Raw genomic sequence first — 112,070 nt, forward strand, 5'->3', positions numbered from 1 at the left:
TTGCGCCCGAACGCAAGACTCCCCTGCCTTACCTGCCCCAGATCATCGGCGTTGTGACCTCTCCTTCCGGCGCGGTGATCCGCGACATCCTGCACCGGCTGCGCGACCGGTTCCCGCGAAAGGTGCTGATCTGGCCGGTTGCAGTTCAGGGCGCCAACTGCGCGCCCGAGGTTGCCCGGGCAATCGAAGGGTTCAACCGGCTGACGCCCGGCGGTGCTTTACCCCGCCCCGATCTGATCATCGTTGCGCGCGGTGGCGGCTCGATCGAAGACCTTTGGGGGTTTAACGAAGAAATCGTCGCGCGGGCTGCCGCCGCATCCGCGATTCCATTGATTTCCGCCGTGGGGCATGAAACGGACACGACCCTGATCGACTTCGTCTCGGATCGTCGGGCCCCTACGCCTACCGCTGCCGCCGAACTGGCGGTACCCGTGCGACTGGAATTGCTTGCCTGGACCGGCGAACAAGGCGCACGTCTGTCGCGGGCGGCAACGGATGCCGTGCAGCGCCGTTCGCAGCGCTTAAGGGATTTGTCACGCGCGCTGCCAAGGGCTGACAGCCTACTCGACACACCAAGGCAACGCCTGGATCAGGTCTCGGACCGCCTGCCCAACGCCCTGATCCGCGGTGTTCAGAACCGGCGCGTCAAATTGCTGGACACATCCGCACATTTGCGCCCGTCAACCCTGCGCGGGATTGTCGAAACCCGCCGCGACCGATGGCGCAACCTGACGTCACGCCTGTCTCTGCGCCCGATCAGACAGGAACTGAAAAACCGCACCGAGAACCTGAACCGACTGTCAGAGCGTCTGAATACAGCGCACAAATCCCGGCTGGACAGGCTGCGTCAACAATTGGACGCGACCGACCGGCTGCGCGAAACGCTCAGTTACAAAGCGACGCTGGAACGAGGGTACGCTGTGGTTCGCGCAGAAGGTGCGGTCGTCACCACCAAGTCGCAGGCAGCCGGGCATCCTGTTCTTGAGATCGAATTTTCTGATGGTCGTCTGACAACCGGCGGATCGGCCAAACCAGCGGCCAAAAAAACCAAACCCGACGCCCCGGATCAGGGATCGCTTTTCTGACTCATGCTGACAATCTGGGGTCGCAAAACATCATCCAACGTTCAGGCGCTGATGTGGTGTGTCGGCGAACTGGGCCTGCCGTTTCGCCGCCATGACGTCGGACATGAATTTGGCGGGCTGGACAGCGATGCCTTCGCGGCCCTCAACCCAAACCGGACAATTCCGGTGGTACAGGACAACGACGACACAACAATTTGGGAAACGGGCGCGATCCTTCGATACCTCGCTGCACGCTATGCTGATGACCATTTCTGGCCTGACGACCCGGTCCGACGTGCAACCGTCGACAAATGGGCGGAATGGGCAAAGCTGAACGTCGCCATGAATTTTACCGTGCCGGTTTTCTGGCGAGTCGTTAGAACGGCGCCCTCCGACCGGGATGAAACAGCGATCACCGCTGCCCTGCATGTGCTGGAAGACAAGCTGGCCATTGCAAACCAAGAATTGTCGCATAGCGCTTATATCGCAGGGACCAGTTTCACGCTGGCCGACATCCAGTTGGGCCACATTTTGTACAGGTATTTTGACATCGACATCCCGCGCGCACCATTCAGGCACCTACGGCGATACTATGAAACCCTGTCGGCCAGACCGGCCTATCGCGATCACGTCATGATAAACTACGAAAGCCTGCGTGCGCGTTAATCAAAGGCTCAAACTCCGATTTCCGGGCCATAGCACACCATTTCTTCGCCACGGTCATCAGCCTCGTACAATTCAGTCTCCAGCGGGTCACCTTCGAACCGCGCAATCAGCCTTCCACCCGATCTGGTGAACAACCAGCATTGAGGATCCGGTCGGTCTTCATAGACGAAACATATCTGTTGATTTTGCTCGTACCAGACACCTTCCTTGCAATCGCCATCCAGAAACGACCAGATGACCCTGCGCCCGGGCAGATAGCGTTCTACCCCATATACCTGCCCCTGGAACCCATAAAATAGGGTCTTGCCGCGTGTGTATTCATCGAACTCTGCAGCCGATAGCGCAGTCTGCGCGGTTGCGGCCTGCGCGGACGCAATCAGAAGAATCACCAAATGCCTCATCATGGTTTCATATTGTCAGATGCCGCAATCCGACGCCAACCAGCATTCTGCGACCGGTTTCCTTGACGTCACCGGTTGAGTTGCCCGGCACATCAGGCTGACACTGCATCAGAACCAACAGCCGACACTGGCAGGAGAGTAAGGGATGACAACAACGCTGTTCTGGATCGCCGCATTGTTTGCAATCGCCTACCTTCCGATGGCGCCGAAACCGGCCAGCCTAACGCGAACGGCATTCAAGACCGGATCGGTTGCCATCCTGGCGCTGATCGCAGCGGTTGCCGGCGCCCCTTCCCTCCTGATACTGGCCCTGGCGTTGTGCGCCGTCGGGGATGCTTTGCTGTCGCAAGAGACCGAGGCGACGTTCATGGCCGGGATCGGTGCTTTTGCAGCCGGGCATCTGGCTTATATTGCCCTGTTTCTGACCCACGCCAGCAGCGATCCGGCGCTGATCCTGGACCGGCCAGGATATGTCTGGTCGCTGGTTCTACTGGGCATTGTCGCGGCGACACTTCTGGCACCACGAGCTGGTGATCTGAAAGTCCCGGTGCTTTGCTATATCCCGATCATTCTGGGGATGGGGATCACGGTTCTGAGCCTGCCCGAGACCGGAGCATTACGCTGGGCCCTTCCCGGAGCGCTGGCCTTCATCGCATCCGACCTGATCCTGGCCACCGAAAAGTTCCTGCTTCCGCCCCGGCATCCCGCAACGGCCCTGACCCCATATCTGGTCTGGCCGCTTTACTGGGGCGCACAAGCTGCATTGCTGCTTGCGTTTCTCTGACCCTTTGCAACTGCCGCAAATCCGCATTAGGTGAAGGGAACACCTGCGGAGACCAAAGATGGCGTTTTTCTCAAAGCTCAAGGATCGGCTGTTCAAATCCTCGTCCCGGCTGGAACGGGGGCTCGATGCGATTGTCGAAGATGGCGGCGAAGAAACGACCGCCCCCGATCCGGTCATCCCCGAGCCAGAACCGGAGCCTCAGCCCGTCCCCGAGGTTCCCGAACCGGCCCCAACCCCCGAACCAGTCCCCGCCCCTGAACCGGCCCCCGCCCCGCAACCGGTCGAAACGCCTTCTCCCGCGGACCCTGCGCCGGCTCCGCCGCCGCCCGAAGCAACCCCGGCGCAGCGCAAGGGCGTTCTGGGACGGCTGTTCAATCGGGGCGACACTCAGGTCGTGGTACGGCGCACGCTTGACGATGACATGCTCGAACAGCTTGAAGAGTTGCTGATCGCCTCGGACATGGGGGTGGATACCGCACTGCGTGTCACCGCCAACATGGCCGAAGGTCGTTTTGGCCGCAAATTGTCGACCCAGGAGATCAAGCAACTTCTGGCGCAGGAAGTCACCCGTGTGATGGAACCTGTTGCAAAGCCGTTGCCCATCTACCCCAAACGCCCACAGGTGGTTCTGGTTGTTGGCGTCAACGGATCCGGCAAAACCACAACCATCGGCAAGCTGGCAAGCCAGTTCAAATCCGCAGGTAAGAAAGTGGTCATCGCGGCGGGCGACACCTTCCGCGCCGCCGCGGTCGAACAGCTTCAGGTCTGGGGCGACCGCGCTGGCGTCCCCGTCCTGACCGCGCCCGAAGGCTCGGACCCGGCTTCGTTGGCTTTCGACGCCCTGACCCGTGCGCAGAATGAAGGGGCGGACCTTCTGATGATCGACACAGCAGGCCGTCTGCAAAACCGCGCCGACCTGATGGAGGAACTGGCCAAGATCGTCCGCGTCATCCGCAAGGTCGATGACACCGCCCCGCACAACACCCTTCTGGTCCTCGACGCCACCACCGGACAGAACGCGCTGAGCCAGGTTGAAACCTTCCGCAAACTGGCCGATGTCTCCGGCCTTGTGATGACCAAGCTGGACGGCACGGCCAAGGGTGGTGTTCTTGTGGCGCTCGCTGACAAGTTCGGTCTGCCCATCCACGCCATTGGTGTCGGCGAACAGATCGACGACCTGGCCCCATTCGACCCGGAAGAATTCGCCGCCGCCCTCACTGGCCTCGACAAGGGCTGATCCGCCCCTTCATCTGGCTGAAAATATCCTCGGGGGGTGTGGGGGGCAGACAGCCCCCCACCCTTTCCACCCAGCAAAAGGCCGATAGTTGAGCGACTGGCTGATTTCCCTCGAAGGCACCGAAGCGGGCCACCAACTTGCGCTGGGACTGGCGCTTATGGCGGCATTCCTGCACGCGGTCTTCGGAGCGTTGCAGAAAGGGCGTCACGACCCCTGGCTGTCACGCGGCGCGATCGACATCTGCTACTGCCTGATGGCCGCGCCCTTTGCCTTTTTCGTCGTGCCCTGGCCTGAACCTTATATGTGGCCCATCTTCGCAATCGTCTGGCTGATCCACATCGCCTACAAGACCTTGCAGGCCCTGGCCTACACCAAAGGCTCCTACACCGTGGTCTACCCGGTGGTGCGCGGCACCGGCCCCCTGTTCACCGTTATTGGCGCCTACCTGCTGTTCGGCGAGACATTTTCGGCCACGCAGTGGTTCGGCGTCGCGGTGTTGCTGGCCGGTATCTTCGGATTGGCCGGATACAACCTGCGCTATCTCGAGACGAACCGCGAAACGCTGGGTATCGCCTTGTTTCTGGCCGTCGTAACCGGGCTGTTCGTAGCGCTTTACACAACCTATGACGCCTATGGCATTCGTGCGACCGCCGATCCGTTCACATTTCTGGCCTGGTTTTTCATGATCGACGGGGCGGCAATGCCGATCTATGCCTTCCTCAGATGGCGGGCCATGATCCATCGCCCTGCGATTGGCCCACTGATGCTGCGCGGGCTCGCAGGCGGTATCATCGCCCCATTGTCCTTCGGGGCCATCATGCTCGCCACACGGCTGGACAAAGTGGGCGAGGCCGCGGTGCTTCGCGAAACCTCGACCGTGTTCGCGGCCCTGATCGGATGGCTGGTGCTGAAAGAGACCGTCGGCCCTCGGCGTATTGCCCTGATGGCCTTGATTGCATTGGGTGCAGTAATAGTTGAAATGGGCGGGTAAGCAGCAGGACAGAATCATGACAGGTAACAAAGAAATCAACCCGTTTCTGAAACAGGTGCTGGAACTGGGCCCGCCTCTGGCCTTCTTCTTCATCTATCTGCGCCTGCGTGATGACAGTTTCCTGATCGGCGGCATCGAATATTCCGGCTTCATCATAGCGACGATCATCTTTGTTCCGCTGATGCTGGGTGCCATGGGCATATTGTGGTTTCTGACCGGAAAACTCAGCCGGATGCAGATCTTCACGGCCTTCATGGTGATCTTTTTCGGCGGTCTGACGGCCTGGTTCAATGATGAGCGGTTTTTCAAGATGAAAACCACACTTGTCTACGGCTTCTTCTCGGTCATCCTGGGCATCGGTCTTTTGCAGGGGAAATCCTATCTCGCCTATGTGCTGGACGAGATGTTGCCCATGCGCCATCAGGGCTGGATGATTTTGACACGTCGCCTCTGTGGCTGCTTCGCCGTTTTGGCGGTTGCCAACGAAGTTGTCTGGCGAACATTGTCGACCGATCTCTGGGTCAAAATCGAAACCTTCGGGTTTCCGATTGCCCTGATGGTCTTTCTGATGCTGCAATTCAACCTGCTGCAAAGCTATATGGACGACCCGGATCATCAATAGGTTCCGACAGCGGACATCACAAAACCGTGAACATGCCCGCATTGGCGCCAAGTATTCTGTCTGAAATCCGGCAATTACCCACAAACAGCTTGGCTAAGCGCCAAAGCTGTGAAGAATGGGGTAACCACTCACCACCCCCATCCGGAGCCCCGTACACTCATGACGGCCTTCCCAAACAGCGGCTTTCTTGCCGAAGCATCTGACCGCCTGAAAGCCATGCTTACCGCGCAGGCTACCGAAATTTCACTGAACGACGGACAAACCCTTTTCGAACAGGGTGACGAGGGCAACGCGCTCTACGCCATTCTGGAAGGAACGCTCGAAGTGTCCTTTCTGGCGATGAGCGGCCGAAAGCTTACACTGACGCTGATGCGTCCGGGTGAGATCTTCGGCGAAATCGCCCTGTTTGATAACGGCCCGCGTACCGCCACCATTTCCGCTGCCGAACCCTCGCGTGTCCTGCGCGTGCTGCGCAACGATGTGCTGCGTCAAATACGACAGCACCCCGATCTGGCCGAGGACATGATCCGTCTGGCAGGTCTGCGCATGCGCTGGATGGGCTCGCAGCTGAACGAGCAGGTCTTTCTGCCGATGCCGATCCGGCTGGCCCGCAAACTGCTTCACCTTTCGGAGCTTCAGGACAATCCGGCAGACAGGATAACCCTGTCGCAAAGCGAACTTGCCGAATTCGTGGGCGCCACGCGCGAGGCGGTGTCCAAGACCATATCCACCTGGAAACGTGACAATATCGTTCAGGCGTCGCGGGGTGGGTTGCTGATTCAGGACTTCGATGCATTGCGGGAACTGGCGGAATCCGACCTGATCTGACGCCTGTGACCTGCTTCACATACATGCGGCGACGTTAACACTAAATTAATAACTGTTACCGTAGGAGGTCAGAGAATCATCCCCGATATCTGTCCACTGACCTCTCCCTGTACCAGAGCCATACGTCCTTCCCAGGCGTATGGCTCACCTTTTCCATCAGCAATTTCAGATAAAAAAGGGCCGGAGTTTACACTCCGGACCGATTACCTTTTTGCGCCCTGGGTCACTCACCAAGGCTGAGTGCGACGAACCGGGGTTCACCTCCGCGGCGCACCAACAGCAGCAGGGACTTGCGCCCGGCCTCTCGTGCTTCTTCCATCCGTGTTTCTAGGTCACTGACGGATGTCACTTTTTGCTGACCGGCCTCGGTAATCAGATCACCGGCCCGCAATCCCTTGGCATAGGCTTCAGACGCCTCATCAACTTCGCTGACGACCAGCCCGTCGGCTTCGGCGTCCAGACCAAGGTCTTCCCGCAGCTTGTCGGTCAGCGGGGAAATGGTCAGCCCTAGGATCTCGGAGTTTTCGTCCTCATCGTCCGTTTGCGCGGGCTCATCTCCGTTTTCCACCCGTTCAGCATCCTCGCGACGACCCAGAGTGACCAGTACGGTCTGTGTACCGCCGTCGCGATGGACAACGACGCGAACGGACTTGCCGACCGTTGTTTCCCCCACCTGACGCACCAACCCGCGCGTGTCTTCCACTTCGACGCCATCAAAACTCAGGATCACGTCACCCGCCTTCAGCCCGGCTTCTTTTGCCGGCCCCTCGGGCACGTCGCTGATCAAGGCGCCACCGGGCTTCTCCAGCCCCATGGCTTCGGCCATGTCTTCGGTCACGTCCTGAATGCGCACACCCAGCCAACCGCGACGCGTTTCGCCGAATTCGCGCAGTTGATCGACAACCTTGACCACCACATTCGAGGCCATGGAAAAGCCAATACCAATGGACCCGCCATTGGGTGACAGGATCGCGGTGTTCACACCGATGACCTGACCATCCATGTTGAACAGCGGCCCACCCGAGTTGCCCCGGTTAATCGCAGCATCCGTCTGAATGTAGTCGTCGTAAGAGCCGCTGAGCGCGCGGTTGCGCGCCGATACGATACCGGCCGAGACCGAGAACCCCTGCCCCAGCGGATTGCCCATGGCAATCACCCAGTCACCAACGCGCGCCGTGTCGCTGTCACCAAACTTTACATATTTGAGCGGACCGGTCGCTTCGACCTTAAGCAGTGCGATGTCGGTCTTTTCGTCCGTGCCGATCACCTTGGCCGGCAACTCCTTTACGGGTTGCCCGTCACCGGGAAAGAATTCGACAAGGATTTCGTCCGCTTCGGCGATGACGTGGTTGTTGGTTACAATGAACCCGTCTTCGGAAATCACAAACCCGGAACCCAGCGCATTGCTGCGGCGTGGGAGGTTCTCATCGCGGTCGCCGTTACGGTCCTGAAACTCGCGAAAGAAGTCTTCGAATGGGGACCCTTCGGGCACGATCCCGCGCGGACCGGTCTGTCCCTCGATCAGCGTGCTGGTCGTGATGTTGACAACCGCGGGGCTGATCTTTTCTGCCAGCGGCGCAAGGCTTTCGCCCCGGGCCTGAACGGCGACGGTCTGGGCCAGAACCAACACCATTGCGGCAAAGGCCAACCACATCCACCGCACCATAAAAACCGCGTCTTCACGCCCGAGGGAAATACTGCGTGCTTTTGCCTGCACCTGGGGTCTCCTTGTCGAATTATTCAGGTGGCCACTCTCGCGCGGCCCTTCTTACGGACTAATGTAGTCAGTTTGACCTGTCCCGCAACTCAGGATCGCGTGGAAATCACCGGCAAGTGAGATGTCCTGCTCAAAAGCCCAGCTGATAGGCACCCCACAGAAGGATCAGCCCGCTGATCACGCACAAAAGACCCGTAATTCGCCGTGCCTGCTCGGGCAGGGTCCGCAGGGTTTCCAGCATCCGTTCGATAAGCGAAGGGGCCAGCGCATAGGCCAGCCCCTCGACAATCAGTACCAGCCCGAAGGCCAGAAGGATCATACCCATTACCGGCCGCCCTGACCTGTAGGCGATTTCAGGTAATTAAAGAAATCCGAGTCCGGGCTCAGCACCATTGAGCTGTTGCCGCCGCGCAGTGCACGCTCATATGCGGAAAGCGAGCGATAGAACTCGAAGAACTCCGGATCCTTGCCAAAGGCTTCGGCGAAGATCGCGTTCCGCTCAGCGTCGGCTTCACCACGAATGATCTCGGCTTCACGGTTTGCGTCCGAGACCAGTTCCACCACGGTCCTGTCAGCCTGCGCGCGTACACGCTGGGCCGCTTCGTTACCACGGGCGCGTTCGTCAGTGGCTTCACGCTCCCGCTCGGCTTTCATCCGGTCGAACGTAGCCTCAAGGTTCGCCTGCGGCAGATCGGTGGCCTTCAGGCGCACGTCGATCACATTCACGCCAAGCGCCTGCGCTTCGGCAATCGCGCTGTTGCGGATGCGTAGCATCAGGGCAGCACGGTCCGAGCTGAGGATGTCGCGGGACGAGACCGAACCCAGAACTTCGCGTGTTTCAGCGCGCAGGATACGGTCCAGACGATCCTCGGCTACCGGAACGCCACCGACACCAACGGCCTGACGGAACTGGTTCAGATCGGCAATCCGATAACGGGCGAAGGCATCAACCACAAGGCGGCGATCGTCCAGTGGTGTCACCTCAAGCGGCTGCACGTCGATCGAAAGGATGCGGTCGTCATAACGCACCACTTCGTCGAAAACCGGCAGCTTGAACGCAAGGCCTGGCTCTTCCTTGACGTTTACGACCCGTCCAAAACGTAGAACAAGGGCGCGTTCACGTTCGTCAACGATAAAGATCGACGACAGTCCGGCAACGACCAGGATGACGAGAACGATCAGAATAATGGGTGACTTACGCATCAGTTGCTCCCCTCGGCCTGATTACGGCGCAGCTCGTTCAGCGGTAGATAAGGCACCACGCCTTGCCCCTGCCCGGTCGAGTTCTCGTCCAGAATGATCTTGTCCACGTCACCCAGAACCTGTTCCATCCGTTCAAGGTACAGACGTTTGCGGGTTACATCCGGGGCTTTGGAATACTCTTCCAGAACCGCGCTGAAGCGGCTGGCTTCACCCATCGCACTGTTGATCTGTTGGGCTCGGTAGGCTTCGGCTTCTTCCAGAACCTGTGCGGCTTCACCGCGCGCCTCGGCGAGTACGCGGTTCGCATAGGCGTCGGCGACGTTCTGAAGGCGGTCACGCTCTTGCGCGGCGGCCTGAACGTCGCGGAACGAAGCAATCACGTCCTGCGGCGGGTCGGCCTTGTCGAAGTTCACACGAATGATGTTCACGCCCGAGTCGTAGCTGTCCATCGTCGCCTGGATCAATTCTTGCAATCGATCAGCGATGATACCGCGATCCCGGTTCAGGATCGGGGCCAGTTCGCTTTGCGCGATGATTTCCCGCATCGCCGATTCCGACACCGCGCGAATTGTCTGGCGTGGATCGCGCAGGTTGAACAGGAATTTGGCGGGATCGTTGATGTTCCAAACGACCTGATAGTCGATATCCACTACGTTTTCGTCACCGGTCAGCATCAGACCATCATCACTGCCGCGCGTACCGCCCATATCCTCGGTCTGTTCGCGGGTAACCGGAATAACCTCGGCGGTCACAACCGGCCAGGGCGCAAAGTTCAGACCCGGATTCCCAACGGCCGAAAACTCACCCAGGAACAACTCAACCGACTGTTCTTCCGGTTTTACGGTATAGAAGCTGGCAGCTGCCCAAAGGCCCACTGCGACCAGAGCGCCAATAACCACTGTGCCTTTGGTGAAGACCGGGCCACCGCCACCTGCGCCCTGACCGTTGCCGCCACGGCCACCGCCGCCACGACCACCCATCAGCACGCGCAGCTGCTCCTGGCCTTTCTTCATCAACTCGTCGATCTCGGGGATCTGCGGGCCATCGCCTTCGGGGGGCTTGCGCCCATCACCGTTGTTACCCCGATTTCCTCCGCCGCCCGAGGAGCCTCCGCCCCCCCAGGGGCCGCCGCTGTTGCCCGCCATATGTGTCTATTCCTTCGTTTTGGCCCGTGTGATCACGGGGTCCCTTGTAACTTGTGTGCGCGCGGTTGCAAATCAAGCAGTGCGCACAGGTTGCCGCATTGTAACAAGTTCTTCCGCCATTACCGGATGAACCGCAACCGTGCGGTCGAAATCTTCTTTGGTCGCGCCCATTTTGACGGCGATCCCGGCCAGTTGAATCATCTCGCCCGCGCCCGGCGCGACGATGTGACAGCCCAACACCTTGCGGGTCGCGTGGCTGACGATCAGTTTCATCAGTACCCGCTGCGTGCCGCCGGCGAAGGCTTTCTGCATCGGCTTGAAGGATGTCGCGTAAACTTCGACCGGCTCCTGTGCCGCAGCCTCTTCCTCGCTTAGTCCGACGGTTCCGAATTCCGGTTGCGTGAAGATCGCCGACGGGATCAGTTCATGATCAACCGGGGTCGGGTTGCCCTTGAACACGGTTTCCACAAAGGCCATGCCCTCGCGAATGGCGACCGGCGTAAGGTTCACGCGATCAGTCACATCACCGATAGCATAGACCGAGGGCACGCCAGTCTGGCTGTACTCATCCACCACAATCTCGCCCTTGCGACCTCTTTCGACGCCCAGCGCCTCAAGCCCAAGATTATCCGCATTCGGAGCCCGGCCAGTTGCGTACATGACAACATCGAACCGATCTTCAGTGCCGTCAGTGGCCTTTACCCGGATCTTGTCACCTTCCTTGGTCATCTCCAGCACGTTGGTGCCAAGGCGCACATCGATGCCGTTCTGGCGCATCTCTTCGCAGATCAGGCCACGCGCTTCTTCGTCAAAGCCACGCAGGATTTGCGCACCGCGATAGAACTGGGTGGTCTTGACCCCCATCCCGTTCATGATCCCGGCAAACTCGCTGGCGATATAGCCGCCGCCAACGATCAGGATAGATTCGGGTAGCTTCTCAAGGTGGAAGATTTCGTTCGAAGTGATCGCAAGGTCAGAGCCCGGAAATTCGGGCACCACAGGGCGTCCGCCGGTGGCGATCAGGATGTGTTTGGCCGTCTTGCGTGTCCCATCCGCCAGCTCAACCGTGTGGGAATCGACCACAGTGGCGCGCTGGTCAAAGCTTTCAACACCGTTGTTTTTCAGAATGTTGCGATAGATACCTTCCAGCCGGTCCAGTTCCGCCACTAGTTTGCCATGGAATGTATTCCAGTCCAGCGCACCCGGCTGAACATCCCATCCATAGGCCTGCGCATCGTCAACCAAGCCGGAAAACTCACTGGCGAAAACCATCAGCTTTTTTGGAACACAGCCCCGGATCACACAGGTTCCGCCATACCGATCCTCTTCCGCCAGCGCCACCTTGGCGCCGGTCTCACCAGCGGCCACGCGTGCTGCACGGACCCCGCCCGAGCCGCCACCGATAACGAAAAGATCATAGTCAAAGCTCATACCGGGTTCCTTTGTTCAGTTTGCCTGAAGGGTTCTGGATATCTGGGCGCGGAAAATCGTCTGCCAACCCCTAAGGATCAGGAATTCGGGTTTCTCTCTCGCCATTTGCAGAAAATCCAGCCGCAATTTTCAATCAGAGAGGTCCGTAAACAGATTGTCCCTGTCGCCATCGGCCAACTGGTCCAGTTCCAGGGTTCCTTCGTTGATGTCGCGCAGTTCGACCCGCCCGTCACCGTGGCCAATTACGACCTTGTCGCAAATATCGATGAACAACCCGTTCTCGACCACTCCGGGAACCTGGTTCAGCACCAGCGCCAACTGACGGGCATTTCCGATGCGTTGCAGGTGCAGATCCAGAATGTGGTTGCCCTCATCAGTGACAAAAGGGGCCTGGCCGTTCATTCGCAGCGCAGCCGAGGTACCAAGCACATCCATCGTATCCAGTGCTTCCTCGATCAGGGTTCGCGTGGTTTGCCAGCCAAATGGGATCACCTCGACCGGCAAAGGAAATGCCCCCAGGGTTTCAACCTCTTTGCCTGCATCGGCAATGACCACCATCTGATCGCTGGCCGTTGCCACGATCTTTTCCTGAAGATGCGCACCGCCGCCGCCCTTGATCAGGTTCAATTCGCCATCGAATTCATCTGCGCCGTCTATGGTCAGGTCCAGCCACCCCGCCTGATCCAGAGAGACGACTTCGATCCCGACTTCACGTGCCAGCTGTGCCGTGCGGGTCGAAGTGGGCACGCCCTTGATCCGCAGTCCTTCCTCTTGCACCCGTTCGCCGAGCCGACGCACAAGCCAGGCGGCCGTTGATCCGGTTCCCAATCCGACACGCATGCCGTCCTGAACCATTTCCGCGGCACGGTGCGCGGCTACATATTTCGCCTTGTCGATGGGCGACAGATCCCCTGTCATGGCAGCTTTCCCCCAAGTTGCTGCGGGCCTTATACGAAATGCCACACTCAACTTCGAGACCCAAAACGCCAATTCAACGGGGCGCCTTGTCGCGAAAATACGCGTTTCCTATTGGAAACGTCGCAATCGGCGCGTCCTGCGGGAAAGGTGCGTAATAGATATGCATTATGGAACCGCGCTACCGCCTGCATTACGCCCCTGACAACGCCTCGCTGGTGATCCGACTGGCGTTGGAAGAGATGGGTTTGCCTTATGAGACCGCACTGGTCGATCGGACCCGTTATGCACAAAACAGTGCTGCCTATAAGCAACTGAACCCCAACGGCCTTATCCCTGTTTTGGAGACGCCGCAGGGACCGATCTTTGAAACCGCAGCCATCTTGTTGTGGTTGACCGATACACACGGGCAACTCGCACCGGCTCCGCAACATCCGGACCGCGCGGCGTATCTGAAATGGCTGTTTTTTGCGTCGAACACGCTGCACGCCGACCTGCGCATTTTGTTCTATGCCGAGAAGTACATTGAGGCGGTGCAGACAGAAGCGCTGCGGGCTGGTATCCGGACCCGCCTGAAACGACATCTTTCAATCCTCGAAAAGCAGGCGAAGGACACGCCGGGCTGGTTTGGATCGGACCAACCGTCAGCCCTGTCATACTACATCGCCTGCATGATGCGATGGATGGCGTTGTATCCGGCCGAGGCCGATCGCAGCTGGTTCCAACTGACTGACACCCCTCATCTGAGGCAGCTTTTGCTGCAACTGGAAGCCCGCCCCGCAACGCGCGCAGCAATCGCAGCGGAAGGGCTGGGAGTTGCACCGTTCACTGCACCATCATACGCTACACCACCAGAAGGCTCAGCTACCTGATATGTTTCTATCTGTCTTCGATATGTTCAAAGTGGGCATCGGCCCGTCCTCGTCCCACACCATGGGACCAATGGTTGCCGCGGCCCGCTTTCTGGACCTGATGCGCGCCTCGCCGTTCGAGTTCTCGGGGCTTCGAGGGTCATTGCATGGCTCACTGGCGTTCACAGGTGTGGGCCACGCGACCGACCGCGCCACGATCCTCGGGCTGGCCGGGTTTGTTCCGGACACCTATGACAACAACAAGGCCGAAGAAGCGCTGGCCGCCATTTCCGAGACCCATACTGTCACGCCGGAAGGGCTGCCGACGCTGAAGTTCGACCCCAAATCGGATCTGGTGTTCGACTATGAAAACAACCTGCCGGGCCACGCCAATGGTATGATCCTGATGGCCACAGACGCGCAGGGCGATGTGATCCTCAGGCAGGTCTACTACTCGATCGGCGGCGGGTTTGTCCTGACCGAAGAAGAACTGGCCGAGGGCAAGGCAACGGATGAAGGTGATCCGGTGCCGTTTCCGTTCAAAACTGCGGTCGAGATGCTTGAGATGGCCAGTTCCAGCGGCAAAAGCATCGCGGACATGAAACGCGCGAATGAAATCGCGCGTGGATGCGCGGACAGTTTTGCCAAGGGCACCGCGCGCCTGTGGCAGGTGATGAATGACTGTATCGAACGTGGACTGGTCACAGATGGCATTCTGCCCGGTGGCCTCAAGGTTCGCCGCCGTGCCAAAGGCATCCATGACGCACTGGTGGCCGAGCGTGGCATGAATCTGAACGCTCCGCACACGATCAACGACTGGATGAGCGTTTACGCCATGGCCGTCAACGAAGAGAACGCTGCCGGGGGCCAGGTGGTCACGGCGCCCACCAATGGGGCCGCAGGCGTTCTGCCGGCCGTTTTGCGGTACTATCTGGATCACGTACCCGGCGCGTCCGAAAGCCATGTGGAAGATTTCCTTTTGACGGCTGCCGCGATTGGCGGGCTGGTCAAGTTCAATGCCTCGATCTCGGGCGCAGAAGCCGGATGCCAAGCCGAGGTTGGCAGCGCCTCGGCGATGGCGGCCGCCGGTTTGTGCGCAGTGATGGGCGGCACGCCCGAACAGGTCGAAAACGCTGCGGAGATCTCGCTGGAGCATCACCTGGGAATGACATGCGACCCGGTTGCCGGACTTGTTCAGGTGCCTTGTATCGAACGGAACGGTCTGGGTGCGATCAAGGCGGTTTCAGCGGCCTCGCTGGCGCTGCGCGGCGATGGCAAGCATTTCGTTCCTCTGGATTCGGTAATTGAAACCATGCGCCAGACCGGGCACGACATGCACGAACGCTACAAGGAAACGTCTCTGGGCGGCCTGGCCGTCAATGTTCCGAACTGCTGAGGGAAACGGGCGACGTCGCAACGCGTCCGTATTTCCGCGTTTTCTGGATGGATTTGCACCAAAAGCGGTGCAAATCTGTTCCTGAAAGGAAGGTGTTTCATGCGTGGACGATGTCTTTGCGGAAAGGTCGGCTTTGAAGTCAGTCCACCTGTTTTGTCCTGCGTCACCTGCCACTGCGAAAGCTGCCGCAGGCAATGCTCGGCCCCGATGACCGCCTATTTCGGCATCCGGGACAGCCAATGGCGCTGGACAGGTGAAACACCAAAGACGTTTCATTCCTCTCCGGGCGTGGAACGCAGCTTTTGCCCGCATTGCGGCACACCAATGTCCTTTCGCTCGCAGTCTATGTCCGACGTGATGCATATGTACGTCGCCGCACTTGAGGATCCCGAGGCTTTGCGGCCTACCCTGCACGTCGCCCATGAAGAGAAACTCAGCTGGCTCAAGCTGAATGACGGCCTGCCCTGCTGCATCGGACCCGATTACACCAAATACCAACCGCTTCCGGAAAGCTGACCTTTCCCCGTCCGCAGCAAATCGTTAGCGTCGCGAACATGACTCAGGACCGACCCGTACTCGGCATCATTCTGATGCTTGGCTTTTGCATGCTCGCCCCGCTGGGTGATGCCATGGCCAAACTGTTGGGTGAGACAACTCCGATCGGCATACTGGTCTTCACCCGGTTTGCCGTGCAGGCACTGATCCTGATCCCTCTGGTCGCCCTCACAGGTCGTCCTTGGCGTCTGCGGGGGCGTATTCTGAAACTGACCGTGATCCGGACCGGTCTGCACATCCTTGGCATCACCGCGATGTTCAGCGCCTTGCAATTCCTGCCGCTGGCCGATGCCATCGCTATCGCCTTCGTTATGCCCTTCATCATGCTGCTTCTGGGCAGGTTCGTTCTGGATGAAGAGGTTGGCATAAGGCGATTGTTGGCCTGCGTCGTGGGGTTTGCCGGTACGCTTCTCGTCATTCAGCCCAGCTTCGCTCAGGTCGGAGCGCCTGCCCTGCTGCCGCTGATCGTGGCCGTGGTGTTTGCGCTGTTCATGCTTGTCACGCGGCAGATCGCCAAGGAAACCGATCCGGTTTCGCTCCAGGCTGTCTCGGGCGCGATGGCAACGCTGATCCTGCTGCCTGTGCTGACCCTAGGAAGCGCCATTGACGTTCCGGAACTGACGTTCAGCCTGCCTGACAAAGACGCGGTTTGGCTGCTTTTGGGTATCGGTGTTCTGGGCACCGTCGCCCACCTGTTGATGACCTGGTCGTTACGCTATGCCCCATCAGCAACACTGGCGCCAATGCAGTATCTGGAAATCCCGGTTGCGACCGTGTTCGGTTGGCTGATCTTTCACGACCTGCCCAACGGCATCGCCGCATTGGGGATCGGCATCACGATGGCGGCAGGTCTTTACGTCATTCTGCGCGAGCGGGCCAGCGCCCGGTCTGCTCCGACAGAAACGCCTGCATGACCTGATCCAGCGCGCCGCGGGGAACCATTGCAACCAGACCCGGGCCATTCATCTGCAACGTGACTTCGGATACCGCCCGGTTGGACGTGCCGATCTGACCGTCCGGCTCCAGAACCAGATCATCGATCGGCCACTCCAGCCCTTGCGAGCGTCCTGTCACCCTTTGCAGGGGAAACAGGGATACCACGCTCCCCTTCGGCAAGTTCAGGGAAACCTTAGGCGGCGTGTGAAACACGACCTCGTGCTCTCCCAGCAATATGCATGATTGGTCCTGACGCTTGATCAGTACGCTGAGGACCGCCAATTGGTGATCCAGACGCCCGCCCAGAAAGCCAACGCCCAAGACCACCGGGGCTTCGATATTGCGCAGCGCCTTGTCGAAATCCGTGCTGTTCTGTTCAGGTATGGGAAACAGGCGGTCCGCCGGTATCTCTTCAAGGTCTGATGCGGAAAGCGAATCGAAATCACCGATGACGGCATCCGGAATACGCCCCGATTCCCTGAGAACCGTCGCACCACCATCCGCTGCAACGGCCAAATTGGCGCGATTCAGCGCCAGATTCAGATCATCGGGCCCGATTTGCCCTCCGCCAACCAGTAAGATTGGCTCGGACGACCGCACAATCGGCGCATTTTTTCTAAGATTGATCATTTTTCCCGGATTTGGACACATTCAGACCACAAAATGGTAGGTTCATATAGAGAGTTTCGAACCAATACGTGTGCCTGATTCCGGGCGAATTGGTTCAGGTAGTTTGTAAAGGACGTGCGTCTGATGGTACAGAATAACAAGGTATTGACCGTTTCTTATGGAACCTTCTCCTGCACATTAGAAGGCTTTGACGATTCGTTTGAAACGATGAAAGCGATTGCCGAGTACTTTCGCGACCTTGCAGCAGATGATCGATACTTCGGCTCGGAACCGCCACAGCCTGACGCCGAAATGCTGACCCGGATCGCACAGCGGGACGCCTCGAAACGTGTGGAAGCCAGACAGAGCGACACTGGCCTGCTGCTGCGCGCAACCGAAAGTTCAGCCACGATCGCCACGCCCGCAACGCCGCCAGCACAGGAACCAACCATCAGTGCCCCCGATCTCAACGTCGTCAATACACCGCAACCAGCGCAACCCGTTGCCACTGCCGAACCCTTCGATGCTGCGCCAGCCCCCCCTGCTGACAGCATCGCCGCCAAACTTCAGCGGATCCGCGCGGTGGTTTCGCACTCGACTGACAATCCTGTCGAATACTCGGAAGACGAAGACAGCACCTTGCTGAAAGGTGGTGCCGCCCCGGTTGACGCCGTGGCCGCAGCCTTTGAGGCGGGTGCGCTGAACCCGGCAGACATCGAGCCTGTGACCCCCGTCTCGATGCCTGCACCCGAAGCGGCTACCCCACCCGCCGCTCCAGAACCTGTTCCCGCACCGGAGCCTGTTGTATCCGAAGAGTTTGAAGACGAGGCTGAAGCTCCGGCAGCGGACGCACTGTTTTCGAACCTTGATGATCTGACGGAAGGCGAACAGCCGGAATCAGAAGCCGAAGAAGACGAGATTGTAAACATCCTCAGCGAAGAAGACGTGGCAGAGCAGGAAGAGGAATCCGAAGCAGCCGAGTCGCAAGAGGAAGCAGCGGAAGACAACAAGCTTCTCCTGACTGCCGAAGACGAAGTTGCACTGCTGGACGAGATTTCGGCCGTCGAGGCAGAACTGGCGCAGCGGGCCGAAGACCAAAAACCGAAGGATCATTCGAGCCTCGATCTGGACGTGTCCCGCCTGATGGACAAAGCCGACGAACAACTTGATGACCCGGCTGCAAATGATCAGCGCGAGACATATTCGCACCTGCGCACCGCGGTTGCGGCCACCGAAGCCGAGCGTAAAGAAAAGGGTGACTCGGCCGAGAAAGCTCAGGATCAGGAATACCGGGGAGATCTGGCGTCGGTCGTCAGCCCGCGCCGCCCGGAAATTCAGGTCACCAGCATGCGTCCGGAATCTGATGCCGCGGCACCGCTCAAACTGGTGGCGGAACAGCGCATCGACAATCAGCAAAACGAATCTGGCCCTGTCACGCCACGCCGCGTCACCACCCCGCAAGAAGAAAAGTCTGCTGACGAAGGTGGTTTCGCGACGTTCGCCCAGGAACAGGGCGCTCAGTCATTGCCTGATCTGCTGGAAGCCGCCGCTGCATACCTGTCCTTTATCGAGGGTCAGGAACAGTTCTCGCGCCCGCAATTGATGAACAAGGTCCGGTCCCTCAAGCAGGACGAATTCAACCGCGAAGAAAGCCTGCGTTCGTTCGGTCAATTGTTGCGGGATGGAAAAATCGAAAAGGCTGGCGGAGGCCGCTTTGCCGCCTCGAACCAGATCGGTTTTCGCCCCAGCGACGAGCGCGCAGCGGGCTGATCCGCAAAAGGTTTAGTCAGAAAAAGGCCGGAGGACACCTCCGGCCTTTTTCTGTTTGCGTATCTGGGAACGAACCGGAAGACGCGTACGTTTCCGTCGTTCCAACACACTCGCTTTCGCCAGCGTGGCTAACGTGATCCCTGGTCAGGGTCTTCTTTGCCAACACCACGGAAAACGAACTTGAACGGCAATACCCACAAGATGCCAAGCACGATGTAAACCAGCAGCTCCAGCCAGATTGGCGGGCGATCCAGCCAGTTCACAACCGTCACCACGGCGACAACATAAACAGGCAAGCCAACCAGCAGAATAATCAGCGACCAGCGGCGGCGCGCCTTGTAGCTCAGGCCGGTTTTTTGTTCGTCGCTCATCAGTCGGCAAACGGGTCTGTCACCAGAATGGTGTCTTCCCGCTCAGGGCTGGTTGACAACAGGGCGACAGGGCATTCGATCAGTTCTTCGACACGGCGAACGTATTTGATCGCATTGGCTGGCAAGTCCGCCCAACTGCGCGCGCCTTCGGTCGATTCACTCCAACCCTGCATTTCCTCATAAATCGGCTTGCAGCGCGCCTGCTGATCTGCCGCCGTGGGCAGATAATCCAGGCGCTCGCCATCCAGTTCGTAACCCACGCAGATCTTGAGCGTCTCGAAACCATCCAGCACGTCCAGCTTGGTCAGCGAAATACCCTTTACGCCGCTGGTGGCACAGGTCTGGCGCACAAGGCAGGCGTCAAACCAACCGCACCGGCGCTTACGGCCGGTGGTCGTGCCGAATTCGTGACCACGCTCACCAAGGCGCTGACCGTCATCATCCTCCAGTTCCGTGGGGAACGGCCCCTCGCCCACGCGCGTCGTATAGGCTTTGACGATACCCAGCACAAAATCGATGGACCCCGGGCCGATGCCGACCCCGGTTGCAGCCTGCCCTGCGATCACGTTGGACGAGGTCACAAAGGGATAGGTTCCGAAATCAATGTCCAGCAAGGCGCCCTGCGCCCCTTCGAACAGAATACGTTTACCCGCCTTGCGCTTTTCATTCAGCACCTTCCAGACCGGGGCGGCAAACGGCAGAATCTGCGACGCAATCTCCTTGAGCTGCGCGATCAGACCGTCGCGATCGACCTGCTCGATCCCTAAGCCTTTGCGCAGCGGGTCGTGATGCTGCAACGCCCGATCAACCCGGGCTTCAAGTGTTGCCTCATCCGCCAGGTCCGCAACACGGACCGAACGGCGACCGACCTTGTCTTCATATGCTGGCCCGATGCCGCGACCGGTTGTACCGATCTTGGTACCCTTGCTTGCAGCCTCTTCGCGCGCGCGGTCCAGTTCGCCGTGAATCGGCAGGATCAGCGGTGTGTTTTCTGCGATCATCAGTGTATCGGGCGTGATATCGACACCCTGTGCCCGGACCGTTTCGATCTCTTTGACCAGATGCCACGGATCCAGAACCACGCCATTACCGATGACACTCAGCTTGCCGCCGCGCACAACACCGGATGGCAGCGCATGAAGCTTGTAGACTTCGCCATCGATAACCAAAGTATGACCGGCGTTATGCCCGCCCTGAAAACGCGCGATCACGTCCGCCCGTTCGCTGAGCCAGTCGACGATCTTGCCTTTTCCCTCGTCGCCCCACTGGGCTCCGACAACAACCACATTGGCCATACCAGGTCCTTTTGTGCTGATTTATCAAACCCGGCTCGTATAGCGAGGTGACAGCAGCAGGGAAACAGGTAATTCGACGCATCCGCAAATCGCGCTGCGCGCGATGCCTCCGGCGGGGGATATTTTTTGGCCAGATGAAGTCCGGATCCCTTGTTCATCTGGCTCAAAAATATCCAGGGGGAGTCGCCCATAGGGCGGCGGGAGCAGCGCCCCCTGATGCGCTACATGTGGATTACACGCCCATAGGCATCGAGAACACTCTCATGCATCATCTCTGACAGGGTCGGATGCGGGAAGACCGTGTTCATCAAATCTTCTTCCGTGGTCTCCAGCTGACGCCCCACAACATAGCCCTGGATCAGTTCGGTGACTTCCGCGCCGATCATATGAGCCCCCAACAGTTCGCCCGTTTTGGCATCGAATACGGTCTTGATCAGACCTTCTGGTTCACCCAAAGCGATGGCCTTGCCGTTGCCGATGAAGGGGAAGCGGCCGACTTTTACGTCATACCCAAGTTCCTTTGCCTTGGCTTCAGAATAGCCGACAGATGCAACCTGCGGCTGGCAATAGGTGCATCCCGCAATGCTCTCAGGTTTCACCGGGTGTGCGTGCTGACCTGCGATCAGATCCGCGACCATGACACCTTCGTGGCTGGCCTTGTGGGCCAGCCAGGGCGCACCGGCGATATCACCAATCGCATAAAGACCGTCGACTCCGGTGCGACAGTATTCGTCCGTCACAACATGGGTTCGGTCAATTTTGACGCCCAGCGCCTCGAGCCCCAGGCCTTCAACATTTCCGACAATGCCCACAGCAGAAATCACGGTATCAAAATCGTGCTTTTCGACCTTGCCCTTGACCTCGATATGGGCCGTGACTTTACCCTTCGCGCGATCCAGTTGCTTGACCATGGCTTTTTCCATGATCTTCATGCCCTGCTTGGTAAATGCCTTCTTCGCCAGACCGCTGATTTCCGCGTCTTCAACCGGCAGAACCCGATCCATGACTTCAACTACGGTCGTGTCAGCGCCCAACGTGTTGTAGAAGCTGGCAAATTCGATGCCAATTGCGCCGGAACCAATGACCAGCAACTTTTTCGGCATCCGCGGTGGTTGCAGCGCATGCTTGTATGTCCAGACCAGATCGCCGTCGGCCTCGAGGCCCGGCAGTTCGCGCGCACGGGCACCGGTGGCCAGGACGATATTCTTGGCGGTCAGTTCCTCGGTCCCCTTGTCGGTCTTTACGCTGACTTTCCCTTTGGCAGGGATTTTTGCCTCACCCATCACGACGGTGACTTTGTTTTTCTTCAGAAGATGTCCAATTCCGCCCGACAGTTGGGCTGCAACTCCGCGCGAGCGTTTGACGACCGCGTCAAGGTCATAGCCGACCTTATCTGCGCTCAGACCGAAATCCTTCGCGCGTTCCATCAGGTGGAAAACTTCGGAAGACCGCAGCAACGCCTTTGTCGGGATACATCCCCAGTTCAGGCAGATACCCCCCAAATGTTCGCGTTCGACAACAGCGGTTTTCAGACCCAGCTGTGCGCCGCGAATGGCAGCGACATATCCGCCGGGACCGGCACCGATTACGATCAGATCAAAAGATTGTGCTGCCATGTGTTCCTCTCGGCGCAGGTCGATTGAAAATTAGTTTACCATTAAACTATTCTCCGCAATGCATCAATATACCGTCTCCGCGACAAAAGCGACGCAAGGTCATCCAAATCGAAAGACGCGGATTTCTGCCTATACCGACGGGAGAACGGGCGTTAGAACAAAAACGGCGGAGTTCTCCGGCCTTTTCTGATCAAGCTTCAACTGAAAGATGACTCATGGCCAAAACGCTTAAAGATCTTGTACTTGCCCTGCTGAACGCGACTTTGCTTCTGCTGGCGCTGTGCCTGTTTTTGGGATGGAAACTGGCTTCGACCCTCGAGGGGATAACAACCGGGTTTGCTGAAAAGCTGCAGGTCGTGGCGCCCCTGCAGGAACAGGCACAAGGTATCAGGGATGAGATCAAGGGGTTGCGGGATGAACTGACACTGATCCATGTAAATGGTGACATTGTGGATAGCGCAGTAAAACTACGCGTGACAACCGCACTGGATCGGTTGCAAGAAACACAGGATCGTCTGCAATCGGTTCAGGAGCGCTTCACTGACCTGTCGGAGTCCCCGGACGAGTTGATCAATAATGCAATTCATACATCTGCCGACGCTATCGCCGACAGAGTCATCGCGATCCGTGAGTGTAAACCTGCGTCCTAGCTTGCGGCCTGCAATTCGCGAACTGTGGACCCGTAGCCACCTTTGCTTACATAAGCGGCTTCATGTTCCGTCATCTGCCGCGACAACGCCTCGTTGCGATAGGGGAAGCGACCGAACTTACGGATTACTTCGCGATGCGCGCGGGCGTGCAACAGGTTGCCCGGGTTGCATTCGCTGAGGTTCTGACAAATCAGGCGTACACACCGTTCCTGATCACACAGATTTTCCGAATGCATCATCGGAAGATAAAAGAACTGCCGGGCGGGTTCATCAATCTTCAGATCCCAGCCTTTGTCGACCGAACATTTCGCAGCCGCCAGCGCTGCACGATCCGTCGAGAATGCCTTGCCAGAGCCCCGGAACATGTTTCGCGGGAACTGGTCCGTCAAAATGATGTAGGCCAAAGCACCGCTGGGATAGGTGAGCCAAAGAGAAAACTTGCCCTCTTTCGCAGCTTCCCAGGTTTTTAAGAACTTGTCCCGGATTTTCGCGTCCAGCGCGTCATCCTGAATATACCATCCTTCGGGGCCAACTTCATCTAACCAAAAACTCAATACTTCTTCAGGCGTAACCATTGCCGTCACTCCGTGCATTGTCCTCCCCAGGGACGTAAAGTCATTTAAGGCCGTTTTACAGAAGTGTTACAGTAACATATTGCAACACTTGCGACATAAATCCGTGTCCTAGGCATCAACCCGCTCAGCCTGCTCGGCTTCGGCGGCTTCGATGGCAACCTCCTGCGCCAATTCAAACGCCACAGGCGAAGCCGTCGGGTAAAGCGTCGACATGGTGCCAGTTTCGTCGACCGGTACAGAAGCGCGCTGTGTCATACGGTATAGCGAATAGAAGGCCATCACGAATAACAGTGCGGCAATAAACAGAAAAAAGCCCGGTGGCCCGAAGATCGCATCGCCCATCAGCCAACCTGTGATCAGCGGGCCTGCAATTGCTCCAAGCCCGTTGATAAACACCAGACCGCCGGATGCGGCGGGCATGTCATCGTGGTCCAAGAAGTCATTCGTGTGAGCAATCAGCAGGGAATAAAGCGGGTTGGACATTCCGCCGATCAGGAAGGCCGCGCCCAGAAGGATTGGAAACGATACGCCGAAAAGCATGGCCACTGTTGACCCGCAGCCACCCAGCGTTGCGACGACAAGGATCAGCACACGCCGGTCCATACGGTCGGAAAACCAACCCAACGGGTATTGCAGTACCATCGCGCCGATATAAAACGAGGCGACAAAGGTCGAGATTTCGACCAGCGAAAGCCCTGCCCGCGCGCCGTAAACGGCGGCCATGCCGAACTGAGCTGAAAAGACGCCACCCAGCAGGAACATGCCCACGCAGCCCAGCGGTGATATCCCCATCAGCTGAAGCAACGTCATGGGTTTAGCGGTGTCAAATGCCGGGGTTGGTGAAATCGACAGCAAGATGGGCGCAAAGGAGACCGAAACAAGGATCGATGCGATCACGAATGTCTCATAGCCTGCCGGGTCGCCGACCAGCATAAGGGCCTGAGCACTGATGATCCCCGCCATCTGCACAATCATATACAGCGACAGCGCCTGCCCGCGGTTTTCATTGCTGGCCGCGTTGTTCAGCCAGCTTTCAGCGGTCACATAAACACCGGAAAAGCAGAAACCGATTACCACGCGCCCGAGAATCCAGGCGATCGGATCGGTCAGCATCGGGTACATGATCATCACAGCCGAGATGAACGAGGCCAGCGCCGCAAAAACACGTACATGGCCAACTCGCCGGATCATTTCCGGCGCCAGACGGGACCCACCCAGAAACCCAAGGAAGTATGCCGACATAACAAAGGACATCTCGAGGGTCGAGAACCCTTCGATTTCGCCGCGGACACCCAGGATTGTACCCTGCAGGCCGTTGCCGATCATCAGCAACCCCATACCGAGAAGAAGCGCCCATGCGCTGGAAAGAACCTGAAGCATCGGGGCCTCCGAAAATTGCCAATCTGTCTGTCCGCACCGCAGTCAGATCAAAAAACACTCTGATCGTGCTTGTCTATGATATTGCCAGCGCCTGATCCAGCGAACGCGCCATTCACGGGATTAAAAGCGACGCGTCTCCGTACGAAAAGAAGCGATACTTCCGGGCGATTGCGTTCGCGTAGACCTTGCGCATCCGATCCTGTCCCATCAGGGCCGAAACCAGCATCAACAAAGTGGATTTCGGCAGGTGGAAGTTGGTCATCAGCGCATCTGTGACGTTAAAACGAAAGCCGGGATAAATGAAGATATCCGTATCCCCTTCCCAGGCTTCGATCTCGCCATTTCGGGCCGCGCTTTCGATCAGACGCAATGCGGTGGTTCCCACAGGAATGACCCGCCCGCCCGCGGCTTTGGTCGCCCGGATATCGGCGGCGGCTTCGGCACTGACCCTGCCCCATTCTGCATGCATCTTGTGGGTTTTGACATCCTCGACCTTGACTGGCAGGAAGGTTCCGGCCCCGACATGCAGAGTGACATGAGTGATAGAAACACCCCGGTCCGCCAGCGCCTGCATCAAGGTTTCATCGAAATGCAACGACGCGGTCGGAGCGGCCACAGCGCCCGAATTTCTGGCCCAGATCGTCTGATAATCGGTCTTGTCCTGATCGTCTGCCGGGCGTTTCGCTGCGATGTAAGGGGGCAAGGGCATCGCGCCGGCCTGTTCAAGCGCCGCATCGAAATCCTGCCCCGTCAGGTTGAAGCGTAAAAAGGCCTGTCCGTCTGCGACGGTCTCCAGCGTCGCGCTCAGTTGGTCCGAGAAGCGGATTTCCTCACCCGGCTTCACCTTCTTCAACGGTTTGACCAAAGCGGACCATGTGCCGTCGGCCTGCGGATCCAGCAAAGTCGCCTGGATCGCGGCCGATACCGGCCCCTGCGCGCTGTCGCGATGGCGGTGTCCGTTCAGGCGTGCGGGGATCACGCGCGTGTCATTCAGCACCAGCCTGTCACCGGGCTCCAACCAATCGGGCAGATTGAACACATGCCCGTCCGAAATTGAATCCCCCTGCGCCACCAGCAAACGGGCCGAGGAACGCGGGCTGGCGGGCCGCGTGGCAATCAGGTCTTCGGGCAGATGGAAATCAAAATCGCTGAGTTTCATGGCCGCGCCATACAAGGCCGCGATAGATTCGGCCACAGTTGCGTTCAATGATCTTTTGGGGGGGAACCGTAGGTGCGTTTGGGCTCATCCGGCTTGGGTGCCTGGGCATTCGGTCCATCCGACACGGTGGGTGCAGGGGCTCGCATCAGGTCCCGCAGAAACAGGGGTGCCAGACCCGACAAAGGATTCACCGAAACCTTGGGGTTCGTCAGCGGCCCCTTCAGCGTGTAGTTGAAGCCAAAAACACCTTCACCCTTTCGGGTCAAAACGCTACCGATGGCATTCACCAGATAGATGGGTGAGATCGCCCCGCGCAAATTCAGTCGCTGGGCTACAGTATCAATGCTTCCGTCAAAAGACAGGCCCATCGACGGCCCAACCGCGCTGCCGCTGAGCACCTTGATCTCTGTCGGCGTGATCCGCATCCGGCTGTCGATTGCCGAAAAGAAAATGCCCTGCCCAGCCATTTCATTCACCAGCCCCACCAAGCTGATGGCATTCAGAAGCGCCGCCATGGCTGGCGCATCCTTGATCCTTGTATCTACGATCTTCAGGATCACGTCGTAATTTCCGGGACCTGCAACCGGCTCAAGTTGCAGGTCAAATCCTCCGCCCCGCGCCTGCGTTATCACCCCGGCCGAGCGCAAAACCGCCCCCGCGTCCTGTGATTTCAGGGTAACGGCGCTGCGCCCCGCGCGCGGCGTGACCTGACCCTGTACGGTCGCCCCGCCATTGACCTGTGCAGTGAAACCGCCGTTGACGCCCCCGGTTGTCGCAAACGCGCCTTTGAAACCGGTCAATGCAACGGCTTCCGTGATCTGCAGACGATCCAGCGCGACGTTCAGTCTTGGCCCGGCCCCTGCACCACCACCGCCACTGCTTTGGCCAAAGGTTGCCTTTGCCATGTTCATGACACCGCCCAGCACCCGAATGTCCGGGGCCCCGGCCCCGCGTGAGATCAGTTCGGCAGGCACGGCCAGCCAATCACCCAAATCGAACGAGCTGAAGCTGACCCGGTCAAACGCCCCCCCTTCGCGGAACGAAATCGACGCCTTGCTGCGCAGCCCTGCCGCGTCGATCTGCAACAGATCCACCTTCAACTGATCGCCGAGCGTCGCTTCGACATCCATCGTGCCCGCGCTTCCGTCAGCTTTACGCCAACCAAGTTCCGGTATCGCCAGACCAACGCCGACAAGATCAGACGTCGCCGTCAGCCTTGGCGGCTCTCCTCCACCGATACCCAATTCGAAATCGGCCGTCCCCTGCCCGGTCAGCATCCCGTTTGGCAGGCCGGCTTTGAGTTCATCCATGAGACGGGATGAGAGTTCAATCTGGCCGCTCAAGGTGCTGCGCTGCGCACCGCCGGTGCCAATCGGCTGGTTCCAGCGCGCCTGTACCGGCACAGCACCGAACAAACCGTAACCTTCAATGGCAATGTCGTTCTGATCACCGGTCAGCGTCAGACGGTCCGCGCTGACGGTGAAGCCGGGCACCAGCCGTTCGCTGAACAGGTTTCCCAGCTCACCGGTGAAATGAAACTCGGTATCCTCAAAATCCAGCCCCTTGTGCATTGGCAAGGCCAGCGTGCCTTCAACCTTCAGGTCGCCATCCGCCAGTTCAACCGGCAGATTTGCCTTGCTCATCAGTTGCAATGGTGGGCGCTCCAGCAGTGACAGGGCCGCCGTTGTGCTGCCGCTTGCCTGAATACGTGCGATGGCCGGAGAGGACTTCTTGATGGCTGTATCAGGAATAATGAAGGACGTGCCCGATGCGTCCACCGGCCCACCTACGTCAGGGGTCACGACCCCGCTTTGCGCGGTCACGGTGAACCGGTCGCTCAGCAGGCTTGCCTGCCCCTGTGCGTCCTGGACCGGAGGCAACGTTTTTGCAAATCGGACAGTCGTTTCACTGAACCCGAAGTCCAGATAGATATCGGGCTTGACTCCCGGTTTCAGCCGCAAAGCAAAATCCACGTTCGAAAGATTGCCTTGGTAGACGTTCTCGGAAACCCATTTCCTGGGTTTTGGGGCCAAACGCTCGGGCCAATAGTTCAACAGATCGTCGGATGGCATTTTGTCCAGATGGGCATCCAGACCACCGGCCCAGCCATCGGTCAGACCTTCCAGCCGCCCCGACGCAAGCAAACGGTGGCTGCCATCCTCAATCACCATCTGGCCAAGTCGCAGGCGAAATGGGGCAAGCTTCATCTGGAAATCAAGCTCGGCACGCGACAGTTCGAGCGTCTTGGGAAACAGATTGGCCGGGTTGATCCGGATGGCGCTCAGCCTCAACTGCGATGACAGGCTTTCAAGCACATTATTTTCCAGACCGTGCAAAAACGCCTTGCCGTCGGCATGTACGGACCCCCATGCCGACTCGATTGACACCTCGTTGAAATCCAGCGTCTGGCCTTTGGGATCGTAGGTGAAATACGTGCGCGCGGCTTCAAACGGGATCGGTTTGATATCCGCTGTGGGCTGTACAGCACCCGCCCCGAGGTTCAGCGTCGCAAACACCGGACCCAAAGCACCTTCGGGATCGAAACTGCCGCGCAACGCGCCAGAGATCGGAGTCTTGAGCACCTGCAACCACGACAGTGCCAGACTTTGCCCGGCAATATCCTCGGAGGGCAGATCAGTAATGGAAATGCCGAAACTGGCCTGCGGCGAACCCAGTGTACTTGTGTAATTTGCCTCGATCGTACTGGCGTAATCGCGCCCGGTCAGTACCGAAAACCCGGTGGAAAGCCGCATCTCACCTTCGCTGCGAATGGCCTGAATGTGGCCCCCGTCCAGAACCCAGGACCGGCCCAGGCGCAAATCCTGATAGCCCAGAGTGATCGCATCCAGTTCCACCGACGTCAGAGCGGACAGGAGCGGCGACAGGAATATCTCGTCGGCTTCCTCGATCAGTTGTGCCAGATCGGGCGCCTCTTGAACCGGCGCGCTGCCGGAGCCGACGGTCAGCGTCAGCGCACCGTCCAACCCCCGGGTCAGGTCGATCTGGGCACCGCTGAGCATGATACGCTTGGGCCGCACGTTACCGCGCAACAGGGGGCGCATCGCCAGGCTGGCCTGCAAGTCAGAAACCTGTGCGATTTGCTGACCTGCCGCATCGCTGATACTTACGTCGCTCAGCCGCAATCTGGGTCGCCACCCTTCGTGGATAACGAAAGTGACATCCCCAAAGCGGATCTGCAGCCCGCCCAGCGTCCTCTCCAGGCGGTCTTCGACCCGGTCGCGCAGCCAGGCGGGCGCATGCATCGTCTGGCCCAGAACCATGAATCCGGTGAAAAGACCCAGCAGAACCAACAGCGCGACACCCCGCATCGCCCACAGGCTGGCGGCGCGGCGGCGTGACCGTCGGCGTGGAGGCTGGCTGGCCTCTCCGGTCTGCTGTTCTTCGTTTTCCGTCAAAGCGTTCACTACACCTTTCAACCTGCTAGGGCCGCCCTATAGTCCGCTAAACCGAACTTGACCAATTCAACGGAGTTTCCAATGCCCGATGTTTCAGACATAGCCCCCGATTTCGCCCTGCCACGGGACGGAGGCGGTGAAATTACCTTGTCGGACCTGCGCGGCCAAGCCGTCGTCTTATTCTTTTACCCCCGTGATGATACGCCGGGCTGCACCAAGGAATCCATCGGTTTCTCGGAACAACTTCAGAGCTTTGCGGAAGCTGGCGCTCAAGTTTTCGGCATCTCGAGGGACAGTGTGGCCAAGCATGACAAATTCGTCGCCAAGCATGGACTGACCACGCCGCTGTTGTCAGACGAGGGATCGACCACTTGCGAGGACTACGGGGTCTGGGTGGAAAAGAACATGTATGGGCGCAAATCCATGGGGATCGAAAGATCAACCTTTCTGATCGACGCTGAAGGTCGGATCGCCCGGGTCTGGCGCAAGGTCAAGGTGCCCGGTCACGTCGACGAAGTGCTGGAGGCTGTACGCGCACTTTAGGTTCGGCCCCCTCGACCCAGGCGACCATACGGTCTATCAACCGCGCGACACCAGGCTACTGCGGAGGATACCCGTGTCCGACACGCTGACGACAATGGCGACCGAAGTTCTGACCACGGCAGATGGGCGGGCCAAGACCGCGCTTTCCAAGCGCCATGCCGCCGCATGGTTTGCTGCCCGCAAGGGTGAAGCGCGGCGGATTGAAATCGGCACCGCCACGCCACCTCTGAACCCTGCCCGGCCGGAAAGGCCCGAACTGCGGTCACCACGCGATGTACCCAAACGCCGCCCCGGCTCCGAGGCCGGTCGCATCGCGCTGTTACACGCGGTGGCCCATATCGAGCTGAATGCAGTGGACCTGCACTGGGATATCATCGCCCGGTTCGGTCACATCCCCATGCCGATCGGGTTTTATGACGATTGGGTCAAATGCGCCGAAGAGGAGTCGCGCCATTTCGAAATGGTCTGTGATTGCCTTGAACAGATGGGCAGTTTCTATGGCGCCCTGCCCGCCCATGCCGGAATGTGGCGCGCGGCTGAAGATACGGCCGACGATTTGATGGGGCGGCTGGCGGTGGTGCCAATGGTGCTGGAGGCACGTGGTCTGGACGTCACGCCGGGCATGATCGAAATCTTCCGCAAGGCTGGTGCAGATGACGCCATCGCCGCGCTTGAGGTGATCTACGCCGAAGAGGTCGGCCACGTGGCATACGGCTCGAAATGGTTTCATTTTCTGTGTGGACGCGAAAACGCCGACCCAAAAGACGTGTTCCACCAGCTTGTCCGGCGCTACTTTCATGGCGCCCTGAAACCACCTTTCAATGAAGAGAAACGCGCCGAAGCCGGGCTGCCTCCGGATTTTTATTGGCCCCTCACTGAAGAGATGCCATTGCCGGGAAGCACATGATCTGGGGGCCAATGCGGCTGTTTAGGCAAAATCCCGCCGACAATTGGCCCGTTACCGGCTGTTAAGTTGTCTCTCCGGTCAACAAACTTGCCCAAATCGAACCGGCCCTCTATGCACTTCGCCCAAGGGACGGCTATCACTCACGACCGGTCCCGAATATGGGGACGAGAGAGGGAAGACGCGTGCGAACACGTCTGGCAATCAAAATTCACTCACTGCTCGAGCGGCACTTTCCCGAGCGCAGAGTTTTTCTGAAATCCGACCAGGACACCCGGTTCATCCGGCTGAGTTCCGAAACCCAGATTGTGGCGGTTGCCGGTGTGGCCATCATGGTCGGCTGGACCGCCGTTGCCACGGCCATCCTGCTGATGGACAGTATCGGGTCGGGCAATTTCCGCGATCAGGCAAGGCGCGATCAGGCGACATATCAGGAACGGCTGAATATCATCTCGGAAGAACGCGACGCGCGCGCGCAGGAGGCATTGGCCGCGCAGGACCGGTTCAACGCCGCGCTTGAGCAGATTTCCGTCATGCAATCAGAACTGCTGGCATCGGAAAATCGCCGCCGTGAATTGGAAACCGGGATCGACGTGATCCAGACCACGTTACGCGCGACGATGAAGCAGCGCGAAGAGGCGCGAACCGAGTTGGCCCAAGTGCAACAGGGCACCGATGGGGGCGACGTCTACATGGCCGCTGCCGCGAACCCCGCGCAAATGGGTTTCATGACCGAAGCGCTGGCGCGGACGGCGCAGGAACGCGATCAGATCGCCGCCAATGCCCGCGATGCATTGGATCAGCGTGACGAGCTTGAACTGGAAATCCGCCTGATGCAGGAGCGCAGCGACGAGATTTTCCGGCAACTGGAAGAAGCGATGGTCATTTCTGTCGAGCCCCTGGATAAGATGTTCCAGCAGGCAGGTATGCCCACAGACCGTATCATCGAAGAGGTCCGGCGCGGATATAGCGGTATGGGCGGTCCGCTGACCCCTTTATCCTTCAGCACGCGCGGTGAGGAGTTATCTCCGGAAGAAATCCGCGCGAACCGTCTGCTGCAGCAGATGGACCAGTTGAACCTCTACCGTATTGCAGCGGAAAAAGCGCCCTTTGCGAGCCCGGTGCGTGCCGCGGTGCGATACACCAGTGGCTATGGCACCCGTCGTGACCCCAAAACCGGTGGGCGCCGCATGCACAGTGGTGCAGATTTTGCCGGACCGCACGGCACGGATATCTTTGCCACGGCCGATGGCGTTGTCACCCATGCGGGCTGGCAGTCAGGCTTTGGGCGGCTGGTAAAGATCAAGCACGCGTTCGGACTTGAGACACTTTACGCTCATAACACAAAGATCCGCGTGAAGGTCGGTCAAAGGGTCTCGCGCGGGGATCATATTGCTGATATGGGTAGCACCGGACGGTCAACCGGCACGCATCTGCACTATGAGGTGCGGTCGAACGGGAGACCTGTGAACCCAATGACTTACATCAAGGCTGCGAGAAATGTTTTCTAAGAGCAAAATCAACGAGCCCGGTTCCAAGGCACCTGAAGCGGCCAAGCCGGCCGCCCCGGCAACACCGGCAGCACCCACCTCGACCGAGACCAAGGCCAGCACTCCGCCCAAGCCGAAGCCACCAGCATCGGTTCTGTCGTCGGACCTGCACATCACAGGCAACATCAAGACGTCCGGCGACATCCAGGTGGAAGGCACCGTCGAAGGCGATATTCGCGCCCATTTGCTGACCATTGGCGAGACGGCCACCATCAAGGGTGAAGTGACTGCCGATGACGTGGTGATCAATGGCCGCATTGTCGGCCGGGTCCGCGGCCTGAAGGTCCGCCTGACTTCGACCGCACGGGTTGAAGGCGACATTATCCACAAGACCATCGCCATCGAAAGCGGTGCGCATTTCGAAGGTTCGGTGCAGCGTCAGGACGACCCGCTGAACCCTGGCCGCAGCGGCAAGTCGGGTGCTAACCCGGCAGCGGAAGTCAGCCAGTAACCTCTGCTGAAACAGCAATAGTCTGGAGAACGCCGCAGCAACACTGCGGCGTTTTTCTTTGACTGCATCCGGGCCTTCTAGGTCTCACGCTGGTTCCACGTGGCATTGGTTTCTATGATTCCCGCAACTGCAATTGCCTTTTCGGCAAGTTCTGCCTTGGTGTCGTCTGCAAAAGCCAGCTTCTAAAACCTCTGATGCATCTCTTTTGATGTGTAGAAGTCGAATATTCTGGAGTTGTTCGGGCTTGGCCAAAAGGCGGTGATCCAAATCGCCTCGCGACCAGGAACGCGACCGGCGCACCAGTCGTTCCAGAACCGGCAGACCAGCTTGTCATCGGCAACATCCGCAACCTGCGCCAGCAGGGTTTCCAATGGCCACCCACCCAGGCTGAACATACAGATCGTATCATCCAGGTAATCATGCCCTTGCCGGTCGATCTCGCGCATCAGGAAGAGGCGCTGAAACCGATCGAGCACATTCCATTCCTCGGCTGACCAGTTATCCGGGTTGCCGGTTTCAAACCGGCTCAGGCTGACTTCAAGCCCGTTCGAGCTGACGTCTTCATCACATGCCAGCACTTCCAGTATACGTGGGAGGAGATAGGCCCAAATTATCTTATCGACGCCTTTCGGATCACATGCCGCAAAGAACCAATCCCGAATATAGTGCAGAGGCAGATCTTCAATACCCGGATTGAAGAAATCCGCTTCGATGGACGCCTCCATGCAGCACCCTTCGCAGACGCCGGTTCGTGTTGGCTTGGGGTAGGAAAAAACGCGATATGCATCTTCGATGACACCGGCGAACGGATGGTCCCCGGGCAGTTTTGCACTGAGAGGCATTTTCCGTTTTTGACCCATCCAAGATTTGACCTTGATCGCAATCGACTGAACAAGACATACCGCTGAGGTCCGGTCACTGAAACACTCATCAGGTATCTACATAGAATCTCGAGCCTCGGATGTAATGCGCTTGCCGCAGTCGGCAACTGGCGGCGGTCAATAGAACATCAACTAAGGATGCTTATGCGACGCGGGTTTCGCTTCAGCTGTGCTCAGGCGAATGAGCAGCGAAGCCAGGGCGTCCTCGACAGTCTGTTGAGTGCGGCCCGCTTTCGCAAAAAAGTTCTCCGATTTCATTAGTTTCACAAAACGTGTTTTTTGAATTAACCTGAAAATCATTGTTTTCTGGAGGACTTTTGATGTCATCAAAACTAATGGCAGAGTTTTTCGGCACCTTCTGGTTGGTGCTGGGCGGGTGCGGCAGTGCGGTACTTGCTGCAGGTGTAGCTGATGTTGGTATTGGCTGGCTGGGCGTTTCCTTTGCGTTCGGCCTGACCGTGCTGACAATGGCCTATACGGTCGGGCATATTTCAGGCGGACATTTCAACCCTGCCGTCAGCCTGGGGCTTATGATTGGCGGCCGGTTTCCGGCCAAGGATCTGTTGCCCTATTGGGGCGCGCAGGTGGTCGGCGCGGTTGTTGCGGCGATTGTTCTGTATCTGATCGTCAGCGGTGCACCCGGTTTTGAAGGCGTGGGCGGGTTTGCATCGAACGGGTACGGTGATGCATCGCCCGAAGGGTATTCGATGATGTCTGCACTAATCATCGAGATCGTTCTGACGGCGTTCTTCATTCTGATCATTCTGGGTGCGACATCTGCCGGCGCGCCTGCGGGTTTTGCCCCGATTGCAATCGGTCTGGGCCTGACTCTTATCCACCTGATCTCGATCCCGGTTACGAATACGTCGGTCAACCCGGCGCGGTCGACCGGTGTGGCGCTGTTTGCGGATGGTCCGGCGCTGGCGCAGCTGTGGCTGTTCTGGGTCGCGCCGCTGATCGGGGCCGCGATCGGAGCGGTAATCTGGAAAGTAATGTCCCCAGAAGACTAGGGCGAATTCTGTCGGAGGCCGTTAAGGGCGGCCTCCGACCATCCATTGCCCGTTCGGCCAGAAGGCATGAAAGGCAAAGGCAAACATGACATCATGGACAACGTCCCTGCCCTTGTCATCCCGCACGCGGATCGATCCGATATCACGCCCTTTTGCAATCCGCCCCGTGTCCAGCGCCGAGGCCTGACCCGGTGACCACCGTATCGTCAGCCCCGCTTCCTGCACTTCATGTTCTTCGCTCAGGCGCGTCAGGGGCCACGCCTTGTCCCCCACCCGAACGACCCGTTCAAGCGGAGGGATACCGTGCGGCGGGTCTTGTCCGGAGTACAGAAACGGTCGACGCGACGTGTCATAGCCCCGATAGGGGTTGCGCCCATAGTCGCGGTTGTAGGCGGGTTCAGCCATCACCAGCCCGTCGGGATTGCGGGCGCTGAAATCGGCCCAGCTTTCCATCCAAACCGGCAAAGTCCTGAGTTCGCGACCTGTCATGCGTCCGACAATGGCCTGACCCGTCGCCTGCTGCCACCAGCTTTGGGTTTCGCGGTCATACATCACCATATCGGAATGACGCAGTTTGCCGGTGACGCCAAAACTCAACACACGATTGGACAATCGCCGATCAAACACGATGGCCGAGTTGCAAAGCGGGCAAAATGTAACGGCGATGGGGGTGCTGCCGATACGGTCGTTCACGATCTCATGCCACATCAGATAGCGGATTGGATAGGCGCGTGGCGCGTCTCCCGCCAGTTCCACAGTTATCACAGGTTCGACATCTGCAAGCGAGCCATTGGAAACGGGGACAAAGCCGGGATCGTCCAATGCCGGAATCCCATCTTTCGGCGGACCACCAGACCGGATTTCGGACCAGTTTGTTACTGCGGATTTTCTGAAATCGGTCTCTGGCCATTCCGCACGCCATTCATCAGGGCCGGCTCCTGTGGCGGTGGCCCACATCATCAACGCACATGTGAAGAGAACGCGCATCAGCCCACCTCTTGACGTTCTGACATGCTGACGCAGCTTTCCCCCTTGGACCAGACCGATACACGCAAAATTGAATGCACCGGATCGGGGCAAAGAAGCTGCCGCTGGCACCCAATTCTGTCGCCATCATCGGCCAAAATCATTGGCCGTCAGAACCGGCGCACCATTCAAGGAGGCTATCCTGGCGGATTTTTCACAGGCAATCGCCGATGCGATCCCTGCTGCTGCAATGTTGACACTGAAAGATGTAAGCCACTTCGCTTCGTTTCAGGCGCCGGAAGCTCATACCGTGCGATCCACGTTTTCATCGATGGGTAGCGGAATGGAAAAACCCGGCGCGAAACAGCGCCGGGTTTGAGGTATTACTCGGTCACGGTGACTTTTTTCATCACGTCAGGCTGCCCGATGACGGCACCGTTCTGCCCTTCACCGCGTTTGATCGCATCAACAACATCCATGCCGTCCGTGACTTTTCCGACGACCGTGTACTGGCCGTCCAAAAACGGACCAGGCTCGAACATGATGAAGAACTGCGAGTTGGCGCTGTTGGGGTTATTACCCCGCGCCATGCCTACAACGCCACGATCGAACGTCACGTCCGAAAACTCGGCTGGCAGGTCCGGACGTTTGGAACCGCCGCGCCCGGCCAAACCCGCGTTGAACTCATCAGAGTTCTGATCGCCGAAATGCACGTCACCCGTCTGTGCCATGAACCCGTCAATCACGCGGTGGAAGATCACACCGTCATACTGACCTTCGCTGGCCAGCGCCGCGATCTGTTCAACATGTTTGGGGGCTACGTCGTCGAACAGGTCGATGGTGATGGTGCCATTGGCCCCTTGACCTTCGACTTCGATCTCAAGCCCGGTTGCCAGCGCCGGGCCGGCAATCAGAGCAAAAACTGCCGCCAGCTTATGCATCTGCCGCCACCTTGACGCTGACCATCCGATCGGGGCTTGCAGGCGGCTCGCCGCGGGTGATGGCGTCGACATGCTCCATGCCTTCGATAACGCGTCCGTAAACGGTGTACTGGCCGTTCAGGAAATGATTGTCCTTGAAGTTGATGAAGAACTGCGAATTCGCCGAGTTCGGGTTCTGTGACCGGGCGGCGCCCAGCGTTCCCCGGTCGTGGGGCAGTTTCGAGAATTCCGCCGGAACGTTCGGCAGGGACGAACCGCCGGTACCTGCCATACGCAGGTTGAACCCGTCTTCCATGTCGCCATGCTGTACGTCGCCGGTTTGCGCCATGAAACCGTCGATCACACGGTGAAAGGCCACGTTGTCGTATTCGCCTGCACGTGCCAGTTCCTTCATCCGCTCACTGTGTTGGGGCGCCACGTCCGGCAGAAGCTCGATGACGACATTGCCATCCTTCAGTTCGATGATGATGGTGTTTTCGGGATCCTTGATCTCGGCCATTTGGCCCTCCTGTCGTTTATCTTGCGCAAATACCTATGATGCGGGCGCATGAATGCCAAGTGACGCATTGACCTGAATGCAAAATGCAGGAAAAGAACCGCCTAGATCGGTTCAAAATGACGAGGATTGGGCGATGAGCTGGAAAACGCTGGACGATATGGACATGGGCGACAAACGCGTTCTGGTGCGCGTGGACATCAACGTTCCGGTCGTGGACGGCGTTGTGACCGATGCAACCCGTATTCAGCGGATCGTTCCGACCGTCCGCGATATCCTGAACGCGGGCGGCAAACCTATCCTGCTGGCCCATTTCGGACGCCCCGGCGGTGAACGCCGCGAGAGCCTGTCTCTGAAACAGCTGGTACCGACCCTGGAGGCCGCCTTTGGAGCCGAGGTCCTGTTTGCCGCCGATTGCGTCGGTGCCGAAGCCGAACTGGCCGCGCAGGAACTGAAGCCCGGTCAGGTGCTGCTGTTGGAAAACACCCGTTTCCATGCGGCAGAGACCAAGAACGATGCGGACCTGGCCGCAGGTATGGCACGCCTGGGTGATCTGTATTGCAACGACGCGTTCTCCGCCGCGCACCGCGCCCACAGCTCGACCGAGGCGCTTGCCCGTTTGCTTCCCGCTTGCGCCGGTCGTCTGATGCAGGCCGAACTTGAGGCACTGGAAGGCGCCTTGGGTTCGCCGAAACGCCCCGTCACTGCCGTTGTCGGTGGGGCCAAGGTATCGACCAAGCTGGAGTTGCTGGGCAATCTAATCGACAAGGTCGACTATCTGGTCATTGGCGGAGGTATGGCGAACACATTTCTTGTCGCCAAGGGCATTGATGTCGGGAAATCGCTGGCCGAGACCGCGATGAAGGACACGGCTGCGGAAATTCTGGCAAAGGCGGAGACGTCGGGCTGCACGATTGTCCTGCCCCGCGACATCGTGATCGCCCAAAAGTTCGAAGCCCATGCACCGCATCAGGTTCTGCGGTCTGATGGATGCCCCCCGGAGGGTATGATCCTGGATTCCGGTCCCGAAAGCGTCGCGGCCATCACCGAAATCTTTGCCCAAAGCCAGACCCTGATCTGGAACGGCCCGCTGGGTGCCTTCGAGCTGGAACCCTTCGACGCTGCCACAAACGCCGCGGCCCTGAAAGCGGCTGCGCTGACCCGGTCGGGCAAATTGATCTCGGTTGCTGGGGGGGGCGACACGGTCGCCGCCCTTAATGCGTCGGGGGCAGCCAGCGATTTCACCTACATCTCAACCGCCGGCGGCGCGTTTCTTGAGTGGATGGAAGGCAAAACCCTGCCCGGCGTTGCGGCATTGGAAGGCTAGTCTTAAAGACAAATTGGCTGCATTTCGCGCCTCATGATAAACTCTCCTTATTGAATTGGAGATTTTGTCATGAGGTACCTTGCCTGCCTGATCGTTGCATTGATCCCCGCCTATTCCGCCGCACAATCCAGTTGTAGCGGACAAACCCAACTCGACGCCAATTTCTGCGCCAAAGAAAAATGGGAAATCGCGGATCGCGAGTTGAACCGTATCTGGGCCGAAGTCAAACCGCTGGCCGATGCGCGTGGGAACGGTAAATCCCTGTTGAACGAACAGCGCGCCTGGCTGAAAGCGCGTGACGCCACCTGCGACCCGGAGCTGGCAAGCGATGGCAGCGCGGCGCCCATGTTCTATTGGGCCTGCATGGAGCAGCAAACTCTGACCCGCAATCAGGCGCTGGCGGCATGGCGCTGAGAAGCCTAATCGGCAATTCGCAAAAAAGTGCGAATCAAGGGATTCACAACGCGAACCGCCTGTGACATAGTGCGATCAGATGTCCGCAAAGGGCACGTTTTTGAGGCAGACTTCATACGGCGGTTAACAGAGTGTCCCGTTCCCATCGGCCCGGTTTGGGCTCAGTTTTGTTCTTCATGGTGGCTTTCATGCTGGGTGTCTATTTCACCTTCGCCGCCGTGCAGGGAGATTTTGGCCTGTTCAGACGGGTCGAGATTGCTGCGGAACGGGACGCTCTGTCGCGCGATCTGGCCCGGCTTGAGGCTGAGACCTCGCAAATGGAAAACCTGACCCGTCGCCTGTCGGACACCTATCTGGATCTTGATTTGCTGGACCAGCAGGCCCGTTCGGTTCTGGGTATGGTCCGCACGGATGAAATCGTCATTCACTGATCCCTGAGGTTTCAGATTTTTCATCGAAAAACCTTTGCCCGCAGTCTTTTAACGAAGACCGCAAGGCCAAGGATCGCGCATCCTGCCCCTGCGTTACTTTTACTCTCGCCAGATGCGGCCAAATGTTCTATGAGATAGTTTAACGCTAAACTATCTTGCCGAAAGGGGGAGATTGCCACAATGGCTGCGCGAAAAACCACAAAGAAACCAAACGTTTCTGCGGACGAACTCAAACTCTATTATCGCGAAATGTTGCTAATCCGCCGATTCGAGGAGAAGGCGGGACAACTATACGGTATGGGTCTGATCGGCGGATTTTGCCATTTGTACATCGGTCAGGAGGCCGTTGTGGTCGGTCTCGAAGCTGCCGCCGAAGAAGGCGACAAGCGCATCACCTCCTATCGTGATCATGGCCATATGCTGGCCTGCGGCATGGATCCCGGCGGCGTGATGGCCGAACTGACCGGGCGCGAGGGCGGCCTGTCCAAGGGCAAGGGCGGCTCGATGCACATGTTCTCGAAAGAGAAACATTTCTACGGCGGCCACGGCATCGTGGGCGCGCAGGTGCCATTGGGCGCGGGTCTGGCCTTTGCCGACAAGTACAAGGGCAACGGAAGGGTGACATTCACCTATTTCGGCGACGGAGCGGCGAACCAGGGTCAGGTGTATGAAACCTTCAACATGGCTGCCCTGTGGGATCTTCCCGTTGTCTTCGTGATCGAGAACAACCAGTACGCCATGGGCACTGCGCAAGCCCGCTCTACCTCGACCCAGGACATTTACGTTCGCGGAGAAGCCTTTGGCATTCCCGGCGAGATCGTCAACGGCATGGATGTTCTGGCCGTCAAGGAGGCCGGCGAAAAGGCCGTCGCCCACTGCCGCGCGGGCAAGGGTCCGTATATCCTTGAGGTCAAGACTTATCGCTACCGCGGCCACTCGATGTCCGACCCGGCCAAGTATCGCACACGGGAAGAAGTTCAGAAGGTCCGCGAGCAAAGCGACCCGATCGAACATGTGCGCGAGCTGCTGTTGTCCGGCAAACACGCGACAGAAGATGATCTGAAAGCAATCGACAAAGAGATCAAAGAGGTCGTCAACAAGGCCGCCGAATTCTCGAAAGAAAGCCCCGAGCCGTCGCTGGACGAGCTCTGGACCGACATCTACGCCTGAGAGGACGAATAAGACATGGCAACCGAAATTCTCATGCCCGCCCTTTCGCCCACGATGGAAGAGGGCACGCTGGCCAAATGGCTGGTCAAGGAAGGCGACACCGTTTCATCCGGCGATATCATGGCCGAGATCGAAACCGACAAGGCCACGATGGAGTTCGAAGCCGTCGACGAAGGCATCGTTGGCAAGATCCTGATCGAGGAAGGCACTGAAGGGGTCAAGGTGAACACTCCAATCGCCATTCTGGTTGAGGAAGGTGAAGACGCCTCGGCCCTGCCGTCGGCCGCGCCCGCTGCTGAAGTGGCGCCCGAGGCTGCCCCGGCGGCCGTCGCTTCTGCGGCTCCGGCTGCTGCACCGGCGGCACCGGTGGTGGATCTGTCCCCCGACTGGCCGGCAGATGCCGAAATGAAACCCCAAACCGTTCGCGAAGCCTTGCGCGACGCCATGGCCGAAGAAATGCGTGGCGATGAGGACGTTTACCTGATGGGCGAAGAAGTCGCCGAATATCAGGGCGCCTACAAAATCTCGCAGGGCCTGCTGGACGAATTCGGCAGCAAGCGTGTGATCGACACTCCGATCACCGAGCACGGGTTTGCCGGTATCGCGGTAGGTTCGGCCTTTGGTGGGTTGAAACCGATTGTCGAGTTCATGACCTTCAACTTCGCCATGCAGGCAATTGACCAGATCATCAACTCGGCCGCCAAGACACTTTACATGTCCGGCGGTCAGATGGGTTGTCCGATCGTGTTCCGTGGCCCGAACGGCGCAGCGGCACGCGTTGCAGCCCAACACAGCCAGGACTATGCGGCGTGGTACATGCAGGTGCCCGGCCTCAAGGTTGTCATGCCTTACTCTGCCGCTGACGCAAAAGGTCTGCTGAAGTCTGCCATCCGCGATCCCAACCCGGTCGTTTTCCTGGAAAACGAAATCCTGTATGGTCGCAGCTTTGACATGCCTCAGGTCGACGACCTGACCGTCCCGCTGGGCAAGGCCCGTATCTGGCGCGAAGGTTCCGACGTCACCATCGTCAGCTTCGGTATCGGCATGCAGTTCGCACTGGAAGCCGCCGACAAGCTGGCCGGAGAAGGTATCAACGCCGAAGTGATAGACCTGCGCACAATCCGCCCGATGGATACAGGTGCAATCATCAATTCCGTGATGAAGACCAATCGCCTGGTGACTGTCGAGGAAGGTTGGCCGCAAGGTTCGGTTGGCAGCTATATCTCATCCGTGGTGATGCAGGAGGCGTTCGATTACCTCGACGCGCCGGTCATCAACTGCACCGGCAAGGATGTTCCGATGCCCTACGCTGCAAACCTGGAAAAACTGGCGCTCGTGACCACCGATGAGGTGATCGCAGCCGTCAAACAAGTGACGTACCGCTAGGCGATGATTGCAAGGAACGCAGATTATCCTTCGGGAGCAGACTGGCTTTTTGAAAGCCTCGATGCCGCACGAAAGGACAACAACCGCAATCTGCTTTATGTTTGCACAGCGTTCCTTGCCGTTTCCTTCATCAGCATAGCTTTGAATCTGGAAGGCCTAAACGGGATCGAGTTTCAGTTTTCCTTTATCGTTGGAAGTCTGACCGACGCCTGGCCTATCCGGGCAATGCTAAGCGTTGCCTGTATCGTTTCGTATGCTTCCGTCATCTACATCGTGCTCGAGCAGCAACGCTTGCAGCTTGGCATGAATTACCTGGCGGTTTTGGATCACAGCGACGCGGCGGCACTGGGAAACTTCACTGAGTGGCTGAAGACAAACCACCCGCATGTGTCGCGCGCGCGTTCCATGGTGATTGGTGTGTTCGTCACCTTTTGTGCCGCTATTCTGCTTATCGACATCGCAACGCTGATCTACTCATTCTCGAAGTAAGAGGACATGAAGACATGCCCACCGAAATTCTGATGCCCGCCCTTTCACCCACCATGGAGGAAGGAACACTTGCCAAATGGCTGGTCAAGGAAGGCGACACCGTCGCCTCGGGTGACCTGCTGGCCGAAATCGAAACCGACAAGGCCACGATGGAGTTCGAGGCCGTCGACGAAGGTGTTGTTGGTAAGATCCTGATCCCGGAAGGCACCGAAGGGGTCAAGGTCAACACCGCTATTGCGGTTCTTCTGGACGATGGCGAAAGCGCCGATGATATCGCGGCCTCGCCTGCCGCTGCTCCAGCGGCTGCGCCTGCAGCCGCCGCCGGCAACGAGGCAGCCGCGCCCGCGGCACCCGAGGCACCGGCCCCTGCCCCGGCTGCTCCGGCCAAAGCCGATGGCGGACGCATCTTTGCATCACCTCTGGCCAGACGCATCGCGGCGCAGAAAGGCCTGGATCTTGCGCAATTGTCCGGATCGGGTCCCCATGGCCGCATCGTCAAGGCAGATGTGGAAGGCGCGACAGCAACCGCACCTGCTGCGGCACCCGCCGCAGCCGCGTCAGCACCTGCAGCGGCGGCGGCTCCAACTGGCCCATCCGCCGATATGGTTGCCCGCATGTACGAGGGTCGTGAATACGAAGAGATCAAACTCGACGGGATGCGCAAGACCATCGCCGCGCGTCTGGGTGAAGCTAAACAGACCATCCCGCATTTCTATCTGCGCCGCGACATCAAGCTGGATGCACTGCTCAAGTTCCGCAGCCAATTGAACAAACAACTGGAGAGCCGTGGCGTAAAGCTGAGCGTCAACGACTTCATCATCAAGGCCGTCGCCAACGCGTTGCAACAGGTCCCGGAATGCAACGCCGTCTGGGCGGGCGATCGGGTGCTGCAACTGAAGCCGTCGGATGTCGCCGTTGCGGTTGCAATCGAAGGTGGCCTGTTCACACCAGTTCTGCAGGACGCCGACACCAAATCGCTTTCGGCGCTGTCGACCGAGATGAAGGACCTCGCCGGTCGTGCCCGTGAACGCAAGCTGGCACCGCATGAATATCAGGGCGGTACATTCGCGGTTTCGAACCTCGGCATGTTTGGTATCGACAATTTCGACGCCATCGTGAACCCGCCCCATGCAGGTATTCTGGCCGTTGGTACAGGGTTGAAGAAGCCGGTTGTGGGTCAAGATGGCGAACTGACGGTCGCCACGGTCATGTCGGTCACAATGTCGGTTGATCACCGGGTCATTGACGGCGCGCTTGGTGCACAGCTGCTGCAAGCCATCGTGGACAACCTTGAAAACCCAATGGTCATGCTGGCCTGAAACAAGACAACAGCCTCGCCGCATCCTTGATCCGGCGAGGCTTTGCCCCTTGTTCAGGATGTGAGAGGGCGTGATCGTCATCGTCCTTGTTCGGAATGACCGGCGTCTCGAATCTCATTGCGCATGGCTCCTTTACCTGTCGGAGTGCAATGACCTCTGCGAAATCAGTCAGAGTTTTGCTGATGCTCATTTTTGCTGGCGACAGCACTTCCAGCGCCATTAAGGGCCAAGCCCAACAACTATCCGCGCGAAAATTCCCGTTTCAGTTCATCTGATCCTGCTGCATTCGCAAGACAGAAAACGGCGCGATAGTGTGATCAAAGAGCGCAAGAAGCGATGGGAAGAAAGAAGGTGCGAGCGGTCGGAGAAAATGAACAACCGCTCGAGCTGATTTGCCTTACTGATCTTTGCCCAGCATGTGGTCCATCGAGATCGACGGCTGATCACAGCCCGCCTCACCCACGATCTTGGCAGGAATGCCCGCCACGGTCTTGCAAGGCGGAACCTCCTGCAGCACCACCGATCCGGCGGCTATGCGACTGCAGTTACCGACCTTGATATTGCCAAGCACTTTGGCCCCGGCCCCAATCAGAACACCGTTTCCGATCTTCGGATGGCGCTGTTCTTCTTCCTTGCCGGTTCCGCCAAGCGTCACAGAATGCAGCATCGAGACATTGTCACCCACAACGGCGGTTTCCCCGATCACGATGGAGTGTGCGTGATCGATCATGATGCCTTTTCCGATCTGCGCGGCCGGGTGAATGTCGATCCCAAAGATCTCGGACGAACGCATCTGGAAGAAATAAGCCAAGTCATGACGGCCCTTGCGCCACAACCAATGCGCGACACGATACGCCTGCATTGCCTGGTAGCCTTTGAAATACAAAATGGGCTGCAACAGCCGGTGGCAGGCCGGGTCGCGTTCGTAGACTGCCATCAGATCGGCCCGCGCTGCTTCTATCAATCCATGGTCGTCGGCATAGGCCTCGTCCACGATCTCGCGCAGAACCATCATCGACATCTCGTTCGAGCACAGCTTGGCCGCCACCCGATACGACAGCGCACGTTCAAGGCTGCGGTGATGGAGGATACACGCGTGCACCAACCCGCCCATCAGTGGCTCTTTTTCAACAGCCGCGTGCGCCTCGGCCGTGATCCGATCCCAGACCGGATCCATATTTCTCACTTTGGTGCGCGTTTCAAACATAGCTATTGATCCCTTGCTGCGCCTAGAATGCCATTTAGTTGTAAAAACACCAAACGCAAACCCTTGATCCGCAGTGTAACGAAAATGAATGAGTCCGAACTGGCCGATTTCGAAACACAAATTCGCGACCGATTGCGCGAACTGGCCGCGCAATCAGAGGCGGGCAAAGAGGCCCAGGCGATTGTTCAGTTGGATCAACAGGCCGTGGGGCGCCTCAGCCGAATGGATGCGCTGCAAAATCAGGCCATGGCCAAGGCGCAGCAAGCGAACCGGGATCTTGAGGCGCGCCGATTGCAAGCGGCCCTGACACGGATCGGCGATGGTGAGTTCGGATATTGCGAGGATTGCGGCGATGAAATCCCGCGCGGGCGGCTAGACCTTGATCCAGCCGCCGGCAAGTGTGTCAGCTGCGCGTCCGGCTAACCAGAAAGCGGATCAGTTGGCTCAGAACCATCTCAAAGCACAGGCAATATTGAATATCTCCAAAGTCCGGTTCATCCGCCAGCAGACGGCTCCGTGCCGCGGCCATCAACGATCCGTTGCCGAATATCGGATGCAGTTCGCCGGTTCGCCTGACATGTTGATCGGCCAGCTCAGCCTCGGCGATCATCACGGCGCATAGTTTCCGACGCTCCCACTGCGGCGCGGCCAACAAGGCCCGCGCCGCAGCACTGACATCCCCGTGAAGGACAGGACGCACGGATTTGCCTATCCGACCAGAAGCCTGGCAAACAAGCCCGCGCCGAAAACGGCCGAGGCTTGCGCCACCTCGACACTATATGGGCCGCTGACGCCGTCGGTTGATTTCATCGCCGCGGAATAGTGCCACTGCGGAGTGTCGGTCAGGTCTTCCCGCAAGACCGCAGCGCCGGACCGAACCCGAACCAGATAGGATTCGCTTTCCTCACCCAGCGGCACATCCAGCCCTGACCAGTCATCGCCATCAATACGCGTGCGCCGCACCCACGAGATCATGTCACCGCCTTGGGATTGGGCTGCTTTGAGATGCGCCGGTGCATATGGCCGCAAGCCGTTTCCGTCGAAAGCCTGAATCTGATGCACAAAAGACGCGTCGTCATGCCCCCGTGTTGCGGGCCCGATGCGATAATGCCTGGCGACCCGGCGCTCTGATCGTGACAGGCTGGTCTGATAAATATGATCGTTCAGCATCACGAACAAAGATCCCTCCGGCCAAGCGTTCGGCATTAGGGCGTCGGTTCCCACCTGCCCACGCAACCGTCCAGAAAGCGCATATGTGTCGACCTCCTGCATATCTGCCGTCGCGAACTGAAAAACCTCCCAGTTCCCAGGTGTGCCGTCACCAACTGCCGCCAAATTCGCACCATTGAGCAATGCCTGACGCGGCCGCGATTCCAGCACCCCGTCGATCAACTTGACCCGCAGCGGCGCACCCTCGTCCCAGATACCCGGGATGGCCCGCATCAAGGGGCTTTCGGTCACTCCGATAATCGCCTGTCCCGGGATCAGACCGCTCAATGCGTAACCTTCATCATCCGACGCCGAATAGACCGCTACATTTCCTGGCCACGGTTTCGCGGATACGGCCAGATATGGCGCGTGTGGCACCTCGGATCCTGTAAGCAAAGGTAGATCCATGAACACCGGCAGAACCGGCACCGGAGCGACATGGGGTTTTTCAGTTACCTTATCATCAGGCAAATCAGACGGCGTGTAGACGCCCGGTTCGACCCGTACCGCATCCACAATCTGAAGCTCCGCCTGTTCCAGCCGGTCGATCCGGTACAGCGCGCCCTGTCCGTTCGAGGGCAACCGGACGACATCGCCCGCCCCCAGATGCATCATCGAAGGCGGTAGCGCAAAGCGGGCCGTCTCACGCGACACGCGCGCTTCGCTCAGCCATCGTTCGGCGGTCTGGCGTCCCTCGGCCCGCGTCATTGACAGGGGCATCTCGTTGACCGACACGGAATGGGTGCTGTCATCGGGCAGGATCGCCTCCTCGGCGACAACATCGTGATCGGCATCGGATTGCACAAATCGCAATCGGACACGGCCGGTCATTTCAGCCTCGGCTTCGCGGCGATGTTCGATGTCTCCGCTAACCTCTTCACTCTGCGCCAATTGATCAGATGACAGATCAACAGGCCGCCGACCGTCACGCATCCGGAATACAAGCAAGCCGTCACGCTCGATTGCATCAAAACCGTAGCGCAACATCAGGGGCTGCAGTGCGGAACGCGCATCGGAAACATCTTCGACCGCGTAACCGCGCACGACGCCATATAGCTCGGACACATCGATCTCGCGAACACCGGCTCCATAACAGATTTCTGTCACGACGGATGCAAGTGTACGCGACCCGGAACGACCATTCAGCCAGTGACCCCGGGGATAGTTCTCACCGTCGCTCCATTGGCTGCGCAGGTTCGGAAAGGTCGGAAACGGGCGGGCATCCCAGGCCCAGATGTAGGTATTCCAAAGGTCAACCATGCGCCCGCCGTATCCATCCGAAACTGGGTTCACATCGGGATCGGACCAATAGCTCAGTACCGCCTTTAGATACTGAACCTGCATAAAGTCGTCTCTCAGGCCATTGGAATACTTCGGGAATTTTGACTCCGACGATTTGGGGTCCAGGAATTTGTTGGGCTGATTTGCACCCTTGTCGATGGCGGCGCAGCCGAGCTCAGTAAACCAGATCGGTTTAGACCCGGGCACCCAATCCGTCGGGTTCGGCTGCCGCACCCCACCAATCCGTTCATGATGGTGACGCCCCCACCAGTTGCGCAAGTCCTTGTAACGCCAGATCCAGGGTTCGTTGTAATCGCTGTCCTTGAGCTTGCGGATCAGACCGGCAGTTTTCGAGTTCATCACAAAGGTGCCGTTGACCCGGTACTGCGCGCCCAGGGCGTAGACCACATCGACAATTGAATCTGCCTCGACACCGCCATCAATACCGGTCGGCACGTAGCCCAGATTGCCCCAGGTCCAGACGTCATTGTCGACCTTGGCATGATCCAGAACACCCTTGGGCTTGTCCGCGCCATCGCCCGAGATGAACGCTGCCGCCTCGGCCCGTGCGAACTTGTCGGCAATGCGACCGGCCAGCCAGCCTTCCACATCAAACGCGCTGTCATCAAGCAGTCGTTGCGAGGCTTTGGGCAACGCGCTCAGTTCATGCAGGGCGATGGAAATCCGGTCAATTGACGGGGTCGACGTTTCACTCGCTGCCGAAGTCTCATCCGCCCAGCCCGCACCCACATCGGTGTGGTCGATCAGCACATCGAACGAGTTCGCCTCGACATTCACCACCGAGGCAATCGACCGGATCGAGGCGGTGGATTTCAGCACCGACTTGATGATCTCGGCGGTCTGAGGGTCGACCAGATAACCGCCATCACTGTTAACCGCACTGGACAGCGATTTGGCCTCCATCTCCAGCCCGCGAAGGCCACCGTCATCGCCCGAACGGACATAGGCATCAAACGCCTTCTGGTGCGGTGCACCGTCCTCAATGGACGCCGCAAGATGCGGACGTGCCGCGACGGTTGATTTACGATCCAGCATGGTAAGTCGCTCTTCTGTCTGTTGCAGTTTTGTTTTAACTTCAGATCTCAGGCCCTTGAATTCATTCACGAAGCCAGCCATCGCCTGCTTCACCTCCTGAACCAGGGGCGCACCCTCTCCGGTCAAGGCCGGGGTCTCGGTCTTGCTCATCAGCACATCCATTTCTTGGGTGGGTTTGAGGCGCGCTAGGGTCGCGCCAGCTCCTGCCGGGCATCGTTAAACGCCTCGGCAATACTGCGCAGGGCATCCTCGGCATCTCGGGTCTTCCCCTTTGCCGCCACCCGCGCACTGGGCAGCATCGGAAAGGTCACCAGCGACACCTCCCACAGCTTCAGTTCGGTCAGGACCCGCTGGCCCTTTTCATTCTTCACAGCCGCTTGGTTCGATAACCAATCGACAGTCCGTCCATGGCTCCAGCCCGGATCAACTCTGCCGCCTCACGGCCCTTTTGCGTGGCCTCTAGCAAGCGCCCCTTGACCCACAGGCCCCGATCATCCTCGCGCACTTCGTCCCAGACGCCGATGGGCTGCGCCGGATCATGCTGCCATAGCATCTTAACCCGCTGCCCAGCAGCCTTCAGTCCGTCAAGCGAGCCCCGATACGCCCCGCGCTGCACCACATCACTGCCCTGGTCGACCTGCCCGAAGAGGCTGGCATAGCCCGCGATGACCGCATCTTCGGTCACCGACAAGCCGTCTCCGAACCTGGCGAATTTGTGTTCTAAATCCATCAACTTCTCCACGTAACTCACTGAATTTATGGCGTGACGGCAAGAAGTGACTGAAAGGCCTGCGCAAGAATCACCGCCGCCACCCCGTAAACCGTCAGCCACAATCGACGCTCCAGCCGTTCCATCATCTCTTCAATCTGATCCAGCCGCCTGCACAGATGCGCATGCTGGATTTCGGCCACCCTCTCATGTGCGGCCAGACGCAGGCCAGGCGCGCAATCGAACGGTGGATACCCCTCAGTCATCCGCATCCTCCTTCAGCACCGGAAGACCCAGCAAAGACCGTTTTTCCCGGTCTGTCAGGAACTCCGCTTGGCTGACACGCGCCCACTGTGCATCACGCTCGGCGGCCAATGCAGGCACCTGATCCAGATCGGGTTTCAACATCAGATCCTCATCGGCAAAGCCCGAGAGCCACTCCGACACCGCCGCCGCCACCCGCGTCACCAGGGGCAGAACGGTCAGGCGATAAAACGCCCGATTGGCCTCCTGATAGTTCGAGTAGGTCGCGTCGCCTTGTATCCCCAGCAGCATCGGCGGGACCCCAAAGGCCAGCGCGATCTCGCGGGCGGCGGCTTCCTTGGTCTTTTGAAACTCCATATCGGACGGAGAGAAACCCATCGGCTTCCAATCCAGCCCCCCTTCCAGAACCATCGGTCGGCCAGCATTGCGCGCCCCGCGATAGTTCTGCTCTATTTCGTCGCTCAGGCGGCGGAACTGATCTTCGGCCATAACGCCGTGGCCGTCACCGCCCTTCCAGACCAGCGCCCCCGAAGGCCGCGCCGCATTATCCAGCAGCGATTTCGACCAACGCGACGCACTGTTATGCACGTCAATCGCCATTGCCGCGGCCTGCATCGGCGAAAACCCATAGTGGTCATCCTGGGGGTGGAATGATTTGATGTGACAGATAGCATCCGCCCCAAAGCGATGCGTTTTGCCGCCAACGGCGTAGTCATAAGCCTTAGGCCACCCATCCACCCCCGGCACCACGCTCATGCGGTCCGAGCGCAACACATGCAGCTCAACCGGCAAGCCTTCCTCGGCCTGAATCGCCTCGACATAGGCATTGCCTGACAACAGCAACTGCCCGAACAAGGCCTCCATCAACTCCGCCCGCCCCTGCGCCGCATTCGGACGACGCATCAGCGACAGGATCGGATGAGTATCAAACCGCTGCGCCTGATCCTGCAGCACCAACGGCAGCGCCGCCGCCGCCTCGGCAATCAGCTTGACCGAGCGAAACCCCACCGGGTTCCCCGAAAACCCCGTCCGCGTCAGCGATACCGCATCCCGAGGGCTCCACGCCACGCGCCCGCCCGTTTGCCACGCCACCACAGGCCCCGCTGCGCTCGCCTTCGCCTCGGGCGCCTCACCAGCCGATCCACGACGCAAGAAATCGAATACCATCTGTGCTCCTTTCTGCCGCCGCTCTGCCCGGCTTGTTGAAAGGAGTTATGACGCAAAGACGTTTAAGCCTCGGGAATGGGGCGTGCGGAGGTTGTGCAACGCCCAACTCAACCGCCTGCTTCACTCCAGATTTGCATTGAGTTCAATTTGCCTCATTGCGGACGAAGCTGCCGAGATATCTGTTGGAACGAATGTCTGCCATCAAGTTAGATAACAACCAGCATCCTTTGAGTTGGCTAGAAAACCAAGGAGGTCATCATGAAGTGCAGCGCTTATATCGCAACAAGCGCAGACGGGTTTATTTCCCGGGCCGATGGCAGTGTTGACTGGCTCGAAACCGCCGGAGACCCGGAAGCCGGCATGGCCGAGGGCTACATCGACTTCGCGACCTACATTGCGACCACCGATTGCATGATCATGGGTCGCAAGTGCATGGAAATGATCAGCAGCTTTGATCTGCCACCCGATCAGTGGCCCTACGGAACAACAAAGATTGTTGTGCTAAGCAAAAGTGTTAAAACGCCGCCAGACAATCTGAAAAACAAAATCGAACTGTATTCAGGCGACCTGACCGCACTCTTGGACAGGCTTGAGGCTGAAGGCTATCAGAGTGCGTATGTCGACGGCGGCAAGACTATTCAGAATTTTATCAACCTCGGTCGACTTGACGAGATCACCATAACCCAAATGCCGATTTTGATCGGTGATGGAACACCATTATTTGGAAGAACTCTCCGAGATGTCACTTTAGCTGATGCGCAGGCGGTCGCCTGCCCGAGCGGCTACATCCAGTTCCGCTATCGTGTCGAAAAAGGCGTCCCCGAAAGCTGACTTTTGCGTCTTGCGCAGCACCATTAGAACAGGATGCTTTCAGTCGTTCGTTATCTAGGTTTGTAGTGAACAACCTCTCACAGCGCCCTTACCCGCGGCCTCCGATACGCCCCCGCAGGCCCCACGACCAACTCATGTAGAGCCCAAACCAGAGCGTCGACCCGGTCGGGCGAGCCCTGCCCCTCGAACCCGCGCGCGGTCATCTGGCACATCTGCTCCTCCAGCGCCTCCAACCCGACGAAATGCGCCACACGCCCCTGCTCGTACAAGGCCGCCACGGGCTCCGCCCGCGCGACCTTGCCGCGTGAGGCCCGCACCGCGCGAAATGAGACCAGAGGGTCCACCTGCCGCACGACCTCTTCCACCAGTTGCCCGCCCTGATTGACCTCGGCCACCAGCCGTTCGGCCCCGAATTCATCCATCGCGTCAATCGCCGCCTGCGCCCAGCCCGCCGGGCCAACGCCTTGAACCGTCCGGTCCGCCAGTACATATGCGCGCCAGTCCTCGGGCGGCCCCTGCACCTGCGCGCCTACAACCACCATCCCGCAGGCATCCGCATCCGCCCCAGCCGTCACCACGGGGTCCAGCGCCACCACGATACGATCCAATTCGGGCACCTGCGCACTGCGCGCTGCCTCCAGCATCGACCTGGTCCACAACGCACCCTCCGCATCCGATAGCAGCACCCCGTCCAGTTCCTGCCGCCCCAACCGCGTGCCAGCATAACGTGCCCTGACCTCTTCCAAGAAGGACTCTGCCAGATTGGCCCGGTTCGCCTCGGTCGGCGCGTGGGTCTGCACGGTGGACGGCGACGCGAGCAACTCCTTCAAAACCTTCACATTGCGCGGTGTGGTCGTCACGCAAACCCGAGGCCGGTCCCCCAACCGCAGCGCAAATTGCAACATGTCCCAGGTCTCGCCCGCCTTCTTCCACTTGGCCAGTTCATCCACCCAGGCCGCATCAAATTGCGGCCCGCGCAACCCTTCGGGATCATGCGCAGAAAAAGCCTGCGCCTCGGCCCCATTGGGCCAGATTAGTTTGCGTTCGGACGCCTTCCAAGTAGGTCGGCGATCAGGCGGTGAACACTGCAATATCCCGCTATCGCCAAAGATCATCACATCGCGCACCTGGACAAAGGTCTCACCAACCAACGCGACCCGACTGGCCTCCCATTTATCCAAAGGCAAAGACCCCTCGACCATCGAACGCACCCACTCGGCCCCGGCGCGCGTCTTGCCCGCTCCACGCCCGCCCATGATCACCCACGACCGCCAGTCGCCCTCGGGTGGCAACTGATGCGGCAGCGCCCAGAATTCAAACAGGAAAGGGAGGGCGCACAGCCCCCCCTTCCCGATCTCATTCAGAAACCTCTCCCTCACTGCAGCATCTGCGGAGGCGAGCCGCCTGCACCCGATTTCAAATCGAGCGCGCTCAAGGTCAAGTGCGTATCCTCCTTGGGCAATCCCGGCTTGTCTGTGATGTTGTTCGACAAAGCTTGTCTCCACTTTTTGGCAACTTCGGATCAGCCCCTCTAACTGCCCGAGTTGTCTTGCTGTACCAGCAAGATCTGCATCCTCCCCGGCTCCGATTTGCCTGCGCAGTTCTTCCGCTGCCTGGCGCAAACCGCGAATGGACGTCTCGAGCGACTGCAAAAGTTCCGCCGTTTGGGACATCCGCTCTTCCGGGGTAATCAAAGTCATGTTTGCCTGTGACCTCATGCGAGATTTTTTCCGCACGAGAGAAACGAAAAACGGCCACCGGGTTGCCCCGGGGCCGTTGCCCACTTCCTCTAGCATGACACAACTTATACGCGAAAAAGACCGCACAGTCAAGGCTTCGCACAACGTCGGCGCAACAGGCATCGTGACAAAATTATTAATGATTTCTTTCGCCTACCGGGCAACCTTCAAGCCTTTGTCGAACAATCAACGCAAAGGCAAAGGCGCCCGTGTTTTGTTTTGACGCAGCACGAAATTGCTTCGGGTATCTCGAACCAGCCCGGACTTCAGAAGACGCTGCATGATAAAGCCCTCAAGGTCCTCCGGTGTTCGTGCATACACTTTCAGAATAAAATCATGGTCCCCGGTGATGGACGCGCATTCCACTATCTGCGGTTCAGTCTCCACCAAACGCAGGAATGACTTGATGCTGTCCTCGTGATGATCTCGCAGCGCAACATGGACATAGGCGATCGCATTCAACCCGATTTCCTTGGCCCTGAGCTGCGCCCCATAGCCGGCAATAACGCCCGACGCTTCCAAATCACGCACCCGCCGCCAGCATTGCGAGGCCGACAACCCGGTTCGCTCTGCCAAATCCTGCATCGACAGTCGGCCGTTCAGCTGCAACTCCCGCAAAACCGCAATATCCGCATCATGAAGCATATGTTTCACAATTTCCATTCTGGGCATACATACATTGCAAAATAGCAATCCAATCGCCTCTTTCCAGACATTTATTTCAAGCTGCCCGGCTACAATTGTTTCAGGAGGATACATCATGCCCAAATCAACCAGCTACGTCGCGAAAGTACCCGATAGCCGCGGCCACATAGTCTACACGGATGAAGAGAACGCGGTTTGGGCCGATCTCTATGCCGCGCAAGCGCCAAATGTTCAGCGCTACATGGCGCGCGAATACCTGGACGGGCTGGCACGCCTCGATCTTCCCAAAACAACCGTACCGTCTTGCGCGGACATCTCCGCGCGTCTGCTGGATCAGACCGGCTGGCAGGTACAACCGGTTCCGGCCCTCATCGGGTTCAAGACTTTCTTCGGCATGCTGGCGGATCGAACTTTCCCTGCGGCATCCTTCATTCGCTCACGTGAAGATTTTGACTATATTGAAGAGCCCGACATTTTTCATGAAATCTTCGGCCATACTCCGTTGCTGAGTGATCCGCGTTTTGCGGCGTTCAGCCATGCCATCGGTAAAGCCGGGCAACAGGCGGGACCGAACGACTACGCCTGGCTGATCCGGCTATACTGGTTCACAATCGAATTTGGGCTGCGTCGACAGGAAGGTGGTATCAAGGCCCTGGGATCAGGACTGGCTTCCTCCCCCACCGAACTTGTATACGCCGTGAACAGCGACATACCAGATCGGGACCCGTTTGATGTCCTGACGATCCTGCGCACTCCTTATCGGATCGATATGCACCAGATGGGGTATTTTGTGCTAAACGATCCAGAGGACCTGTTCGAAGCGGCCGAGCGCAACCTTCTGGCCGACGTCCACCGCGCCCAGTCTCTGGGTCTGCTGCCGAACAAGTTCCCTGAAAAAACAACCGCTGCCGAGTGATCCACCATGACACAGAAACTAGCAGATCAAACATGCGTCCCTTGTTCCGGCGGCATCCCGCCGCTGAACGCGCAAGACGCCAAGTCACATCTCAAGGCCCTCAGCCCGGACTGGCAGCTTGATTCCGAAACCAAAACACTGACGCGACGCTTTAAGTTCAAGGGATTTGCCAAGGCGACCTATCTGGCCAATCTTTGCGCATGGCTCGCCGATCAGCAGGGGCATCACCCCGATATCAGTTTCGGCTATGGTTACGTAGTGGTCCGGCTCACCACGCATGAGATCGGCGGCCTCAGTGACAATGATTTCATCTGGGCAGCAAAATTGGACGCGCTGACGGCGTAACACGATAAACACCCATACAAGCGTTTGCATTCAGCAGCGCTTGACAATTGCGCTCGTAACCCTCATGTGCCGCTCAACACAGCGCTGACGCGTGAGCATCGGCAGGCTCGTAGCCTGCCCAAAGCGCTCCTACCCTCCAGTTCCCCTTCACGCAGGGTTCTTGATGCGATGGCCGGATGGCGCAGGACCCGCCTGCCCGTCCTGAGGTCTCGCTAAACCCTGCCGGTCGCGCAAGTTGCGTGGCCAGAATCTCATGTTCGCGGCCAACCCGGCTTTGCGGACCAAAAAGGAATACGATTTGTTCGACTTCGACATGCTGGGTCTTGCACCCGCTCTGAATGACGCCCTGAAAAACGCGCAACTTACCCAACCCACCCCCATCCAGAACCAGGCCATTCCGCTTGCGCTTCAGGGACACGATATTTTGGGCCTGGCCCAGACCGGCACAGGTAAAACGCTGGCCTTCGGCCTGCCGCTGATTGACCACCTTCTGGCCCAGCCAGGCAAACCGGCCCCCAAAACGGCAAAGGCACTGATCCTGGCCCCTACCCGCGAACTGGTCAATCAGATCGCCGAAAGCCTGCGTAATCTGACCAGAAAAACCAAACTGCGCGTAGCGACCGTTGTTGGTGGCCAGTCCATCAACAAGCAGATCTCGTTCCTGTCGCGCGGCACCGACATACTCGTGGCAACGCCCGGACGCCTGATCGACCTGATGGATCGCGGCGCCGTCGATCTGGGCGCCGTCCGGCATCTTGTGCTGGACGAAGCCGATCAGATGCTGGACATGGGCTTCATCCACGCCCTGCGCCGCATTGCGCCGCATCTGGGCAGCCCGCGCCAGACCATGCTGTTCTCGGCCACGATGCCCAAGCAGATGGAGGAACTCAGCCGCGCCTATCTGACCAACCCGCAAAGGGTGCAGGTTTCGCCACCGGGTAAAGCTGCGGACAAGATCACTCAATCCATCCACTTCGTCGACAAGCCCGGAAAGCCCGGCAAACTGCGTGAAATTCTGTCCACCGACCCCGAGGCGCTGACACTTGTGTTTTCCCGAACCAAACATGGCGCAGAAAAGCTGATGAAGGGGCTGGTCACAGACGGATTCAACGCGGCATCGATCCATGGCAACAAAAGCCAGGGACAACGCGACCGCGCCATCAAGGCGTTTCGCACGGGCGAGATCAAGATTCTTGTGGCGACAGACGTGGCCGCACGCGGGATCGACATCCCCGGCGTTGCCTATGTGATCAACTATGACCTGCCCGAGGTGCCCGACAATTATGTCCACCGCATTGGGCGGACGGCCCGTGCCGGGCGCGAAGGTGAAGCCATTGCGTTTTGCGCACCGGAAGAAGTCGATCTGCTGCGGCAAATTCAAAAGCTGATGAAGATTGAAATTCCCGTCGCCAGCGGCGCGTTGCCTGAAGCCGCCGAGCCTCAGAAACCTGCGCGCCGTCAGGGCAATCGTCGCAGAGGTTCCAAACCGCATGCGGGTTCCGGAAACTCGAATTCCGCCCCTTCCAAACGGCGCAGACAGCGCCGACGCCCGGCGGCCTGATCGCACAACAACAATGGCCGGCGGCGATGCGCCCCCGGCCACTTATTCATGTCTCTTGCGGATTAGTTGCCCGAGTTACGCTCGGCTTCGATCTCACGCCATTTGGCAACGTTGCGGTTATGCTCCTGCAAGGTTTCCGCAAATGCATGGCCGCCGGTACCGTCAGCAACAAAGAAGACATAGTCGGTTTCTTCGGGCGCAACTGCGGCCTCCAGACTTGCCAGTCCCGGATTGGCAATCGGTGTCGGCGGAAGCCCATCGATCAGGTAAGTATTCCAAGGGGTTGCGCGCCGCAGCTCACTCCTCCGCAATCCGCGTCCAAGGACACCCTGACCCTTGGTGATACCGTAGATTACGGTCGGGTCTGTCTGCAGCTTCATACCCTGCTTCAAGCGGTTCACGAATACGCTGGCTACCTGTCCGCGCTCTTCCGGCACGCCGGTTTCCTTTTCGATGATGGACGCAAGGATCAGCATTTCTTCCGGGCTTTCCAGTGGCAACCCGTCCTGACGGCTTTCCCAGACTGCATTGATCCGAAGCTGCTGCTTTTCCTGCATTTTCTGTAAGACAGCATTCCTGTCGTCGCCTGGCTTGATGTCATAGCTGTCAGGTGCCAACTCACCCTCGGCCGGAATTTGGGTTACGTCACCACTCAGCGCATCAAATGACTTCAGCGCGTCAACAACCTGCCACGCGGTCACGCCCTCGGCCACTGACACCCGATAGCGCGTGTCAGCCTCGCCACGTTTTTCTGCGTATTCCGCCGGAGTTTCCTCATCTGATCCAAATGAGGAAACCTCGACAAAGTCCAAAGTCGCAGGGTCCAGTTCGCGTACACGGGTCTGCGTGCGGGTTACACCGATACGGTACTCGATCTCGGAACCACAGGTGCTTACACCACTGCTGGTGATCTCGTCGATGATCTGCTGCATCGAGGCGCCTTCGCGCACCAGAAAGCTGCCCGCCTTCAATTTCTGCGCCTGATCCGTGTAGTCGGCGCCCATGCGAAAGATCATGGCATTGCTGATCGCACCCTGATCCTCCAGATCGCGACTAACACGTGTCATGTTCGAACCGCTTTCCACCCGCAGGCAGATCGCGGATTGCAGCGGACCTTCAGCCTTGTATTGCGATTGCCCCCAAAGGATCAGACCGCCCATCAGAAACAGGCCGACCACCAGCAGGGTCAGCGCGTTGGACGCTAGGGCCCGCCACATTTAACTGACCTTTCCGAAGATCACGCTTGCGTTTGTGCCGCCAAAGCCGAACGAATTGGAGAGTGCCACGTTGATCTCACGTTCTCGCTTGGCGTTCGGTGCCAGATCGATGGGTGTTTCAACCGCCGGATTGTCCAGGTTGATTGTCGGTGGGGCAACCTGATCCCGGATTGCCAGTATCGAGAAAATCGCCTCAATCGCGCCTGCCGCACCCAAAAGGTGGCCTGTGGCCGACTTGGTCGAAGTCATGGTTGCCTTGCTTGCATGATCGCCCAGCAAACGTTCCACCGCACCCAACTCGATCGTATCCGCCATGGTCGAGGTACCATGCGCATTGATATAGTCCAGATCCTTCGGCTCCAGCCCGGCGCTGCGCAGCGCGGCTTTCATCGAACGTTCCGCGCCATCACCGTCCTCGGATGGCGCGGTGATGTGATAAGCGTCACCCGACATGCCATAACCCAGAACCTCGGCGTAAATTTTCGCACCGCGCGCCTTTGCGTGTTCGTATTCTTCAAGAACCACGATACCCGCACCTTCACCCATGACGAACCCGTCGCGGTCGATGTCATAAGGGCGGCTGGCCCTCTTCGGATCATCGGCATATTTGGTCGACAGTGCCTTACACGCGTTGAAACCGGCAATACCGATCTCACAGATGCAGCCTTCACCGCCACCGGCCACCATCACGTCAGCGTCGCCGGCGCGGATGATGCGGCTGGCGTCGCCGATCGCATGCGCCCCGGTGGAACAGGCGGTCACGACCGAATGGTTCGGTCCCTTGAAGCCATGACGGATCGACACCTGACCCGACGCCAGGTTGATCAGCGCGCCAGGAATAAAGAAAGGCGAAACCCGCCGCGGGCCCTTGTCGCGGATCAGATTGGCAGTTTCCGCGATGGACCCCAGCCCACCGATGCCCGAGCCGATCAGAACACCAGTCCGCAGGCGGCTTTCCTCATCTTCAGGCAACCAGCCGGAATCCTGACAGGCCATGTCTGCAGCAGCAATCGAATACAGAATGAAATCTTCGATCTTGCGCTGCTCTTTCGGCGGAAGCCAGTCGTCAGGGTTAAAAGTCCCGTTCGTGCCGTCTCCACGCGGTACTTCGCAGGCATATGTCGTGGTGACACCACTTGCCTCAGCATCGAAATGGGTAATCGGGCCCGCGCCGGATTCCCCATCCAGCAGCCGCGACCAGGTTTCCTCGACCCCACTGGCCAAAGGAGTGACCAATCCCAGACCGGTTACAACGACTCTGCGCATGAAATGCCTCTTGCCTGCTTCCTGTATGAGAACCGTCCATACCCCGCCCCGGGGTCCGGGGGCAAGAGCAAGGGCGCATTCCTTGTTAGCGTCATTTCGCCAATTCCGGTCATATATTGTGGTTCAGCAGGAATGCACCACCGCTCTGCACAAAAAAACCGCCCCTTCCCTGAAACGGAAAAGGGCGGGCTAGATTTACCGGGCCGGTCCTACTGGAACTGCGCTACCGGTTCATGGGCAGCTGCCGCAACCTTAAGCGCTTCGGACAAGCTCAGTGTCTTGCGGAACAGCGCACGGCCCACAATCGCGCCCGAGATGTTAGAGATGTAGGCCAGCCGCGAAATATCGTCTGCCGTACGAACGACACCGCTGGCAATGACCGGGGTCCGCGAGTGCTTGGCCAGACCCGAAATCAATCCCAACTGCGCTTCGACGTCATCCATGTCGCTGTCGATATCAGTGACCAGAATGGCAGCAAAAGGCGTGTCGGCAAAAGCGTCGATAAACGCTTCCGGCGTAAAGGCACTTTGGCTGCGCCAGCCCTCGGTCATAACCTGACCTTGCCAGACATCCACGGCCAGAACGATCTGGTCGGGGTGCAGTTTGGCAAGTTCCTTGACCACGTGGGGATCACGCGCGGCCAGGGTTCCGATCACAACCCGGCCGGCACCTTTGTCGATCCAGTGCTCGACGTGCTCGCGGCTTCGCATACCACCGGCAAGCTGCACCGGCATTTCCGCGCTTCGAATTATTTCTTCAATCAGTTCGGCGTTGGTATTGCGCCCTTCGATTGCGTCGAAGTCCGTCAGTTGCATCCATTCGGCCCCGGCCGCGGACCAGCTACGTGCGGTTGCAACCGGATCGACATGCCAGACCATGGCTTCATCGAGACGGCCTTTGTCCAGCGAGACACACCGTCCGTTCTGCAATTCCATCGTGGGATAAATCCTCATGAGCATGCTCCTTCGCCCAATCGCTGTAAAATCCAGCATAGCATAGACAGCTCCGAAACGGTTGTTTCAAACAGTTTCGGCAAACCACGCTCTGTTTGCGGCATTGCTACAATTACTGTGTTTCAGGCGCGTGCTGGCGGACCATTTCGCCGTAACAGTTGGACAGGCGTATCCATGTATTCGCATTCACGCATCAGAACGTAGCCCAGCTTCTGCGCCAGACTTTGCGACGCTTCATTTGTGGCATCCACCATGGCGACCAACGGCCCGGGAATGACCCTGTCGAACCAGTCGTGAGCCGCCTGTGCGGCCTCGTATCCCAGGCCTTTTCCCTGCGCTTCGGGGGCCAGGACCCAGCCTGCCTCGGGGAAACGGCCAAAATCCTCACCCAGACCCCGATCGCCGTAGAAAAATCCTGCCTGACCGATCATCTGCCGATTCGATTGCTGGATCACCGCCCATTGTCCGAATCCGGCCATCTGCCAGTGTCCGGCATTGCGCAGGAACGCATCCCACGCCTCGCCCCGTGATTTCGGTTTGCCGCCGATATGGCGCACAACACACGGATTTCGCCAGATTTCCGCAAAGCGGTTGAAATCTTCCGGTCGCATCGCACACAGCGTCAGTCGCGCCGTGTTTATCATCGGGGTGGATCTTATCATGCCCTGCCCGCCTGGAATTTTGCCTCAGTGGAAACAGTGCGAAGCAATAAGACGCCGTGCAAGCGGGAAATCGGTCCGGGCACAAAAAAACGGCGCCTCCGTTGCCCGGAAGCGCCGCTCTATCTCGACACGAAACGCTTAGGACGCTTCGCTGATGAATTTGACGGCGTCGCCAAAGGTCTGGATGGTTTCGGCTGCGTCATCGGGAATTTCGATGCCGAACTCTTCTTCGAAGGCCATAACCAGTTCAACAGTGTCCAGGCTGTCCGCGCCCAGATCGTCGATGAAGGACGCGTTTTCCGCGACTTTGTCTTCTTCGACACCCAGGTGCTCAACAACGATCTTTTTAACGCGATCTGCGACGTCGCTCATGTCTTTTCCTCATTCCGTTTCAGGGCGCATTGCCCGGTTCTGCCCTTGCCCGCTCAGGCTGGCTTTGGTTTGCCCGTTCCGGGCGGTTTGAGACCCGGCTGACCGGGCATGGCGAAGGCCAACCTGAATGACCGGCCCCCACATATCTGCGCCGCCTATAGCACAGACAACGCACAAGGCAAACGGTTTCGCGCCTGCCCTGCGCCGCGCTTACAACATGGCCATACCGCCATTCACATGCAAGGTGGTTCCGGTAACATATCCCGCTTCGGGGCTAGCCAGATACAGAACTGCGGCGGCAATCTCGGAAGGGTCACCCATACGGCCCGCCGGAACCTGCCCCAGAATTCCGCTCTTCTGATCGTCCGTCAGTTTGTCGGTCATCGCGGTGGTTATAAAGCCAGGAGCCACGGCGTTCGCGGTGATTCCGCGGCTTGCCACTTCGTAGGCCAGCGATTTGGTCACGCCCACCATTCCGGCTTTGGACGCCGCATAGTTCGCCTGCCCCGGATTACCAGTTGCGCCCACCACCGACGAGATGTTGATGATACGACCCCAGCGGGCCTTCATCATGCCGCGCAGAACGCCTTTACACAGTTTGGCGGTCGCGGTCAGGTTCACGTCAATCACGCTCTGCCATTCTTCATCCGACATGCGCATAAAGATGTTGTCGCGCGTGATGCCCGCATTGTTCACCAGAATATCAACGGATCCCATCGCTTCGGCCGCCTGCTTCGGCAGCGCTGCAACCGCTTCGGCGTCGCTCAGGTTGCAGGGCAAAACGTGGGCCCGTTCGCCCAGTTCGTCCGCAAGCGCCTGCAATGGCTCGACCCGTGTGCCGGAAAGCCCAACCGACGCGCCCGCCGCATGCAGGGTACGCGCAATTTCGCCCCCGATACCGCCCGAAGCCCCAGTGATCAGCGCATTCTTACCTGTCAAATCAAACATTCGGTTTCCCTCTTGGTTCGTCTGTGTCGACGCGTATGGAGATTACGATTCGGCCTGTACCGCATTCTGCACGTCTTCGGGTGTACCGACAGCCTTGCCGCCAATAGCCCGGTCGATCTTTCGGATCATGCCCGACAGCGCCTTTCCTGCGCCAATTTCCCATGTCTCGGTCACACCCTGCGCCGCCATATAAAGGACGCTTTCGCGCCACCGGACCGAACCCGTCACCTGTTCGACCAGCAACTGCCGGATCAGATCCGGGTCTGTCACGGCCTCGGCACGCACATTCGCCACCAACGGAACAGCAGGCGCTTTGATTTCAACGGCAGCCAGGGCCTCGGCCATCACATCGGCAGCAGGCAGCATCAAAGCACAATGGAATGGCGCGCTGACCGGCAGCATGACCGCCCGCTTGGCACCTTTTTCCTTTGCAATGACTGCGGCACGTTCCACAGCCGCCTTGGAGCCCGATACCACAACCTGTGTCGGATCATTGTCGTTCGCCGCCTGGCAGACCTCGCCCTGCGCGGCCTCTTCCGCAACCGCGCGAACGGCCTCCAGATCCAGCCCCAGCACAGCGGCCATCGCGCCTTCACCTACCGGCACGGCGCTCTGCATAGCCTGACCGCGTGTGCGCAGCAGGCGGGCAGTATCGGCGACCGACAAAGCCCCTGCAGCAGCAAGCGCCGAGTATTCACCCAGCGAATGCCCCGCGACATAGGACGCATTGGTAATCGCAACCCCTTCGGCCTCAAGCGCGCGCATCGCCGCCATCGAGGTCGCCATCAGCGCTGGTTGCGCATTCTGTGTCAGCGTCAGTGTTTCGATCTCGCCATCCCAGATCAGGCTGCTCAGCTTTTCCCCCAGTGCCTCGTCCACTTCGTCAAATACCGCCTGCGCGGCGGGATAGGCTTCGGCCAGTGCTTTGCCCATACCGATGGTCTGGGCGCCCTGCCCCGGGAAAACGAACGCGAGTGTCATTGCAACCTCATGGATGACGTTAGGTTGCGGCGGGGTGTAAACCGACAATTGGCCCGGCACAAGCATTGCCTGCGCTCTGCATTCCGGCACCATCGCTGTGCGCACGGTCATATTGTGTCCTGTTCACACGGATATAGGTTGTGTCCAGACCTTCACCTTCGGAGCATCCGATCAATGCACTCGAAAAATACCTTCTCTACCTACGGAAGTATTGCCAAGACCTTTCACTGGTTGACGGCATTGCTGATTTTCACGGCATTGCCACTGGGCTTTTTTGCCAACAACCTGGCCCAGGCGATCTATGACCCGTCAATTCCGACTACCGAGGACGACATCGCGCAGGCCGCACGGCTGTTTTCGCTGCACAAAACTGTGGGCATCTCCGTCTTTTTCGTGGCCTTGGCCCGTATCCTCTGGGCGATGACACAAACCAAACCCGGTTTGCTGAACGCCGAAAACAAGTCCGAAGCATTCGCCGCCGAAACAGTGCATTGGCTATTGTATGGCTCGCTTGTGCTGGTTCCCCTGACCGGCTGGCTGCACCACGCGGCCGCCGAAGGGTTCGCACCCATCCTGTGGCCCTTTGGCCAGAACCTGCCATTCATTCCCAAGTCGCCCGCTCTGGCTGAACTGACTGCCAGCCTGCATTGGCTGTTCATCATCGTATTGGCGGGTTCGCTGGTGCTGCACATCGCAGGAGCGCTGAAACACCATATCGTGGATAAGGACAGCACGCTGCGTCGGATGTTGCCGGGCGCAACGGATGCGCCCAAGCCGCCCGCACAGAAACACTCACTTGTCCCCGCCGCCGCCGCGCTGGTCATCTGGTGCGGTGTGCTGGCGGGTGGCTGGACCACCGGTGTTTTCACCAAACACGCTGCCGCTTCCACTGAAACCGCCGAACTTGCAGAGGTTCAGTCGGACTGGCAGGTGCAGGAAGGAAACCTGTCGATCACGATCAAGCAACTTGGCAGCCCTGTAACCGGCAGATTCTCTGACTGGACCGCCGCGATCACTTTCGACGAACCGGCAGAACCCGGCCTCGCAGGGTCGGTGGACGTGACCATTGCCATCGGCTCGCTAAGCCTCGGAACCGTAACGGATCAGGCCATGGGCGCGGATTTCTTCGACAGCGGTCAGTTCCCGACCGCCAGCTTCGATGCCGACCTGTTCAAAACCGAATCCGGGTACGAGGCGCGTGGTCCTCTGACAATCCGAGACAAGACGCTGGACATCACTTTGCCCTTTGCTCTGAGTATTCAGGATGATGTCGCAACAATGACAGGAGAAATAACGCTGGACCGGCTGAGTTTCGACATTGGCAAAAAAATGCCCGCTGAAGACTCGCTGGCGTTTGCCGTGACCGTTGCAGTAGAGTTGACCGCGTCGCGGGCCAAGTAACATTGACCAACAAAAAAACCGCCGGTGTTTCAGCACCGGCGGTTTTCTATTCAAAAGCCAAATCTGTCTTATTCAGCCTTTTGCGCTTCTATCGAGATCGAAATTTCCACCTCGTCACTGACAAACGGTGCGAATTGACCCAGGTCGAAGTCGCTGCGCAGCAGGGTTGTGGTCGCGTCGAACCCGGCCCACTGCTTTCCAGCCATCGGATGCTCGCCAACCTGATTGAGCGTTGCGTCCAGCACCACGGGCTTGGTGATATCGTTCAGGGTCAGATCGCCGGTGATCTTGGCAGTGTTCTCGCCTGTCACTTCAATACCGGTCGAGGTGAAGGTGGCCAAATCACCCTCGGCCGCAGCAAAGAAATCCTCGGACATAAAATGATCTTCGCGCGGCTTCCAGCCCGTGATCATCTCGACCACCGGCATCGAGACGGTCACGCTCGACGCAGCGGGGTCTTCCTGATTGAACATGATCTCGCCTTCAAAACCCGAGAACATCCCGGTTGTGGTCGAAAATCCGAGGTGATTGTAAGTAAAGACGACCTGGCTGTGGCTTGAGTCCAGAACATATTTCTCGGCAGCAGCAAAAGCCGATGTTGCTGATACGGCCAGTGCGGCGGCCAGGAGGATAGGTTTCATAACAAACTCCGCAGAATTGGTGGTGCAACCCAGAATGGTTGCTCACTAACGTAAATGTGCCGCCCAAGGGCGGCACTCAACCTCTATTCTCTCACAAATTCTGTTCTTTTTTGAACAGAACGGGATTTAGGCGAAGATCGTAACGTTTCCGCTGAGTTGCCCCTTGAGCGCCCGGCTTACATCCACTGATTGCAGCGGCAGCTTCATCAGAAGGCTGCCATCCATGTCGAACAACTCGACCTGATCATCTGCAAAACGTGCACCCCCCAGGGTTTCGTAGCTGCGACGCAGAACCGTTTGCGGGCGGCCATTTTCGTTTTTCTGCAGCACGCGCACTTCGCGGCGGATCGGATCAAAATATGCGTCCGGCCGGGCATCCATAATCTCGATCGTCAGCAAGCTAACCCCGACCAGCAGGAACATCATCGAAGCCGCCAGTTTGATGGGCCACACTTCGGGTCCTGCAACGGAACCGGACATAAGCCACATGGAAAACGCGGCTACGATCAAAATCAGGCCCAGGGCCCGTGCCAATATCATTCTCGCTTTCCAGTTCGGCGCGAAGGCCACCATGACAGGCACAGAATGTTCAAATCGCGAACCAGTGGCCGTTTTGTGAATTGCGTTTGTGTTCGTAGCGGTCATTTTCTTTACCCCGTCTCAGGTTGCCGTACTGAATTTGCTCGTTCCGGCTAGTCCCCGGCATACAAAACAACTTTGAGCCGAAAAGCGTCAGGAATTGGGCACGCCAAAGGAATTAGGGCGACTTCACAAAGGCATATGTGGCGGGGCTTGCCCCTCGCGCTCAAAGGTGTATACGGGGCCATCCTTCGCAAGAGTTATGAATCGCGCAGCCTCTCGTGGCAGGGTCGCGAAGGACCAGAAAGCCCCGCCTTTGAAATGCGCCTTGATATAAACAGGAGTGCACATGCCACTGTATGAGCATGTAATGATCGCGCGTCAGGACCTGTCCAACGCGCAGGCGGAAAGCCTCGTCGAACATTTCGGCACCGTTCTGGCTGACAACGGCGGCAAGCTGGTTGATAGCGAGTACTGGGGCGTCAAGACGATGGCCTACAAGATCAACAAGAACCGCAAAGGCCACTATGCCTTCCTGAAGACAGACGCTCCTTCGGGCGCCGTTCAGGAAATGGAACGCCTGATGCGTCTGCACGAAGACGTCATGCGCGTTCTGACCATCAAGGTCGACGGCCACGAAGACGGCCCGTCGGTTCAGATGCAAAAGCGTGACGAGCGTGGCGACCGCCGCGAGCGCCGTTGATCAAAGCCTGACGAAAGGACATAAACCATGGCCGCAAAACCATTTTTCCGCCGCCGCAAGGTCTGCCCGTTCTCGGGCGACAACGCGCCCAAGATCGACTACAAGGACACTCGTCTGCTGCAGCGCTACATCTCTGAGCGTGGCAAGATCGTTCCTTCGCGCATCACCGCCGTTTCGGCGAAAAAGCAGCGTGAACTGGCCCGTGCTATCAAGCGCGCGCGCTTCCTCGCCCTGCTGCCCTACGCCGTGAAGTAAGGAGAGACTGACATGCAAGTTATCCTTCTGGAACGCGTTGCGAAACTGGGTCAGATGGGCGACGTCGTTGACGTCAAACCCGGCTACGCCCGCAACTTCCTGCTGCCCCAGGGCAAGGCGCTGAGCGCGTCGAGCGCCAACATCGCGTCGTTCGAAGCCCAGAAAGCGCAGCTTGAGGCACGCAACCTGGAAACCAAGAAAGAAGCTGAAGCACTGGCTGAAAAGCTGGACGGTCAGCAGTTCATCGTGATTCGCTCGGCATCGGATGCCGGCGCTCTCTACGGCTCGGTCACTCCGCGTGACGCCGCAGAGGCCGCGACCGAAGCAGGCTTCACTGTCGATAAGAAACAGGTCGTTCTGATTGCTCCGATCAAGGAACTGGGCCTGCACTCGCTCGCAGTCAAACTGCATCCCGAGGTCGAAGTCGAGATCAAGATGAACGTTGCACGTTCGGAAGAAGAAGCCGAACTGCAAGCCTCCGGTAAATCGATCCAGGAACTGGCTGCTGAAGAAGAAGCTGCCGCTGAATTCGAGATTGCCGAACTGTTCGACGACATCGGTTCTGCCGCTTCGGAAGACGAAGATCTGGCACCGGAAGCTTCGGCTGAAGAAGACGAAGCCAAAGCCTGATCCGACAGGAAATGACGAGAAAGAGGCTGCGTGCCATGCGCGGCCTCTTTTTTGTTTCAGCAAGTTTTTGCTGCTCCGGAAAACCCAACCTTGCAGTCCGATTATCGTTTTCTATCATCGGCCCCTCTATTGTCGGAGCTATCTTATGACTTTGTTCCTTCGCCGCAGTGTGCTGGCTATTCTGATTGCAACGCCCATCGCCGCCTGTAGCGGCTCCAACCGGCCCTCAGACGAAGCATTTGATCCACCGCTTTATCCGAACGAGACAGCCGAACTGCGCGAATCGATCAATAAGTGGGCCGATCACTACGAACTGCCGCGCGAACTGGTGCACAAGCTGGCGATCCGGGAAAGCACACATCGGCCCTGGGCAGTCAACCGCCCGTATTACGGATTGCTGCAAATCCTTCCCGCAACGGCTCGCTCGATGGGGTACGACGGGAAAGCGCAAGGCTTGCTGGATGCAGACACCAATCTGGAATTCGCCGGAAAGTACCTAAGGGGGGCATGGTTGTTGTCCGACGGGGATCAGCAACGGGCGATTTTTCTGTACGCAAAGGGCTTCTATCCCGAAGCGAAAGCGCGAAAAATGCTGGTCGAAACGGGCCTGCGATCGGAATAAACCCCCTCAAAACACCCCGAACTTCGCGTCAACCGGAGGTATTCCGGGATATTAAGTGCCGAAAAGGTATGTTTTTCCCGGTTCTGTTGCTTTAAGTACGCAATAAGCATACGCGGCTTGCACAAATGGCTTGCACAACACCCCAAGGTTGACGCAACGTATACACCGTGAAGGACGAAGACGGCATTTCTTTGGGGCTAGGAGTGTCACTGTAAGGGTTGGACCGGTGAAACTGATAGACTTGGCCGCAATCGACCATGAGGAAAAGTCGGCCTCAGACATCATCAATGCCGTCTGCGATGAGCTCGGCTTTGACTACGCTTCCTATGCAACCATGAACCCCATCAAAGGTGATGTGCAGGGTTATGCGAACTACCCTGACGAGTGGAAGATTCACTATGGCAGCCACGGCTATCACCATTTTGATCCCACGATTTATCAGTCAGTGCTTAGCATCGCGCCCGTTGACTGGGGGCGGTTTAACCATGACGAGAAATTCCATGCGGTCTTCCGGGATGCAAATGATTTCGGGATTACATCGCGCGGGCTGACTGTTCCGATCCGGGGGCCTTACGGCGAATGCGGAATGCTCAGTGTCACACGGGATTGCTCAGACGCGGAATGGGAAAAGCTGAAGAAGCATGTGATGGGCGATCTTCAGATGGCCGCGGTTCACGCGCATGACACCGTTATGCAATCCGGTCTTTTGGCGAAAGCGTTGTACCTGCCGACCCTTTCGACCCGGGAAAAAGAGATCCTGCAATGGGTCGCCGAGGGCAAATCTCAGCAGGACATTGGCGATATTCTGTCCATTTCACACCGCACGGTAGAAGTGCACATGCGGTCGGGCCGCGAGAAACTCGGCGCGCTCACCACTCCGCAGGCCATCGGACGGGCCATCGGAATGGGCCTAATTGCCCCAGGTTAATCAAAAAAAAGACAAAATTACGGGAAACCCCCAATAGCCTTAAACCGAATCTTGGTTAAATTCTAAGACACGGTAACCAGACTGTAGGGGGATGGAAATGATCATCGTAATTGATGGTATGAACCAGCACAAATTCAAAGATGTATTGGACGACATGTTCAAGCTGCGGGCACGGGTTTTCGGGGATCGCCTTGGCTGGGATGTCAACATCAAGGATGGCCGCGAGCGCGATCACTTTGACGACCTGCATCCTGCACATGTTGTCAGCATCAACGACGAAGGGGACGTCGTTGGGTGTATGCGACTGTTGCAGACGACCGGGCCACACATGCTGGCCGACGTCTTCAGCTCTATCCTGGATGGCGAGGCTCCCATACGCAGCGCCCAGGTCTGGGAAGCGACGCGCTTCTGCGTCGACACCAAGAAACTCGGGCGGGGACGCGGAAAGAACTCTGTATCCTACGTCACCAGCGAAGTCATGATCGGCTCGTTCGAATACGCACAGACAGCCGGAGTGCTGGACTCGATCGCAGTGATCGATCCAGTGATGAACCGGGTCCTACAACGTTCAGGCAACGCGCCCTATGACTATGTCGGCACAGCCAAGCCCATGGGCAAGGTCGTCGCCATGGCCGCACTCATGGATTGCTCGGATGAACGGATTGCAGGAATTCGCAACTATGCAGGGATTGAGCATGATGTCTTCCTGACCGAAGAAGCGGCACTGGATCTCTATGCTCACGGCAAGACCGAAGCAGCGCCACAGCAACCGGTCGCTAACTTCGACCATCAGCCGCTTTCGCAACTGGAACGGTACTTTGTCGAACAGATGAACGCGGCCACGAACAAGGCCGAAGTCGAAGATGTTCTGAAACTGATCGAAGAGCTTTCGGACCGATTTACGCCAGAGCAAAAGACCGCTCTGCTACGAACCCCCCGTGCTTTTGCTCATGAGGCCTGACCCCCTCACCTCATAAGTACAAAGCCACCCATGCGGAGCCGTCTAATTTCAGACGGCTCCGCTTTTTTGTGCCCCACGTTGCCGGGGATAGGAAGAGGATTACTCCTCTTCCAGTGCCTCAACGGCTTTTTGCAGATCGTCTTTGCTGACTTCCTTGTCGGCAACCTGCGCCAGTTCAACGATATAGTCGATGACCTTGTCTTCGAAGATCGGCGCGCGCAGCTGCTGCTGCATCTGAGCGTTCTGCTGCACGAACTCAAAGAACTGACGTTCCTGACCCGGGTATTGGCGGGCCTGGTTCATGATAGCTTGCGTCATTTCTGCGTCGGTGACTTCAACCTCGGCCTTCTGGCCCAGTTCGGCCAGCAGCAGGCCCAGGCGCACGCGGCGTTCCGCCAGTTTGTTGTGCTCGTCAGTGGGCTCAATCTCACCGTGGTCGTGGCCTTCCACTTCCGGGTTCTCTTCGTGCCACAGCTGGTGTGCGATCTGCTTGGCTTCAGCCTCAACCAGCGACGGCGGCAGGTCGAACGAGACTTTCTCGTCCAGCACATCAAGCAGAGCACGCTTCATGACAGCGCGCGACGCACCGGCGTATTCGGCTTCCAGACGCTCAGCGATCTGGCCCTTCAAGGCAGCCAGGTCTTCGGCACCGAATTTGGTGGCCAGCTCGTCATTGATCTCGGCAGCGACGGGCTCTTTCACCTCTTTCACGGTGCAGGTGAAGACAGCGTCTTTACCGGCCAGATGCTCGGCACCGTATTCCGCAGGGAAAGTCACGTTGACGTCTTTTTCTTCCTCGGCCTTCACACCAACCAGCTGCTCTTCGAAGCCGGGGATGAAGCTGTTGGAGCCCAGAACCAGCGGATAGTCTTCGGCGGAACCGCCTTCGAACTCTTCGCCGTCAACCTTGCCGACAAAGTCGATCACAACCTGATCGCCATCTTTCGCTTTGGAACCCTTGCGGCGCGCTTTGAAGTCCTGCGCAGTTTCGGCCAGGTTGTTCAGCGCTTCTTCGACGGCTGCGTCGTCTGCTTTGACAATCAGCTTATCCAGTTCGACCGATTTCAGGTCTACTTCGGGGATCGCAGGCAGCGCCTCATAGGACATTGCGACCTCGACGTCGTCGCCTTCTTTCCAGTCCTCATTGGTCATTTTGACCTCGGGCTGCAGCGCAGGACGGTCGCCGCTGTCCTCAAAGTGCTTGTTCATCGCACCGTCGATGCTTTCCTGCATCGCTTCGCCCAACAGGCGCTGGCCGAACTGCTTTTTCAGCAGCGCCATCGGTACCTTGCCTTTGCGGAAACCTTTCATTTCGATTTCCGGCTGCGCTTCGGTCAGCTTCTCGTTGACCTTTTCGTCCAGCTCGGCTGCGGATACGACAATATTGTAGCCGCGTTTTAGACCTTCGTTCAGCGTCTCGGTAACCTGCATTATGGTAGTCCCCATAGGATTCGGGGCGCGCAAAACGGCGCGCCGGGCAAATTTGACGCCTTCTATTTGCCCAGCCGCCCGCGTGCAAGGGGGCAAAGCCCGGATCAGCTTTGTTTTGCCGCTGAATTGAACAAAAAAGCGCCCCGGAACGAACCGGAGCGCATGCTTGTCTCAGAAGCAGGATCAGAACCGCCAGCGCGCGCCCAGAACCCAAGCTTCGTTTTTGTCGAAACTGATCGTGTCGTCGAAATCGTGGTTGCGGTACTTCAGATATGCGTCGGTGTTGATGCTGTCGAACCGTTGGACGATGGCAATACCCCAGGACTTGGTGCTTGAACCGCTGTTCTCAAAATCCGACCCGTCGAAATAGTCGATACCAACGCCGGTTTTGCCCCAGGACACCCAGTCTCCTTCATAAGCCAGCTTGGTGTACCAATAGTCCGGATCGCTTGCACCGGATGAGGTGTCATCGCGCGAACCAAGGGCCGCGGTAAAGCTGAACCCGCTGGGCAGCAGAACCGAGGCTGACCCGATCGTGTCTTTCCGCTCACCAGATGAGTTGTCAAAGTCGCGCACGGCGTAGGCGATGCTGGCGGCAAACTCGACGCCGTTGGAGAACGTATTGCCGTAGGAAACCGCGATGTCATAGTAGTCGTCGTCATCGCTGCTGGACAGGATGTTCTGACCATAGGCAATTGCCGCCGAGAACCCGTTGAAATCCGGCGTGTCATAGCGAATGCGGCCGCGACGCGCCCCGTCAAAGTTGCTGGACGAGTCGCCCACTGTAATCGTGCTCAGTGTGCCTGTGGGATCACGATAGAAAAACGCTCCGTTTTCATCGTTGGTGAACGAATACAAAGCGGTCCCGACATAAGACAGATCAACTTCTGCGGCCCCATCCGATGCCATGCTGCCCTGACCAGCCGAGAACTTACCATACCCCCCCTTCAGCGAGAAATCGACGTGGCGAATGTCTTCGCGCGACCAGCCGTTGTTGTTGGTGCCGAACTGGTTGGCCGTCCCTGTGCTGGGCAAGCCCAGGCCGGTTTCCAACCAGAACATGAACTCGTTGCTGCCATAGGGCTGCATCAAACGCAGACCGACCCGGCTGTTGGACAGGTCGTTGTCCAGAACACGTGTCTCGGTATCCTGGCCGTCGTCCACCGAAACAAGAGCTGGGTGGAACTGTCCGTATAGATGCACATATCCGCCGCTGTTATTTTCATATTTCAACTCAGCAGCAGCTGGTATCGCGCCTGTTGCCGCCAAAATCGCGGCTATTGATGAGTTTCTGAGAATCTTAGTCATATCTGTCACCATGATGGGGTTCTGGTTTCACGTCCCGCCCATTTGTCCACGAAAATCTGAGGTTCCAATAGCCGGCATTTCAGACAGTAGAAGCATTGCATATTCGCCACATCGAGAGCCCAAGGCAGAGATTTATACTCAATAATTTCAACCGCTTAAATCTGACTTTCAGCAGTCAAAGGTAGTCTGCAAGAAAATTCTGCCAATCAGCCATGCAACTGGCAAACACTTGCTGTGCGTTTTCGTCAACGCCGCTGGCAAAATTACGCCGATCAGCCAGCTTTTCGGCGACCCACCGCGCAGACAATCAAACATTCAACTATTTCAAAACATTTGGCAACTGCTCGGGCAGGTCCTCGGCAATCAGTCCGGGGCCAAATTGCCGCGCACATTCCACATGCAACCACGCAGCAGCTTCGGCGGCCTGCATCGGCCCAAGCCCTCGCGCCATCAATCCGGTGATGAAGCCTGCAAGAACATCTCCGGCCCCTGCCGTGGCCAGCCATGGCGCCGATCGGTCATAAAACGCCGAGCTTATGGAACACCGCCCGTCCGGCGCCGCGATCACAGTATCCGGCCCCTTGAACAGAACCACGCATCCTGCCCGCTCGGCAGCATCACGGGTTGCGTCAACCTTGGAGTATGCCGGGCCTTTGTCGGGAACTTCTTCCAACTTCTGTGCAATATCCGGAAACAGCCGGGCAAACTCGCCCTCGTGTGGTGTCAGAACGCAGGTCTCATGCAGATGATCGAACAATGCCTTCGGGTCCTCTGCAAACGCCGTCAACGCATCTGCATCCAGCACGGTTGAGCGCTCTGCCGACAGTGCCGCCGGTACCAAGTCGCGGGCACGATCCAGCCCCATTCCCGGACCAAGGCATAACGCATTCAGTCGCCCGTCCTTCAGCACCCGGGAAAGCTCGTCAGCCCCCTCAACCAGTTGCAACATGACAGCGGTGACCTGTGCGGCAACTTCCAACTGCGCGGCCGGGGGCACACCAATTGTCACCAGCCCTGCCCCAATCCGCAACGCGCCCCGCGCGGCCAACCGCGCAGCGCCGGTTTTGCCCGGTCCGCCGGAAAGGATCAGGGCGTGGCCATAAGAGTATTTGTGATCCTTCGGTTCCTTCGAGACCCGAAAACTCTTTTTCGAAACCAGCTTAACAACTCGATTGTCTTCTTCACGTTCAAGCCCGATCGACTTTGTCCGAACCACACCGCAATTGGCGGGGCCTTCGCCGATCATGTGACCAACCTTCATGTCGTGAAAGGTTACGGTAAGATCCGCTCGGATCACGTTTCCCAGCACGCGCCCGCTGTCAGCGCACAAACCGCTGGGAATATCGATTGCAACCACCCGCAGGCCGCGTTCTTGTGGAAGTTCCCTTGCCTGCTCATTTGCCAGCAAGGAGAAGCCCCCCCGAAACGGTCGCGTCAGCCCGGTTCCGAACAATCCATCAATTACCAGGTCTAGGTCTGAGGGGAAATTGAGATTGTCATCCGCAAGCGTATCGATTTTTCGGACACTGACGTCGGACTTGCCTTGCCACCGTTCAAAGTTTCTTCGTGCGTCATGCGGGAGTTTTGCGGCGTCGCCGTACAGAAACACCTCGACCTCCCAGCCCCACTCTTTCAACAACCGGGCAATGACAAACCCGTCACCACCATTGTTTCCCGGCCCGCACAGCACCACTGCGCGACCGGACGTTTTTGCCAGCTCGGGCCATTCCTCAAAAATCGCCTCAACAACGCCCTGCCCGGCGCGATCCATAAGCTCCAGACCGGTAACCTTGCCCGATTCAATCGCAGCCAGTTCAATCGCGCGCATCTGCGCCGCCGTCAGCAAATCCGTCATCTCATCTCCCGCGCGATTCAATTTCGATTACATTTTATGCAACTCGATGAAAATTTCACCGCTCGCTGAAATTCTACGCACAAGCAACCGGTCCGTTTCGCAATCAGATTGCCCAGCGATCTTAGACGTGATCACTGCCAACCTGACAAGCAGATTAGGAGGCCGGGATGAAGAAGATCGAAGCGATCATCAAACCGTTCAAACTGGACGAAGTGAAAGAGGCGCTGCAGGACGTTGGCGTCCAGGGCCTCAGTGTCATCGAGGTTAAAGGGTTCGGCCGTCAGAAGGGCCATACCGAACTCTACCGCGGCGCAGAATATGTGGTCGACTTTCTGCCAAAGGTAAAAGTCGAGGTGGTGCTGGACGACGATCAGGTCGACGCGGCCATCGAAGCCATCGTGGATGCCGCCAAAACCGATAAGATCGGCGACGGCAAGATCTTTGTCTCGCCCGTCGAACAAGCCATCCGCATCCGTACCGGCGAGACCGGCTCGGACGCCCTGTAAATCAACCGAATATCCTGACATATCTATCAGAAGGACCAAGGGAATGAGCGCAGAAGCAGTTCTCAAAACTCTCCGCGAAGAAGACGTCGCCTACGTCGACATCCGCTTCACCGACGTGCGGGGCAAGTTGCAGCACGTGACCGTCGATGTGGATCTGGTCGATGAAGACTTCCTGGAAGAAGGCTTTATGTTCGACGGCTCCTCGATTGCTGGCTGGAAGTCGATCGAAAACTCGGACATGAAACTGATCGCCGACACTGAATCGGCCTACATCGATCCGTTCTACGCCGAAAAAACGCTGTGCCTGCACTGCTCGATCGTTGAACCTGACACCGGCGAAGCTTATGGCCGCGACCCGCGCGGCACCGCGCAGAAGGCCGAAGCCTATCTGAAAGCCAGCGGCGTTGGTGACGTGGCCTATATGGGCCCCGAAGCCGAATTCTTCCTGTTCGATGATGTCCGTTATTCCAATACAATGAATAAGGTATCGTTCGAAGTTGATGCAACCGACGCGGCCTGGAACACTGATACCGAATACGAAATGGGCAACATGGGCCATCGTCCGGGCGTCAAGGGCGGTTACTTCCCGGTGAACCCGATCGACGAGGCGCAGGACCTGCGTTCGGAAATGCTGTCGACCATGAAGCGTCTGGGCATGAAGGTCGACAAGCACCATCACGAAGTTGCCTCGTGCCAGCACGAACTGGGTCTGATCTTCAACAGCCTGACCAAACAGGCGGACGAGCTGCAGAAGTACAAGTACGTCATTCACAACGTGGCACATGCCTATGGCAAGTCGGCAACTTTCATGCCCAAGCCGATCTACGGCGACAACGGCACCGGCATGCACGTGAACATGTCGATCTGGAAAGAAGGCAAGCCGCTGTTCGCAGGCGACAAATACGCCGACCTGTCAGACGAAGCCCTGTGGTACATCGGCGGTATTCTGAAACACGCCAAGACCCTGAATGCTTTCACCAACCCGTCGACCAACAGCTACAAGCGTCTGATCCCGGGCTTTGAAGCACCTGTTCTGCGCGCCTATTCGGCACGCAACCGTTCGGGCTGCATCCGTATTCCGTGGACCGAAAGCCCGAAAGCAAAGCGCGTCGAGGCCCGCTTCCCCGATCCGGCCGCGAACCCCTACCTGGCGTTTGCCGCGCTGCTCATGGCCGGTCTGGACGGCATCAAGAACAAGATCGATCCGGGCGAAGCCATGGACAAGAACCTGTACGATCTGCCTGCCGAAGAACTGGCCGACATCCCGACCGTTTGCGGCTCGTTGCGCGAAGCTCTGGAATCTCTGGCATCCGATCATGACTTCCTGCTGCAGGGCGACGTGTTCACCAAAGACCAGATCGACGGCTACATCGCGCTGAAGATGGAAGAGGTCGAAACCTACGAGCACACGCCGCATCCAGTTGAATACGGCATGTACTACAGCTGCTGATCAAGAATTTTCGACGAAAATTCTCGCAGAGGGGGCGTCCATCGGGCGCCCCTTTTCTTGTCGCCGCACTGGATTTGACGGATTGCGAGTGATCTTTCACACTCGGGCCACAGATCCCAGCGGAGAAACCTCATGCCCGCCAGTGACGCGCCCTTTTTACGGTATTCGCATTTCATTACGTCTGCGGACGAACTGGAACAGATTACCGGTGCGCCCCTGCCGCAGATTGTCGCCAAGGAAATACCGGCATTGGATCAGATGTGCCGCGATTTCATCGGTGCCTCACCGTTTTGCCTGATCGCGTCGGCCAATCCCGACGGTCACCTTGATATCTCGCCCCGCGGCGATCCCGCAGGGTTTGTCGAAATCCTGTCTGACACTCTGATCGCTATCCCGGATCGCCCCGGCAACAAGCGGGTGGATACGTTTCATAACATCCTGCAGGACCCACGCGTGAGTGTGATCTTTCTGGTCCCCGGGAAAATGGAAACATTGCGATTGCGCGGCAAGGCCCGGCTTTGCGCCGATCCGGATTTGCTGAGCGGTATGACCATGAACGGCAAGGCACCAAAGCTGGCACTACTGATCCATATCCAGACGATTTTTGCCCATTGCCCAAAGTGCATCGTCCGCTCTCATCTTTGGGAACCCGAAGAATGGCCGGATTCATCTCATCTACCCAATATGAACGCGATGATGGTCAAACACGCCAGAATCGACGCCACGCCGGAACAGTGGTTTGAAAGCCTCAAAGAGGCCGGAGAACTGGACCTTTACTGACCCGTCCCGGGAATTCGTTTGCCATTTCCCGCATGGCGCGTACGCTGCCCCAGAGTTTCAAGTTATTGGATAGGTTTCATGCTTCGACTTGCAACGGCGATATTCTGTGCCTTGTCCCTGCCGTCCCTGGCACTCTCCGCGCCTTGCGGCAACACCGGCAGCGGGTTTGAGGTATGGAAGGCCGATTTCGCCAAACAGGCGCGGCGCGCGGGTGTAAAAAAGAAAGGGCTGCAGGCACTGGCCCAGACGCAATACGCCACGCGAACAATTTCAGCAGATCGTAACCAGAAAAGTTTCAAATACTCGCTGGACAAGTTCATGCAGGTGCGCGGAGCCGACACGATTGTCGCGCAGGGACGCAAGCGAAAGTCCCGCAACCCGCAGTTTTACGCCGCGCTTGAACGGCAATACGGCGTACCTGCCGGTGTTCTGATCGCCATTCACGGCATGGAAACAGGGTTTGGAAACTTCATGGGCGACAGCCAGGTTGTTTCCGCAATAACGACATTGGCCTATGATTGTCGCCGTTCCGAATTCTTCATTCCGCACGCCATTGGGGCATTGAAACTGGTGGATCAGGGTAGCGTCACGATGGCGACAAAAGGGGCAAAACATGGCGAGCTGGGCCACACGCAGTTCCTGCCAGGGAATGCCCTGACCTATGGTGTCGATGCGACGGGTGACGGTCGGGTGGACTTTTACAACATGACCGACGCCTTGGCTTCGACCGCGAATTTTCTTCGCAAGAAAGGGTGGAAACCCGGCCGGGGCTATCAGAAAGGGCAGCCCAATTTTGCTGTTATCCAGCAGTGGAATGCCGCCTCGGTCTATCAGCAATCCATAGCAATCATGGGGCAGCGAATCGACCAATAAGTGAAACAAGGTTCCAACACAGGCGATCCCAACTTTGGCCACATTGTCGCCACAGATGCCCGAATTTTCCCCTAGCCTCTTGGTTTCCAAAGCGTAATCAATCCCTCGAAAATTGATTTTTTTTGCATTTTCGTCAAATTCTCCCCCAGATCACCCGCTAGTCTTCGGTCTCAGACAGAAAGCGACAAAGGAATGCGCGGTGAGTCGGAAGCACAGTTATCATGGCGGTCTGCAATTTGACGGTGAGACCAAGGGCGCGATCGAACGCTTTGGCAATATCGTCGCGGCGACGCTGGAAGACTATGGTCATCTGATCGAGCGAAAGTCGCTGCTCAGCGGCACCGAGGCCAGCATCGTCTCAAGCCAGTATCTGGTTCGTCTGACACTGGATACGGAATTGAACGGGGTCGACGACCGTTTCGACCGGCTGGACCGCACTGCTGGCCTGAAAACGATACCCAAACCTCCGGTGGCACGACCAAAGAACCGTCTGGTCATTTCGGTCTCACCGGTGTCAGCTTTGCTGGATGACAGCGAAATTTCCGAGCTTATGCTGGTTGTGATCCTGTATCGCATGGTCGACATCTGTTCGACCCAGCGCGTGGAGTGGCTTTCGCCCAACGCGGTTTTAACCATCGAACAGTTCATGAGCGCGTTTGATACGCTCATGCCAAGCAAACCCAGAGACAGAAAACAGATATTTCAGTCCGTAACCGGCCCGTTTGCAGGCGTCAGCACCTCGAATACCGCAGATCATTACCAGCCGGAAGCCGCGATACCGAAACCGAACGCAAGGCCGATCCAGTTGTCGGACGATCAATTGCTGAGCATCGCGTTCAGAACAGATCAGACGGATCAACAGGCCCACGCACCGATTGAACCGACCACCTACGAGAATGAAAAGCCCAGCGACATCCTGCGTCTGACAAGTTGGGGCCTGACCGGGGCCGTGGCCAGCATGTCGGCACCGATCGCGCTTTCTCTGGCGGCCGTGAACCTGATCCGGGGCGAGGATTTCCGCCTCAATACTCAGGTTCTGGCTTTTACGGTCGCGATCGTGACCCTTAATTCCAGCGGCGCATTTGCAGGTGTTGCCGGTGCGCTAGGTCTATGAAGCTTTACTAGAAGACCCTCCTAGGAGGCCCCGCCATCAGGCGGGGTTTTCCATTTCCAGCACCCTGTCAGCCGCCAGAACGTAAGTGTGGATCGAAAAAACAACGGCGCGCGTTTGGGGCAGTCTTAGAATGGTCTGACGCTCGCTGCGCAGATAAGGCGTGTTTCCCGGATCCCGGATTTTCCGCGGCTCGCTGGTACTGCGGGGCTGAAACAGCTCGGCGTCATCGTACCACAGCGCGTTAAAGCGCCAGAGTGGCCGATCCGGCTGAATCCCGTCAAACAGACGCTGAACCCGCCTGGCGACGTTTTCATCATAACTGTTGACGGTATGATGAATATTGATCAGCGGACGCATGAATTTCTCGGACAGTCGCCAACTGGCCGGGAAACACAGTATCGCACCGGTTAGAACATGTTCGCCGCCCTGTTTCTGCAGAATGCAAAAATCTTCCTGAACAAGCCGACACAAAGTATCCAGGGGCCTTGATCGGTCAATCAGCACTTCCGCCCCGTCAGACCGGATCACATGATCGGATGTTTCAGGGTAAACCTGCCGCAACACCATATCCAACAATTCCTGCGCAGCCGGTTCTGCACCGGGATCCAGTGCAAGAACATCATCGCGTCGTTCTGCCAACAAATCCTCGCGCCTGCGCATCTGGGCTGCAAACGCTTCGTCGCGGTTCAACCAGTCTTCGGGGTGTGCGGGCTGGATCCCCGGCAGCGGTTTCGCAGCCAGCGGGTTATAGGGAATGTGTTGTTGCAGTATTTTAGTCATGGCCTAGGGCTATCACCGTATTTTGGTATTGTCGGTCCAAAAGCGACTGAACATGGGTCGCAAACTACTAAGACGGCATGGGACGGTACGACCATCTTTGCCGGGCCAAAAGGGAGCGAAGCCATGAATCAGCATTACCGGGACACCCGCAAGATCGACCCGACCAAGGGGGCAACGCTGGGTGACGGTACGCCAAACGAAAACGACCGCATAGAAATCGGCCCAACCCAATTGGCGTTTGCAGAATGGGAACAAGCGGGTCTGGTTCTTCCCGATCTGGCCCGGATGCGGGAATATCGGTGGAAACGGCTGACCCAATCTATCGTTGATCGCGGATACGGCGGGTTGCTGATGTTCGATCCGTTGAACATCCGGTATGCCACCGACAGCACCAACATGCAGCTGTGGAACACACATAACCCGTTTCGCGCGGTTCTCTTATGCGCCGACGGTTATATGGTGATCTGGGACTACAAGAACTCTCCCTTCCTGTCCAAGTTCAATCCATTGGTGCGTGAACAGCGTTCGGGCGCTGATCTGTTTTATTTCGACCGCGGTGACAAGGTGGACGTGGCCGCCGATGTTTTCTCGAACGAGGTGCGCCGTTTGATCGACGAACACGGCGGCGGCAACAAACGACTGGCAGTGGACAAGATCATGCTGCACGGGCTGCGCGCACTTGAGGCGCAGGGATTCGAGATCATGGAGGGCGAAGAGGTCACCGAAAAGACCCGCGCCATCAAAGGCCCCGACGAAATCCTCGCCATGCGCTGCGCCAATCACGCCTGTGAAACCGCTGTTGGCGAGATGGAAAAGTTCGCCCGCGCCAATGTTGGTGACGGCAAGACCTCGGAAGATGATGTCTGGGCTGTCTTGCACGCCGAAAACATCCGGCGCGGAGGCGAATGGATTGAAACGCGCCTCCTTGCCTCGGGCCAGCGAACAAATCCCTGGTTTCAGGAATGCGGCCCCCGGGTAACCCGGAAGAACGAAATTATTGCCTTTGACACGGACCTGATCGGTTCATACGGGATCTGCATCGACATTTCCCGCACCTGGTGGATCGGCGATGAGAAGCCGCGCGCCGACATGATCTATGCCATGCAGCATGCGCATGAACATATCATGACCAACATGGAAATGCTGAAGCCCGGCGTCACGATCCCAGAACTGACGGCCAATGCTCATAGGCTGGACGAAAAGTTCCAGGCCCAGAAATACGGCTGCCTGATGCATGGCGTGGGCCTGTGCGATGAATGGCCTCTGGTTGCATATCCGGATCAGGCGGTTGCGGGTGCCTACGACTACCCGCTTGAACCCGGCATGGTTCTGTGTGTCGAGGCAGCGGTCGGAGAAGTCGGCGGCGACTTTTCGATCAAGCTTGAGGATCAAGTTCTGATCACCGAGGACGGATATGAGAACCTGACGAAATATCCCTTTGATTCAGCCCTGATGGGTTTGGCTTAAGTCACCTTCCAACCAGACCGCGTCACCTGGCATTCTGCGAGAGGTTCTGCCTCTCGTGCCTTCACAGATGCTTTTGGCATAAGAAGAACTAGGGAATTCCTGTCACCTCCGCGTGAGGCACATGTCAGGCGGGTTGAGATAAAGCGTCGCTGTGCCCACTGTGAAGCCAACGACCAAGGAGTTCCTTATGCCGACCGAACGCATTACATTTTCCGGGCACGATGGCAGCCAACTGGCAGCCCGCCTTGACCTGCCCGACGGGCCGGTTTTGGCAACAGCGCTTTTTGCGCACTGCTTTACCTGTTCCAAAGACATCCCTGCCGCGCGGCGCATTTCTGCGCGCCTGGCGGTCATGGGCATTGCCGTGCTGCGTTTTGATTTTACGGGTCTGGGACATTCTGGAGGCGAGTTTGCAAACACGACTTTTTCGTCAAATGTTGAAGATCTGATCGCGGCGGCGACCTATCTGGAAGAGCGTGACATGGCTCCTGCCCTGCTGATCGGGCATTCGCTGGGCGGGGCCGCTGTTCTGCGGGCACGTGCGGGCATTCCCTCGGTCAAGGCTGTTGTGACTCTTGGCGCACCAGCCGATCCCGGGCACGTGTCCCACCATTTCGAAGCCGCGTTGCCGGAAATCGAACAGGACGGTTCGGCCGAGGTTCTGCTGGGCGGGCGGCCGTTTCGGATCGGTAAGGCATTTGTGGATGACATATCTGAATCGGCTTTGACCCCGGCCATCGGTGATTTGAAGGCTGCACTTCTGATCCTGCATGCCCCACGTGACGAAACGGTGAGCATCGACAATGCCGGTGCGATTTTCCAAGCCGCCAAACATCCCAAAAGCTTTGTCACCCTCGATGATGCCGATCACCTAATTACGCGGGCCTCCGATGCCGAATACGCCGCCGATGTAATCTCGGCCTGGGTTGGACGTTACGTACCCTTGTGTCCGCCCGCACCGCCGCCCGGCGCGCCGGAAGGTGTGGTGCGGGTGATCGAGGCCGACCCATCCGGCTTCTTGCAGGATATTCAGGCTGGCCCCCGTCACCACGCGGTCGCGGATGAGCCAGCCTCGTACGGGGGTACGGATCGGGGCATGTCGCCCTATGGTTTCGTCTCATCCGGCCTGGGTGCGTGCACGTCCATGACGATCCGCATGTATGCGCGGCGCAAGAACTGGCCGCTGACCCATGTCAGCGTCGATGTCTGCCATGACAAGGTTCATGCGCAGGATGCCGGGCTTGTCACGGAAGGCAAGGTTGACCTGTTCCGCAGAAAAATCCGGCTGGAAGGCCCGCTGACGCAGGACCAACGCACCCGGCTTATGGAAATCGCCGACAAATGCCCCGTGCACAGAACTTTGGAAGCGTCCGTCCACATTACAACCGAATTACTTCCGACCTGAACGCCCCGTTTATCACCGTCGGCGGGGAGCCGGCCGGTGAATCGGCGGCCGGGCGGCCGGAGGCCGGGTCACCGGCGGCTTCGCCACGGGTGGCCTTGGACGTGTCGGTGGTTGCCCGCCGGGTCGGTTCGGTCGATCAGGTCTGACTGGCCTGTTCACGTCAATATCGACATCCACGTCATGGTAGTAGTCGTTCCACAGCATCGAGTCGTAAAACGGGTCATATCCATATCCGACCCCTACACCAACCGAGACACCGTCGCATGCCGTCAGCAGAACGCTGGATGCCCCAAGCCCCAGCGCCAGAACCGAGGGTTTGATAAATCTTCTTGTCATCTGAACCTCCTTACCGCGCAGGCTGGAATGACGCGAAAACGGCATTCAGTGTATCGGCATAGGCCGGATCCGCTCCGTTGCGCAGGATTGCAACGACGATCGCAACCCGGTCACGCGGCAGATCGATCACAGTGGCGGTAAAGTTCACCACCCTGCCATCCCTGTTGCCTGTCCCGCGGATCACACGTGCGGGCAAACCGCCGATGCGCCTGTCACTGGTACTTGTGACCGTCGGCTCCTTGACCAGAAACTTGTCGATATCTTCCAGATAACGCAGCCCGTCAGCGATGCTTTTGACACCGTTCGGCGACACCAAACCCATCCAGACATTATCGTCAGTGACTGGACGCATCCCCATGACCCGGGCCACAGCACGCGGATCGCCAAGTTGCGTATCTTCGATTTCCCGAATTCCGCCTGTGCGCAATGTCCAGAAATCGGGCACGTTAAACCGGAACAGCGCGCGCCCGTCGTCGGTATAGGTGACCGGTGTGTCCGCCGATGCGGCTGGGATGCATGCCAACCACATCCCTGCACAGGCAGCCAGTGCGGAATTCAAAATAATACGCATATCTCAATAACCTGTTGGTTTCACTTCACGCAGCTTGGCCCACCAAAACGGTACTTGTCCAGCATCAGGGCGCGAATGGTTCGGGAAACCGGGCGGCAACGGTCTTCAATATGCAGCGCTCAGTTACTTGACCAACCCATATCTTCAATCAACGTAAGTCCCATCCGTCACGCCGCCATTGTCATCGACAAAACGCACCCTCTGCCCGCTTACCTGAACGTCGTAACACGCCCACAAATCCGAAGGCGGCCAAAGCGAACAGTACCTGTCGTCACGCACATTCCAGCGGCCCGAACAAGGCCTGTCCGAGAAATACCGGGTCAGCATATTGGCGTCGAAGGTCTGCCAGGCTCCTTCTCCGTAGTCGAGCTTCTTGCCGGTCAATGCGACAAGTATCTCGTTGCCCGACAACTGGCGGAACTCCTCTGCGGCCAGTAATCCGGGCCACAGCATCAAAATCAGGGCAAACCGTCTCATCTCGGCACTCGCACCTTGTTCCCTTTTGCATGCACGGCTAAACCCCGCGCAACGCCTCATCCCAAACACAAAAAGGTGCAGCCGCCAATGATACCCCGTTATTCCCGCCCTGACATGGTTGCCATCTGGTCGCCCGAGACCAAGTTCCGCATCTGGTACGAGATCGAGGCGCATGCCTGTGACGCCATGGCCGATCTGGGGGTGATCCCGCGCGAAAACGCCGAAGCCGTCTGGAAAGCCAAGGACGTGGAATTCGACGTGGCCCGCATCGACGAGATCGAAGCCGTCACAAAACATGACGTCATCGCTTTTCTGACCCATCTGGCCGAACATGTCGGCAGCGATGAGGCCCGCTTTGTCCATCAGGGCATGACCAGCTCGGACGTGCTGGACACGTGTTTCAACGTGCAGCTGACCCGCGCCGCAGATATTCTGGTCGCCGACCTCGAAGGTCTGCTGGCCGCATTGAAGCGCCGTGCGATCGAACACAAGGACACTGTCCGCATCGGTCGCAGCCACGGCATCCACGCCGAGCCGACAACCATGGGCCTGACATTCGCGCGTTTCTACGCCGAGATGGACCGCAACCTGTCCCGGATGCGCGATGCGCGCGCCGAGATTGCCACGGGCGGGATCAGCGGCGCGGTCGGCACCTTCGCCAATATCGACCCGCGCGTCGAGGAGCATGTCTGCGATCAACTGGGTCTGGTCCCCGAGCCAATCAGTACGCAGGTCATTCCCCGTGACCGTCATGCCGCGTTTTTTGCAACGCTGGGCGTCATCGCCAGCAGCATCGAAAACATCGCAATCGAAATCCGCCACATGCAGCGGACCGAGGTGTTGGAGGGGGCTGAGTTCTTCTCGATGGGTCAAAAAGGCTCTTCGGCCATGCCGCACAAGAAGAACCCGGTCCTGACCGAGAACCTGACCGGTCTGGCGCGCATGGTGCGCGCGGCCGTGATCCCGGCGATGGAAAACGTGGCGCTCTGGCACGAGCGGGATATCTCGCATTCTTCGGTCGAACGCATGATCGGACCGGATGCGACAATCACGCTGGACTTTGCGCTGGCACGACTGACAGGCGTGATCGACAAGATGCTGATCTTCCCCGAAAACATGATCGAAAACATGAACAAGTTCCCCGGCCTTGTGATGAGCCAGCGGGTGCTGCTGGCGCTGACCCAAGCTGGCGTCAGCCGCGAGGACGCCTATGCCATGGTTCAGCGCAACGCACTGAAAGTCTGGGAACACCGCACCGATTTCAAAGAAGAGCTGCTGGCAGACCCCGACGTCACCGCCGCATTGAGCGTCGAGGAAATCGAAGAGAAATTCGACCTTGGCTATCACACCAAACACGTGGACACGATTTTCGCCCGCGTCTTTGGTGAATAGCGCAGACGTTTGATTTCTTTCAGGACCCGGGTCGCTTCCCCGATCCGGGTCTTGTTTTTTGCCAGATTGAGGGAATTGGGTTATCCTGCAGGTGCATTTTCCGGATGGGAGAGTCCAATGTTTCGAACCATTCTCTGCGCGTTGACATTTTCCTGCGTTGCATCGGTCGCACTTGCCTGCAGCAATCACACCAATCAGACCCAGTCCTGCGCACCCGGCACAATCTGGGACACCGAGACACAAAGCTGCACCAAAATCGTCAACAGCTGAAAAATCTTTCCTGCTTGTGAATAAAAGCGATCAGTCAATTGTTAGCTTTTCTGAAGATCACGCTATGCTTTTGACAAGTTCCTTTGAAAACGGAGTAGGAATATGCGCCTCGTACTAGCTTCAGCACTTGCCCTTCAGGCTTTTGTGCTCGCTCCCGCCGCGTTTGCAGCAGGTGGTGGCGACAGCAGCCCCCCAAAGCCGACAAACACGACCAAGAAATGCCTGTTCGGACGCGTGTATGACGAGACGGCCGGTCGCTGTGTCAAACCGAACAAAACCAATTTCACCGAAGATCAGCTTTATGATGCAGTGCGGGAACTGGCCTACGATGGCCAGTATGAAAACGCCCAGGCGATATTGCGCGTGATGGATCAGAATGACGACCGCGTCATGACCTATTGGGGCTTTACCTATCGCAAGATGGGCGAACTGGAACTGGCCAACGTGTTTTATCAAAACGCTATCTCCGCCAACCCGGACAACATCCTTGCCCGTAGCTATATGGCGCAGGGTTTTGTTGCAGAAGGGAAAACCGATCTGGCCATTGCACAATGGCGCGAGATCAAGGCGCGGGGCGGCGAAGGCACATGGGCCGAGACTTCTCTGCGCGATGCAATCCGCACCGGACTGACCTACAGCTACTAAGGTTCAGGGTAAATTTACCTGTTGCTTCGTAGTCTGCTCGTGGAATCGCAATTTGGGACCGCGGGCAGATGCAAGACTCCAAAGCTCTGGTACATATGTCTCCGGCTGCTTCGACGCCGGTGATAGATAGGGAAGAAGAGGCAGCGCGTGTTGTGCCCCGACAGCTCAGCAACCGGCAAAAAGCCGCTGTTATCGTTCGGCTTCTTCTGAACGAAGGCGCCGACATTCCCTTGGAAGAACTCCCGGACGCCTTGCAGGAGAAACTGACCCATCAGCTGGGACAGATGGGGCTGGTGGACCGCGTCACGCTTGATGCGGTCGCTCGGGAATTCACGCGCGCGCTTGAAGGCGTCGGCTTGGCCTTCCCGCACGGGCTGGCAGGCGCTCTGGATGCCGTCAACGGCAAAATCACACCGGCAACGGCAGCGCGATTGCGAAAGGTTGCCGGCGTGCGTCAGATCGGCGACCCGTGGCTGCGGCTACGTGAAATACCTGTCGAAGATCTGGCCGGTATGGCGCAGGCGGAAAGCACCGAAATTGCCGCCGTGATGTTATCCAAGCTTGATACGCCCAAGGCCGCGGAACTGCTTGGTCATCTTCCAGGCCCCGTGGCCCGCCGCATAACCTATGCCGTATCCAAAACGGCCAACATCACGCCCGAAGCGGTTGAGCGGATTGGATGGTCGCTGGCCGCCCAACTGGATCAGCGCCCTGCACCGGCCTTTGCGGACCACCCCGGCGCCCGCGTCGGTGCAATCCTGAACCAGTCAGCCGCAACAACCCGGGACGGGTTGCTGACCGCGCTGGATGAAGAGGATTCCGACTTTGCCAGTGTGGTACGCCGGTCCATCTTTACCTTTGCCCACATATCAACTCGCATCACTGCGCGGGACATCCCCGCGCTGCTTCGCGGTATCGATCAACCCGTGCTAGTGACCGCACTGGCGGGCGCAATCGCCGATGAAGACAGGGCTTCGGTCGAATTCCTGCTTTCCAACATTTCTACGCGCATGGCGGAAAATCTGCACGAGGAAATGGGTGAACGGGGCAAGGTCAGGCAAAAGGATGCGGACGACGCGATGGCGCAGATTGTCGGTGTCATTCGCGCACTGGTGGATGAAGGAGCCATCACCTTGATCGAAGAAGAAGGCGATGAACAATAATGCCACGCACCGGAACGCAATGGTGATCCCTCCGGATTTGCTGAACGCTTGTGGTTGCGGTTTCTGACCTGTATGTCTGAGCCCGCAAATCGAATATCTGGTGAGACACCTACATGCCCGTCGAAAAGTCGGAACTGAGCCGCTTTGAGCTTGGTAAATACTACATCACCAGCCTTTTCCTCAAAGCTGTAATCGGTACGATGCGGCTATTGCCGTACGAACGGCGCATTGCGGCAATGGGTGCCATTGTGCGCGGCCTGTCGCCGATTGTTGGCTTCACAAACCGCGTGCGCCGCAACCTCAAACTCACATGTCCCGATCTGCCCGATGCCGAGGTTCGCCGGATTTGCAGCGCCGTTCCCGACAATGCGGGCCGCGCGATTATGGAGCATTTTTCGCCCGAAGGCTTTTCCGAGCGGCAGAAGGATGCCAAAATTTCGGGTCCCGGCATCGCTGCTTTTGATGCCGCCGTGGCCGAAGGCAAACCGGTCATGATGATTACCGCGCATTTCGGACACTACCTCGCGGCCCGGGTCGCGCTGCAGAACCACAGCGGCAAACCCATCGGGTGCCTGTATCGCCGAATGGCCAACCCGTATTTCAACGACATTTACGTTGAAGCTTTTTACAAAACCGGTGAGCCGATGTTCGAACAGGGCCGTCGGGGTATGGTCGAAATGGTTCGTTCGCTCAAAAAAGGCGGGATCATCGCCATCGTGTCCGACCTGCACGCCCAGGGCGGTGAGGAACTGACTTTTTTCGGCAAACCGGCTGTCACCTCGGTTTTGAATGCGGAACTGGCGATCAAATATGGTGCCGTGCTGATCCCATGCTATGCAGTGCGCCAGCCGAACGGGATCGATTTCGAGATCATTCTGCATGATCCTGTTCCGCATACCGACGCCAAAACAATGACCCAGTTCACCAATGATGATCTTGAAGCCGTGGTTCGCAAACACATGGGTCAGTGGTTTTGGATTCACCGACGCTGGAAAACATGGAACGGGCTGGGGGTTCAGCCGGAAGATATGCCCTAATTCATTCTGCCTTGGCTGCAGCAACGATGGGGCCGTGCCCAGTTTTCTGCACGAGCACGACCGCAGGAAGGTCCGAGGTCAACACCGTCGAAAACCGCTGTGGCGCGACCCCGTCCCACTGCCCGGCGATCTGCCAGGATTCGACAACATTGGCATAGTCCAGTTCGTGTCCCGCCAACTCGCCCCTGCGGATCGAGGCGTGTCGCATCGGAGAATACTGAACGACACGCACGTCATACGTCTCTCCAACCGGTAGATTGACGGGCGTCACATCCACAACAACGTCGTTCCCAATCCGGCTGGCATTGACTGAAGCCTTAGGGGTGGCTTTGAGATGCGCGTCAATCAGTCGGTTCAGTTCCCGCAACTGCGCGCCAACGATGTCCTGTTGGCCGTTTATCACCATCTGCGGTGTGTAAATCATCGACCGCCCGCCCTGAAGGGCATAGGCGCGTTGACGCGTCGTATGATCGGGATCGGCGAATTCGTCTTTCCAGCCGATGTAGTCCCAGTAGTCGACGTGTAACGCCAGCCCGATGACGTCGTCGCGCTTGACCAGATCATGCAGGATTCGATCCGCAGGCGGGCAGGATGAACAGCCCTGAGAGGTAAAAAGTTCCACAACGACAGGATCGTTTTCAGCCAAAACCGGTGCCGCCAATAGCAATGACGTAAGCGTTGAAAAGATAGTCATTCTGTACATGGCGGCCTCGGTTTGGTCAGTTGCCAGACAGGTTTAGACCGTTCAAAGATCAACCGCCAATCAAGGTTTCTTGAGACCTGTGACACCTAAAATGTAAAAAATGTGTGCAATGGTATACAAAAATTGCCGCACTTGTCGTGTTGGACCTTGAACCAGGGCCAAACGTGATGCAGATACCCCTCAGCGAATCCCATAATCCACGTCATTTTGAGAGGGAGGCCATTAGATGCCCATCAAAGTCGGACAGGATACCGCCAAGACACGCCGCAGCCTGAGCGTGAATGGCAAGTCCATTTCCTATTACTCGATCCCCGCCGCGCAAGAGGCCGGTCTGGGCGATTTTTCCAAGCTTCCCGCCGCGCTGAAAGTCGTGCTGGAAAACATGTTGCGGTTCGAAGATGACGGCTTTTCGGTTTCGGTCGACGACATCAAGGCTTTTGCGGAATGGGGCGCAAAGGGCGGCAAGAACCCGCGCGAGATCGCCTATCGTCCGGCCCGCGTCCTGATGCAGGACTTCACCGGCGTTCCTGCCGTGGTCGACCTTGCCGCGATGCGCGACGGCATCAAGGGTCTGGGCGGCGATGCTCAGAAGATCAATCCGCTGAACCCGGTTGATCTAGTCATCGACCACTCGGTGATGATTGACGAATTCGGCAACCCGCGCGCGTTCCAGATGAATGTCGACCGCGAATATGAGCGGAACATGGAGCGTTACCAGTTCTTGAAGTGGGGACAGTCGGCCTTCAACAACTTCCGCGTTGTGCCCCCCGGAACCGGTATCTGCCACCAGGTGAACCTAGAGTATCTGGCGCAGACCGTCTGGACCGACACCGACCAGAATGGGGATGAAGTCGCCTACCCCGACACGCTTGTCGGAACTGACAGCCACACCACAATGGTCAACGGCATGGCCGTTCTGGGTTGGGGCGTAGGCGGGATCGAGGCCGAGGCCGCAATGCTGGGTCAGCCGATCTCGATGCTGATCCCCGAAGTCATCGGCTTTGAACTGACCGGCGATCTGGTCGAAGGCACCACCGGGACCGACCTTGTTCTGAAGGTCGTGGAAATGCTGCGTGAAAAAGGCGTGGTCGGCAAATTCGTCGAGTTCTACGGTGAGGGTCTGGACCGTCTGCCGCTGGCCGACCGTGCGACCATCGCCAACATGGCACCGGAATACGGCGCGACTTGTGGTTTCTTCCCGATCGACGGTGAAACGCTGCGCTACCTGCGCAACACCGGCCGTGACGAAGACCGCATCGCACTGGTCGAAGCCTACGCCAAAGAAAACGGCTTCTGGCGCGATGAGAACTATGCGCCGATCTACACCGACACCCTGTCGCTGGACATGGGCACCATCGTTCCCGCGATCTCGGGCCCGAAACGCCCGCAGGACTATGTTGCACTGACCAACGCCAAGGCCGCCTTCACCAAGGAAATGGCCGAGACGTTCAAGCGTCCGATGGGCAAGGAAGTCGCCGTCACAGGCGAAGACTACACCATGGAATCGGGCAAGGTCGTAATCGCCTCGATCACCTCGTGCACCAACACCTCGAACCCATACGTGATGATTGGCGCGGGTCTGGTGGCACGCAAAGCCGCTGCGCTGGGTCTGGACCGCAAGCCGTGGGTCAAAACCTCGCTGGCACCGGGGTCGCAGGTCGTCTCCGCCTATCTTGAGGCCGCCGGCCTGCAGGAAGATCTGGACAAGATCGGCTTCAACCTTGTCGGTTACGGCTGCACCACCTGTATCGGCAACTCGGGTCCCATCCAGAAAGAGCTGTCCGATGCGATTGCCGAGGGCGATCTGGTTGCCACGTCGGTCCTGTCGGGCAACCGGAACTTCGAAGGCCGTATCTCGCCTGACGTACGTGCCAACTATCTGGCCTCACCGCCGCTGGTTGTCGTTTACGCGCTGGCCGGCACGATGGATATCGACCTGACGTCGGAACCGATTGGTCAGGACAAGGACGGCAATGACGTCTTCATGAAAGACATCTGGCCGACCCAGCAGGAAGTTGCGGAACTGGTCGAACAGACCGTGACCCGCGAGGCGTTCCAGTCGAAATACGCCGACGTCTTCAAGGGCGACGAGAAGTGGCAGTCGGTCGAGACCACCGATGCGGAGACCTATGACTGGCCCCCGACCTCGACCTACATTCAGAACCCGCCCTACTTCCAGGGCATGGGGTCCGAGCCTGGCACGATCTCGAATATCGATGGCGCCAAGGTTCTACTGATCCTGGGTGACATGATCACCACCGACCACATCTCGCCTGCAGGTTCCTTTGCGACGACAACTCCGGCCGGCAAGTATCTTACGGACCGTCAGGTTCAGCCGCGCGAGTTCAACTCGTACGGGTCGCGCCGCGGCAACCACGAGGTCATGATGCGCGGCACTTTTGCCAACATCCGCGTCAAAAACGAGATGCTGGACGGCGTCGAAGGCGGCTATACCAAAGGCCCTGATGGCGAACAGACCTCGGTCTACGAGGCGTCGATGGCTTATCAGGAACAGGGCGTTCCGCTTGTCGTCTTTGGCGGCGAGCAGTACGGCGCGGGGTCTTCGCGTGACTGGGCGGCTAAAGGCACGGCCCTGTTGGGCGTCAAGGCCGTGATCGCTGAAAGCTTCGAGCGTATTCACCGTTCGAACCTGGTTGGCATGGGCGTTATCCCGTTCGAGTTTACCGGTGGCGATACTCGTAAATCGCTGGGTCTGAAGGGGGATGAAACGGTTTCGATCCACGGTCTGGATACCATCCAGCCGCTGCAAGAGGTTCCCTGTACCATCATCTATGGTGACGGTTCCGAGAAGACCATCACCCTCAAGTGCCGCATCGATACCGCGCCCGAGATTGAATACATCGAGAACGGCGGCGTGCTGCACTATGTGTTGCGGAACCTGGCCAAAGCAGGCTGAGCCGGGACAGATAAAGCTTTTTGAAGGGCGCCCTTTGCGGGCGCCTTTTTCTTGCGCGGCATTGCCTCGCTCTACAGGGTATTTTCAAACAGAAGAAGTTGCCTTTTGCCCCTAACCCCGTTCTGGTGTGGGCAGGAGAAGCAGATGAAAAAAGTGGCATTGGTTACGGGCGGCGCACGGGGAATTGGGCGGGCGATTGTCGAGGAACTGGAAAAAGATCACCGGGTCGCATTCACATGGCGCTCCACTGAGCCGACGCAGTTGAAAGCGAACCACAACCTGCTGTCAATACGGTCTGACCTGACGCAAAAGGAGCAGCCAGAAGCTGTCATAGCACAAGTTCTGGATCATTTTGGCCAGTTGGATGTGATCGTGAACAACGCCGGTCTGGTTGCCTCAACTCCGAAAGAGCATTTTGAAGCGGAAGACCATCGGGCGATCCTGGATCTGAACCTTCTGGTTCCGGCCGCATTGCTGGCAGCGGCCCTGCCGCACCTTCATCCGGGGGCGACCGTCGTCAGCATATCTTCGGTCAATTCGGTACTACCACCACGTGACGCGGTCACCTATGGGGCCAGCAAAGCGGCGCTGAACCTCTGGACCCGCGCCATGGCGAAAGAGCTTGGGCCGGCCGGAGTTCGCGTCAATGCGGTCGCGCCGGGTGCGATCAACATCCCCGAGGCACCACGTCCGGATGACCTGACCGAGTTATTCGTCAAGGACACCGCGCTGGGACGCGCCGGAACCCCAAGCGATATTGCCGGGGCCGTGCGATTTCTGTGTTCCGACGCGGCATCCTTCATAACCGGAGAGGTTCTGACGGTCTCAGGCGGGTATCGCCTTTGAATGCAGTCGGCCCAAGCTTACCAGCCTATTGCACTGCCGCCTTCTCCAGTGCAGGGCGGATCGTGCTTGCGATGACACGCTGGGTGATTGGCCCGGCATGGCGCAGAATGATGGTGCCCTCGCCGTCAATCACATAGGTCTCAGGTACGCCGTAGACGCCCCAGTCCAACCCCATACGCCCCTGCTCATCCCGTCCGATCCCGGCGTAGGGATCGCCCAGTTCGGTCAGAAAAGCTTCGGCATTACCCAACGGGTCTTTGTAATTGATGCCGTAGATCGGAATGCCTTCCTGCGCCAGAGCCTCCAGATTCGGGTGTTCGGCCCGGCACGGGGCGCACCAGCTGGCCCAGTAGTTGACCAGCTTGACCTCTCCGTCGCGCAGGGTGGCATCGTCGAAGCCGGATTTGCCGGGGAACTCAGTCATGACGACGGGCGGCGCGGTCTGGCCTTCCCGGGCCGAGGGCAATGCATTGGGGTCGTCGCGGAACATCCCGATTCCCGCCAAAACGGCAAACGCGCCAAAGATCAGCGGCGGCGCGATCATAAGTGGCGAGATCTTAGCCATTGCGCGTCATCCTCTGTTCGATTTTTTCCATTTCGGCGCGCACCTTGCGTCCGCGCAGCACGCTGAACACGACCAGGGCAACCAAAAGGACAATCGAGGCCGCATAGGCCGACAAAACCGTATCCGCATATTTACCAAGATCGGGGATCATCCGCCCACCCTTTCCCGTGCCAGCAGCGCCTTGATCCGGCGCGCCCGGATTTCCGTGCCGGCGCGATACAGCACCAGCGCGATGAACAGAAGGACAAAGCCAACGATGCACAAAAGCAGCGGGTAGAAATAGATGTTGCTGACCTTCTCTTCGGTATCCGCCCCGGTCACAGCTGCAGCGCGCATCACGGATGCACCCTGATGCAGACCCTGATTCCAGAAATTCACCGCATAGCGGCTGAGGATCGCAAAGACCGACCCCACCAGACACAACACCGATGTCAGGTCGGCCGCTGTATCAGGGTCCTCAATCGCCTCCCACAGGGCCACATAGCCCAGATAGAACAGGAACAGGATCAGGAACGAGGTCAGGCGCGGATCCCAGGCCCACCATGTTCCCCACATCGGCTGCCCCCAGATCGCGCCGGTTGCCAGTGCGATCAGTGTCATGACTATTCCGACCGGTGCCGCAGCCCGTGCAGCCAGCGCGCTGACATGATGGCGCCGCACCAGCCAGACCAGCGATGTCGCCAGCATCATCAGCCAGCAATTGATCGCCATCAAAGCGGCGGGCACATGCAGATAGATGATCTTGACGGTCGAGCCCTGTTTGTAGTCGTCAGGGGTAAAGAAAAACCCCCAGATCAGGCCGACGACAATGCAAACCGTCGAGGTGACCCAGAAGAACGGCAGCACACGTTCACTGGTGGCAAGAAACTTGCGCGGGTTGGCATATTCCCAGAGGGCGTTGGCTTTGGCTGCAATCGACATGGGCTCTATCTAGTCCGACTCGGGTCTGTTCTCAATTGACATCAGTCAAAGTTGTGGCGGTTCACCGCAGATTGATCCGCAGCACGGCGGCGCTGGCAAAGGGCAGCAGGGCTATGGTTGCTGCCGTAATTCCGGCCAGCATCAACAGGGGCGTTTGTGTTTCCATGCCAGTCGCGCCCCGCCGGGCGACTTCGGCACCGAAAATCAGCGTCGGCACATAAAGCGGAAGAACCAGCAGTGACAGCAGCAGTCCGCCACGTTTGAGCCCCACGGTCAGCGCCGCGCCAAACGTGCCGATGACGCTCATCGCCGGGGTGCCGATCAGAAGCGAGATGACCAACCAGAAAAACCCCGGCGCAGGCAGGTTCAGCAACACGCCCAGAAACGGCGCGGCCAGGACCAACGGCAAGCCGGTGGTCAGCCAATGGGCCAGCGCCTTGATCGTCACGACAGCCTCGAGCGGCAGTGGCGCGGTGGCCAGAAGGTCCAGTGATCCGTCCTCCCAATCCAGTGCCAGAAGACGATCCAGCGACAAGAGGCACGCCAACAGCGCCCCCAGCCACAGGACGCCTGGCGCGATAGTCGACAGCAGCGAAGATTGCGGCCCTACGGAAAACGGTACCAATACGGTCACGATCAGAAAAAAGGCCAGACCCAGACCAAAACCCCCGCCCGCGCGGAAGGCCAGCTTCAGGTCGCGCAAAAGAACGGCGATCACAGGAAACCTCCGTCAAAGTCGTCGATGGGTTTTGGTTTGGCCTTGTTGGGACCGACATCCAGAACCTCTCCGTCCAGCCCAAGGTCGATATGGGTGGCGATCAGGGCCGAACCACCCTGCCCCAGATGCGCGCGCACCGCATCGGCGAACATCTGCACGGCATTGCGATCCAGAGACACGGTGGGTTCGTCCAACATCCAGATCGGGCGTCCGGTGACAAGCATTCGGGCCAGACCCAGACGACGTTTCTGACCTGCGGACAGGTTGCCGGCGTGGCGGTCTGCCAGATCATTCAGGTCAAAGGCGTCCAGCGCGGGCTGAATGTCCGGTGTGGCAAAAACCGAAGCCCAGAAAGTCAGGTTTTCTGTCACTGACAGGGTGGGTTTCAACCCGTCCGAATGCGCGGCATAGGCGATCCGGTCCTCGGCCCCTTCGATCCGGCCAGACAAGGGCGGCTGCAACCCGGCCAGAGTTCGTAGCAGGGTTGTTTTTCCAATCCCGTTGGGGCCGCGCAGGATCAGTGCGCGACCGGGTTCCAGCACAAAGCTTAGTCCTTCGAGAACGGGGATACCGCCCCGGGTGACGGCAAGATCGCTAACGGTCAGTGTCATGCGTTCCGCTTATCTTATTGCTGCCAGACGCAAAAGGCGGGATTTGCCGCAGGAGAACAGCCTTTGCGTTTTTAGAAGGAAGCGGAGCGAGGGGCCGGCCCCTCGCGCTCCCCGGGATATTTTTGGCCAGATGAAGAGCGGATCCGGTCAAACAGGGATCAGGGCCAGCGCCACGCGCCGGCCTTCGGACAGCAGCACGTTATAGGTTCGGCAGGCCGCTGGTGAGTTCATGATCTCGACCCCAAGGCCTGCGCCCTCCAATGCGACACGCAAGTCGGCCGGGATGTGAGAAAGTTCAGCGCCGGTGCCGATGAAGACCACATCGACGTCGTCGGACAACTCCAGCAAAGCGTCCTGATCATCGTAGCCGCCCCAACCGGCGGTGCCGGTCGGACCGGTTAGAACAGACCCTTCGTAGACCTGCCCGCCGATGCGGAAGAAGCCGGGACCGTAGCCGTCAACCGGTGCAGAGCTGTTATATGTTATCTCGTTCAAGCGCATGGCCCGTGTTTATCCCCAAAGCGGCAAGCCCGACAAGGCCGCAACGGCAATCGCCAGATAGGCGCTTGCACGGTAGATCCTCTCGCGCTCGGGCCGGAAAAGCCACCCTCCAAGCCAGTTTCCAGCCAGATTCGGAACGGCCAGCGCCAGACCCAGCCCGATCGACGCCAGGGTGACCCGGCCCATTCCTGTCAATATCCCAAGCAACAGGAAATCAAAGGCAAAGAGGAACAACAGAATGGTGGCCCGAACAACTTCAATCGGCAGCGGGCGCGACATGTAGAACAGAATGACAGCGGGGCCCGGCAACCCTGCGACACCACCAAGGAAACCAGCGGCTGCTCCAATCCCCGCAACCATGGCGCGGCGCACGCGCCCCCGATAGCGCAGGCCAGAGGCAAGTACGGCGAGCATGAACAGTGAGATCAGACTGACCGCGTACCGGAACACCACGGGTTCCACCTGCGTCAGCAGCCACAATCCAATCGGCAACGTCACCGCACATCCAAGGACCAGCCGCAGAAGATCCGACCGATCGACGGCGACCCAGGCTCGGCGTAGATTCGGAACCGGACCGAAAATATCCATGACTGTCAGGGCAATCAGCGCACCGAACGGGCCCAGAAATGGCGCGGACAGAGGAAGAAAGATCAGAGCGGTGCCGAACCCGGAAAAACCGCGCACGAAACCGCCCAGAAAAGCCGCGAACAAAACGATGGCCAGCCCCGCCGGGGACTGGCCCGAAAGCTCAGGCATCGATGTTTGCGAACTGGTTGCCCGCCGTGTTTGACGGCTTGGACCAGTCGCGTTTGACACCCAGCCACAGCAGGATGGTCGAAGCCACGAAGACCGAGGAATAGGTACCCACGATCACGCCCCAGATCATCGCAAAGACAAAGCCGCGGATCACGTCCCCGCCCAGTACATACAACGAAATCAGCGCCAGCAGAGTGGTGACCGAGGTCATCACCGTCCGGCTCAGTGTTTCGTTGATCGAAAGGTTCAGAACCTCTTTGAGGTCCTTCTTCTTGTACTTGCGCAGGTTCTCGCGCACCCGGTCGAACACAACCACTGTGTCGTTCAGAGAGTAGCCGACAATGGTCAGCAGCGCCGCGATGATGGCCAGGTCGAAGCGGATCTGCAGCTCTGAAAAGATACCGATGGTCAGGATCACGTCATGTACCAGCGCGGCCACTGCGCCCAGGGCAAACTGCCATTCGAACCGCAGCCAGATGTAGACAAGCACCGCAGCGATGGCCAAAGCCACCGCGATGACCGCAGTCTGGATCAGCTCGCCGGACACTTTTGGACCAACGGATTCGACCGAGACGAACTGAATATCCGGCACCGCAGCTTGCAGCGCCCCTTCCACTGCTGTCACGGTAGCGGCGGAAACGGCTTCGGCATCGGCTTGCGCCTGAATGCGGATCATTGCGACGTTTTCGTCCTCGCCGAAAGTCGGATCGAAAATCTCGGTGATGGTCACGTCACCCAGTTCGAGCGGCGCGATAGCATCGCGATAGGTGCCCACATCAATTTCCTGCGCGCTTTGCGTCCGAATCGTGGTGCCGCCGCGAAAGTCGATACCAAAGTTCAGACCCTGGATCAGGAACGAGGCGAAGCCCACGATCATCAGCAAAGCCGAAATGCCCAGCCAGACTTTCCAGCGGCTGAAGAAATCGAACGAGGTTTCCTTGGGAACAAGTCTCAGTCGCATATCAAACCTCGATCGTTTTGGGACGGCGGCGTTCGAACCAGATGACGATCATCAGGCGCGTCACGAAGATCGCAGTGAAGACCGAGGTCAGAATGCCCAGACCCAGAGTGATGGCAAAGCCGCGCACCGGACCGCTGCCCATGGCGAACAGGATCGTCGCAGTGATAAATGTAGTGACGTTGGCGTCCAGAATGGCCGACAGCGCCTTTTCGTAGCCCAGCTCGATAGCGCGCGAGGGGCCTCTGGCGGACTTCAACTCCTCCCGGATACGCTCAAAAATCAGCACGTTGGCGTCGACTGCCATACCAACCGTCAGAACGATGCCCGCAATACCCGGCAGGGTCAGCGTTGCACCGATCACCGAAAGAAGGCCGAACAGCAGACCAACGTTGATGATCAGCGCGATATTGGCGAACACTCCGAACAGGCCATAGCTGAGCGCCATGAAGACCAGCACTGCGGCAAAGGCGACCGTCGTGGCCACCTTCCCCGCATCGATGCTGTCCTGCCCCAGTTCGGGGCCGATGGTACGTTCTTCGAGGAACTCCAGCCCGGCAGGCAGGGCACCCGCGCGCAGCAGCACAGCCAGGTTGGTGCTTTCTTCCACGGTGAAGTTACCGGTTATGATGCCGGACCCGCCCGGAATGTGGGATTGGATCACCGGGGCCGAAATCACCTCATCATCCAGCACAATCGCGAACGGTGCGCCGATGTTATCGAGGGTATAGTCGCCGAACTTGCGCGCACCCGAGGTGTTGAACCGGAAGCTGACTGCGGGGCGGCCGTTCTGGTCGAAGGACGGTTGCGCATCCACCAGTTCTTCACCGGTCACGACCGGAGCGGATTCGATGGTGTAGAAAACTTCGCTTTCGTCCAGCGAGGGCACGACTTTTTCACCGATACCCGGTACGGCATCCGGGTCGGTCCCACGGCCCACAACCGGATTAAAGGTCAGTTGCGCGGTCGTTCCGATGATCTCTTTCAACTCACCTGCGCTGCCGACGCCCGGGACCTGAATCAGAATACGGTCCGCACCCTGACGCTGAATGGTGGGTTCGCGTGTTCCGACCTCATCGATACGGCGACGGATGATTTCCAGCGCCTGACGCACGGTCCGGTCATCCGACGCCAGTTTCTCGGCTTCGGACAATTGCACGACGATCATGTCACCGTCGGCGCGCGCTTCGATGTCGGTCGCCCCTACACCGGTCAGCGTCTGCACCTGACGCGCAAGACCACGTACAACTTCCAATCCCCGCGACATACCTTCGGGCTGGCTGATCCGCACGCGAATCTCATCCGGTGCCGATGGCTGCTTGCGGATGGTGCCAACCGTCCCGCGTTCATCGCGCAGGGCGTCACGAATTTCCGGCCACATCGCCTCCATCCGGGCTTCGTATACATCGCTGGTCTGGACTTCGGCCAAGAGATGCGCGCCGCCGCGCAAATCGAGGCCCAGGTTGACCAGAGAAGACGGCAGCCAGTTTGGCCACTGGGCGGCCTCGGCCTGCATTTCCGGAGTATCAATGCCAAGTTCAATGGCGGTTTTGGCGTCGTTCGATTGTTCGACACGCGTATAGAACGCATTCGGCAGGGCCATGAGCAGGCCGATCACACAGACCGACCAGATCAGAACCCGCTTCCAGGTATCAATGTGCAGCATTACCCTGCCTTTTCAAGGGATTGTCGCGCGAAGTTATTTCGCAGGCTCGGTCTTATTCAGAACCTGTGCAATGGTCGATTTGACCACACGCACCTTGACGCCTTCAGCGATTTCAACCTCGACCTCGTTCTCGCCTTCCTTGACCTTGGACACTTTGCCGATCATCCCGCCCTGGGTGACGACCTGATCGCCCCGGCGCACGGCGTCGACCATCGCCTGATGTTCCTTCATCTTCTTCTGCTGCGGACGGATCAGCAGGAAATACATGATCGCGAAAATCAGGATCAGCGGGAGAAACTGGGCGATTGCGCCACCTTCCATGGGACATTCCTTTTACTTTGGATCGCGGACAAGCTCCGCAAATTTGGCGGGAACCTATGCTTTGAGGTGTCCGTTTGCAAGCAAAGGCGGCGGTGTAACCCGTCCTGATTGTGTCACCGTGTCGAAAGATGTTTCCAAGCGTTGCAGATATACCCTAGGAACGACGGTCAGGCGGGGTATAGTCAGGCCTTGGGGGTCACAATGAATCAGCTATATAAACACCTGCAAGCATTAAAAGTTTTGCTGATCGCAGCCCTGCTGGCTTTTGCCATGTCCACTGCCGGACAGACACAGGAAGCACCCCCCGAAATTCTGGCCCCCGAGACCGATGAAACGGATGTTTTCAAGGCCCCGGTGGTTGTCGACGGCGAAACACTGTTCTTCCTGCGCGGCTCCAGCGCATTGCCGGCATCGGAACGGGCCGAGCAGGTTCAGAAGATTATTGTCGAAGTCGCCGAATCTTCGGAAGACCCCGAAGTCGACATTACTTTCGAAAAAACCGATCTCGGTACACGCATTTTCGCTGATGGAGTCAGAGTTTCGATCGTAACCGTCGCCGATGCGGAACTGGACCAGATGGAACTGGACGTACTCAGCCTTCTGCATGGCGACGCGATAGAAGAGGCGATTGTCGACTACCGTGCGAACCGGACTGACCAGGCGCGTGTGTCAGGCGCGATCGAGGCATTAGCCTGGACTGTCGGCTTTGCATTGTTTGTCATCATTATCATGTGGCTTCACCGGCGCATTCGGCGACGCACCCTGAAGCTGGTAAAACGCTATCTCAAGGACGTCGAAACAGCGACCGCCAAAAGCGTTCAGGCCGAAGCGATTGCAGCCCTGATCCGATACGGCCTGAATTTCATCCTGCTGGTTATCTTCTTTCTGGGCTTTTACTACTACCTGTCCTTTGTCCTTCTGGCCTTTGCCGAAACCCGGTATTTCGCGCAACTGCTGCTGACCTATCTGACGGAACCTGTCCTGCTGATCTTCAAGGGCATCCTCAGCTATATCCCGAATCTGATCATGCTGGGCCTGATCGCCTGGATCACCGTCTACATCATCCGCGGCATGAGGGTGTTCTTTGATGCGGTCGAGGCCGGGTCCTTCGAAATGGGCGATTTCGAAAAGCACTGGGTGAATCCGACATTCAACATTGCCCGTGTCATCGTGATCCTGATCGCGCTGGTCTTTGCGGTGCCCTACATTCCGGGCTCGGATTCGGCCGCGTTTCAGGGGCTGACCATTCTGGTCGGCGCCATGCTGTCGCTGGGTGCGAACTCGGTCGTGTCGAACATGCTTGCTGGCCTGTTTGTGATTTATAGGCGTTCAACTTCGATCGGGGATCGCATTCAGATTGGTGACCATATCGGTGACGTGGTGCAGATCAAGTTGATGGAGACGCATCTGAAGTCCATCAAGAATGAGCTGATCTCGATCCCGAACGCGCAACTGATGAACTCGGATGTGGTGAACTTTTCCAAGCAAACAGATGGTAGCGGCCTGTTGTTGCACACCATTGTCGGCATCGGCTATGAAGAGCCGCCCGAAAAGGTCGAGGCGATGCTGATCGAGGCTGCCAACCGTACCAAAGGGATCAAGTCCAAGCCCGTCCCCTTTGTGCTGTGGACCGCGCTCGCCGATTACGCGATCAACTACCAGATCAACGGTTACACCACACGCGGCAGCATCATCCCGAAAATCCGCTCGGATCTGCATCGCAATATCGTGGCCGTTTTCAACGAAAACAGTGTTCAGATCATGACACCGTCTTACATGGCCGATCCACCCGAACCCAAGATCCCTGCCGAGGCTTGGGACGGCCATCTGGCGCATGAAGTCACCGAAGAGGAAGAGAAATAGTCCGGGCGTCTTGTCCCGGCTACACCCTCCCCGCGAGATAGTGCATAAGCGGTTCCAGTGATTCACGTATTCAAGGATCTGAACAATGCACGACATCCGCGCCATTCGCGAAAACCCAGCCGCCTTCGACGCCGCCCTTGCGCGCCGTGGGGACGCGCCGGTGTCGTCGGACCTGTTAAGGCTGGATGAAAGCCGCCGCGCCAAGATACTTGCCGCCGAGACCGCTCAGGCCGAGCAGAACAAGGCCAGCAAAGAAGTCGGCGCCGCCAAGGCGCGCGGTGACGAAGCCGAGTTCGAGCGTCTGCGCGCGCTGGTGGCCGAGAAAAAGGCCGAGATCGCCCGGATGCAGACCGAGGCCAAGGATCTGGACGCCCTGCTGACCGACCAGTTGGCGCGCATTGCCAACGTCCCTGCCGACGACGTGCCGCAAGGCGCGGATGAAAACGAAAATGTCGAGGTCAATCGATGGGGTGCTCCGCGTAATTTCGCATTCGAACCCAGGGAGCACTACGAAATCCCTGCTGTTGCCGCGGCGATGGACTTTGAAACCGCCGCCAAGACCAGCGGTAGCCGGTTCGTGAACCTGTCGAAAGGCGTCGCCCGCATTCATCGCGCACTGGCCCAGTTCATGCTGGACACGCATATCGACAAGAATGGCCTGACGGAAATGCAGACGCCCGTTCTGGTGAGGGACGAGGCGATGTATGGCACCGACAAACTGCCCAAATTCGGCGAGGACAGCTATCAGACCACCAATGGTTGGTGGCTTATTCCAACATCCGAGGTCACGCTGACCTATTCCGTCGCCGGTGACATTCTGGAAGAAAGCGCCCTGCCCATCCGCATGACCGCGCACACCGCCTGTTTCCGTTCCGAAGCCGGAAGCGCAGGCAAGGACACGGCAGGCATGCTGCGCCAGCACCAGTTCGAAAAGGTCGAGATGGTCTCGATCACTCATCCCGACAACTCGGATGACGAGCAAAAGCGTATGCTGCGTTGCGCCGAGGATTTGCTGGAGCAATTGGGCATCCCCTATCGCACCGTGGTTCTGTGCACGGGTGACATGGGCTTCGGCGCGCGACGGACCTACGACATCGAGGCGTGGCTACCCGGACAGGATGCTTACCGCGAGATCAGCTCGGTTTCGACAACAGGGGCATTTCAGGCCCGCCGCATGAACGCGCGTTTCCGCCCCGAAGGCGGCGGCAAGCCGGAATATGTTCACACTCTGAACGGCTCTGGTCTTGCGGTTGGGCGCTGCCTGATTGCCGTCCTGGAAAACGGGCAGAATGAAGACGGAACCGTCACCCTTCCGGACGTCCTGGCCCCGTACCTGGGCGGCAAGCTGACTTTGCAGACGGACGGCACACTGTCCTGAAACAAAAAACCGGCAACCGTCTGATACGGAGCCGGTTTGCGAAACAAGTCGAGGCGAAGAGGGATTACTTCTTCGCCTTTTTTTTGTCCTTCTTCTTTTTTTCCTCTTTTTTGCCGGACTTCTTGGCAGCGTCTTTGCCCGACTTCTTGGCGACGTCTTTCTTTGCCTTGTCCTTTTTGGACTTGGCCTTCTGTTTGGCCTTTTTGGACTTGGCTTTCACTTTATCTTTCGCCTCGGAAAAGGCCGCCTCCATCTCGCGCCGCTTCTTGGCGGCTTTTTCGGCTTTGGCCTTGGCTTTGGCCTTTTTCTGGGCTTTGGCTGCTGCCTGTTCCTTCGCAGCTTTTTCTTCGGCCGCCTTGCGCGCCTCTTCTTTTGCCCGCTTTTCAGCGGCAGCGGCGGCTACGGTTTTGCGGGTGGCAGGTTTTCGGGCCGGTGCGCGCCGGGACGCCGGCTTGGTCCCAGTTGGCTTGGCAACAGCTTCCTTGGCGGCTGCGATCAGCCTTTGCGCACGTGATGCACCAATGCGCGGGATTTTGACCAGATCAGCGGCGTTTGCCTTGGCGATGGCTTCCGCAGTTTTGAAACCATTGTCGCTCAACGATTTTGCAAGCGCCTGGCCCACACCTTTTATGTTGGTCACTGCGGTCATTACTGGTCCTTTCCAATTCGTCACTCGAATACATATATACGTCGGATGTACATCAGCCCAACCCCCTGACAGTTGGGCTTACCGCCAGATGTCAGCCGCTATGAGCCAGATCGCCTGTCGAGGCATTCCTGGGGAACGGAACAAGGCGTTTGGCATCCTCATCCCAGAGCTTCAGGTTCAGTGCTGCCACCGCCTCGCGAAACTTGATCCGCCGCGGGGTGAATTCAGGCGGCAGGTTATAGTGGCAGGCGCGCAGTCGATAGGACGGGATGCGCGCGTTGAAATGGTGGATATCATGCAGCGTGATGCAGGCGACCGCATTGTCGAACCACCAGCCGAAGTCCAGCGCTGAAGAACCCTGCAAAGCGGCAACCTGTGGGTCCAGATCCGGACGGCGGTCCCAGTATGTGTCTTCAAAGTTATGCTGAAGGTACACAAGAAACACCCCCAGCATTCCGCCCAACAACGAAAAAACCAACCAGACCAGAATCCCCGTTGTCCCGGCCACATAATAAAGCAAACCCAGAAACACGATGATCGACAGATTGTGCAACAGCACCCCACCTGCCCCAAATCGCACGGTGTTCTTGGGCCAGCGATAGCGAATGAAGTAGGTGAACAGCGCACCAACCGGCACGAGGATGAACGGATTGCGATAAAGCCTGTAGAACAGACGGGATTTCCAGTCTGCGCGCTGCCATTCGCGCAGCGTCATGGTGTGAATTTCACCGGTCTCACGATGTTCCAGATTGCCGATACCGGCGTGGTGCAGATTGTGGTTCTGCTTCATCACCTCGAAAGGTGCAAAGGTGAAGGGTGACAAGCCATGCCCCGCCCATTCGTTCTGGTGACGCGTCTCAAACAGGGAATGATGGCCACAATCGTGCTGCAACACGTAAAGGCGCACTGCCGAAAATGCGAAAACAATGCCGGCCGGGACCATGACATACCACCGGTCCACGAAGATGATCGCCAAAGCCAGCGATGTGAAATACACCGCAAAAGTCCCAAAATAGCTCAGGCTGGCAAGCCGATTGTCCTGAACCGCATATCGGCGGGTATATTCCCTGAGATCCATAACCGTCCCACTTTCCTCTGCTGGCCGGTGTGAACGTTCATCGTCAGATTATACACGAATAGTCTCAAAGCAAGACCGGCGCGGGTAATTGTTATGCTCCAACAAAGGCATAGATAGCATTTTCTTTCAGACGTTGTCCAAGTGATCGGGGAAATCCGCTCAAGTCTTTGCCAAGCTGTTCCGTCACCGGCGCCGAGAATAACCCCACGGCACCTTTGTCTCGCATTCTCAAGATTAAAACTGACGGCGCCAGTACGTACAAATATCGCGATATTTTTATCTTTATTGACTCATGTTCGCGATTGACCGGAATTGGGGCCGCGTACTTCGCAGTTTTCATGAACCGGCCGAAGCGTACCGAGTCTTTGGAACCGGGCACCTATCAAAATCCATGATCGGGTCCGGCTGCGTCAGCCGGACCTGACCCAAAGATCAGCCGCGCCCCTTCAGGTGCTTTGCCAGGGCCCCGGCGTTTTTCTTGCGCCGCCCCTTGTACGGGTTCTTGTCCCCTTGACCACGCAGGGTCAGCCGGATTGGTGTGCCAGGCATGTCGAAATCCTCACGCAACCCGTTCACCAGATACCGCGAATAACTGTCCGGCATCTTGTCCGGGTGCGAGCACATGACCACGAACCCAGGCGGGCGGGTCTTGGCCTGGGTCATATAGCGCAGCTTGATCCGGCGTCCCTGCGGTGCTGGCGGCGGGTGCTGTTCCAGCATGGCTGCTAGCCAGCGGTTCAGGGCTGCGGTCGGCACACGGCGATTCCAGACGTCGTGGGCACGCAGGATGGCGGCACGAAGACGCTCAAGCCCCCTGCCCGTTTTCGCTGAAACGGTGATCAGCGGGGCACCACGCAACTGAGGCAACAGCCGTTCAAAGGATTCTTTCAGATCGCGCAGTTTTTCCTGCTTGTCCTCTTCGACGTCCCATTTATTAACCGCGACGACCACGGCACGGCCCTCGCGTTCGGCCAGATCGGCGATGCGCAGGTCTTGTTGTTCAAACGGTATGGCCGCGTCCAGCAGAACCACCACGACCTCGGCAAACTTGACCGCGCGCAGCCCGTCCGAGACGGACAGCTTTTCCAGCTTCTCCTGCACCTTGGCCTTCTTGCGCATACCGGCGGTGTCGAAAATCCGCATCGGCGTGCTGTTGCCATCGGGATCGGCCCAGTCGATCCGCAAGCTGATGGCATCGCGGGTAATCCCGGCTTCGGGACCGGTCAGCAGACGATCTTCGCCCATAATCTTGTTGATCAGGGTGGATTTTCCGGCGTTTGGACGACCAACGACAGCGACCTGAAGCGGTTTCGCATCGGTGATCAGGCGCGCTTCGCCTTCGCCCTCTTCGTCCAGTTCCACATCTGTCACAGGCGTCTCATCGGCCTGTTGTTCTGCCATCGCGTCCGCCAGAGGCATGAGGTGGGCGTAAAGGTCGGTCATTCCTTCGCCATGCTCGCCCGACAGGCGCACGGGCTCTCCCAAACCCAGATTATAAGCCTCAAGCACGCCAGCATCCGCCGCATTTCCTTCGGCCTTGTTGGCCGCAAGGATCACATGTTTGGATCGTTTGCGCAGGATTTCCGCGAACATCTCGTCCGTGGGGGTCAGCCCCACACGCGCATCGATCATGAACAGGCAGACATCGGCCATATCCACCGCGCGCTCGGTCAGGCGGCGCATCCGCCCCTGCAGACTATCATCCGTTGCATCCTCAAGACCCGCCGTATCGATCACGGTGAATCGCAGATCGCCAAGCCGCCCTTCGCCTTCGCGCAGGTCACGTGTCACGCCGGGCTGATCGTCGACCAGGGCCAGGCGCTTGCCCACAAGGCGGTTGAACAGTGTGGATTTGCCCACATTCGGGCGCCCGACGATAGCGAGGGTCAGTGACATGATACTCAACTTTCAAGACTCAAGATGCGCCCTTTAGCGCATCTTGCTGTCAACGGAAAGCGTGCAGTGCACCTTTGGTGGACACGATATACAATGTGCGCCCCGCAACAACGGGCGACGCGGTCGCCCCGGCGGGGACTTCGATCCGGTGAACCAGGGTTCCGTCAACCGGGCTGTAAAAGCGCACGTACCCGTCATTCGAGGCCACAACGATGCGCCCGCCAGCAAGGATCGGACCATAATGCGCAAAGATCGCCCCGCGCCGTCCGGGCTTGTCCTTGACAAACCCGGGCAGGTCCTGCGCCCAGATCACCGATCCGTCTGTTGCGTTCAGTCGCACCAACTGGCTGCGGTCGCTGATCAGGAAGACGCTGTTTCCGACCGGCCAGACCGTATCAACCGCACCTTCGTTGGCGGTCCATTTACGTTCTCCGGACCCGCCTTCCAGCGCCACGGTACGGCCCGAGTGGTTGCCAATGTAGATTGTGTCCCCGGTTACCATTGGCCCCCCGGTGACATCAACGATCCGGGCCGCCGCGCGACCACGACGTCCGCCCGCGACCGAAGCGTTCCAGCGGCGGATGCCGCCCCTGCGGAACGTCGCGACAATATCACCGGATCCGAAAGCAAAGACCGCGAGGTCCGAAGTCAGCGCAGGCGACGGTGCCCCAAGCACGTTCCCAACGCTGGGTGTTCCTTCGACCTGCCAGGCAATACGGCCATCCTTGGTATTCACAGCCCAGCCAGTCTCATCCCCGGCGACGACGTAAAGCAACCCGTCTTTGACCAGCGGCGCACCGCTGCCGGTTGCGTTCAGCCGCTTCTGCCAGCGTTGCGCGCCGGTCTTGGCATCCAGCGCCGTGAGGCGACCAAACCCGGATGAAACGTACAAAACCCCGTCGGCATAGGCCATTCCGCCACCTGTCGCGTCGGAATCACCATCGCTTGGGGGGATAAGGTTGGTGCTCCAGGCGACCTGCCCCTGAGGCGTAACGGCCGACACTGTGGCTCCGGAATCAAGGGTATAAATCAGCCCGCCTGCAACAACCGGTTCCGCTGTAATCCGTTTCTTACGGGAATCGCCTTCGCCAATCGAAGTGGACCAGATACGTTGCGGCGCTGTGCTGAGTGCAGCGTTTGTGGTTCGGAAAGCGGCTGTGCCCGGACTTTGCGCCCAATTGGCGTTCGATGTCTGCCCCGGCAGGCTGATTGGTTTGGACCCACGGGTTTCAACAGTTTCGGTATCGGACGCAGGACGGATGTCTTCGCGCTCACCGGGCAGAATGACTTCGGGTTCCTGACAGGCCGCAAGCGTCGTCAGGGCAATCGCCGCCAATGGCAGTCCAATGCGGGGGAATAGTCTCGTTACCATGATGTTCCGAACTCGCCTGTCGTCATTCTTGTTTCGCTGTCTCAATCAGCCTTGCTGGGCGACCAGTTGTTCCGGTTCGCCCCCCAACGCCACGATCAGCTGGGTCGCACGCTGCTGCAGATCGACACCAACTTCGGCATCCTGCCGCAATGCTTGCAGACGATCGATCGCGGCGGCGGTGTTGCCCTCGGCGACATCAATCAGCGCAAGCTGTTCTTCTGCCAACAGGCGGAGCGGCGCACCGGGTGCGGCCAGTGCCTCGAATTGCAGGCGACGCTCATCCGCAGAAAGGGTTTCACTTTGCAACAGCAACGCCTTGAAGCTCGCGATGGCGCGATAGATTTCGGGCAGATCAGCTTGCGTCGCAACCGCGTTCAGGCTGGTCACGGCATCCTGCGCCGAACCGGCCTCGTTCTGAGATGCGGACAGCAGCATTTTCAGAACTGCGTCCCCACCCGGCGATTGCGTTTGTATCCCGCTTAGACCGGCGGCACGTTCGGCGGAATCATCTTGCGACAGCGCCGCAAGAATTTCATCGCCCAGCGCCTGAGCCTGACTTGTAATGCTGGCTTTGCGATATTCGTTGAAAGCGGCCCCGCCCACGATAAGTACCACCGCTGCAATGCCCACCCAGCCCCAGCGGCGCAAAAGCAGATACAGCCGGTCGCGGCGCACCTCTTCTGTCACCTCATCAATGAAACTGTCGACGTCGCTCATCCCTGCCCCCAGGCTTAGTGTCCTGTCATATTAGCGCCATGTCATACCCCGGCACCACGTCCAAGCCAAGGGTCCGATTTCGCACATTTTCACCGGCTTAGTGCGCCCTTGCGAAAAAAACTAAACCGAACTATTCAGTTCAGTATGGAAATGGCCTATGCCGGACCCCATTTTGAGGCATAAGCGCCAGTGAAAATCTGGCAATGAATCCTAGGAGAATTTCTGCATGCGATTGATTTCATTCGCAAACGCGCTTTTGGTAATTGTTGCATTATACTTTTTGGTGTTCGAAAGGGACGCCCTGTTCGCCTTTGCTGGAAAAGATGACGTAACGGAAGCACAAGCCGCTGAAGGTGGTGAGGGCGCGGAAGCTGCCCAAAATCCGGATGCGATCAAGGTCGTAGCCTTGCGGTCATCGGCGCGCGAGATCGACAGCGCAGTACTTTTGCGTGGCCAGACCAAGGCGAACCGTCAGGTCGAAGTGCTGGCCGAAACGATATCGACCGTTGTGTCAGAACCCAAGCGCAAGGGCACTTTTGTCGAGGCCGGAGATCTTTTGTGCGAACTCGACCCTGGCACCCGCCCGGCCAGCCTGGCCGAAGCGATGGCGGGCAAGCTTGAGGCCGAAAGCCGCATCCCCGAAGCCGAAGCCCGGCTTGCTGAAGCGCACGCGCGTGTGGCCGAGGCCGAGATCAATCTGAAAGCGGCGCGTAAGCTGTCTGAAACGGGTTTTGGGTCGGAAACACGCCGGATTTCCAGCGAAGCGGCCATGAGCACTGCTGAAGCAGGTGTCAAATCGGCCGAAGCGGGTCTGGAGGCCACTCGCGCCGGTATCGAAGCTGCCGCAGCCGAGGTGAAAGCGGCCCAGCGCGAGATTGACCGCCTTACCATCGAAGCGCCGTTCCGTGGCCTGCTGGAAAGCGACACTGCGGAATTGGGCAGCCTGATGCAGCCCGGATCGCTTTGTGCAACTGTCATTCAGCTGAATCCGATCAAGCTGGTGGGTTTTGTTCCCGAGACCGAAGTGAACCGGATCATTGTGGGATCCGAGGCTTCGGCCAAACTGGTGACCGGTCTTGAGGTTACGGGCCGTGTGACATTCCTCAGCCGTTCCGCCGATGAAACCACCCGGACCTTCGAGGTTGAGATCACCGTTCCGAACTCGGAACTGGCCATCCGCGACGGCCAGACCGCTGACATTCGCATCGCAGCCGAAGGCGCCAAGGCGCACCTGCTGCCGCAATCCGCATTGACGCTGAACAATGAAGGCCAATTGGGGGTTCGCACAATTGCAGCGGGCAATGTAGTCGACTTCATGCCTGTTCATCTGCTGCGTGACACCGCAAGCGGTGTCTGGATCGACGGATTGCCTGAAGCGGTGGATATCATTGTCGTTGGGCAGGAATTCGTGACCAAAGGCGTCAGTGTCGCGCCGACCTACCGGGAATTGTCGCAATGACGGGTATTGTCAGTTGGGCCGCCGACAGGGCCCGAATGGTCCTGGCCTTCATCGCGATCTCGTTGATGGTTGGCGGGTTTGCTTATGTCAGCCTGCCAAAAGAAGGCGAGCCGGATATCGAAATCCCGGCCCTGTTCGTCTCGGTTTCGTTTCCCGGCATTTCGGCCGAAGATTCCGAAAACCTGCTGATCAAGCCCATGGAAACCGAACTGGCGGATCTGGACGGTCTGAAGGAAATGACCGCCACCGCCGCAGAAGGCTATGCCGGGATTGCACTTGAATTCGACTTCGGCTGGGACAAGACCGCGATCACCGCCGATGTCCGCGACGCGATGAACAGCGCGCAGGCAGATTTCCCTGAAGGTGCCGAGCAGTATTCGCTGAACGAGATCAACTTCTCCGAATTTCCAATCGTCATCGTCAACCTGACCGGCGCGGTTCCCGAACGCACAATGGCCCGTGTTGCCAAAGACCTGCAGGACGATCTTGAAGCACTGGATTCCGTTCTGGAAGCCGGGATTGCCGGCAATCGGGACGAACTTCTTGAAGTGGTGATCGACCCGCTACGTCTTGAGGCCTATAACGTCACCGCTGCTGAACTGATCAACGTCGTGCAGAACAACAACCAGTTGATCGCTGCTGGTGAGGTCGAGACGGCGCAAGGCACATTCTCGGTCAAAATCCCTTCGTCCTTCAAGACGGCGCAGGATGTTTACGGGCTGCCGGTCAAGGTCAATGGCGACCGCGTTGTCACGTTGGGCGAACTGGCGCAGATCAATTACACCTTTGAAGACCGTGAAGGCACTGCCCGGTTCGATGGCGAGTCCACCGTTGCCTTGCAGGTGGTCAAGCGCAAAGGCTTTAACGTCATCGACACGGTCAACGAGGTCAAAAAGGTCGTTGCCGAGGCTCAGAAGATCTGGCCACCGGAACTGGCGGCAGCAGTCGACGTCGGTACGTCGAATGACCAGAGCCGTATCGTCGGCTCGATGGTAAGCCAGCTTGAAGGTTCCGTCCTGACGGCCGTTGCGCTGGTGATGATCGTTGTGCTGGCGTCGCTGGGCACTCGTGCGGCGCTGCTGGTGGGTTTTGCGATTCCGACCTCGTTCCTGCTGTGCTTCGCCTTCCTGGCCATGATGGGCGTCAGCATTTCGAACATGGTGATGTTCGGCCTGATCCTTGCGGTCGGGATGCTGGTCGACGGGGCCATCGTGGTGGTCGAATACGCCGACAAGCGCATCAAGGAAGGCGTCGGCCCGATGCACGCCTATGTCGAGGCGGCACAGCGGATGTTCTGGCCCATCGTATCATCGACGGCGACCACGCTTTGTGCGTTTCTGCCCATGCTGTTCTGGCCCGGCGTTCCGGGCGAGTTCATGAAGATGCTGCCGATCACGTTGATCTT

Annotated in this window: 116 protein-coding genes and 1 pseudogene (2 of these 117 running past the window's edge); 57 read left to right on the forward strand and 60 right to left on the reverse strand. The window is 58.3% G+C overall.

The genetic code is table 11. From position 1 onward, the window contains the following. Both xseA and ACR0JW_RS03920 read left to right on the forward strand, forming a co-directional pair. Positions 1–1,085 carry the 3' portion of an exodeoxyribonuclease VII large subunit gene (xseA, locus tag ACR0JW_RS03915; RefSeq protein WP_170676521.1) on the forward strand. 400 nt of this gene lie to the left of the window's left edge, so the window shows 1,085 of its 1,485 coding nt (coding positions 401–1,485); the start codon falls outside the window, past its left edge; its stop codon occupies positions 1,083–1,085. Between the two features lie 3 nt (positions 1,086–1,088). Beyond that, positions 1,089–1,730, forward strand: coding sequence for a glutathione S-transferase family protein (locus ACR0JW_RS03920; RefSeq protein WP_170676519.1), 642 nt, complete (start codon positions 1,089–1,091; stop codon positions 1,728–1,730). 8 nt (positions 1,731–1,738) lie between these two features. Here ACR0JW_RS03920 and ACR0JW_RS03925 read toward each other — a convergent pair whose 3' ends face one another. Continuing rightward, complete coding sequence (locus tag ACR0JW_RS03925; RefSeq protein ID WP_170677679.1) at positions 1,739–2,131, reverse strand: hypothetical protein; 393 nt, start codon at positions 2,129–2,131, stop codon at positions 1,739–1,741. Between the two features lie 145 nt (positions 2,132–2,276). On the opposite strand from ACR0JW_RS03925, the gene ACR0JW_RS03930 reads away from it, so the two are divergent. The 5 genes from ACR0JW_RS03930 (at position 2,277) to ACR0JW_RS03950 (ending at position 6,593) form a co-directional block, all read left to right on the forward strand. Further along, entirely contained in the window at positions 2,277–2,915 is a 639-nt protein-coding gene (locus tag ACR0JW_RS03930; protein WP_170676517.1) for a lysoplasmalogenase, read from the forward strand. A 58-nt stretch (positions 2,916–2,973) separates the two neighbouring features. Next, positions 2,974–4,152 (forward strand): signal recognition particle-docking protein FtsY, encoded by a 1,179-nt coding sequence (gene ftsY, locus ACR0JW_RS03935; protein ID WP_170676515.1) that lies wholly within the window; start codon positions 2,974–2,976, stop codon positions 4,150–4,152. An 88-nt stretch (positions 4,153–4,240) separates the two neighbouring features. After that, on the forward strand, positions 4,241–5,143 hold the full coding sequence (locus tag ACR0JW_RS03940) for an EamA family transporter (RefSeq protein ID WP_170676513.1): 903 nt from the start codon (positions 4,241–4,243) through the stop codon (positions 5,141–5,143). Positions 5,144–5,159: 16 nt separating this feature from the next. After that, a complete protein-coding gene (locus ACR0JW_RS03945) occupies positions 5,160–5,765 on the forward strand; it encodes an inner membrane-spanning protein YciB (RefSeq protein WP_170616502.1) in 606 nt (201 codons plus the stop codon). A gap of 159 nt (positions 5,766–5,924) precedes the next feature. Further along, positions 5,925–6,593 (forward strand): Crp/Fnr family transcriptional regulator, encoded by a 669-nt coding sequence (locus ACR0JW_RS03950; RefSeq protein WP_170676511.1) that lies wholly within the window; start codon positions 5,925–5,927, stop codon positions 6,591–6,593. Between the two features lie 223 nt (positions 6,594–6,816). Here the strand turns inward: ACR0JW_RS03950 and ACR0JW_RS03955 are convergent, their stop codons facing one another. From ACR0JW_RS03955 to rpiA, 6 genes are all read right to left on the reverse strand, one after another. Continuing rightward, positions 6,817–8,259 (reverse strand): Do family serine endopeptidase, encoded by a 1,443-nt coding sequence (locus tag ACR0JW_RS03955; protein ID WP_480713634.1) that lies wholly within the window; start codon positions 8,257–8,259, stop codon positions 6,817–6,819. A gap of 181 nt (positions 8,260–8,440) precedes the next feature. Next, a complete protein-coding gene (locus ACR0JW_RS03960; RefSeq protein ID WP_170616506.1) occupies positions 8,441–8,635 on the reverse strand; it encodes a DUF2065 domain-containing protein in 195 nt (64 codons plus the stop codon). Continuing rightward, entirely contained in the window at positions 8,635–9,513 is an 879-nt protein-coding gene (gene hflC / locus ACR0JW_RS03965) for a protease modulator HflC (RefSeq protein ID WP_170616508.1), read from the reverse strand. Before hflC ends, ACR0JW_RS03960 begins: the two co-directional genes overlap by 1 nt. Continuing rightward, the gene (gene hflK / locus ACR0JW_RS03970; protein ID WP_170616510.1) at positions 9,513–10,658 is read right to left on the reverse strand and encodes an FtsH protease activity modulator HflK; all 1,146 of its coding nucleotides are present in this window, start codon (positions 10,656–10,658) and stop codon (positions 9,513–9,515) included. The genes hflC and hflK overlap by 1 nt, the downstream gene beginning before the upstream one ends. A gap of 72 nt (positions 10,659–10,730) precedes the next feature. Then, positions 10,731–12,089 (reverse strand): glutathione-disulfide reductase, encoded by a 1,359-nt coding sequence (gene gor, locus ACR0JW_RS03975; RefSeq protein WP_170676509.1) that lies wholly within the window; start codon positions 12,087–12,089, stop codon positions 10,731–10,733. A gap of 129 nt (positions 12,090–12,218) precedes the next feature. Beyond that, on the reverse strand, positions 12,219–13,007 hold the full coding sequence (gene rpiA, locus ACR0JW_RS03980; RefSeq protein WP_170676507.1) for a ribose-5-phosphate isomerase RpiA: 789 nt from the start codon (positions 13,005–13,007) through the stop codon (positions 12,219–12,221). A 167-nt stretch (positions 13,008–13,174) separates the two neighbouring features. Here rpiA and ACR0JW_RS03985 point away from each other — a divergent pair, with 167 nt between their 5' ends. The 4 genes from ACR0JW_RS03985 (at position 13,175) to ACR0JW_RS04000 (ending at position 16,720) form a co-directional block, all read left to right on the forward strand. Then, positions 13,175–13,876, forward strand: coding sequence for a glutathione S-transferase family protein (locus ACR0JW_RS03985; RefSeq protein WP_170676505.1), 702 nt, complete (start codon positions 13,175–13,177; stop codon positions 13,874–13,876). 1 nt (position 13,877) lies between these two features. After that, positions 13,878–15,251, forward strand: a complete 1,374-nt coding sequence (locus tag ACR0JW_RS03990) for an L-serine ammonia-lyase (protein ID WP_170676503.1) — start codon at positions 13,878–13,880, stop codon at positions 15,249–15,251. A gap of 99 nt (positions 15,252–15,350) precedes the next feature. Further along, positions 15,351–15,767 (forward strand): GFA family protein, encoded by a 417-nt coding sequence (locus ACR0JW_RS03995; protein ID WP_170616520.1) that lies wholly within the window; start codon positions 15,351–15,353, stop codon positions 15,765–15,767. Between the two features lie 38 nt (positions 15,768–15,805). Next, on the forward strand, positions 15,806–16,720 hold the full coding sequence (locus tag ACR0JW_RS04000; protein WP_170676500.1) for a DMT family transporter: 915 nt from the start codon (positions 15,806–15,808) through the stop codon (positions 16,718–16,720). Here ACR0JW_RS04000 and ACR0JW_RS04005 read toward each other — a convergent pair. After that, positions 16,665–17,372 (reverse strand): thiamine diphosphokinase, encoded by a 708-nt coding sequence (locus ACR0JW_RS04005; protein ID WP_170616524.1) that lies wholly within the window; start codon positions 17,370–17,372, stop codon positions 16,665–16,667. The genes ACR0JW_RS04000 and ACR0JW_RS04005 overlap by 56 nt on opposite strands. A 123-nt stretch (positions 17,373–17,495) precedes the next feature. Here ACR0JW_RS04005 and ACR0JW_RS04010 point away from each other — a divergent pair, with 123 nt between their 5' ends. Next, complete coding sequence (locus tag ACR0JW_RS04010; protein ID WP_170676485.1) at positions 17,496–19,121, forward strand: hypothetical protein; 1,626 nt, start codon at positions 17,496–17,498, stop codon at positions 19,119–19,121. Positions 19,122–19,249: 128 nt separating this feature from the next. Here the strand turns inward: ACR0JW_RS04010 and ACR0JW_RS04015 are convergent, their stop codons facing one another. The 3 genes from ACR0JW_RS04015 to lpdA all read right to left on the reverse strand — a co-directional run bounded on the left by ACR0JW_RS04015 (position 19,250) and on the right by lpdA (position 22,403). After that, positions 19,250–19,492, reverse strand: a complete 243-nt coding sequence (locus tag ACR0JW_RS04015; RefSeq protein WP_170676483.1) for a DUF2842 domain-containing protein — start codon at positions 19,490–19,492, stop codon at positions 19,250–19,252. Further along, entirely contained in the window at positions 19,492–20,787 is a 1,296-nt protein-coding gene (locus tag ACR0JW_RS04020) for an adenylosuccinate synthase (protein WP_170676481.1), read from the reverse strand. Before ACR0JW_RS04020 ends, ACR0JW_RS04015 begins: the two co-directional genes overlap by 1 nt. A gap of 221 nt (positions 20,788–21,008) precedes the next feature. Beyond that, the gene (lpdA, locus tag ACR0JW_RS04025) at positions 21,009–22,403 is read right to left on the reverse strand and encodes a dihydrolipoyl dehydrogenase (protein WP_170824600.1); all 1,395 of its coding nucleotides are present in this window, start codon (positions 22,401–22,403) and stop codon (positions 21,009–21,011) included. Between the two features lie 215 nt (positions 22,404–22,618). Here lpdA and ACR0JW_RS04030 point away from each other — a divergent pair, with 215 nt between their 5' ends. Beyond that, positions 22,619–23,053 carry a hypothetical protein gene (locus ACR0JW_RS04030; protein WP_170676477.1) on the forward strand — a complete coding sequence of 145 codons (435 nt, stop codon included), beginning with the start codon at positions 22,619–22,621 and terminating at the stop codon, positions 23,051–23,053. Here the strand turns inward: ACR0JW_RS04030 and ACR0JW_RS04035 are convergent. The 4 genes from ACR0JW_RS04035 to ACR0JW_RS04050 all read right to left on the reverse strand — a co-directional run bounded on the left by ACR0JW_RS04035 (position 23,050) and on the right by ACR0JW_RS04050 (position 29,592). After that, positions 23,050–23,628: a DUF924 family protein gene (locus ACR0JW_RS04035; RefSeq protein WP_170610329.1), complete on the reverse strand. Its 579-nt coding sequence runs from the start codon at positions 23,626–23,628 to the stop codon at positions 23,050–23,052. The two genes, ACR0JW_RS04030 and ACR0JW_RS04035, sit on opposite strands and share 4 nt — an antisense overlap. A 108-nt stretch (positions 23,629–23,736) precedes the next feature. Beyond that, positions 23,737–25,008: an MFS transporter gene (locus ACR0JW_RS04040; RefSeq protein WP_170610327.1), complete on the reverse strand. Its 1,272-nt coding sequence runs from the start codon at positions 25,006–25,008 to the stop codon at positions 23,737–23,739. Between the two features lie 112 nt (positions 25,009–25,120). Beyond that, positions 25,121–26,167, reverse strand: a complete 1,047-nt coding sequence (gene queA / locus ACR0JW_RS04045) for a tRNA preQ1(34) S-adenosylmethionine ribosyltransferase-isomerase QueA (RefSeq protein ID WP_170677675.1) — start codon at positions 26,165–26,167, stop codon at positions 25,121–25,123. A gap of 44 nt (positions 26,168–26,211) precedes the next feature. Continuing rightward, complete coding sequence (locus ACR0JW_RS04050) at positions 26,212–29,592, reverse strand: YhdP family protein (RefSeq protein ID WP_480713597.1); 3,381 nt, start codon at positions 29,590–29,592, stop codon at positions 26,212–26,214. A 72-nt stretch (positions 29,593–29,664) separates the two neighbouring features. Here ACR0JW_RS04050 and ACR0JW_RS04055 point away from each other — a divergent pair, with 72 nt between their 5' ends. From ACR0JW_RS04055 to ACR0JW_RS04070, 4 genes are all read left to right on the forward strand, one after another. Beyond that, positions 29,665–30,126 carry a peroxiredoxin gene (locus ACR0JW_RS04055; protein WP_170676473.1) on the forward strand — a complete coding sequence of 154 codons (462 nt, stop codon included), beginning with the start codon at positions 29,665–29,667 and terminating at the stop codon, positions 30,124–30,126. 94 nt (positions 30,127–30,220) lie between these two features. Continuing rightward, complete coding sequence (locus tag ACR0JW_RS04060; protein WP_480713635.1) at positions 30,221–31,033, forward strand: ferritin-like domain-containing protein; 813 nt, start codon at positions 30,221–30,223, stop codon at positions 31,031–31,033. A 182-nt stretch (positions 31,034–31,215) separates the two neighbouring features. Then, positions 31,216–32,541 (forward strand): DUF5930 domain-containing protein, encoded by a 1,326-nt coding sequence (locus ACR0JW_RS04065; RefSeq protein WP_480713598.1) that lies wholly within the window; start codon positions 31,216–31,218, stop codon positions 32,539–32,541. Further along, positions 32,531–33,031, forward strand: coding sequence for a bactofilin family protein (locus ACR0JW_RS04070; protein ID WP_170610317.1), 501 nt, complete (start codon positions 32,531–32,533; stop codon positions 33,029–33,031). Before ACR0JW_RS04065 ends, ACR0JW_RS04070 begins: the two co-directional genes overlap by 11 nt. Before the next feature lie 182 nt (positions 33,032–33,213). Here ACR0JW_RS04070 and ACR0JW_RS04075 read toward each other — a convergent pair whose 3' ends face one another. Next, positions 33,214–33,873, reverse strand: a complete 660-nt coding sequence (locus tag ACR0JW_RS04075) for a hypothetical protein (RefSeq protein WP_480713599.1) — start codon at positions 33,871–33,873, stop codon at positions 33,214–33,216. A 359-nt stretch (positions 33,874–34,232) separates the two neighbouring features. On the opposite strand from ACR0JW_RS04075, the gene aqpZ reads away from it, so the two are divergent. After that, a complete protein-coding gene (gene aqpZ, locus ACR0JW_RS04080) occupies positions 34,233–34,922 on the forward strand; it encodes an aquaporin Z (RefSeq protein ID WP_170676466.1) in 690 nt (229 codons plus the stop codon). Between the two features lie 21 nt (positions 34,923–34,943). Here the strand turns inward: aqpZ and ACR0JW_RS04085 are convergent, their stop codons facing one another. Beyond that, on the reverse strand, positions 34,944–35,909 hold the full coding sequence (locus ACR0JW_RS04085; RefSeq protein WP_170676464.1) for a DUF3179 domain-containing protein: 966 nt from the start codon (positions 35,907–35,909) through the stop codon (positions 34,944–34,946). Between the two features lie 142 nt (positions 35,910–36,051). Between ACR0JW_RS04085 and ACR0JW_RS04090 the strand changes: the two genes are divergently transcribed. Then, positions 36,052–36,267, forward strand: coding sequence for a hypothetical protein (locus ACR0JW_RS04090; protein WP_170676462.1), 216 nt, complete (start codon positions 36,052–36,054; stop codon positions 36,265–36,267). 4 nt (positions 36,268–36,271) lie between these two features. Here ACR0JW_RS04090 and ACR0JW_RS04095 read toward each other — a convergent pair whose 3' ends face one another. Next, entirely contained in the window at positions 36,272–36,829 is a 558-nt protein-coding gene (locus tag ACR0JW_RS04095; RefSeq protein WP_170676460.1) for a peptidylprolyl isomerase, read from the reverse strand. After that, positions 36,822–37,328, reverse strand: coding sequence for a peptidylprolyl isomerase (locus ACR0JW_RS04100; RefSeq protein ID WP_170610303.1), 507 nt, complete (start codon positions 37,326–37,328; stop codon positions 36,822–36,824). Before ACR0JW_RS04100 ends, ACR0JW_RS04095 begins: the two co-directional genes overlap by 8 nt. A gap of 133 nt (positions 37,329–37,461) precedes the next feature. Between ACR0JW_RS04100 and ACR0JW_RS04105 the strand changes: the two genes are divergently transcribed. From ACR0JW_RS04105 to ACR0JW_RS04135, 7 genes are all read left to right on the forward strand, one after another. Continuing rightward, complete coding sequence (locus tag ACR0JW_RS04105) at positions 37,462–38,652, forward strand: phosphoglycerate kinase (RefSeq protein WP_170676458.1); 1,191 nt, start codon at positions 37,462–37,464, stop codon at positions 38,650–38,652. 69 nt (positions 38,653–38,721) lie between these two features. Then, positions 38,722–39,066, forward strand: coding sequence for a lysozyme inhibitor LprI family protein (locus ACR0JW_RS04110; protein WP_170676456.1), 345 nt, complete (start codon positions 38,722–38,724; stop codon positions 39,064–39,066). 131 nt (positions 39,067–39,197) lie between these two features. Beyond that, a complete protein-coding gene (locus ACR0JW_RS04115; protein ID WP_170610294.1) occupies positions 39,198–39,497 on the forward strand; it encodes a septum formation initiator family protein in 300 nt (99 codons plus the stop codon). A 180-nt stretch (positions 39,498–39,677) separates the two neighbouring features. Beyond that, complete coding sequence (gene pdhA, locus ACR0JW_RS04120; protein WP_170610291.1) at positions 39,678–40,667, forward strand: pyruvate dehydrogenase (acetyl-transferring) E1 component subunit alpha; 990 nt, start codon at positions 39,678–39,680, stop codon at positions 40,665–40,667. A 15-nt stretch (positions 40,668–40,682) separates the two neighbouring features. After that, positions 40,683–42,053 (forward strand): pyruvate dehydrogenase complex E1 component subunit beta, encoded by a 1,371-nt coding sequence (locus ACR0JW_RS04125; RefSeq protein WP_170676454.1) that lies wholly within the window; start codon positions 40,683–40,685, stop codon positions 42,051–42,053. 3 nt (positions 42,054–42,056) lie between these two features. Next, positions 42,057–42,542 carry a hypothetical protein gene (locus tag ACR0JW_RS04130; protein ID WP_170676452.1) on the forward strand — a complete coding sequence of 162 codons (486 nt, stop codon included), beginning with the start codon at positions 42,057–42,059 and terminating at the stop codon, positions 42,540–42,542. 14 nt (positions 42,543–42,556) lie between these two features. Beyond that, positions 42,557–43,861, forward strand: a complete 1,305-nt coding sequence (locus tag ACR0JW_RS04135; RefSeq protein ID WP_170676450.1) for a pyruvate dehydrogenase complex dihydrolipoamide acetyltransferase — start codon at positions 42,557–42,559, stop codon at positions 43,859–43,861. On the opposite strand, the gene ACR0JW_RS04140 is transcribed toward ACR0JW_RS04135, so the two are convergent. Continuing rightward, positions 43,848–44,081 carry a hypothetical protein gene (locus tag ACR0JW_RS04140; RefSeq protein ID WP_170676448.1) on the reverse strand — a complete coding sequence of 78 codons (234 nt, stop codon included), beginning with the start codon at positions 44,079–44,081 and terminating at the stop codon, positions 43,848–43,850. The genes ACR0JW_RS04135 and ACR0JW_RS04140 overlap by 14 nt on opposite strands. A 177-nt stretch (positions 44,082–44,258) precedes the next feature. Next, on the reverse strand, positions 44,259–45,068 hold the full coding sequence (gene cysE / locus ACR0JW_RS04145) for a serine O-acetyltransferase (RefSeq protein WP_170610280.1): 810 nt from the start codon (positions 45,066–45,068) through the stop codon (positions 44,259–44,261). 84 nt (positions 45,069–45,152) lie between these two features. On the opposite strand from cysE, the gene ACR0JW_RS04150 reads away from it, so the two are divergent. Further along, positions 45,153–45,491, forward strand: a complete 339-nt coding sequence (locus ACR0JW_RS04150) for a TraR/DksA C4-type zinc finger protein (protein ID WP_170824605.1) — start codon at positions 45,153–45,155, stop codon at positions 45,489–45,491. Here ACR0JW_RS04150 and ACR0JW_RS04155 read toward each other — a convergent pair. The 5 genes and pseudogenes from ACR0JW_RS04155 to ACR0JW_RS04175 all read right to left on the reverse strand — a co-directional run bounded on the left by ACR0JW_RS04155 (position 45,472) and on the right by ACR0JW_RS04175 (position 50,754). Then, on the reverse strand, positions 45,472–45,768 hold the full coding sequence (locus ACR0JW_RS04155) for a DUF7742 family protein (RefSeq protein WP_170676444.1): 297 nt from the start codon (positions 45,766–45,768) through the stop codon (positions 45,472–45,474). The two genes, ACR0JW_RS04150 and ACR0JW_RS04155, sit on opposite strands and share 20 nt — an antisense overlap. Before the next feature lie 8 nt (positions 45,769–45,776). Next, a complete protein-coding gene (locus tag ACR0JW_RS04160) occupies positions 45,777–48,776 on the reverse strand; it encodes a baseplate multidomain protein megatron (RefSeq protein WP_480713600.1) in 3,000 nt (999 codons plus the stop codon). Between the two features lie 23 nt (positions 48,777–48,799). Beyond that, a pseudogene (locus ACR0JW_RS04165) lies at positions 48,800–49,344 on the reverse strand (HK97 family phage prohead protease). A gap of 26 nt (positions 49,345–49,370) precedes the next feature. Continuing rightward, positions 49,371–49,589: a GTA head formation protein, RCAP_rcc01685 family gene (locus ACR0JW_RS04170; RefSeq protein ID WP_170824607.1), complete on the reverse strand. Its 219-nt coding sequence runs from the start codon at positions 49,587–49,589 to the stop codon at positions 49,371–49,373. After that, a complete protein-coding gene (locus ACR0JW_RS04175) occupies positions 49,582–50,754 on the reverse strand; it encodes a phage portal protein (protein ID WP_170676438.1) in 1,173 nt (390 codons plus the stop codon). The genes ACR0JW_RS04170 and ACR0JW_RS04175 overlap by 8 nt, the downstream gene beginning before the upstream one ends. 258 nt (positions 50,755–51,012) lie before the next feature. On the opposite strand from ACR0JW_RS04175, the gene ACR0JW_RS04180 reads away from it, so the two are divergent. Next, positions 51,013–51,585, forward strand: coding sequence for a dihydrofolate reductase family protein (locus tag ACR0JW_RS04180; protein WP_170676436.1), 573 nt, complete (start codon positions 51,013–51,015; stop codon positions 51,583–51,585). 77 nt (positions 51,586–51,662) lie between these two features. Here ACR0JW_RS04180 and ACR0JW_RS04185 read toward each other — a convergent pair whose 3' ends face one another. Next, on the reverse strand, positions 51,663–52,964 hold the full coding sequence (locus ACR0JW_RS04185) for a DNA-packaging protein (protein ID WP_480713601.1): 1,302 nt from the start codon (positions 52,962–52,964) through the stop codon (positions 51,663–51,665). A 250-nt stretch (positions 52,965–53,214) separates the two neighbouring features. Here ACR0JW_RS04185 and ACR0JW_RS04190 point away from each other — a divergent pair, with 250 nt between their 5' ends. Continuing rightward, positions 53,215–53,547: a hypothetical protein gene (locus tag ACR0JW_RS04190; RefSeq protein ID WP_480713602.1), complete on the forward strand. Its 333-nt coding sequence runs from the start codon at positions 53,215–53,217 to the stop codon at positions 53,545–53,547. Here ACR0JW_RS04190 and ACR0JW_RS04195 read toward each other — a convergent pair. Continuing rightward, positions 53,511–53,987, reverse strand: a complete 477-nt coding sequence (locus tag ACR0JW_RS04195) for an Lrp/AsnC family transcriptional regulator (RefSeq protein ID WP_480713603.1) — start codon at positions 53,985–53,987, stop codon at positions 53,511–53,513. The genes ACR0JW_RS04190 and ACR0JW_RS04195 overlap by 37 nt on opposite strands. A 97-nt stretch (positions 53,988–54,084) precedes the next feature. Between ACR0JW_RS04195 and phhA the strand changes: the two genes are divergently transcribed. The 3 genes from phhA to ACR0JW_RS04210 all read left to right on the forward strand — a co-directional run bounded on the left by phhA (position 54,085) and on the right by ACR0JW_RS04210 (position 56,791). Next, positions 54,085–54,885, forward strand: coding sequence for a phenylalanine 4-monooxygenase (gene phhA / locus ACR0JW_RS04200; protein WP_170676433.1), 801 nt, complete (start codon positions 54,085–54,087; stop codon positions 54,883–54,885). A gap of 6 nt (positions 54,886–54,891) precedes the next feature. Beyond that, a complete protein-coding gene (locus tag ACR0JW_RS04205) occupies positions 54,892–55,230 on the forward strand; it encodes a 4a-hydroxytetrahydrobiopterin dehydratase (protein ID WP_170824608.1) in 339 nt (112 codons plus the stop codon). 298 nt (positions 55,231–55,528) lie between these two features. Continuing rightward, positions 55,529–56,791: a DEAD/DEAH box helicase gene (locus ACR0JW_RS04210; protein ID WP_170816672.1), complete on the forward strand. Its 1,263-nt coding sequence runs from the start codon at positions 55,529–55,531 to the stop codon at positions 56,789–56,791. A 62-nt stretch (positions 56,792–56,853) separates the two neighbouring features. On the opposite strand, the gene mltG is transcribed toward ACR0JW_RS04210, so the two are convergent. The 7 genes from mltG to fabD form a co-directional block, all read right to left on the reverse strand. Beyond that, a complete protein-coding gene (mltG, locus tag ACR0JW_RS04215; RefSeq protein ID WP_170676430.1) occupies positions 56,854–58,008 on the reverse strand; it encodes an endolytic transglycosylase MltG in 1,155 nt (384 codons plus the stop codon). Next, positions 58,009–59,274, reverse strand: a complete 1,266-nt coding sequence (gene fabF / locus ACR0JW_RS04220) for a beta-ketoacyl-ACP synthase II (protein ID WP_170676428.1) — start codon at positions 59,272–59,274, stop codon at positions 58,009–58,011. 209 nt (positions 59,275–59,483) lie between these two features. Continuing rightward, a complete protein-coding gene (locus ACR0JW_RS04225; RefSeq protein WP_170610259.1) occupies positions 59,484–60,227 on the reverse strand; it encodes a 1-(5-phosphoribosyl)-5-[(5-phosphoribosylamino)methylideneamino] imidazole-4-carboxamide isomerase in 744 nt (247 codons plus the stop codon). A gap of 122 nt (positions 60,228–60,349) precedes the next feature. Continuing rightward, positions 60,350–60,889, reverse strand: coding sequence for a GNAT family N-acetyltransferase (locus tag ACR0JW_RS04230; RefSeq protein ID WP_170676426.1), 540 nt, complete (start codon positions 60,887–60,889; stop codon positions 60,350–60,352). Between the two features lie 138 nt (positions 60,890–61,027). Further along, positions 61,028–61,261 carry an acyl carrier protein gene (locus tag ACR0JW_RS04235; RefSeq protein ID WP_008756330.1) on the reverse strand — a complete coding sequence of 78 codons (234 nt, stop codon included), beginning with the start codon at positions 61,259–61,261 and terminating at the stop codon, positions 61,028–61,030. A gap of 210 nt (positions 61,262–61,471) precedes the next feature. Continuing rightward, positions 61,472–62,209: a 3-oxoacyl-[acyl-carrier-protein] reductase gene (gene fabG, locus ACR0JW_RS04240; protein ID WP_170610255.1), complete on the reverse strand. Its 738-nt coding sequence runs from the start codon at positions 62,207–62,209 to the stop codon at positions 61,472–61,474. 42 nt (positions 62,210–62,251) lie between these two features. Continuing rightward, positions 62,252–63,190 carry an ACP S-malonyltransferase gene (fabD, locus tag ACR0JW_RS04245; RefSeq protein WP_480713636.1) on the reverse strand — a complete coding sequence of 313 codons (939 nt, stop codon included), beginning with the start codon at positions 63,188–63,190 and terminating at the stop codon, positions 62,252–62,254. 174 nt (positions 63,191–63,364) lie between these two features. Here fabD and ACR0JW_RS04250 point away from each other — a divergent pair, with 174 nt between their 5' ends. Then, positions 63,365–64,591: a cytochrome b/b6 domain-containing protein gene (locus ACR0JW_RS04250; protein WP_480713604.1), complete on the forward strand. Its 1,227-nt coding sequence runs from the start codon at positions 63,365–63,367 to the stop codon at positions 64,589–64,591. 68 nt (positions 64,592–64,659) lie between these two features. Here the strand turns inward: ACR0JW_RS04250 and ACR0JW_RS04255 are convergent, their stop codons facing one another. Further along, positions 64,660–65,232: a YceI family protein gene (locus ACR0JW_RS04255; RefSeq protein ID WP_170676422.1), complete on the reverse strand. Its 573-nt coding sequence runs from the start codon at positions 65,230–65,232 to the stop codon at positions 64,660–64,662. A gap of 126 nt (positions 65,233–65,358) precedes the next feature. Further along, entirely contained in the window at positions 65,359–65,877 is a 519-nt protein-coding gene (locus tag ACR0JW_RS04260) for a hypothetical protein (protein WP_170676420.1), read from the reverse strand. Between the two features lie 283 nt (positions 65,878–66,160). Between ACR0JW_RS04260 and rpsF the strand changes: the two genes are divergently transcribed. The 6 genes from rpsF to ACR0JW_RS04290 all read left to right on the forward strand — a co-directional run bounded on the left by rpsF (position 66,161) and on the right by ACR0JW_RS04290 (position 69,910). Then, complete coding sequence (gene rpsF, locus ACR0JW_RS04265; RefSeq protein ID WP_170610248.1) at positions 66,161–66,514, forward strand: 30S ribosomal protein S6; 354 nt, start codon at positions 66,161–66,163, stop codon at positions 66,512–66,514. Between the two features lie 27 nt (positions 66,515–66,541). After that, a complete protein-coding gene (rpsR, locus tag ACR0JW_RS04270) occupies positions 66,542–66,769 on the forward strand; it encodes a 30S ribosomal protein S18 (protein ID WP_005982441.1) in 228 nt (75 codons plus the stop codon). Between the two features lie 12 nt (positions 66,770–66,781). Beyond that, positions 66,782–67,399 carry a 50S ribosomal protein L9 gene (gene rplI, locus ACR0JW_RS04275; protein ID WP_170610246.1) on the forward strand — a complete coding sequence of 206 codons (618 nt, stop codon included), beginning with the start codon at positions 66,782–66,784 and terminating at the stop codon, positions 67,397–67,399. Positions 67,400–67,544: 145 nt separating this feature from the next. Beyond that, positions 67,545–68,021, forward strand: a complete 477-nt coding sequence (locus tag ACR0JW_RS04280; protein WP_170610244.1) for a lytic transglycosylase domain-containing protein — start codon at positions 67,545–67,547, stop codon at positions 68,019–68,021. Between the two features lie 226 nt (positions 68,022–68,247). Then, a complete protein-coding gene (locus tag ACR0JW_RS04285; RefSeq protein ID WP_170610242.1) occupies positions 68,248–68,949 on the forward strand; it encodes a helix-turn-helix transcriptional regulator in 702 nt (233 codons plus the stop codon). Between the two features lie 97 nt (positions 68,950–69,046). Next, entirely contained in the window at positions 69,047–69,910 is an 864-nt protein-coding gene (locus ACR0JW_RS04290; RefSeq protein ID WP_170676418.1) for an acyl-homoserine-lactone synthase, read from the forward strand. A gap of 99 nt (positions 69,911–70,009) precedes the next feature. Here the strand turns inward: ACR0JW_RS04290 and tig are convergent, their stop codons facing one another. From tig to ACR0JW_RS04305, 3 genes are all read right to left on the reverse strand, one after another. Beyond that, positions 70,010–71,341, reverse strand: coding sequence for a trigger factor (tig, locus tag ACR0JW_RS04295; RefSeq protein WP_170610238.1), 1,332 nt, complete (start codon positions 71,339–71,341; stop codon positions 70,010–70,012). A 183-nt stretch (positions 71,342–71,524) separates the two neighbouring features. Then, on the reverse strand, positions 71,525–72,649 hold the full coding sequence (locus tag ACR0JW_RS04300; RefSeq protein ID WP_170676416.1) for a porin: 1,125 nt from the start codon (positions 72,647–72,649) through the stop codon (positions 71,525–71,527). A 319-nt stretch (positions 72,650–72,968) separates the two neighbouring features. Further along, positions 72,969–74,504 (reverse strand): NAD(P)H-hydrate dehydratase, encoded by a 1,536-nt coding sequence (locus ACR0JW_RS04305; RefSeq protein ID WP_170676414.1) that lies wholly within the window; start codon positions 74,502–74,504, stop codon positions 72,969–72,971. 167 nt (positions 74,505–74,671) lie between these two features. Here ACR0JW_RS04305 and ACR0JW_RS04310 point away from each other — a divergent pair, with 167 nt between their 5' ends. The 5 genes from ACR0JW_RS04310 (at position 74,672) to ACR0JW_RS04330 (ending at position 79,227) form a co-directional block, all read left to right on the forward strand. Further along, entirely contained in the window at positions 74,672–75,010 is a 339-nt protein-coding gene (locus ACR0JW_RS04310) for a P-II family nitrogen regulator (protein WP_108800222.1), read from the forward strand. Positions 75,011–75,053: 43 nt separating this feature from the next. Continuing rightward, on the forward strand, positions 75,054–76,460 hold the full coding sequence (glnA, locus tag ACR0JW_RS04315; protein WP_170610233.1) for a type I glutamate--ammonia ligase: 1,407 nt from the start codon (positions 75,054–75,056) through the stop codon (positions 76,458–76,460). Positions 76,461–76,592: 132 nt separating this feature from the next. After that, positions 76,593–77,240, forward strand: a complete 648-nt coding sequence (locus ACR0JW_RS04320) for an MSMEG_1061 family FMN-dependent PPOX-type flavoprotein (protein WP_170676412.1) — start codon at positions 76,593–76,595, stop codon at positions 77,238–77,240. Between the two features lie 78 nt (positions 77,241–77,318). After that, on the forward strand, positions 77,319–78,113 hold the full coding sequence (locus tag ACR0JW_RS04325) for a lytic murein transglycosylase (protein WP_170676410.1): 795 nt from the start codon (positions 77,319–77,321) through the stop codon (positions 78,111–78,113). Between the two features lie 199 nt (positions 78,114–78,312). After that, positions 78,313–79,227, forward strand: coding sequence for a hypothetical protein (locus ACR0JW_RS04330; RefSeq protein WP_480713605.1), 915 nt, complete (start codon positions 78,313–78,315; stop codon positions 79,225–79,227). A gap of 36 nt (positions 79,228–79,263) precedes the next feature. On the opposite strand, the gene ACR0JW_RS04335 is transcribed toward ACR0JW_RS04330, so the two are convergent. Further along, complete coding sequence (locus tag ACR0JW_RS04335) at positions 79,264–80,007, reverse strand: heme-dependent oxidative N-demethylase family protein (protein WP_170676406.1); 744 nt, start codon at positions 80,005–80,007, stop codon at positions 79,264–79,266. Between the two features lie 123 nt (positions 80,008–80,130). Between ACR0JW_RS04335 and dddP the strand changes: the two genes are divergently transcribed. Further along, positions 80,131–81,474, forward strand: coding sequence for a dimethylsulfonioproprionate lyase DddP (gene dddP / locus ACR0JW_RS04340; protein ID WP_170676403.1), 1,344 nt, complete (start codon positions 80,131–80,133; stop codon positions 81,472–81,474). 187 nt (positions 81,475–81,661) lie between these two features. Continuing rightward, positions 81,662–82,879, forward strand: a complete 1,218-nt coding sequence (locus tag ACR0JW_RS04345; RefSeq protein WP_170824611.1) for a bifunctional alpha/beta hydrolase/OsmC family protein — start codon at positions 81,662–81,664, stop codon at positions 82,877–82,879. A gap of 12 nt (positions 82,880–82,891) precedes the next feature. Here ACR0JW_RS04345 and ACR0JW_RS04350 read toward each other — a convergent pair whose 3' ends face one another. The 3 genes from ACR0JW_RS04350 to ACR0JW_RS04360 form a co-directional block, all read right to left on the reverse strand. Then, the gene (locus tag ACR0JW_RS04350; RefSeq protein WP_170676399.1) at positions 82,892–83,215 is read right to left on the reverse strand and encodes a hypothetical protein; all 324 of its coding nucleotides are present in this window, start codon (positions 83,213–83,215) and stop codon (positions 82,892–82,894) included. Positions 83,216–83,225: 10 nt separating this feature from the next. After that, positions 83,226–83,786, reverse strand: a complete 561-nt coding sequence (locus ACR0JW_RS04355) for a hypothetical protein (RefSeq protein ID WP_480713606.1) — start codon at positions 83,784–83,786, stop codon at positions 83,226–83,228. A gap of 144 nt (positions 83,787–83,930) precedes the next feature. Beyond that, on the reverse strand, positions 83,931–84,263 hold the full coding sequence (locus tag ACR0JW_RS04360; RefSeq protein WP_170676395.1) for a hypothetical protein: 333 nt from the start codon (positions 84,261–84,263) through the stop codon (positions 83,931–83,933). A gap of 87 nt (positions 84,264–84,350) precedes the next feature. On the opposite strand from ACR0JW_RS04360, the gene purB reads away from it, so the two are divergent. From purB to ACR0JW_RS04385, 5 genes are all read left to right on the forward strand, one after another. Then, positions 84,351–85,655: an adenylosuccinate lyase gene (gene purB / locus ACR0JW_RS04365; RefSeq protein ID WP_170676393.1), complete on the forward strand. Its 1,305-nt coding sequence runs from the start codon at positions 84,351–84,353 to the stop codon at positions 85,653–85,655. 117 nt (positions 85,656–85,772) lie between these two features. After that, complete coding sequence (locus ACR0JW_RS04370; RefSeq protein ID WP_170610212.1) at positions 85,773–85,925, forward strand: chitin-binding domain-containing protein; 153 nt, start codon at positions 85,773–85,775, stop codon at positions 85,923–85,925. 102 nt (positions 85,926–86,027) lie between these two features. Beyond that, positions 86,028–86,570 carry a hypothetical protein gene (locus ACR0JW_RS04375; protein WP_170610210.1) on the forward strand — a complete coding sequence of 181 codons (543 nt, stop codon included), beginning with the start codon at positions 86,028–86,030 and terminating at the stop codon, positions 86,568–86,570. Between the two features lie 95 nt (positions 86,571–86,665). Further along, entirely contained in the window at positions 86,666–87,733 is a 1,068-nt protein-coding gene (locus tag ACR0JW_RS04380; RefSeq protein ID WP_480713637.1) for a flagellar motor switch protein FliG, read from the forward strand. A 113-nt stretch (positions 87,734–87,846) separates the two neighbouring features. Beyond that, complete coding sequence (locus ACR0JW_RS04385) at positions 87,847–88,770, forward strand: lysophospholipid acyltransferase family protein (RefSeq protein WP_170676391.1); 924 nt, start codon at positions 87,847–87,849, stop codon at positions 88,768–88,770. Between the two features lies 1 nt (position 88,771). Here ACR0JW_RS04385 and ACR0JW_RS04390 read toward each other — a convergent pair whose 3' ends face one another. Continuing rightward, the gene (locus ACR0JW_RS04390; protein ID WP_480713607.1) at positions 88,772–89,464 is read right to left on the reverse strand and encodes a DUF1223 domain-containing protein; all 693 of its coding nucleotides are present in this window, start codon (positions 89,462–89,464) and stop codon (positions 88,772–88,774) included. Positions 89,465–89,699: 235 nt separating this feature from the next. Here ACR0JW_RS04390 and acnA point away from each other — a divergent pair, with 235 nt between their 5' ends. Next, positions 89,700–92,390, forward strand: coding sequence for an aconitate hydratase AcnA (gene acnA, locus ACR0JW_RS04395; RefSeq protein WP_480713608.1), 2,691 nt, complete (start codon positions 89,700–89,702; stop codon positions 92,388–92,390). Positions 92,391–92,534: 144 nt separating this feature from the next. Then, complete coding sequence (locus ACR0JW_RS04400) at positions 92,535–93,236, forward strand: SDR family NAD(P)-dependent oxidoreductase (RefSeq protein WP_480713609.1); 702 nt, start codon at positions 92,535–92,537, stop codon at positions 93,234–93,236. Positions 93,237–93,261: 25 nt separating this feature from the next. Here the strand turns inward: ACR0JW_RS04400 and ACR0JW_RS04405 are convergent, their stop codons facing one another. From ACR0JW_RS04405 to yajC, 10 genes are all read right to left on the reverse strand, one after another. Further along, a complete protein-coding gene (locus ACR0JW_RS04405) occupies positions 93,262–93,801 on the reverse strand; it encodes a DsbE family thiol:disulfide interchange protein (RefSeq protein ID WP_170610201.1) in 540 nt (179 codons plus the stop codon). Further along, the gene (gene ccmD, locus ACR0JW_RS04410) at positions 93,794–93,952 is read right to left on the reverse strand and encodes a heme exporter protein CcmD (protein WP_170610199.1); all 159 of its coding nucleotides are present in this window, start codon (positions 93,950–93,952) and stop codon (positions 93,794–93,796) included. Before ccmD ends, ACR0JW_RS04405 begins: the two co-directional genes overlap by 8 nt. Next, positions 93,949–94,722 (reverse strand): heme ABC transporter permease, encoded by a 774-nt coding sequence (locus tag ACR0JW_RS04415; protein WP_480713610.1) that lies wholly within the window; start codon positions 94,720–94,722, stop codon positions 93,949–93,951. The genes ccmD and ACR0JW_RS04415 overlap by 4 nt, the downstream gene beginning before the upstream one ends. Before the next feature lie 61 nt (positions 94,723–94,783). Continuing rightward, on the reverse strand, positions 94,784–95,440 hold the full coding sequence (ccmB, locus tag ACR0JW_RS04420) for a heme exporter protein CcmB (protein ID WP_480713611.1): 657 nt from the start codon (positions 95,438–95,440) through the stop codon (positions 94,784–94,786). Then, the gene (ccmA, locus tag ACR0JW_RS04425) at positions 95,437–96,051 is read right to left on the reverse strand and encodes a heme ABC exporter ATP-binding protein CcmA (protein WP_170824613.1); all 615 of its coding nucleotides are present in this window, start codon (positions 96,049–96,051) and stop codon (positions 95,437–95,439) included. The genes ccmB and ccmA overlap by 4 nt, the downstream gene beginning before the upstream one ends. A gap of 147 nt (positions 96,052–96,198) precedes the next feature. Beyond that, a complete protein-coding gene (locus tag ACR0JW_RS04430) occupies positions 96,199–96,552 on the reverse strand; it encodes an Mth938-like domain-containing protein (protein WP_170676376.1) in 354 nt (117 codons plus the stop codon). A gap of 9 nt (positions 96,553–96,561) precedes the next feature. Then, complete coding sequence (locus ACR0JW_RS04435) at positions 96,562–97,308, reverse strand: sulfite exporter TauE/SafE family protein (protein WP_170676374.1); 747 nt, start codon at positions 97,306–97,308, stop codon at positions 96,562–96,564. After that, positions 97,301–98,269, reverse strand: coding sequence for a protein translocase subunit SecF (gene secF, locus ACR0JW_RS04440; RefSeq protein ID WP_170676372.1), 969 nt, complete (start codon positions 98,267–98,269; stop codon positions 97,301–97,303). The genes ACR0JW_RS04435 and secF overlap by 8 nt, the downstream gene beginning before the upstream one ends. A gap of 1 nt (position 98,270) precedes the next feature. After that, the gene (gene secD / locus ACR0JW_RS04445) at positions 98,271–99,932 is read right to left on the reverse strand and encodes a protein translocase subunit SecD (protein WP_170676370.1); all 1,662 of its coding nucleotides are present in this window, start codon (positions 99,930–99,932) and stop codon (positions 98,271–98,273) included. 33 nt (positions 99,933–99,965) lie between these two features. Then, on the reverse strand, positions 99,966–100,253 hold the full coding sequence (gene yajC, locus ACR0JW_RS04450) for a preprotein translocase subunit YajC (protein ID WP_170676368.1): 288 nt from the start codon (positions 100,251–100,253) through the stop codon (positions 99,966–99,968). 201 nt (positions 100,254–100,454) lie between these two features. Here yajC and ACR0JW_RS04455 point away from each other — a divergent pair, with 201 nt between their 5' ends. After that, the gene (locus tag ACR0JW_RS04455) at positions 100,455–102,116 is read left to right on the forward strand and encodes a mechanosensitive ion channel domain-containing protein (protein ID WP_170676365.1); all 1,662 of its coding nucleotides are present in this window, start codon (positions 100,455–100,457) and stop codon (positions 102,114–102,116) included. 85 nt (positions 102,117–102,201) lie between these two features. Beyond that, entirely contained in the window at positions 102,202–103,494 is a 1,293-nt protein-coding gene (gene serS, locus ACR0JW_RS04460; protein ID WP_170676363.1) for a serine--tRNA ligase, read from the forward strand. A 64-nt stretch (positions 103,495–103,558) separates the two neighbouring features. On the opposite strand, the gene ACR0JW_RS04465 is transcribed toward serS, so the two are convergent. The 5 genes from ACR0JW_RS04465 to ACR0JW_RS04485 form a co-directional block, all read right to left on the reverse strand. Next, positions 103,559–104,143 (reverse strand): helix-hairpin-helix domain-containing protein, encoded by a 585-nt coding sequence (locus ACR0JW_RS04465; protein ID WP_170676361.1) that lies wholly within the window; start codon positions 104,141–104,143, stop codon positions 103,559–103,561. Between the two features lie 91 nt (positions 104,144–104,234). Next, complete coding sequence (locus tag ACR0JW_RS04470) at positions 104,235–105,221, reverse strand: fatty acid desaturase (RefSeq protein ID WP_480713612.1); 987 nt, start codon at positions 105,219–105,221, stop codon at positions 104,235–104,237. Between the two features lie 432 nt (positions 105,222–105,653). Further along, the gene (gene der / locus ACR0JW_RS04475; RefSeq protein ID WP_170676357.1) at positions 105,654–107,117 is read right to left on the reverse strand and encodes a ribosome biogenesis GTPase Der; all 1,464 of its coding nucleotides are present in this window, start codon (positions 107,115–107,117) and stop codon (positions 105,654–105,656) included. A gap of 49 nt (positions 107,118–107,166) precedes the next feature. Then, complete coding sequence (locus tag ACR0JW_RS04480) at positions 107,167–108,489, reverse strand: PQQ-like beta-propeller repeat protein (protein ID WP_480713613.1); 1,323 nt, start codon at positions 108,487–108,489, stop codon at positions 107,167–107,169. A 45-nt stretch (positions 108,490–108,534) separates the two neighbouring features. Further along, complete coding sequence (locus ACR0JW_RS04485) at positions 108,535–109,206, reverse strand: hypothetical protein (protein ID WP_170805450.1); 672 nt, start codon at positions 109,204–109,206, stop codon at positions 108,535–108,537. 226 nt (positions 109,207–109,432) lie between these two features. Here ACR0JW_RS04485 and ACR0JW_RS04490 point away from each other — a divergent pair, with 226 nt between their 5' ends. After that, the gene (locus ACR0JW_RS04490) at positions 109,433–110,665 is read left to right on the forward strand and encodes an efflux RND transporter periplasmic adaptor subunit (RefSeq protein ID WP_170676355.1); all 1,233 of its coding nucleotides are present in this window, start codon (positions 109,433–109,435) and stop codon (positions 110,663–110,665) included. Then, a protein-coding gene (locus ACR0JW_RS04495; protein WP_480713614.1) for an efflux RND transporter permease subunit crosses the window boundary here: on the forward strand, positions 110,662–112,070 show its 5' portion. Its footprint extends 2,389 nt past the window's final position; 1,409 of the gene's 3,798 nt are visible here — the first part of the coding sequence; it begins with the start codon at positions 110,662–110,664; its stop codon lies beyond the right edge, outside the window. The genes ACR0JW_RS04490 and ACR0JW_RS04495 overlap by 4 nt, the downstream gene beginning before the upstream one ends.

It is taken from the genome of Ruegeria sp. BG6 (assembly GCF_056538465.1).

Excerpts from the sequence above, each read along its gene's own strand:
- ACR0JW_RS04225 (WP_170610259.1), bottom strand. The coding sequence starts at position 60,227 with ATGAGGATTTATCCCACGATGGAATTGCAGAACGGACGGTGTGTCTCG.
- ACR0JW_RS04310 (WP_108800222.1), top strand. The coding sequence starts at position 74,672 with ATGAAGAAGATCGAAGCGATCATCAAACCGTTCAAACTGGACGAAGTG.
- hflC (WP_170616508.1), bottom strand. The coding sequence starts at position 9,513 with ATGCGTAAGTCACCCATTATTCTGATCGTTCTCGTCATCCTGGTCGTT.
- tig (WP_170610238.1), bottom strand. The coding sequence starts at position 71,341 with ATGCAGGTTACCGAGACGCTGAACGAAGGTCTAAAACGCGGCTACAAT.
- glnA (WP_170610233.1), top strand. The coding sequence starts at position 75,054 with ATGAGCGCAGAAGCAGTTCTCAAAACTCTCCGCGAAGAAGACGTCGCC.
- ACR0JW_RS03945 (WP_170616502.1), top strand. The coding sequence starts at position 5,160 with ATGACAGGTAACAAAGAAATCAACCCGTTTCTGAAACAGGTGCTGGAA.
- ACR0JW_RS04485 (WP_170805450.1), bottom strand. The coding sequence starts at position 109,206 with ATGAGCGACGTCGACAGTTTCATTGATGAGGTGACAGAAGAGGTGCGC.
- dddP (WP_170676403.1), top strand. The coding sequence starts at position 80,131 with ATGAATCAGCATTACCGGGACACCCGCAAGATCGACCCGACCAAGGGG.
- ACR0JW_RS04390 (WP_480713607.1), bottom strand. The coding sequence starts at position 89,464 with ATGACTATCTTTTCAACGCTTACGTCATTGCTATTGGCGGCACCGGTT.
- ACR0JW_RS04190 (WP_480713602.1), top strand. The coding sequence starts at position 53,215 with ATGGACGTCTCGAGCGACTGCAAAAGTTCCGCCGTTTGGGACATCCGC.
- ACR0JW_RS03990 (WP_170676503.1), top strand. The coding sequence starts at position 13,878 with ATGTTTCTATCTGTCTTCGATATGTTCAAAGTGGGCATCGGCCCGTCC.
- mltG (WP_170676430.1), bottom strand. The coding sequence starts at position 58,008 with ATGTGGCGGGCCCTAGCGTCCAACGCGCTGACCCTGCTGGTGGTCGGC.
- ACR0JW_RS03920 (WP_170676519.1), top strand. The coding sequence starts at position 1,089 with ATGCTGACAATCTGGGGTCGCAAAACATCATCCAACGTTCAGGCGCTG.
- ACR0JW_RS04125 (WP_170676454.1), top strand. The coding sequence starts at position 40,683 with ATGGCAACCGAAATTCTCATGCCCGCCCTTTCGCCCACGATGGAAGAG.
- queA (WP_170677675.1), bottom strand. The coding sequence starts at position 26,167 with ATGAAACTCAGCGATTTTGATTTCCATCTGCCCGAAGACCTGATTGCC.
- aqpZ (WP_170676466.1), top strand. The coding sequence starts at position 34,233 with ATGTCATCAAAACTAATGGCAGAGTTTTTCGGCACCTTCTGGTTGGTG.
- ACR0JW_RS04345 (WP_170824611.1), top strand. The coding sequence starts at position 81,662 with ATGCCGACCGAACGCATTACATTTTCCGGGCACGATGGCAGCCAACTG.
- ACR0JW_RS03925 (WP_170677679.1), bottom strand. The coding sequence starts at position 2,131 with ATGAGGCATTTGGTGATTCTTCTGATTGCGTCCGCGCAGGCCGCAACC.
- ACR0JW_RS04060 (WP_480713635.1), top strand. The coding sequence starts at position 30,221 with ATGGCGACCGAAGTTCTGACCACGGCAGATGGGCGGGCCAAGACCGCG.
- ACR0JW_RS03985 (WP_170676505.1), top strand. The coding sequence starts at position 13,175 with ATGGAACCGCGCTACCGCCTGCATTACGCCCCTGACAACGCCTCGCTG.
- ACR0JW_RS04320 (WP_170676412.1), top strand. The coding sequence starts at position 76,593 with ATGCCCGCCAGTGACGCGCCCTTTTTACGGTATTCGCATTTCATTACG.
- ACR0JW_RS03955 (WP_480713634.1), bottom strand. The coding sequence starts at position 8,259 with ATGGTGCGGTGGATGTGGTTGGCCTTTGCCGCAATGGTGTTGGTTCTG.
- ACR0JW_RS04085 (WP_170676464.1), bottom strand. The coding sequence starts at position 35,909 with ATGCGCGTTCTCTTCACATGTGCGTTGATGATGTGGGCCACCGCCACA.
- ccmA (WP_170824613.1), bottom strand. The coding sequence starts at position 96,051 with ATGACACTGACCGTTAGCGATCTTGCCGTCACCCGGGGCGGTATCCCC.
- ACR0JW_RS04435 (WP_170676374.1), bottom strand. The coding sequence starts at position 97,308 with ATGCCTGAGCTTTCGGGCCAGTCCCCGGCGGGGCTGGCCATCGTTTTG.
- ftsY (WP_170676515.1), top strand. The coding sequence starts at position 2,974 with ATGGCGTTTTTCTCAAAGCTCAAGGATCGGCTGTTCAAATCCTCGTCC.
- purB (WP_170676393.1), top strand. The coding sequence starts at position 84,351 with ATGATACCCCGTTATTCCCGCCCTGACATGGTTGCCATCTGGTCGCCC.
- ACR0JW_RS04195 (WP_480713603.1), bottom strand. The coding sequence starts at position 53,987 with ATGGAAATTGTGAAACATATGCTTCATGATGCGGATATTGCGGTTTTG.
- ACR0JW_RS04030 (WP_170676477.1), top strand. The coding sequence starts at position 22,619 with ATGGCCAAAACGCTTAAAGATCTTGTACTTGCCCTGCTGAACGCGACT.
- ACR0JW_RS04470 (WP_480713612.1), bottom strand. The coding sequence starts at position 105,221 with ATGGATCTCAGGGAATATACCCGCCGATATGCGGTTCAGGACAATCGG.
- ACR0JW_RS04250 (WP_480713604.1), top strand. The coding sequence starts at position 63,365 with ATGCACTCGAAAAATACCTTCTCTACCTACGGAAGTATTGCCAAGACC.
- ACR0JW_RS04355 (WP_480713606.1), bottom strand. The coding sequence starts at position 83,786 with ATGCGTATTATTTTGAATTCCGCACTGGCTGCCTGTGCAGGGATGTGG.
- hflK (WP_170616510.1), bottom strand. The coding sequence starts at position 10,658 with ATGGCGGGCAACAGCGGCGGCCCCTGGGGGGGCGGAGGCTCCTCGGGC.
- fabG (WP_170610255.1), bottom strand. The coding sequence starts at position 62,209 with ATGTTTGATTTGACAGGTAAGAATGCGCTGATCACTGGGGCTTCGGGC.
- ACR0JW_RS04150 (WP_170824605.1), top strand. The coding sequence starts at position 45,153 with ATGAATGAGTCCGAACTGGCCGATTTCGAAACACAAATTCGCGACCGA.
- rplI (WP_170610246.1), top strand. The coding sequence starts at position 66,782 with ATGCAAGTTATCCTTCTGGAACGCGTTGCGAAACTGGGTCAGATGGGC.
- acnA (WP_480713608.1), top strand. The coding sequence starts at position 89,700 with ATGCCCATCAAAGTCGGACAGGATACCGCCAAGACACGCCGCAGCCTG.
- ACR0JW_RS04160 (WP_480713600.1), bottom strand. The coding sequence starts at position 48,776 with ATGGATGTGCTGATGAGCAAGACCGAGACCCCGGCCTTGACCGGAGAG.
- ACR0JW_RS04260 (WP_170676420.1), bottom strand. The coding sequence starts at position 65,877 with ATGACCGCTACGAACACAAACGCAATTCACAAAACGGCCACTGGTTCG.
- ACR0JW_RS04305 (WP_170676414.1), bottom strand. The coding sequence starts at position 74,504 with ATGACGGATTTGCTGACGGCGGCGCAGATGCGCGCGATTGAACTGGCT.
- ACR0JW_RS04075 (WP_480713599.1), bottom strand. The coding sequence starts at position 33,873 with ATGCCTCTCAGTGCAAAACTGCCCGGGGACCATCCGTTCGCCGGTGTC.
- ACR0JW_RS04350 (WP_170676399.1), bottom strand. The coding sequence starts at position 83,215 with ATGACAAGAAGATTTATCAAACCCTCGGTTCTGGCGCTGGGGCTTGGG.
- ACR0JW_RS04000 (WP_170676500.1), top strand. The coding sequence starts at position 15,806 with ATGACTCAGGACCGACCCGTACTCGGCATCATTCTGATGCTTGGCTTT.
- ACR0JW_RS04130 (WP_170676452.1), top strand. The coding sequence starts at position 42,057 with ATGATTGCAAGGAACGCAGATTATCCTTCGGGAGCAGACTGGCTTTTT.
- ACR0JW_RS04255 (WP_170676422.1), bottom strand. The coding sequence starts at position 65,232 with ATGAAACCTATCCTCCTGGCCGCCGCACTGGCCGTATCAGCAACATCG.
- ACR0JW_RS04005 (WP_170616524.1), bottom strand. The coding sequence starts at position 17,372 with ATGATCAATCTTAGAAAAAATGCGCCGATTGTGCGGTCGTCCGAGCCA.
- ACR0JW_RS04100 (WP_170610303.1), bottom strand. The coding sequence starts at position 37,328 with ATGGCCGAGATCAAGGATCCCGAAAACACCATCATCATCGAACTGAAG.
- fabF (WP_170676428.1), bottom strand. The coding sequence starts at position 59,274 with ATGCGCAGAGTCGTTGTAACCGGTCTGGGATTGGTCACTCCTTTGGCC.
- ACR0JW_RS03950 (WP_170676511.1), top strand. The coding sequence starts at position 5,925 with ATGACGGCCTTCCCAAACAGCGGCTTTCTTGCCGAAGCATCTGACCGC.
- ACR0JW_RS04175 (WP_170676438.1), bottom strand. The coding sequence starts at position 50,754 with ATGGTATTCGATTTCTTGCGTCGTGGATCGGCTGGTGAGGCGCCCGAG.
- ACR0JW_RS04490 (WP_170676355.1), top strand. The coding sequence starts at position 109,433 with ATGCGATTGATTTCATTCGCAAACGCGCTTTTGGTAATTGTTGCATTA.
- ACR0JW_RS04205 (WP_170824608.1), top strand. The coding sequence starts at position 54,892 with ATGACACAGAAACTAGCAGATCAAACATGCGTCCCTTGTTCCGGCGGC.
- ACR0JW_RS04325 (WP_170676410.1), top strand. The coding sequence starts at position 77,319 with ATGCTTCGACTTGCAACGGCGATATTCTGTGCCTTGTCCCTGCCGTCC.
- secD (WP_170676370.1), bottom strand. The coding sequence starts at position 99,932 with ATGCTGCACATTGATACCTGGAAGCGGGTTCTGATCTGGTCGGTCTGT.
- ACR0JW_RS04230 (WP_170676426.1), bottom strand. The coding sequence starts at position 60,889 with ATGATAAGATCCACCCCGATGATAAACACGGCGCGACTGACGCTGTGT.
- phhA (WP_170676433.1), top strand. The coding sequence starts at position 54,085 with ATGCCCAAATCAACCAGCTACGTCGCGAAAGTACCCGATAGCCGCGGC.
- lpdA (WP_170824600.1), bottom strand. The coding sequence starts at position 22,403 with ATGGCAGCACAATCTTTTGATCTGATCGTAATCGGTGCCGGTCCCGGC.
- ACR0JW_RS04055 (WP_170676473.1), top strand. The coding sequence starts at position 29,665 with ATGCCCGATGTTTCAGACATAGCCCCCGATTTCGCCCTGCCACGGGAC.
- ACR0JW_RS04170 (WP_170824607.1), bottom strand. The coding sequence starts at position 49,589 with ATGACTGAGGGGTATCCACCGTTCGATTGCGCGCCTGGCCTGCGTCTG.
- ACR0JW_RS04480 (WP_480713613.1), bottom strand. The coding sequence starts at position 108,489 with ATGGTAACGAGACTATTCCCCCGCATTGGACTGCCATTGGCGGCGATT.
- ACR0JW_RS04105 (WP_170676458.1), top strand. The coding sequence starts at position 37,462 with ATGAGCTGGAAAACGCTGGACGATATGGACATGGGCGACAAACGCGTT.
- ACR0JW_RS04095 (WP_170676460.1), bottom strand. The coding sequence starts at position 36,829 with ATGCATAAGCTGGCGGCAGTTTTTGCTCTGATTGCCGGCCCGGCGCTG.
- ACR0JW_RS04235 (WP_008756330.1), bottom strand. The coding sequence starts at position 61,261 with ATGAGCGACGTCGCAGATCGCGTTAAAAAGATCGTTGTTGAGCACCTG.
- ACR0JW_RS04020 (WP_170676481.1), bottom strand. The coding sequence starts at position 20,787 with ATGGCCAATGTGGTTGTTGTCGGAGCCCAGTGGGGCGACGAGGGAAAA.
- ACR0JW_RS03960 (WP_170616506.1), bottom strand. The coding sequence starts at position 8,635 with ATGGGTATGATCCTTCTGGCCTTCGGGCTGGTACTGATTGTCGAGGGG.
- ACR0JW_RS04035 (WP_170610329.1), bottom strand. The coding sequence starts at position 23,628 with ATGGTTACGCCTGAAGAAGTATTGAGTTTTTGGTTAGATGAAGTTGGC.
- ACR0JW_RS04300 (WP_170676416.1), bottom strand. The coding sequence starts at position 72,649 with ATGACTAAGATTCTCAGAAACTCATCAATAGCCGCGATTTTGGCGGCA.
- ACR0JW_RS04140 (WP_170676448.1), bottom strand. The coding sequence starts at position 44,081 with ATGGCGCTGGAAGTGCTGTCGCCAGCAAAAATGAGCATCAGCAAAACT.
- ACR0JW_RS04135 (WP_170676450.1), top strand. The coding sequence starts at position 42,557 with ATGCCCACCGAAATTCTGATGCCCGCCCTTTCACCCACCATGGAGGAA.
- rpiA (WP_170676507.1), bottom strand. The coding sequence starts at position 13,007 with ATGACAGGGGATCTGTCGCCCATCGACAAGGCGAAATATGTAGCCGCG.
- ACR0JW_RS04455 (WP_170676365.1), top strand. The coding sequence starts at position 100,455 with ATGAATCAGCTATATAAACACCTGCAAGCATTAAAAGTTTTGCTGATC.
- ACR0JW_RS04375 (WP_170610210.1), top strand. The coding sequence starts at position 86,028 with ATGCGCCTCGTACTAGCTTCAGCACTTGCCCTTCAGGCTTTTGTGCTC.
- ACR0JW_RS04400 (WP_480713609.1), top strand. The coding sequence starts at position 92,535 with ATGAAAAAAGTGGCATTGGTTACGGGCGGCGCACGGGGAATTGGGCGG.
- ACR0JW_RS03995 (WP_170616520.1), top strand. The coding sequence starts at position 15,351 with ATGCGTGGACGATGTCTTTGCGGAAAGGTCGGCTTTGAAGTCAGTCCA.
- ccmD (WP_170610199.1), bottom strand. The coding sequence starts at position 93,952 with ATGATCCCCGATCTTGGTAAATATGCGGATACGGTTTTGTCGGCCTAT.
- ACR0JW_RS04040 (WP_170610327.1), bottom strand. The coding sequence starts at position 25,008 with ATGCTTCAGGTTCTTTCCAGCGCATGGGCGCTTCTTCTCGGTATGGGG.
- ACR0JW_RS04280 (WP_170610244.1), top strand. The coding sequence starts at position 67,545 with ATGACTTTGTTCCTTCGCCGCAGTGTGCTGGCTATTCTGATTGCAACG.
- yajC (WP_170676368.1), bottom strand. The coding sequence starts at position 100,253 with ATGGAAGGTGGCGCAATCGCCCAGTTTCTCCCGCTGATCCTGATTTTC.
- ACR0JW_RS04010 (WP_170676485.1), top strand. The coding sequence starts at position 17,496 with ATGGTACAGAATAACAAGGTATTGACCGTTTCTTATGGAACCTTCTCC.
- ACR0JW_RS04380 (WP_480713637.1), top strand. The coding sequence starts at position 86,666 with ATGTCTCCGGCTGCTTCGACGCCGGTGATAGATAGGGAAGAAGAGGCA.
- fabD (WP_480713636.1), bottom strand. The coding sequence starts at position 63,190 with ATGACACTCGCGTTCGTTTTCCCGGGGCAGGGCGCCCAGACCATCGGT.
- ACR0JW_RS04335 (WP_170676406.1), bottom strand. The coding sequence starts at position 80,007 with ATGACTAAAATACTGCAACAACACATTCCCTATAACCCGCTGGCTGCG.
- secF (WP_170676372.1), bottom strand. The coding sequence starts at position 98,269 with ATGCGACTGAGACTTGTTCCCAAGGAAACCTCGTTCGATTTCTTCAGC.
- cysE (WP_170610280.1), bottom strand. The coding sequence starts at position 45,068 with ATGTTTGAAACGCGCACCAAAGTGAGAAATATGGATCCGGTCTGGGAT.
- ACR0JW_RS04430 (WP_170676376.1), bottom strand. The coding sequence starts at position 96,552 with ATGCGCTTGAACGAGATAACATATAACAGCTCTGCACCGGTTGACGGC.
- ACR0JW_RS04360 (WP_170676395.1), bottom strand. The coding sequence starts at position 84,263 with ATGAGACGGTTTGCCCTGATTTTGATGCTGTGGCCCGGATTACTGGCC.
- ACR0JW_RS04370 (WP_170610212.1), top strand. The coding sequence starts at position 85,773 with ATGTTTCGAACCATTCTCTGCGCGTTGACATTTTCCTGCGTTGCATCG.
- serS (WP_170676363.1), top strand. The coding sequence starts at position 102,202 with ATGCACGACATCCGCGCCATTCGCGAAAACCCAGCCGCCTTCGACGCC.
- ACR0JW_RS04405 (WP_170610201.1), bottom strand. The coding sequence starts at position 93,801 with ATGGCTAAGATCTCGCCACTTATGATCGCGCCGCCGCTGATCTTTGGC.
- ACR0JW_RS04180 (WP_170676436.1), top strand. The coding sequence starts at position 51,013 with ATGAAGTGCAGCGCTTATATCGCAACAAGCGCAGACGGGTTTATTTCC.
- gor (WP_170676509.1), bottom strand. The coding sequence starts at position 12,089 with ATGAGCTTTGACTATGATCTTTTCGTTATCGGTGGCGGCTCGGGCGGG.
- ACR0JW_RS04110 (WP_170676456.1), top strand. The coding sequence starts at position 38,722 with ATGAGGTACCTTGCCTGCCTGATCGTTGCATTGATCCCCGCCTATTCC.
- pdhA (WP_170610291.1), top strand. The coding sequence starts at position 39,678 with ATGGCTGCGCGAAAAACCACAAAGAAACCAAACGTTTCTGCGGACGAA.
- rpsF (WP_170610248.1), top strand. The coding sequence starts at position 66,161 with ATGCCACTGTATGAGCATGTAATGATCGCGCGTCAGGACCTGTCCAAC.
- ACR0JW_RS04465 (WP_170676361.1), bottom strand. The coding sequence starts at position 104,143 with ATGACCGCAGTGACCAACATAAAAGGTGTGGGCCAGGCGCTTGCAAAA.
- ACR0JW_RS04385 (WP_170676391.1), top strand. The coding sequence starts at position 87,847 with ATGCCCGTCGAAAAGTCGGAACTGAGCCGCTTTGAGCTTGGTAAATAC.
- rpsR (WP_005982441.1), top strand. The coding sequence starts at position 66,542 with ATGGCCGCAAAACCATTTTTCCGCCGCCGCAAGGTCTGCCCGTTCTCG.
- ACR0JW_RS04070 (WP_170610317.1), top strand. The coding sequence starts at position 32,531 with ATGTTTTCTAAGAGCAAAATCAACGAGCCCGGTTCCAAGGCACCTGAA.
- ACR0JW_RS03930 (WP_170676517.1), top strand. The coding sequence starts at position 2,277 with ATGACAACAACGCTGTTCTGGATCGCCGCATTGTTTGCAATCGCCTAC.
- der (WP_170676357.1), bottom strand. The coding sequence starts at position 107,117 with ATGTCACTGACCCTCGCTATCGTCGGGCGCCCGAATGTGGGCAAATCC.
- ACR0JW_RS04290 (WP_170676418.1), top strand. The coding sequence starts at position 69,047 with ATGATCATCGTAATTGATGGTATGAACCAGCACAAATTCAAAGATGTA.
- ACR0JW_RS04015 (WP_170676483.1), bottom strand. The coding sequence starts at position 19,492 with ATGAGCGACGAACAAAAAACCGGCCTGAGCTACAAGGCGCGCCGCCGC.
- ACR0JW_RS04415 (WP_480713610.1), bottom strand. The coding sequence starts at position 94,722 with ATGTCGATTGCAGCCAAAGCCAACGCCCTCTGGGAATATGCCAACCCG.